Source organism: Escherichia sp. MAL-1 (assembly GCF_052948035.1).
The window spans coordinates 1,036,368-1,151,710 of record NZ_CM129609.1; the positions used below are offsets into that span (position 1 = coordinate 1,036,368).

Annotated in this window: 99 protein-coding genes, 3 tRNA genes, 3 pseudogenes and 3 CRISPR repeat arrays (2 of these 108 cut by a window edge); of the genes and pseudogenes, 65 read left to right on the forward strand and 40 right to left on the reverse strand. The window is 51.4% G+C overall.

The window, feature by feature from the left end; translation table 11 throughout:
- Positions 1-964, forward strand: the 3' portion of a protein-coding gene (gene lplT / locus ACU8XX_RS05090) for a lysophospholipid transporter LplT (protein WP_000004618.1). The gene continues 230 nt to the left of window position 1, outside the view; only the last 964 of its 1,194 coding nucleotides appear in the window; the start codon falls outside the window, past its left edge; the stop codon is at positions 962-964.
- A 31-nt stretch (positions 965-995) separates the two neighbouring features.
- Here lplT and ACU8XX_RS05095 read toward each other — a convergent pair whose 3' ends face one another.
- The 4 genes from ACU8XX_RS05095 to mutH form a co-directional block, all read right to left on the reverse strand.
- Positions 996-2,036 carry an NADP(H)-dependent aldo-keto reductase gene (locus ACU8XX_RS05095; protein WP_001199299.1) on the reverse strand — a complete coding sequence of 347 codons (1,041 nt, stop codon included), beginning with the start codon at positions 2,034-2,036 and terminating at the stop codon, positions 996-998.
- A 107-nt stretch (positions 2,037-2,143) separates the two neighbouring features.
- Positions 2,144-2,362 (reverse strand): lipoprotein YgdR, encoded by a 219-nt coding sequence (gene ygdR, locus ACU8XX_RS05100; RefSeq protein ID WP_000758655.1) that lies wholly within the window; start codon positions 2,360-2,362, stop codon positions 2,144-2,146.
- A 137-nt stretch (positions 2,363-2,499) separates the two neighbouring features.
- Positions 2,500-3,213: a TerC family protein gene (locus ACU8XX_RS05105; RefSeq protein WP_000895624.1), complete on the reverse strand. Its 714-nt coding sequence runs from the start codon at positions 3,211-3,213 to the stop codon at positions 2,500-2,502.
- A gap of 68 nt (positions 3,214-3,281) precedes the next feature.
- Positions 3,282-3,971: a DNA mismatch repair endonuclease MutH gene (gene mutH / locus ACU8XX_RS05110; protein WP_000082201.1), complete on the reverse strand. Its 690-nt coding sequence runs from the start codon at positions 3,969-3,971 to the stop codon at positions 3,282-3,284.
- 185 nt (positions 3,972-4,156) lie between these two features.
- Between mutH and ygdT the strand changes: the two genes are divergently transcribed.
- The 13 genes from ygdT to recD all read left to right on the forward strand — a co-directional run bounded on the left by ygdT (position 4,157) and on the right by recD (position 22,999).
- Positions 4,157-4,303, forward strand: a complete 147-nt coding sequence (ygdT, locus tag ACU8XX_RS05115) for a protein YgdT (RefSeq protein ID WP_000953278.1) — start codon at positions 4,157-4,159, stop codon at positions 4,301-4,303.
- A gap of 352 nt (positions 4,304-4,655) precedes the next feature.
- Positions 4,656-5,186 (forward strand): RNA pyrophosphohydrolase, encoded by a 531-nt coding sequence (gene rppH / locus ACU8XX_RS05120; RefSeq protein WP_001606070.1) that lies wholly within the window; start codon positions 4,656-4,658, stop codon positions 5,184-5,186.
- Positions 5,187-5,198: 12 nt separating this feature from the next.
- Positions 5,199-7,445, forward strand: coding sequence for a phosphoenolpyruvate--protein phosphotransferase (ptsP, locus tag ACU8XX_RS05125; RefSeq protein ID WP_000957914.1), 2,247 nt, complete (start codon positions 5,199-5,201; stop codon positions 7,443-7,445).
- Between the two features lie 150 nt (positions 7,446-7,595).
- The gene (lgt, locus tag ACU8XX_RS05130) at positions 7,596-8,471 is read left to right on the forward strand and encodes a prolipoprotein diacylglyceryl transferase (RefSeq protein ID WP_000204658.1); all 876 of its coding nucleotides are present in this window, start codon (positions 7,596-7,598) and stop codon (positions 8,469-8,471) included.
- 6 nt (positions 8,472-8,477) lie between these two features.
- Entirely contained in the window at positions 8,478-9,272 is a 795-nt protein-coding gene (thyA, locus tag ACU8XX_RS05135; RefSeq protein ID WP_000816241.1) for a thymidylate synthase, read from the forward strand.
- 184 nt (positions 9,273-9,456) lie between these two features.
- Entirely contained in the window at positions 9,457-9,927 is a 471-nt protein-coding gene (locus ACU8XX_RS05140; protein ID WP_000857051.1) for a prepilin peptidase-dependent protein, read from the forward strand.
- Positions 9,918-10,481 (forward strand): prepilin peptidase-dependent protein, encoded by a 564-nt coding sequence (locus ACU8XX_RS05145; RefSeq protein WP_001144315.1) that lies wholly within the window; start codon positions 9,918-9,920, stop codon positions 10,479-10,481. Before ACU8XX_RS05140 ends, ACU8XX_RS05145 begins: the two co-directional genes overlap by 10 nt.
- Entirely contained in the window at positions 10,478-10,885 is a 408-nt protein-coding gene (locus ACU8XX_RS05150; protein ID WP_001078380.1) for a DUF2509 family protein, read from the forward strand. The genes ACU8XX_RS05145 and ACU8XX_RS05150 overlap by 4 nt, the downstream gene beginning before the upstream one ends.
- Positions 10,870-11,193, forward strand: a complete 324-nt coding sequence (locus ACU8XX_RS05155; RefSeq protein ID WP_001276460.1) for a prepilin-type N-terminal cleavage/methylation domain-containing protein — start codon at positions 10,870-10,872, stop codon at positions 11,191-11,193. Before ACU8XX_RS05150 ends, ACU8XX_RS05155 begins: the two co-directional genes overlap by 16 nt.
- Before the next feature lie 12 nt (positions 11,194-11,205).
- A complete protein-coding gene (recC, locus tag ACU8XX_RS05160) occupies positions 11,206-14,574 on the forward strand; it encodes an exodeoxyribonuclease V subunit gamma (RefSeq protein ID WP_016242360.1) in 3,369 nt (1,122 codons plus the stop codon).
- 175 nt (positions 14,575-14,749) lie between these two features.
- Positions 14,750-17,638 carry a pitrilysin gene (gene ptrA / locus ACU8XX_RS05165; protein WP_032170130.1) on the forward strand — a complete coding sequence of 963 codons (2,889 nt, stop codon included), beginning with the start codon at positions 14,750-14,752 and terminating at the stop codon, positions 17,636-17,638.
- Positions 17,631-21,173, forward strand: coding sequence for an exodeoxyribonuclease V subunit beta (gene recB, locus ACU8XX_RS05170; protein WP_001285993.1), 3,543 nt, complete (start codon positions 17,631-17,633; stop codon positions 21,171-21,173). The genes ptrA and recB overlap by 8 nt, the downstream gene beginning before the upstream one ends.
- On the forward strand, positions 21,173-22,999 hold the full coding sequence (gene recD, locus ACU8XX_RS05175; RefSeq protein ID WP_000775955.1) for an exodeoxyribonuclease V subunit alpha: 1,827 nt from the start codon (positions 21,173-21,175) through the stop codon (positions 22,997-22,999). The genes recB and recD overlap by 1 nt, the downstream gene beginning before the upstream one ends.
- Before the next feature lie 61 nt (positions 23,000-23,060).
- Here recD and argA read toward each other — a convergent pair whose 3' ends face one another.
- Positions 23,061-24,392, reverse strand: a complete 1,332-nt coding sequence (gene argA, locus ACU8XX_RS05180; protein ID WP_000237947.1) for an amino-acid N-acetyltransferase — start codon at positions 24,390-24,392, stop codon at positions 23,061-23,063.
- A gap of 231 nt (positions 24,393-24,623) precedes the next feature.
- On the opposite strand from argA, the gene amiC reads away from it, so the two are divergent.
- Positions 24,624-25,877 carry an N-acetylmuramoyl-L-alanine amidase AmiC gene (gene amiC / locus ACU8XX_RS05185; RefSeq protein WP_000016907.1) on the forward strand — a complete coding sequence of 418 codons (1,254 nt, stop codon included), beginning with the start codon at positions 24,624-24,626 and terminating at the stop codon, positions 25,875-25,877.
- 73 nt (positions 25,878-25,950) lie between these two features.
- Here amiC and ACU8XX_RS05190 read toward each other — a convergent pair.
- The 3 genes from ACU8XX_RS05190 to ACU8XX_RS05200 all read right to left on the reverse strand — a co-directional run bounded on the left by ACU8XX_RS05190 (position 25,951) and on the right by ACU8XX_RS05200 (position 26,247).
- Positions 25,951-26,027 (reverse strand) — tRNA-Met (locus ACU8XX_RS05190).
- A 33-nt stretch (positions 26,028-26,060) separates the two neighbouring features.
- A tRNA-Met gene (locus ACU8XX_RS05195) sits at positions 26,061-26,137 on the reverse strand.
- A 33-nt stretch (positions 26,138-26,170) separates the two neighbouring features.
- Positions 26,171-26,247: transfer RNA gene (locus tag ACU8XX_RS05200), tRNA-Met, on the reverse strand.
- 208 nt (positions 26,248-26,455) lie between these two features.
- Here ACU8XX_RS05200 and mltA point away from each other — a divergent pair.
- A complete protein-coding gene (gene mltA / locus ACU8XX_RS05205) occupies positions 26,456-27,553 on the forward strand; it encodes a murein transglycosylase A (protein WP_000678646.1) in 1,098 nt (365 codons plus the stop codon).
- 238 nt (positions 27,554-27,791) lie between these two features.
- A complete protein-coding gene (tcdA, locus tag ACU8XX_RS05210) occupies positions 27,792-28,598 on the forward strand; it encodes a tRNA cyclic N6-threonylcarbamoyladenosine(37) synthase TcdA (protein ID WP_000117728.1) in 807 nt (268 codons plus the stop codon).
- Between the two features lie 50 nt (positions 28,599-28,648).
- Here the strand turns inward: tcdA and csdE are convergent, their stop codons facing one another.
- Together csdE and csdA are read right to left on the reverse strand one after the other, a co-directional pair.
- The gene (gene csdE / locus ACU8XX_RS05215; RefSeq protein ID WP_000184261.1) at positions 28,649-29,092 is read right to left on the reverse strand and encodes a cysteine desulfurase sulfur acceptor subunit CsdE; all 444 of its coding nucleotides are present in this window, start codon (positions 29,090-29,092) and stop codon (positions 28,649-28,651) included.
- Positions 29,092-30,297, reverse strand: coding sequence for a cysteine desulfurase CsdA (gene csdA / locus ACU8XX_RS05220; protein WP_001300698.1), 1,206 nt, complete (start codon positions 30,295-30,297; stop codon positions 29,092-29,094). The genes csdE and csdA overlap by 1 nt, the downstream gene beginning before the upstream one ends.
- A gap of 191 nt (positions 30,298-30,488) precedes the next feature.
- Here csdA and ACU8XX_RS05225 point away from each other — a divergent pair, with 191 nt between their 5' ends.
- The 4 genes from ACU8XX_RS05225 (at position 30,489) to rlmM (ending at position 33,491) form a co-directional block, all read left to right on the forward strand.
- Positions 30,489-30,716, forward strand: coding sequence for a YgdI/YgdR family lipoprotein (locus ACU8XX_RS05225; RefSeq protein WP_000750398.1), 228 nt, complete (start codon positions 30,489-30,491; stop codon positions 30,714-30,716).
- Between the two features lie 350 nt (positions 30,717-31,066).
- Positions 31,067-31,984, forward strand: a complete 918-nt coding sequence (gcvA, locus tag ACU8XX_RS05230; protein ID WP_000044401.1) for a glycine cleavage system transcriptional regulator GcvA — start codon at positions 31,067-31,069, stop codon at positions 31,982-31,984.
- An 18-nt stretch (positions 31,985-32,002) separates the two neighbouring features.
- Entirely contained in the window at positions 32,003-32,398 is a 396-nt protein-coding gene (locus tag ACU8XX_RS05235; RefSeq protein WP_000203905.1) for a DUF423 domain-containing protein, read from the forward strand.
- On the forward strand, positions 32,391-33,491 hold the full coding sequence (rlmM, locus tag ACU8XX_RS05240; protein ID WP_001045520.1) for a 23S rRNA (cytidine(2498)-2'-O)-methyltransferase RlmM: 1,101 nt from the start codon (positions 32,391-32,393) through the stop codon (positions 33,489-33,491). The genes ACU8XX_RS05235 and rlmM overlap by 8 nt, the downstream gene beginning before the upstream one ends.
- A gap of 43 nt (positions 33,492-33,534) precedes the next feature.
- On the opposite strand, the gene fucR is transcribed toward rlmM, so the two are convergent.
- The 5 genes from fucR to fucP form a co-directional block, all read right to left on the reverse strand.
- A complete protein-coding gene (gene fucR, locus ACU8XX_RS05245) occupies positions 33,535-34,266 on the reverse strand; it encodes an L-fucose operon activator (protein WP_000642344.1) in 732 nt (243 codons plus the stop codon).
- Positions 34,267-34,323: 57 nt separating this feature from the next.
- Positions 34,324-34,746, reverse strand: coding sequence for an L-fucose mutarotase (gene fucU / locus ACU8XX_RS05250; RefSeq protein WP_000920840.1), 423 nt, complete (start codon positions 34,744-34,746; stop codon positions 34,324-34,326).
- Position 34,747: 1 nt separating this feature from the next.
- Complete coding sequence (gene fucK, locus ACU8XX_RS05255; protein WP_000808378.1) at positions 34,748-36,166, reverse strand: L-fuculokinase; 1,419 nt, start codon at positions 36,164-36,166, stop codon at positions 34,748-34,750.
- 108 nt (positions 36,167-36,274) lie between these two features.
- Positions 36,275-38,050 carry an L-fucose isomerase gene (fucI, locus tag ACU8XX_RS05260; RefSeq protein ID WP_000724176.1) on the reverse strand — a complete coding sequence of 592 codons (1,776 nt, stop codon included), beginning with the start codon at positions 38,048-38,050 and terminating at the stop codon, positions 36,275-36,277.
- Positions 38,051-38,082: 32 nt separating this feature from the next.
- A complete protein-coding gene (gene fucP, locus ACU8XX_RS05265; protein WP_000528603.1) occupies positions 38,083-39,399 on the reverse strand; it encodes an L-fucose:H+ symporter permease in 1,317 nt (438 codons plus the stop codon).
- 546 nt (positions 39,400-39,945) lie between these two features.
- Here fucP and fucA point away from each other — a divergent pair.
- Complete coding sequence (gene fucA / locus ACU8XX_RS05270) at positions 39,946-40,593, forward strand: L-fuculose-phosphate aldolase (RefSeq protein WP_000440775.1); 648 nt, start codon at positions 39,946-39,948, stop codon at positions 40,591-40,593.
- Positions 40,594-40,620: 27 nt separating this feature from the next.
- A complete protein-coding gene (fucO, locus tag ACU8XX_RS05275) occupies positions 40,621-41,769 on the forward strand; it encodes a lactaldehyde reductase (RefSeq protein WP_000013588.1) in 1,149 nt (382 codons plus the stop codon).
- A 54-nt stretch (positions 41,770-41,823) separates the two neighbouring features.
- Here fucO and xni read toward each other — a convergent pair whose 3' ends face one another.
- The 5 genes from xni to queF all read right to left on the reverse strand — a co-directional run bounded on the left by xni (position 41,824) and on the right by queF (position 48,286).
- On the reverse strand, positions 41,824-42,579 hold the full coding sequence (xni, locus tag ACU8XX_RS05280) for a flap endonuclease Xni (protein WP_000268232.1): 756 nt from the start codon (positions 42,577-42,579) through the stop codon (positions 41,824-41,826).
- A 111-nt stretch (positions 42,580-42,690) separates the two neighbouring features.
- A complete protein-coding gene (sdaB, locus tag ACU8XX_RS05285) occupies positions 42,691-44,058 on the reverse strand; it encodes an L-serine ammonia-lyase II (RefSeq protein ID WP_000626368.1) in 1,368 nt (455 codons plus the stop codon).
- A gap of 57 nt (positions 44,059-44,115) precedes the next feature.
- On the reverse strand, positions 44,116-45,405 hold the full coding sequence (gene sdaC / locus ACU8XX_RS05290; RefSeq protein ID WP_000450476.1) for an HAAAP family serine/threonine permease SdaC: 1,290 nt from the start codon (positions 45,403-45,405) through the stop codon (positions 44,116-44,118).
- 556 nt (positions 45,406-45,961) lie between these two features.
- Positions 45,962-47,326 (reverse strand): nucleotide 5'-monophosphate nucleosidase PpnN, encoded by a 1,365-nt coding sequence (gene ppnN, locus ACU8XX_RS05295; protein ID WP_000627995.1) that lies wholly within the window; start codon positions 47,324-47,326, stop codon positions 45,962-45,964.
- A gap of 111 nt (positions 47,327-47,437) precedes the next feature.
- The gene (gene queF, locus ACU8XX_RS05300; protein WP_000100420.1) at positions 47,438-48,286 is read right to left on the reverse strand and encodes an NADPH-dependent 7-cyano-7-deazaguanine reductase QueF; all 849 of its coding nucleotides are present in this window, start codon (positions 48,284-48,286) and stop codon (positions 47,438-47,440) included.
- 67 nt (positions 48,287-48,353) lie between these two features.
- Between queF and syd the strand changes: the two genes are divergently transcribed.
- The 7 genes from syd (at position 48,354) to gudD (ending at position 55,589) form a co-directional block, all read left to right on the forward strand.
- Entirely contained in the window at positions 48,354-48,899 is a 546-nt protein-coding gene (gene syd / locus ACU8XX_RS05305) for a SecY-interacting protein (protein WP_000342431.1), read from the forward strand.
- Between the two features lie 621 nt (positions 48,900-49,520).
- The gene (locus ACU8XX_RS05310; RefSeq protein WP_000207003.1) at positions 49,521-49,850 is read left to right on the forward strand and encodes a YqcC family protein; all 330 of its coding nucleotides are present in this window, start codon (positions 49,521-49,523) and stop codon (positions 49,848-49,850) included.
- Positions 49,850-50,632 carry a tRNA pseudouridine(65) synthase TruC gene (gene truC / locus ACU8XX_RS05315; protein WP_000890001.1) on the forward strand — a complete coding sequence of 261 codons (783 nt, stop codon included), beginning with the start codon at positions 49,850-49,852 and terminating at the stop codon, positions 50,630-50,632. Before ACU8XX_RS05310 ends, truC begins: the two co-directional genes overlap by 1 nt.
- 17 nt (positions 50,633-50,649) lie before the next feature.
- Positions 50,650-51,099 (forward strand): flavodoxin, encoded by a 450-nt coding sequence (locus ACU8XX_RS05320; RefSeq protein WP_000807751.1) that lies wholly within the window; start codon positions 50,650-50,652, stop codon positions 51,097-51,099.
- Between the two features lie 434 nt (positions 51,100-51,533).
- Complete coding sequence (gudP, locus tag ACU8XX_RS05325) at positions 51,534-52,886, forward strand: galactarate/glucarate/glycerate transporter GudP (protein WP_000097082.1); 1,353 nt, start codon at positions 51,534-51,536, stop codon at positions 52,884-52,886.
- Position 52,887: 1 nt separating this feature from the next.
- A complete protein-coding gene (locus tag ACU8XX_RS05330) occupies positions 52,888-54,228 on the forward strand; it encodes an enolase C-terminal domain-like protein (RefSeq protein ID WP_000211764.1) in 1,341 nt (446 codons plus the stop codon).
- Positions 54,229-54,248: 20 nt separating this feature from the next.
- Positions 54,249-55,589: a glucarate dehydratase gene (gene gudD / locus ACU8XX_RS05335; protein WP_000098248.1), complete on the forward strand. Its 1,341-nt coding sequence runs from the start codon at positions 54,249-54,251 to the stop codon at positions 55,587-55,589.
- Between the two features lie 232 nt (positions 55,590-55,821).
- Here gudD and barA read toward each other — a convergent pair whose 3' ends face one another.
- The gene (gene barA, locus ACU8XX_RS05340; protein WP_240765380.1) at positions 55,822-58,578 is read right to left on the reverse strand and encodes a two-component sensor histidine kinase BarA; all 2,757 of its coding nucleotides are present in this window, start codon (positions 58,576-58,578) and stop codon (positions 55,822-55,824) included.
- Between the two features lie 56 nt (positions 58,579-58,634).
- Between barA and rlmD the strand changes: the two genes are divergently transcribed.
- From rlmD to eno, 7 genes are all read left to right on the forward strand, one after another.
- The gene (rlmD, locus tag ACU8XX_RS05345) at positions 58,635-59,936 is read left to right on the forward strand and encodes a 23S rRNA (uracil(1939)-C(5))-methyltransferase RlmD (protein WP_000046790.1); all 1,302 of its coding nucleotides are present in this window, start codon (positions 58,635-58,637) and stop codon (positions 59,934-59,936) included.
- A 47-nt stretch (positions 59,937-59,983) separates the two neighbouring features.
- Positions 59,984-62,218, forward strand: coding sequence for a GTP diphosphokinase (relA, locus tag ACU8XX_RS05350; RefSeq protein WP_000226815.1), 2,235 nt, complete (start codon positions 59,984-59,986; stop codon positions 62,216-62,218).
- A gap of 77 nt (positions 62,219-62,295) precedes the next feature.
- A complete protein-coding gene (mazE, locus tag ACU8XX_RS05355; protein WP_000581937.1) occupies positions 62,296-62,544 on the forward strand; it encodes a type II toxin-antitoxin system antitoxin MazE in 249 nt (82 codons plus the stop codon).
- A complete protein-coding gene (gene mazF, locus ACU8XX_RS05360; RefSeq protein ID WP_000254738.1) occupies positions 62,544-62,879 on the forward strand; it encodes an endoribonuclease MazF in 336 nt (111 codons plus the stop codon). Before mazE ends, mazF begins: the two co-directional genes overlap by 1 nt.
- Before the next feature lie 70 nt (positions 62,880-62,949).
- Complete coding sequence (mazG, locus tag ACU8XX_RS05365) at positions 62,950-63,741, forward strand: nucleoside triphosphate pyrophosphohydrolase (RefSeq protein WP_001071648.1); 792 nt, start codon at positions 62,950-62,952, stop codon at positions 63,739-63,741.
- 227 nt (positions 63,742-63,968) lie between these two features.
- Positions 63,969-65,606 (forward strand): glutamine hydrolyzing CTP synthase, encoded by a 1,638-nt coding sequence (gene pyrG, locus ACU8XX_RS05370; protein WP_000210878.1) that lies wholly within the window; start codon positions 63,969-63,971, stop codon positions 65,604-65,606.
- A gap of 87 nt (positions 65,607-65,693) precedes the next feature.
- Positions 65,694-66,992 (forward strand): phosphopyruvate hydratase, encoded by a 1,299-nt coding sequence (gene eno, locus ACU8XX_RS05375; protein ID WP_000036723.1) that lies wholly within the window; start codon positions 65,694-65,696, stop codon positions 66,990-66,992.
- Positions 66,993-67,051: 59 nt separating this feature from the next.
- On the opposite strand, the gene ACU8XX_RS05380 is transcribed toward eno, so the two are convergent.
- Complete coding sequence (locus ACU8XX_RS05380; RefSeq protein ID WP_001268461.1) at positions 67,052-67,924, reverse strand: TPM domain-containing protein; 873 nt, start codon at positions 67,922-67,924, stop codon at positions 67,052-67,054.
- Positions 67,925-67,937: 13 nt separating this feature from the next.
- Positions 67,938-68,079, reverse strand: a pseudogene (gene yqcG / locus ACU8XX_RS05385) (cell envelope stress response protein YqcG).
- A gap of 138 nt (positions 68,080-68,217) precedes the next feature.
- Between yqcG and queE the strand changes: the two are divergent.
- Positions 68,218-68,889, forward strand: coding sequence for a 7-carboxy-7-deazaguanine synthase QueE (queE, locus tag ACU8XX_RS05390; RefSeq protein WP_001199966.1), 672 nt, complete (start codon positions 68,218-68,220; stop codon positions 68,887-68,889).
- Between the two features lie 338 nt (positions 68,890-69,227).
- Positions 69,228-70,112: a CRISPR direct-repeat array (repeat unit 29 nt; unit sequence GAGTTCCCCGCGCCAGCGGGGATAAACCG).
- 209 nt (positions 70,113-70,321) lie between these two features.
- Here the strand turns inward: queE and ACU8XX_RS05395 are convergent.
- The 3 genes from ACU8XX_RS05395 to ACU8XX_RS05405 form a co-directional block, all read right to left on the reverse strand.
- Positions 70,322-71,434: an IS4-like element IS421 family transposase gene (locus ACU8XX_RS05395; protein ID WP_016232034.1), complete on the reverse strand. Its 1,113-nt coding sequence runs from the start codon at positions 71,432-71,434 to the stop codon at positions 70,322-70,324.
- A 59-nt stretch (positions 71,435-71,493) separates the two neighbouring features.
- Positions 71,494-72,071: direct repeats of the CRISPR family, unit length 29 nt; unit sequence GAGTTCCCCGCGCCAGCGGGGATAAACCG.
- A gap of 638 nt (positions 72,072-72,709) precedes the next feature.
- The gene (locus ACU8XX_RS05400) at positions 72,710-74,188 is read right to left on the reverse strand and encodes an FGGY-family carbohydrate kinase (RefSeq protein ID WP_000039693.1); all 1,479 of its coding nucleotides are present in this window, start codon (positions 74,186-74,188) and stop codon (positions 72,710-72,712) included.
- A 26-nt stretch (positions 74,189-74,214) separates the two neighbouring features.
- The gene (locus ACU8XX_RS05405; RefSeq protein ID WP_001164544.1) at positions 74,215-75,492 is read right to left on the reverse strand and encodes an MFS transporter; all 1,278 of its coding nucleotides are present in this window, start codon (positions 75,490-75,492) and stop codon (positions 74,215-74,217) included.
- Positions 75,493-75,811: 319 nt separating this feature from the next.
- On the opposite strand from ACU8XX_RS05405, the gene ACU8XX_RS05410 reads away from it, so the two are divergent.
- From ACU8XX_RS05410 to ACU8XX_RS05430, 5 genes are all read left to right on the forward strand, one after another.
- On the forward strand, positions 75,812-76,597 hold the full coding sequence (locus tag ACU8XX_RS05410; protein ID WP_000021322.1) for an SDR family oxidoreductase: 786 nt from the start codon (positions 75,812-75,814) through the stop codon (positions 76,595-76,597).
- 69 nt (positions 76,598-76,666) lie between these two features.
- The gene (locus tag ACU8XX_RS05415) at positions 76,667-78,121 is read left to right on the forward strand and encodes an FAD-binding oxidoreductase (RefSeq protein WP_000059300.1); all 1,455 of its coding nucleotides are present in this window, start codon (positions 76,667-76,669) and stop codon (positions 78,119-78,121) included.
- Between the two features lie 21 nt (positions 78,122-78,142).
- Positions 78,143-79,552, forward strand: coding sequence for an MFS transporter (locus ACU8XX_RS05420; RefSeq protein ID WP_000147666.1), 1,410 nt, complete (start codon positions 78,143-78,145; stop codon positions 79,550-79,552).
- Positions 79,530-80,309, forward strand: coding sequence for an electron transfer flavoprotein subunit beta/FixA family protein (locus tag ACU8XX_RS05425; protein WP_016242349.1), 780 nt, complete (start codon positions 79,530-79,532; stop codon positions 80,307-80,309). The genes ACU8XX_RS05420 and ACU8XX_RS05425 overlap by 23 nt, the downstream gene beginning before the upstream one ends.
- A complete protein-coding gene (locus tag ACU8XX_RS05430) occupies positions 80,306-81,166 on the forward strand; it encodes an electron transfer flavoprotein subunit alpha/FixB family protein (RefSeq protein WP_001299097.1) in 861 nt (286 codons plus the stop codon). Before ACU8XX_RS05425 ends, ACU8XX_RS05430 begins: the two co-directional genes overlap by 4 nt.
- 147 nt (positions 81,167-81,313) lie before the next feature.
- Here ACU8XX_RS05430 and ACU8XX_RS05435 read toward each other — a convergent pair whose 3' ends face one another.
- The 4 genes from ACU8XX_RS05435 to queD form a co-directional block, all read right to left on the reverse strand.
- Positions 81,314-81,889, reverse strand: coding sequence for a glycerol-3-phosphate responsive antiterminator (locus tag ACU8XX_RS05435; RefSeq protein ID WP_001130266.1), 576 nt, complete (start codon positions 81,887-81,889; stop codon positions 81,314-81,316).
- 16 nt (positions 81,890-81,905) lie between these two features.
- Positions 81,906-82,166: a ferredoxin family protein gene (locus ACU8XX_RS05440; protein WP_000109526.1), complete on the reverse strand. Its 261-nt coding sequence runs from the start codon at positions 82,164-82,166 to the stop codon at positions 81,906-81,908.
- Entirely contained in the window at positions 82,157-83,428 is a 1,272-nt protein-coding gene (locus tag ACU8XX_RS05445; RefSeq protein WP_240765382.1) for an FAD-dependent oxidoreductase, read from the reverse strand. The genes ACU8XX_RS05440 and ACU8XX_RS05445 overlap by 10 nt, the downstream gene beginning before the upstream one ends.
- 77 nt (positions 83,429-83,505) lie before the next feature.
- Positions 83,506-83,868, reverse strand: coding sequence for a 6-carboxytetrahydropterin synthase QueD (gene queD, locus ACU8XX_RS05450; protein ID WP_000108294.1), 363 nt, complete (start codon positions 83,866-83,868; stop codon positions 83,506-83,508).
- Positions 83,869-84,186: 318 nt separating this feature from the next.
- On the opposite strand from queD, the gene cysJ reads away from it, so the two are divergent.
- The 4 genes and pseudogenes from cysJ to ACU8XX_RS05470 all read left to right on the forward strand — a co-directional run.
- The gene (gene cysJ / locus ACU8XX_RS05455; protein ID WP_016242347.1) at positions 84,187-85,986 is read left to right on the forward strand and encodes an NADPH-dependent assimilatory sulfite reductase flavoprotein subunit; all 1,800 of its coding nucleotides are present in this window, start codon (positions 84,187-84,189) and stop codon (positions 85,984-85,986) included.
- A complete protein-coding gene (gene cysI, locus ACU8XX_RS05460) occupies positions 85,986-87,698 on the forward strand; it encodes an assimilatory sulfite reductase (NADPH) hemoprotein subunit (RefSeq protein ID WP_001290706.1) in 1,713 nt (570 codons plus the stop codon). The genes cysJ and cysI overlap by 1 nt, the downstream gene beginning before the upstream one ends.
- A gap of 73 nt (positions 87,699-87,771) precedes the next feature.
- Complete coding sequence (gene cysH, locus ACU8XX_RS05465; RefSeq protein ID WP_000039862.1) at positions 87,772-88,506, forward strand: phosphoadenosine phosphosulfate reductase; 735 nt, start codon at positions 87,772-87,774, stop codon at positions 88,504-88,506.
- 358 nt (positions 88,507-88,864) lie between these two features.
- Positions 88,865-89,437: pseudogene (locus ACU8XX_RS05470) on the forward strand (CRISPR-associated endonuclease Cas3''); the annotation flags it as partial.
- A 13-nt stretch (positions 89,438-89,450) separates the two neighbouring features.
- Here the strand turns inward: ACU8XX_RS05470 and ACU8XX_RS05475 are convergent.
- A protein-coding gene (locus tag ACU8XX_RS05475) for an IS1-like element IS1A family transposase (protein ID WP_103215986.1) occupies positions 89,451-90,148 on the reverse strand; the annotation gives its coding sequence in 2 pieces (ribosomal slippage) (positions 89,451-89,899 and positions 89,899-90,148; 699 coding nt in all).
- A gap of 55 nt (positions 90,149-90,203) precedes the next feature.
- Here ACU8XX_RS05475 and cas6e point away from each other — a divergent pair.
- The 3 genes and pseudogenes from cas6e to cas2e all read left to right on the forward strand — a co-directional run.
- A pseudogene (gene cas6e, locus ACU8XX_RS05480) lies at positions 90,204-90,575 on the forward strand (type I-E CRISPR-associated protein Cas6/Cse3/CasE); the annotation flags it as partial.
- A 15-nt stretch (positions 90,576-90,590) separates the two neighbouring features.
- On the forward strand, positions 90,591-91,508 hold the full coding sequence (gene cas1e / locus ACU8XX_RS05485; RefSeq protein ID WP_240765384.1) for a type I-E CRISPR-associated endonuclease Cas1e: 918 nt from the start codon (positions 90,591-90,593) through the stop codon (positions 91,506-91,508).
- Between the two features lies 1 nt (position 91,509).
- On the forward strand, positions 91,510-91,794 hold the full coding sequence (gene cas2e, locus ACU8XX_RS05490; RefSeq protein ID WP_001416755.1) for a type I-E CRISPR-associated endoribonuclease Cas2e: 285 nt from the start codon (positions 91,510-91,512) through the stop codon (positions 91,792-91,794).
- Between the two features lie 105 nt (positions 91,795-91,899).
- Positions 91,900-92,782: direct repeats of the CRISPR family, unit length 29 nt; unit sequence GAGTTCCCCGCGCCAGCGGGGATAAACCG.
- 81 nt (positions 92,783-92,863) lie between these two features.
- Here cas2e and iap read toward each other — a convergent pair.
- Positions 92,864-93,901, reverse strand: a complete 1,038-nt coding sequence (iap, locus tag ACU8XX_RS05495; RefSeq protein WP_112033989.1) for an alkaline phosphatase isozyme conversion aminopeptidase — start codon at positions 93,899-93,901, stop codon at positions 92,864-92,866.
- Positions 93,902-94,152: 251 nt separating this feature from the next.
- Here iap and cysD point away from each other — a divergent pair, with 251 nt between their 5' ends.
- The 12 genes from cysD to rpoS all read left to right on the forward strand — a co-directional run bounded on the left by cysD (position 94,153) and on the right by rpoS (position 103,923).
- Complete coding sequence (gene cysD, locus ACU8XX_RS05500) at positions 94,153-95,061, forward strand: sulfate adenylyltransferase subunit CysD (RefSeq protein ID WP_000372108.1); 909 nt, start codon at positions 94,153-94,155, stop codon at positions 95,059-95,061.
- Position 95,062: 1 nt separating this feature from the next.
- Positions 95,063-96,490 (forward strand): sulfate adenylyltransferase subunit CysN, encoded by a 1,428-nt coding sequence (cysN, locus tag ACU8XX_RS05505; protein ID WP_001090386.1) that lies wholly within the window; start codon positions 95,063-95,065, stop codon positions 96,488-96,490.
- Entirely contained in the window at positions 96,490-97,095 is a 606-nt protein-coding gene (gene cysC / locus ACU8XX_RS05510) for an adenylyl-sulfate kinase (RefSeq protein ID WP_001173676.1), read from the forward strand. Before cysN ends, cysC begins: the two co-directional genes overlap by 1 nt.
- A 49-nt stretch (positions 97,096-97,144) precedes the next feature.
- Positions 97,145-97,468, forward strand: a complete 324-nt coding sequence (locus ACU8XX_RS05515) for a DUF3561 family protein (protein WP_001246104.1) — start codon at positions 97,145-97,147, stop codon at positions 97,466-97,468.
- A gap of 193 nt (positions 97,469-97,661) precedes the next feature.
- On the forward strand, positions 97,662-97,973 hold the full coding sequence (gene ftsB, locus ACU8XX_RS05520; protein ID WP_000517476.1) for a cell division protein FtsB: 312 nt from the start codon (positions 97,662-97,664) through the stop codon (positions 97,971-97,973).
- A gap of 18 nt (positions 97,974-97,991) precedes the next feature.
- Positions 97,992-98,702, forward strand: coding sequence for a 2-C-methyl-D-erythritol 4-phosphate cytidylyltransferase (gene ispD, locus ACU8XX_RS05525; protein WP_000246138.1), 711 nt, complete (start codon positions 97,992-97,994; stop codon positions 98,700-98,702).
- A complete protein-coding gene (ispF, locus tag ACU8XX_RS05530) occupies positions 98,702-99,181 on the forward strand; it encodes a 2-C-methyl-D-erythritol 2,4-cyclodiphosphate synthase (protein WP_001219242.1) in 480 nt (159 codons plus the stop codon). The genes ispD and ispF overlap by 1 nt, the downstream gene beginning before the upstream one ends.
- Positions 99,178-100,227 (forward strand): tRNA pseudouridine(13) synthase TruD, encoded by a 1,050-nt coding sequence (gene truD, locus ACU8XX_RS05535; RefSeq protein ID WP_000568946.1) that lies wholly within the window; start codon positions 99,178-99,180, stop codon positions 100,225-100,227. The genes ispF and truD overlap by 4 nt, the downstream gene beginning before the upstream one ends.
- Positions 100,208-100,969 (forward strand): 5'/3'-nucleotidase SurE, encoded by a 762-nt coding sequence (gene surE, locus ACU8XX_RS05540; RefSeq protein WP_001295182.1) that lies wholly within the window; start codon positions 100,208-100,210, stop codon positions 100,967-100,969. The genes truD and surE overlap by 20 nt, the downstream gene beginning before the upstream one ends.
- Positions 100,963-101,589: a protein-L-isoaspartate O-methyltransferase gene (gene pcm / locus ACU8XX_RS05545; RefSeq protein WP_000254708.1), complete on the forward strand. Its 627-nt coding sequence runs from the start codon at positions 100,963-100,965 to the stop codon at positions 101,587-101,589. Before surE ends, pcm begins: the two co-directional genes overlap by 7 nt.
- Positions 101,590-101,773: 184 nt before the next feature.
- Positions 101,774-102,868: a murein hydrolase activator NlpD gene (gene nlpD / locus ACU8XX_RS05550; RefSeq protein WP_224692580.1), complete on the forward strand. Its 1,095-nt coding sequence runs from the start codon at positions 101,774-101,776 to the stop codon at positions 102,866-102,868.
- Between the two features lie 62 nt (positions 102,869-102,930).
- A complete protein-coding gene (gene rpoS, locus ACU8XX_RS05555; RefSeq protein ID WP_000081550.1) occupies positions 102,931-103,923 on the forward strand; it encodes an RNA polymerase sigma factor RpoS in 993 nt (330 codons plus the stop codon).
- Between the two features lie 93 nt (positions 103,924-104,016).
- On the opposite strand, the gene ACU8XX_RS05560 is transcribed toward rpoS, so the two are convergent.
- The 5 genes from ACU8XX_RS05560 to ltnD all read right to left on the reverse strand — a co-directional run bounded on the left by ACU8XX_RS05560 (position 104,017) and on the right by ltnD (position 109,053).
- Complete coding sequence (locus ACU8XX_RS05560; protein WP_000104441.1) at positions 104,017-105,381, reverse strand: GntP family transporter; 1,365 nt, start codon at positions 105,379-105,381, stop codon at positions 104,017-104,019.
- Positions 105,382-105,469: 88 nt separating this feature from the next.
- Positions 105,470-106,246 (reverse strand): HPr family phosphocarrier protein, encoded by a 777-nt coding sequence (locus ACU8XX_RS05565; RefSeq protein ID WP_001136934.1) that lies wholly within the window; start codon positions 106,244-106,246, stop codon positions 105,470-105,472.
- Between the two features lie 4 nt (positions 106,247-106,250).
- Positions 106,251-106,889: a 3-oxo-tetronate 4-phosphate decarboxylase gene (gene otnC / locus ACU8XX_RS05570; RefSeq protein ID WP_001278994.1), complete on the reverse strand. Its 639-nt coding sequence runs from the start codon at positions 106,887-106,889 to the stop codon at positions 106,251-106,253.
- A complete protein-coding gene (gene otnK, locus ACU8XX_RS05575) occupies positions 106,886-108,148 on the reverse strand; it encodes a 3-oxo-tetronate kinase (protein WP_000590403.1) in 1,263 nt (420 codons plus the stop codon). Before otnK ends, otnC begins: the two co-directional genes overlap by 4 nt.
- A complete protein-coding gene (ltnD, locus tag ACU8XX_RS05580) occupies positions 108,145-109,053 on the reverse strand; it encodes an L-threonate dehydrogenase (protein ID WP_000847985.1) in 909 nt (302 codons plus the stop codon). The genes otnK and ltnD overlap by 4 nt, the downstream gene beginning before the upstream one ends.
- A 195-nt stretch (positions 109,054-109,248) precedes the next feature.
- Here ltnD and ygbI point away from each other — a divergent pair, with 195 nt between their 5' ends.
- On the forward strand, positions 109,249-110,016 hold the full coding sequence (gene ygbI / locus ACU8XX_RS05585; RefSeq protein ID WP_001300386.1) for a DNA-binding transcriptional repressor YgbI: 768 nt from the start codon (positions 109,249-109,251) through the stop codon (positions 110,014-110,016).
- Between the two features lie 50 nt (positions 110,017-110,066).
- On the opposite strand, the gene pphB is transcribed toward ygbI, so the two are convergent.
- Entirely contained in the window at positions 110,067-110,723 is a 657-nt protein-coding gene (gene pphB / locus ACU8XX_RS05590) for a protein-serine/threonine phosphatase (protein ID WP_001141322.1), read from the reverse strand.
- Between the two features lie 105 nt (positions 110,724-110,828).
- Complete coding sequence (gene mutS, locus ACU8XX_RS05595) at positions 110,829-113,390, reverse strand: DNA mismatch repair protein MutS (RefSeq protein WP_001272928.1); 2,562 nt, start codon at positions 113,388-113,390, stop codon at positions 110,829-110,831.
- A 75-nt stretch (positions 113,391-113,465) separates the two neighbouring features.
- Between mutS and ACU8XX_RS05600 the strand changes: the two genes are divergently transcribed.
- Positions 113,466-113,600, forward strand: a complete 135-nt coding sequence (locus ACU8XX_RS05600) for a hypothetical protein (RefSeq protein ID WP_000611932.1) — start codon at positions 113,466-113,468, stop codon at positions 113,598-113,600.
- Positions 113,601-113,676: 76 nt separating this feature from the next.
- Entirely contained in the window at positions 113,677-114,030 is a 354-nt protein-coding gene (locus tag ACU8XX_RS05605) for a nitrous oxide-stimulated promoter family protein (RefSeq protein ID WP_000015497.1), read from the forward strand.
- A 36-nt stretch (positions 114,031-114,066) separates the two neighbouring features.
- On the opposite strand, the gene flhA is transcribed toward ACU8XX_RS05605, so the two are convergent.
- Positions 114,067-115,343, reverse strand: partial view of a formate hydrogenlyase transcriptional activator FlhA gene (gene flhA / locus ACU8XX_RS05610; RefSeq protein WP_001301332.1) — the 3' portion only. The gene runs 802 nt beyond the window's last position; the window shows 1,277 of its 2,079 coding nt (coding positions 803-2,079); its start codon lies beyond the right edge, outside the window — the gene reads right to left on this strand; its stop codon occupies positions 114,067-114,069.

A 115,343-nucleotide genomic window follows, 5' to 3' on the forward strand; every position in this document is an offset into this window, starting at 1 on the left:
CAAAGGCCGGGTGATGATGTTTGCCAACGGCCTGAAGCTGCTGGGCGCAGCCAGTATCTGCTTTGGTATCAATCCGTTTCTCGGCTATACGCTGGTGGGTGTTGGTGCTGCAGCCTATTCACCGGCGAAATACGGTATTCTCGGCGAATTAACCACGGGTAGTAAGTTAGTGAAAGCTAACGGTTTAATGGAAGCTTCTACCATAGCGGCGATTTTGCTCGGTTCCGTAGCCGGTGGTGTGCTGGCTGACTGGCATGTCCTCGTCGCCCTGGCCGCATGCGCACTGGCCTACGGTGGTGCGGTCGTTGCCAATATCTACATTCCCAAACTGGCGGCGGCGCGTCCGGGGCAGTCCTGGAATCTCATCAACATGACCCGCAGTTTCCTGAATGCCTGCACCTCGCTATGGCGCAATGGTGAAACGCGTTTTTCGCTGGTGGGCACCAGTTTATTCTGGGGAGCGGGTGTCACGCTGCGTTTCCTGTTGGTGCTGTGGGTACCGGTGGCGCTGGGCATTACCGATAACGCTACGCCCACCTATCTCAACGCGATGGTAGCGATTGGTATCGTGGTTGGCGCAGGTGCGGCAGCGAAGTTAGTTACGCTGGAAACCGTGTCACGCTGTATGCCAGCCGGGATTTTGATTGGCGTGGTGGTACTGATTTTTTCCCTGCAACACGAGCTGCTGCCAGCCTATGCCTTGTTGATGCTGATTGGCGTGATGGGGGGCTTTTTTGTCGTTCCGCTCAATGCGTTGCTACAGGAGCGGGGTAAAAAAAGCGTCGGGGCGGGGAATGCGATTGCAGTACAAAACCTTGGCGAAAACAGCGCCATGTTGTTGATGCTGGGCATTTACTCGCTGGCGGTAATGGTAGGCATCCCGGTCGTGCCCATTGGCATTGGCTTCGGTGCGCTGTTTGCGCTGGCAATAACGGCGCTGTGGATCTGGCAGCGCCGTCATTAATATTTAACGCCGGTTTTAACCGGCGTTAATCTTATGGTGCCGGATAAGTATAAACCTGATGCACAGCTTCAATTTCAGCTAATACGTCTTCGCTTAACTCCAGATGCAAACTTTCGACGTTAGTTTTCAACTGCTCCATCGTGGTTGCGCCCAGCAGAGTGCTGGCAACAAACGGTTGACGGCGTACAAATGCGAGCGCCATTTGAGCAGGGTCCAGGCCATGACGTCTGGCAATATCAACATACGCCGCGACGGCTTTTTGCGTTTGCTCACCGCTATAGCGGGTGAACCGACTAAAGAGCGTATTACGTGCGCCAGCGGGTTTTGCACCATTGAGATATTTCCCGGTCAGCGTACCGAAACCCAGGCACGAATAGGCCAGCAGTTCGACCCCTTCATACTGGCTGACTTCTGCCAGACCTACTTCAAAACTGCGGTTTAACAGACTGTAGGGGTTCTGAATGGTGACAATACGCGGCAGATCGTGTTTGTCCGCCAGATGCAGGTAGCGCATTACGCCAAATGCAGTTTCGTTCGACACGCCGATATAACGAATTTTTCCCGCGCGTTGGTACTCTGCCAGTGCGTCCAGCGTATCCAGCAGCGAAACTGCAGGCGCAGAATCCGTCCAGCTATAACCGAGTTTGCCAAAGCAGTTGGTTGGGCGCTGCGGCCAGTGCACCTGATAAAGATCGAGGTAATCAGTCTGTAGGCGCTTGAGGCTGTCATGCAGCGCTTCGCGGATATTCTTCCGATCCAGCGCCTGATCCGGGCGGATGCCCTTGTCATTATTGCGCGACGGTCCGCTCACTTTGGAGGCGATAATTAACTTTTCGCGGCTGCCATGTTTCGCCAGCCAGTTGCCGACGTAGGTTTCGGTTAACCCTTGCGTTTCGGGGCGCGGAGGTACTGGGTACATTTCGGCAACGTCGATAAGGTTAATGCCCTGAGCAACGGCATAGTCGAGTTGTGCGTGGGCGTCGGCTTCGCTGTTCTGTTCACCAAACGTCATCGTGCCAAGCCCCAGCGTGCTGACTTCCAGCGAACTGTGGGGTATACGGTGATATTGCATAGCCGTTTCCTTTTTATAATCACGACATAAGGAATATAAAAATGGCAGAGGGAAGGGAAAAGGGAAAGAGAAAAATCTTAAGGCCAGCCGGATGCTGACCTTATTTGTTAACGTTCAATAATTTGCGAAACATCATCACGGTTAATTTGCATCGCGTTACCTTGCTGATCGTGATAACTCACCAGCCCGGTATCATCATCAATTTCAGGTTTTCCATCGGTCAAAATCATACGGCCATCTTTGGTCGCCATGACGTAATCACTGGAACACCCGGAAACAGCAAACGCCAGTCCGACTGCAGAAATTATTACTGCCCATTTTTTCATCCGGTTATCCTCATTTGGCTCACCTATGATAATAGTCTGTTTATAAACCGACGTTATATATCTTGAAAGCAGGAAAATCTTAAACTGTGAGGGTAACAGGAGTGAGTACGCCCTCCCGCAGGAGAGCGTACGGAGTATCAGAGCGGGTTCTTTTTGTTGCGAATCAGGTTGAGGCTTTCAACCGCAATAGAGAAGAACATCGCGAAGTAGATGTAACCTTTCGGTACGTGGATGTCGAAACTTTCCAGAATCAGGGTAAAGCCGACCAGAATCAGGAAAGAGAGCGCCAGCATTTTTACCGAAGGATGGCGTTCGACAAAATCACCAATCGAGCGCGCGGCGAACATCATCACGCCTACGGCAATCACCACGGCGGCCATCATAATAAACAGGTGATCTGACAGACCCACAGCGGTAATCACCGAGTCGAGGCTGAAGATAATATCCAGCAGCATAATCTGCACGATAGCGCCGAGGAATGATGAAACGCGTGTTTTCAGCCCTTCTTCTTCACCTTCAATGGATTCGTGGATTTCCTTGCTGGCTTTCCAGATAAGGAACAAGCCACCCAGAAGCAGAATCAAATCACGGGCGGAAATTTCCTGACTGAATATTGTAAAAAGCGGATTCGTCAGGCGCGTAACCCAGGCGATTGATGCCAGCAGCGCCAGACGCATAACCATGGCTCCCGCCAACCCCAGACGGCGCGCATGAGCACGTTGTGCTGTGGGAAGCTTTGCCACCACCAGAGAAAGGAAAATAATATTGTCGATCCCAAGAACGATCTCCAGCAGCGTCAGCGTACCGAGCGCAAGCCAGGCGTTAGGATCGGTTATCCATGCAAATAACATCTAAAAAGCCCTGCCAAAAAAATGAAGCGGTAATTATATGCCCGGAAAGCGGCAGGTCAAAGCGATGGCTACTGGATCAGAAAATGACGGGCCAGTAGCGCACTGGTGAAATTCTTCTTCAAATAAAAGCCGCGTGGCAGCGTCAGAATCCGTTCGCCCCGGGCACCAATGGCTTCGGTAAGCGCTTTCGCATTCGCTGCTTTCGGTCGTATCTGTAAATACTCCCCGTGACGAGCGGTAATCCGCTCAACCTGACCGAGAACAATCATATCCATTAATTCTTCCCAGTCTTCGCGTAGCTGCCGGTCTTCCTCTTCATTCGGGCTCCACAGCAACGGTGATCCAACGCGACGCTGCGCCAGCGGGATGCTGCGCTCGCCTTCAACCGGTATCCACAGTACGCGTTTGAGTTTGTGGCGCACGTGGCTGGTTTCCCAGGTCACCCCGCTATTGCCCGTTAACGGGGCAACACAAACGAATGTTGTTTCCAGCGGACGACCAAGACTATCCACAGGGATAGTTTTAAGTTCCACGCCCAGAGCAGCAAAATCTTGCTCAGGTTTACTCCCTGCGCTGGCACCTAGCCAGATCTCCAGTAACACGCCAATCCAGCCTTTATCGCGTTTTAAATTCTCTGGCGTAACCAGCCCGACAAGTGCCGCCAGTTCTCCCAATGTATAACCAGAAAGTTGCTGTGCTTGCGCTAACAACTGTTCTTCAGTTTCGGGAGGAGAGAGCAGTGGGCGAGGTTGGGACATGTCATGATACCTTGGTTAAAAAACAAACAGCAATTATGTGCCGAATATTCGCAGTGTAACTTTTTCCACATGCGTTGTTCAATTCTCTGATTTATATTGCTTTTTAGGTTGCCGGTAATCGAGTTGCGCAACACTGCAACGGGTTTTCCAAATCTGGTCACTGAAAATAAACAGGATCTTACACCATGTTATCCACAGAAAGCTGGGATAACTGTGAAAAACCTCCACTACTGTTTCCATTTACAGCCTTGACGTGCGACGAAACTCCAGTTTTTAGTGGTTCAGTGCTTAACTTAGTGGCACATTCTGTGGATAAATACGGCATTGGTTGATCTTTCGTCAACCCGTAAATGAGAGGTGTGACCTGGGTCACTAATTACTCTTTTTCATTACTCAAATTACATGTAATGCATTGACTAATAATGAATATTTTAAAATGTCTATATCGGGCTTATTCAGAATGCTCCGGGTTTTCCCGTAGTAATTCCGTAGTTCTTCACAACTCTATCCACAGAAAAGGTGAATAAAAACGGCTATCCACCCCTTCCTCTGTTTATAACTCTGCACATAACTGTGAGTTATTCAATTGTTATTAGTGTGTAATGTCCTGCAGAGAGTGGTTTACCGTCTTCCTGGAGTATGAAACAATCATTCGTATATAAAGCTTTATTTTGAGGTAGTCCGGTGATTGATGACGATGGCTACCGCCCAAACGTAGGTATCGTGATTTGTAATCGCCAGGGGCAGGTAATGTGGGCCCGGCGATTTGGTCAGCACTCCTGGCAATTTCCGCAAGGCGGAATCAACCCCGGAGAATCCGCAGAGCAGGCGATGTACCGTGAATTGTTTGAAGAAGTAGGATTAAGCCGCAAAGACGTTCGAATCCTTGCTTCAACGCGTAACTGGTTGCGCTACAAATTACCGAAACGTTTGGTGCGTTGGGACACGAAGCCGGTTTGTATCGGCCAAAAACAAAAATGGTTTCTCTTGCAGCTGGTGAGCGGCGATGCAGAAATCAATATGCAAACCAGCAGTACACCAGAGTTTGACGGCTGGCGATGGGTAAGTTACTGGTATCCGATCAGACAGGTGGTGTCATTTAAACGTGATGTCTACCGTAGGGTAATGAAAGAGTTCGCGAGTGTGGTGATGTCACTGCAGGAAAATACGCCAAAACCACAAAACGCATCTGCTTATCGACGTAAAAGAGGTTAAGTCACGCCAATTATGCTCACTCGCCTGCGCGAAATAGTCGAAAAGGTAGCCAGCGCACCACGCCTGAATGAGGCGTTAAATATTCTGGTTACCGACATCTGTCTTGCGATGGATACCGAGGTCTGTTCGGTCTACCTGGCCGATCATGATCGACGTTGTTACTACCTGATGGCGACCCGGGGGCTGAAAAAACCACGCGGTCGCACTGTAACGCTCGCGTTTGATGAAGGGATCGTCGGCCTGGTTGGCAGGCTGGCGGAACCGATAAACCTTGCAGATGCGCAAAAGCACCCCAGCTTCAAATACATCCCCTCCGTAAAAGAAGAACGTTTCCGCGCGTTTTTAGGCGTACCAATTATTCAACGTCGCCAGTTGCTTGGTGTACTGGTGGTACAGCAACGAGAGTTGCGCCAGTATGACGAAAGTGAAGAATCCTTCCTGGTGACGCTTGCCACCCAGATGGCAGCTATTCTTTCTCAGTCGCAGTTGACTGCCTTGTTTGGGCAATATCGCCAGACGCGAATCCGCGCATTACCGGCAGCACCTGGTGTGGCGATTGCCGAAGGCTGGCAGGATGCCACGTTACCTTTAATGGAACAGGTGTATCAGGCATCAACGCTGGATCCGGCTCTGGAACGCGAACGACTGACCGGGGCGCTGGAAGAAGCGGCAAACGAGTTTCGCCGCTACAGCAAACGCTTTGCCGCCGGTGCACAAAAAGAAACGGCGGCTATTTTCGATCTTTACTCGCACCTGCTTTCGGACACCCGGCTGCGTCGCGAATTGTTTGCCGAGGTTGATAAAGGCTCGGTGGCAGAGTGGGCGGTAAAAACGGTCATTGAAAAATTTGCCGAACAGTTTGCCGCGCTAAGCGATAACTATCTCAAAGAGCGGGCTGGCGATTTACGTGCGCTGGGTCAGCGATTGCTGTTTCATCTTGATGACGCTAATCAAGGGCCGAACGCCTGGCCGGAACGTTTCATTCTGGTGGCAGATGAACTGTCAGCGACAACTCTTGCTGAGCTGCCCCAGGATCGCTTAGTCGGTGTTGTCGTGCGAGATGGCGCAGCCAACTCCCATGCTGCGATCATGGTACGTGCGCTGGGGATCCCTACCGTGATGGGCGCGGATATTCAGCCTTCGGTGCTGCATCGTAGGACGCTGATCGTTGATGGCTATCGCGGTGAATTGCTGGTCGATCCGGAGCCGGTACTGCTGCAAGAATATCAGCGGCTAATTAGTGAAGAGATTGAGCTTAGCCGTCTGGCGGAAGATGACGTCAATTTACCCGCGCAGTTAAAAAGCGGTGAGCGTATAAAAGTCATGCTCAATGCTGGTTTAAGCCCGGAACATGAAGAAAAACTGGGCAGCCGTATTGATGGCATCGGTCTTTATCGCACTGAAATCCCATTCATGCTGCAAAGTGGTTTCCCGTCGGAAGAAGAACAGGTGGCGCAGTATCAGGGGATGCTGCAAATGTTCAATGATAAACCCGTCACCTTGCGTACGCTGGATGTCGGAGCAGATAAGCAGCTGCCTTACATGCCGATCAGCGAAGAGAATCCATGCCTGGGTTGGCGTGGGATTCGCATTACGCTCGATCAGCCGGAGATCTTCTTGATCCAGGTGCGGGCGATGCTGCGTGCTAATGCCGCTACGGGCAACCTGAATATTCTGTTGCCGATGGTCACAAGCCTCGATGAAGTTGATGAAGCACGCCGCCTGATTGAACGTGCCGGACGTGAAGTCGAGGAGATGATCGGTTACGAAATTCCCAAACCACGTATCGGCATCATGCTGGAAGTGCCGTCAATGGTATTTATGCTGCCGCATCTGGCAAAGCGGGTCGATTTCATCTCTGTTGGCACCAACGATCTGACTCAATACATTCTGGCCGTTGATCGCAACAATACCCGGGTGGCGAACATTTATGACAGTCTTCATCCTGCAATGTTACGAGCTCTGGCGATGATCGCCCGGGAAGCGGAAATACATGGAATCGATCTCCGTTTGTGCGGTGAAATGGCGGGCGATCCCATGTGCGTGGCAATCCTCATTGGGCTTGGGTATCGCCATCTGTCTATGAACGGACGTTCTGTAGCGCGGGTAAAATACCTGCTGCGGCGCATTGATTATGCCGAAGCAGAAAATCTTGCGCAGCGTAGTCTGGAAGCGCAACTGGCGACCGAAGTTCGCCATCAGGTTGCAGCCTTTATGGAGCGTCGCGGCATGGGCGGGCTGATTCGCGGAGGGTTATAGCGCGGATCATATACATATCTTTTAACGGTATCCGGCAACCAGCCAGGTCCCCTTGTGCTATTATTCGCACCTTTGGAGCGCCTGAAACCTGCGGCGCGCATTTCAATCGCTGTTCTCTTTCAGCGAAATAACAAGAACTTGTGGTGACAGATGACCAGTAGCTATCTGCATTTTCCGGAGTTTGATCCGGTCATTTTCTCAATAGGACCCGTGGCGCTTCACTGGTACGGCCTGATGTATCTGGTGGGTTTCATTTTTGCAATGTGGCTGGCAACACGACGGGCGAATCGTCCGGGCAGCGGCTGGACCAAAAATGAAGTTGAAAACTTACTCTATGCGGGCTTCCTCGGCGTCTTCCTCGGGGGACGTATTGGTTATGTTCTGTTCTACAATTTCCCGCAGTTTATGGCCGATCCGCTGTATCTGTTCCGTGTCTGGGACGGCGGCATGTCTTTCCACGGCGGCCTGATTGGCGTTATCGTGGTGATGATTATCTTCGCCCGCCGTACTAAACGTTCCTTCTTCCAGGTCTCTGATTTTATCGCACCACTCATTCCGTTTGGTCTTGGTGCCGGGCGTCTGGGCAACTTTATTAACGGTGAATTGTGGGGCCGCGTTGACCCGAACTTCCCGTTTGCCATGCTGTTCCCTGGCTCCCGTACAGAAGATATTTTGCTGCTGCAAACCAACCCGCAGTGGCAATCCATTTTCGATACTTACGGTGTGCTGCCGCGCCACCCATCACAGCTTTACGAGCTGTTGCTGGAAGGTGTAGTGCTGTTTATTATCCTCAACCTGTATATTCGTAAACCGCGCCCAATGGGAGCTGTCTCAGGTTTGTTCCTGATTGGTTACGGCGCGTTTCGCATCATTGTTGAGTTTTTCCGCCAGCCCGACGCGCAGTTTACTGGTGCCTGGGTGCAGTACATCAGCATGGGACAAATTCTTTCCATCCCGATGATTGTCGCGGGTGTGATCATGATGGTCTGGGCATATCGTCGCAGCCCACAGCAACACGTTTCCTGAGGAACCATGAAACAGTATTTAGAACTGATGCAAAAAGTGCTCGACGAAGGCACACAGAAAAACGACCGTACCGGAACCGGAACGCTTTCCATTTTTGGTCATCAGATGCGTTTTAACCTGCAGGATGGATTCCCGCTGGTGACAACCAAACGTTGCCACCTGCGTTCCATCATCCACGAACTGCTGTGGTTCCTGCAGGGCAATACTAACATTGCTTATCTACACGAAAACAATGTCACCATCTGGGACGAATGGGCCGATGAAAATGGCGACCTCGGGCCAGTGTATGGTAAACAGTGGCGCGCCTGGCCAACGCCAGATGGTCGTCATATTGACCAGATTACTACGGTACTGAACCAGCTGAAAAACGACCCGGATTCGCGCCGCATTATTGTTTCAGCGTGGAACGTAGGCGAACTGGATAAAATGGCGCTGGCACCGTGCCATGCATTCTTCCAGTTCTATGTGGCAGACGGCAAACTCTCTTGCCAGCTTTATCAGCGCTCCTGTGACGTCTTCCTCGGCCTGCCGTTCAACATTGCCAGCTACGCGTTATTGGTGCATATGATGGCGCAGCAGTGCGATCTGGAAGTGGGTGATTTTGTCTGGACCGGTGGCGACACGCATCTGTACAGCAACCATATGGATCAAACTCATCTGCAATTAAGCCGCGAACCGCGTCCGCTGCCGAAGTTGATTATCAAACGTAAACCCGAATCCATCTTCGACTACCGTTTCGAAGACTTTGAGATTGAAGGCTACGATCCGCATCCGGGCATTAAAGCGCCGGTGGCTATCTAATTACGAAACATCCTGCCAGAGCCGACGCCAGTGTGCGTCGGTTTTTTTTACCCTCCGTTAAATTCTTCGAGACGCCTTCCCGAAATTTTGCAACGTCCTGCAACGGCGTAAATAGTCCGGAAGATGCGCCGAAGAAATAGAAACTGGCCCTCGTCTTTTTTTCTCCTCGCTCCATACTGCCGGCATGAAAACACAACGTGGTTATACGCTGATTGAAACGCTGGTCGCGATGCTGATTTTGGTCATGCTAAGCGCAAGTGGACTCTATGGCTGGCAATACTGGCAGCAGTCGCAACGGCTATGGCAAACCGCCAGCCAGGCGCGGGACTATTTGCTCTATTTACGTGAAGATGCCAACTGGCATAACCGCGACCACAGTATCAGCGTTATCAGGGAGGGGACGTTATGGTGCCTTGTGAGTTCCGCTGCTGGGGCCAATACCTGTCATGGCAGTTCACCATTGGTCTTTGTGCCACGCTGGCCCGAAGTCGAAATGAGCGACCTGACACCTTCGCTTGCTTTCTTTGGCCTGCGCAATACCGCATGGGCCGGGCATATTCGCTTCAAAAACTCAACGGGCGAGTGGTGGCTGGTGGTTTCGCCGTGGGGAAGACTCCGGCTTTGTCAGCAAGGAGAAACAGAAGGATGCCTGTAAAAGAGCAAGGTTTTTCTCTGCTGGAAGTGTTGATTGCTATGGCGATCAGTAGCGTATTGTTGCTGGGGGCGGCACGCTTTCTGCCTGCGTTACAGCGTGAAAGTTTAACGAGCACCCGTAAGCTGGCGCTGGAAGATGAAATCTGGCTGCGGGTATTTACCGTCGCGAAGCATCTCCAGAGGGCGGGTTATTGTCATGGCATCTGTACCGGCGAAGGGCTGGAAATTGTCGGACAGGGTGACTGTGTCATTGTGCAGTGGGATGCGAACAGTAACGGTATCTGGGATCGCGAACCGGTAAAAGAGTCCGACCAGATTGGATTTCGTCTGAAGGAGCATGTGCTGGAAACGCTACGCGGTGCGACATCCTGTGAAGGTAAGGGCTGGGATAAAGTCACTAATCCGGATGCCATCATTATCGACACTTTTCAGGTCGTACGTCAGGATGTCAGCGGCTTCTCGCCGGTGTTGACGGTTAATATGCGTGCTGCCAGTAAGTCTGAACCGCAAACCGTGGTGAATGCCAGCTATAGCGTGACAGGATTCAACCTGTGAACCGCGAAAAGGGTGTTTCGTCACTGGCTCTGGTCCTGATGCTGCTGGTTTTGGGTAGTTTGCTATTACAAGGAATGAGCCAACAGGATCGCAGTTTTGCCTCTCGCGTGAGCATGGAAAGTCAGTCATTGCGCCGCCAGGCCATCGTTCAGTCGGCGCTGGCGTGGGGAAAAATGCACTCCTGGCAGACGCAGCCAGCAGTTCAGTGCTCGCAGTACGCTGAAACCGATGCCCAGGTTTGTTTGCGTTTACTGGCAGATAATGAAGCCTTATTGATTGCCGGTTATGAAGGCGTTTCGTTGTGGCGAACAGGCGAAGTCATTGATGGAAACATTGTTTTTTCGCCACGCGGCTGGAGCGATTTTTGTCCGCTGAAAGAGAGGGCGTTATGTCAGCTTCCCTGAAGAATCAACAAGGCTTTAGCCTGCCGGAGGTAATGTTGGCGATGGTGTTGATGGTGATGATTGTCACTGCGTTATCGGGTTTCCAGCGAACATTAATGAACAGTCTTGCCAGCAGAAACCAGTACCAACAGCTCTGGCGGCATGGCTGGCAGCAAACGCAACTGCGCGCGATTTCGCCACCTGCCAACTGGCAGGTCAACCGAATGCAGACATCGCAGGCGGGATGTGTCAGCATCAGCGTTACGCTAGTTTCACCCGGGGGCAGAGAAGGCGAGATGACCCGCCTGCATTGCCCGAATCGTCAGTAGTCAGGAGCCGCTATGTTAAGGGTCTACCATTCCAATCGTCTGGACGTGCTGGAAGCGTTGATGGAGTTTATTGTCGAACGCGAACGGCTGGACGATCCTTTCGAACCAGAGATGATTCTGGTGCAAAGTACCGGTATGGCACAGTGGCTGCAAATGACCCTGTCGCAAAAGTTTGGTATTGCGGCAAACATTGATTTTCCGCTGCCAGCGAGCTTTATCTGGGATATGTTCGTCCGGGTGTTACCGGAAATCCCCAAAGAGAGCGCCTTTAACAAACAGAGCATGAGCTGGAAACTGATGACTCTGCTGCCGCAATTGCTGGAGCGCGAAGACTTTACCCTGTTGCGGCATTATCTGACTGACGATAGCGACAAGCGAAAACTGTTCCAGCTTTCCTCAAAAGCGGCGGACCTGTTTGACCAGTATCTGGTCTATCGTCCGGACTGGCTGGCACAGTGGGAAACAGGACATTTGGTTGAAGGGCTGGGAGAAGCACAGGCCTGGCAAGCCCCGTTGTGGAAGGCGCTGGTGGAATATACCCATCAACTCGGGCAACCGCGCTGGCACCGCGCCAATCTCTATCAGCGCTTTATCGAAACGCTGGAGTCCGCGACGACCTGCCCGCCGGGGTTACCTTCGCGCGTCTTTATATGCGGTATTTCCGCGTTACCGCCTGTTTATCTCCAGGCGCTACAGGCGCTGGGTAAACATATTGAAATCCATCTCCTGTTTACCAACCCCTGCCGTTATTACTGGGGCGATATTAAAGATCCTGCTTATCTGGCGAAACTGCTGACCCGTCAGCGTCGACACAGTTTTGAAGATCGCGAATTGCCGCTATTTCGTGATAGCGAAAATGCCGGGCAGCTCTTTAACAGCGATGGTGAACAGGATGTCGGCAACCCGCTGCTGGCTTCATGGGGTAAGCTTGGGCGCGACTACATTTATCTCCTTTCTGACCTGGAGAGCAGCCAGGAGCTGGACGCCTTTGTCGATGTCACGCCAGATAACCTGCTGCATAACATTCAGTCTGACATTCTGGAACTGGAAAACCGCGCCGTTGCTGGTGTGAACATCGAAGAGTTTTCCCGTAGCGATAACAAACGCCCGCTTGATCCACTGGATAGCAGTATCACCTTCCACGTTTGCCATAGCCCGCAGCGTGAAGTTGAAGTTTTACACGATCGCCTGCTGGCGATGCTGGAGGAAGACCCGACACTTACTCCGCGCGACATCATCGTGATGGTGGCTGATATCGACAGCTACAGTCCGTTTATTCAGGCTGTGTTTGGTAGCGCACCTGCGGATCGTTACCTACCTTACGCCATTTCCGACCGTCGTGCGCGGCAGTCACATCCGGTACTGGAAGCGTTTATCAGCCTGTTATCACTGCCTGACAGTCGTTTTGTGTCAGAGGATGTGCTGGCGTTGCTGGATGTGCCGGTGCTGGCGGCGCGGTTTGACATCACCGAAGAAGGGCTGCGTTATTTACGCCAGTGGGTCAACGAATCCGGCATTCGTTGGGGCATAGATGACGACAACGTTCGCGAGCTGGAACTCCCCGCCACCGGACAACACACCTGGCGATTTGGCCTGACGCGTATGTTGTTGGGCTACGCGATGGAGAGCACGCAGGGCGAGTGGCAATCGGTTCTACCTTATGATGAATCGAGCGGCTTAATTGCAGAACTGGTGGGGCATCTGGCTTCACTGCTAATGCAGCTAAACATCTGGCGTCGCGGGCTGGCACAGGAGCGTCCGCTGGAAGAGTGGTTGCCGGTTTGTCGCGATATGCTCAACGCCTTCTTCCTGCCGGATGCGGAAACCGAAGCGGCGATGACGCTGATCGAACAACAATGGCAGGCGATTATCGCCGAAGGTTTAGGTGCGCAGTATGGCGACGCGGTGCCGCTGTCACTATTGCGTGATGAACTGGCACAGCGTCTGGATCAAGAACGTATCAGCCAGCGTTTTCTCGCCGGACCGGTTAACATTTGTACTCTGATGCCAATGCGTTCAATTCCGTTCAAAGTGGTTTGCCTGCTGGGAATGAACGACGGCGTTTATCCACGTCAGCTTGCGCCATTGGGCTTTGACCTGATGAGCCAGAAACCGAAGCGTGGCGACCGTAGCCGTCGCGATGACGACCGCTATCTGTTCCTGGAAGCGTTAATTTCCGCGCAGCAAAAACTCTATATCAGCTATATCGGTCGTTCCATTCAGGATAACAGTGAGCGTTTCCCGTCGGTACTGGTGCAGGAACTGATCGACTACATCGGGCAAAGTCATTATCTACCGGGCGATGAAGCGCTCAACTGTGATGAAAGCGAGGCAAGGGTAAAAGCGCATCTTACTTGCCTCCATACCCGGATGCCGTTTGATCCGCAAAACTACCAGCCAGGCGAACGACAAAGCTATGCTCGTGAATGGCTACCTGCGGCCAGCCAGGCTGGTAAAGCACATTCTGAATTTGTTCAGCCGCTGCCGTTTACCTTACCGGAAACCGTGCCGCTGGAAACGCTACAACGATTCTGGGCACATCCGGTGCGGGCGTTCTTCCAGATGCGTTTGCAGGTGAACTTCCGTACTGAAGACAGCGAAATCCCAGACACCGAGCCATTTATTCTGGAAGGGCTTAGCCGTTATCAAATCAATCAGCAGTTATTGAATGCACTGGTTGAGCAGGATGATGCCGAACGCTTGTTCCGCCGCTTCCGGGCGGCAGGGGATTTACCGTATGGCGCTTTTGGTGAAATTTTCTGGGAAACACAGTGCCAGGAGATGCAGCAGCTTGCCGACAGAGTCATTGCCTGTCGCCAGCCGGGGCAGAGTATGGAAATTGATCTCGCCTGCAACGGTGTGCAGATAACTGGCTGGTTGCCGCAGGTGCAGCCGGATGGCCTGTTGCGCTGGCGTCCCTCTTTATTAAGTGTGGCGCAGGGAATGCAACTTTGGCTGGAACACCTTGTCTACTGTGCCAGCGGTGGTAATGGTGAAAGTCGCCTTTTTCTACGCAAAGACGGCGAGTGGCGTTTTCCGCCGCTTGCAGCCGAACAGGCTTTGCATTACCTCTCACAACTGATTGAGGGGTATCGTGAAGGGATGTCCGCGCCATTGCTGGTGTTACCTGAAAGTGGCGGCGCGTGGCTAAAAACCTGTTATGACGCGCAAAACGATGCCATGCTGGATGACGATTCCACGTTGCAAAAAGCCCGTACGAAATTCCTTCAGGCTTACGAAGGCAACATGATGGTGCGTGGCGAAGGTGATGATATCTGGTATCAAAGGCTCTGGCGGCAATTAACACCAGAGACAATGGAGGCCATCGTTGAACAGTCGCAACGTTTCCTGTTACCGCTGTTTCGCTTTAATCAGTCATGAGTGCTGTATAAAAATTGCGCAATCTATCCGCTTACTTTATGATGCGCACCAGTCACGGACTGATGGTTATATAAACATAGGCTGACTCGTGCAGCACAAGATTAAATTCTGGCAGATGATTTGCGTTAACGTGTTGAATCTGGACAGAAAATTAAGTTGATTATGAGGTCCGTGAATGCCCCGCAGCACCTGGTTCAAAGCATTATTGTTGTTAGTTGCCCTTTGGGCACCCTTAAGTCAGGCAGAAACGGGATGGCAGCCGATTCAGGAAACCATCCGTAAAAGTGATAAAGATAACCGCCAGTATCAGGCTATACGTCTGGATAACGGTATGGTGGTCTTGCTGGTTTCTGATCCGCAGGCAGTTAAATCGCTCTCGGCGCTGGTGGTGCCCGTTGGGTCGCTGGAAGATCCCGAGGCGTACCAGGGGCTGGCACATTACCTTGAACATATGAGTCTGATGGGGTCGAAAAAGTACCCGCAGGCTGACAGTCTGGCCGAATATCTCAAAATGCACGGCGGTAGTCACAATGCCAGCACTGCGCCGTATCGCACGGCTTTCTATCTGGAAGTTGAGAACGACGCCTTGCCTGGTGCGGTAGACCGCCTGGCCGATGCTATTGCTGAACCTTTGCTCGACAAGAAATATGCCGAACGTGAGCGTAATGCGGTGAACGCTGAATTAACCATGGCGCGTACGCGTGACGGGATGCGCATGGCACAGGTCAGCGCAGAAACCATTAACCCGGCACACCCCGGTTCAAAGTTTTCTGGTGGTAACCTCGAAACTTTAAGCGACAAACCTGGTAATCCGGTGCAGCAGGCGCTGAAAGATTTCCACGAGAAGTACTATTCCGCCAATTTGATGAAGGCGGTTATTTACAGTAATAAACCGCTGCCGGAGTTGGCAAAAATGGCGGCGGACACCTTTGGTCGCGTGCCGAACAAAGAGAGCAAAAAACCGGAAATCACCGTGCCGGTAGTCACCGACGCGCAAAAGGGCATTATCATTCATTACGTCCCTGCGCTGCCGCGTAAAGTGTTGCGCGTTGAGTTTCGCATCGATAACAACTCAGCGAAGTTCCGTAGTAAAACCGATGAATTGATTACCTATCTGATTGGCAATCGCAGCCCAGGTACACTTTCTGACTGGCTGCAAAAGCAGGGATTAGTTGAGGGCATTAGCGCCAACTCCGATCCTATCGTCAACGGCAACAGCGGCGTATTAGCGATCTCTGCGTCTTTAACCGATAAAGGCCTGGCTAATCGCGATCAGGTTGTGGCGGCAATTTTTAGCTATCTCAATCTGTTACGTGAAAAAGGCATTGATAAACAATACTTCGATGAACTGGCGAATGTGCTGGATATCGACTTCCGTTATCCGTCGATCACCCGTGATATGGATTACGTCGAATGGCTGGCAGATACCATGATTCGCGTTCCTGTTGAGCATACGCTGGATGCAGTCAATATTGCCGATCGGTACGATGCTAAAGCAGTAAAGGAACGTCTGGCGATGATGACGCCGCAGAATGCGCGTATCTGGTATATCAGCCCGAAAGAGCCGCACAACAAAACGGCTTACTTTGTCGATGCGCCGTATCAGGTCGATAAAATCAGCGCACAAACTTTCGCCGACTGGCAGAAAAAAGCCGCCGACATTGCGCTCTCTTTGCCAGAGCTTAACCCTTATATTCCTGATGATTTCTCGCTGATTAAGTCAGAGAAGAAATACGACCATCCAGAGCTGATTGTTGATGAGTCGAATCTGCGCGTGGTGTATGCGCCAAGCCGTTATTTTGCCAGCGAGCCCAAAGCTGATGTCAGCCTGATTTTGCGTAATCCGAAAGCCATGGACAGCGCCCGCAATCAGGTGATGTTTGCGCTCAATGATTATCTCGCAGGGCTGGCGCTTGATCAGTTAAGCAACCAGGCGTCGGTTGGTGGCATAAGTTTTTCCACCAACGCTAACAACGGCCTTATGGTTAATGCTAATGGTTACACCCAGCGTCTGCCGCAGCTGTTCCAGGCATTGCTCGAGGGGTACTTTAGCTATACCGCTACGGAAGATCTGCTTGAGCAGGCGAAGTCCTGGTATAACCAGATGATGGATTCCGCAGAAAAGGGTAAAGCGTTTGAGCAGGCGATTATGCCCGCGCAGATGCTCTCGCAAGTGCCGTACTTCTCGCGAGATGAACGGCGTAAAATTTTGCCCTCCATTACGTTGAAAGAGGTGCTGGCCTATCGCGACGCCTTAAAATCAGGGGCTCGACCAGAGTTTATGGTTATCGGCAACATGACCGAGGCCCAGGCAACAACGCTGGCACGCGATGTGCAAAAACAGTTGGGCGCTGATGGTTCAGAGTGGTGTCGAAACAAAGATGTAGTGGTCGATAAAAAACAATCCGTCATCTTTGAAAAAGCCGGTAACAGCACCGACTCCGCACTGGCAGCGGTATTTGTACCGACTGGCTACGATGAATACACCAGCTCAGCCTATAGCTCTCTGTTGGGGCAGATCGTACAGCCGTGGTTCTACAATCAGTTGCGTACCGAAGAACAATTGGGCTATGCCGTGTTTGCGTTTCCAATGAGCGTGGGGCGTCAGTGGGGCATGGGCTTCCTTTTGCAAAGCAATGATAAACAGCCTTCATTCTTGTGGGAGCGTTACAAGGCGTTTTTCCCAACCGCAGAGGCAAAATTGCGAGCGATGAAGCCAGATGAGTTTGCGCAAATCCAGCAGGCGGTAATTACCCAGATGCTGCAGGCACCGCAAACGCTCGGCGAAGAAGCATCGAAGTTAAGTAAAGATTTCGATCGCGGCAATATGCGCTTCGATTCGCGTGATAAAATCGTGGCCCAGATAAAACTGCTGACGCCGCAAAAACTTGCTGATTTCTTCCATCAGGCGGTGGTCGAGCCGCAAGGCATGGCTATTCTGTCGCAGATTTCCGGCAGCCAGAACGGGAAAGCCGAATATGTACACCCTGAAGGCTGGAAAGTGTGGGAGAACGTCAGCGCGTTGCAGCAAACAATGCCCCTGATGAGTGAAAAGAATGAGTGATGTCGCCGAGACACTAGATCCTTTGCGCTTGCCCTTACAGGGTGAGCGCCTGATTGAAGCCTCTGCCGGCACAGGCAAAACCTTTACGATTGCGGCGCTCTATTTGCGCCTGTTACTTGGACTAGGCGGTTCCGCCGCCTTTCCCCGCCCGCTGACCGTTGAAGAACTGCTGGTGGTCACCTTTACCGAGGCTGCCACGGCAGAATTGCGTGGTCGTATCCGTAGCAATATCCACGAGTTGCGCATCGCCTGTCTGCGTGAAACCACCGACAATCCACTGTACGAACGCCTGCTGGAAGAGATCGACGATAAAGCGCAAGCCGCGCAGTGGTTGTTGTTAGCCGAACGGCAGATGGATGAAGCGGCAGTCTTTACTATTCACGGTTTTTGCCAGCGCATGCTCAACCTGAATGCCTTTGAATCCGGTATGCTGTTTGAGCAGCAGCTGATTGAAGATGAGTCTCTGCTACGCTACCAGGCCTGCGCCGATTTCTGGCGTCGCCACTGCTACCCGCTGCCGCGTGAAATAGCCCAGGTCGTCTTTGAAACCTGGAAAGGGCCGCAGGCGTTGCTGCGCGATATTAATCGTTATCTGCAAGGCGAAGCGCCGGTTATCAAAGCACCGCCGCCCGATGATGAAACGCTGGCTTCCCGCCACGCGCAAATTGTGGCGCGTATTGATACGGTAAAACAGCAGTGGCGCGACGCAGTGGGTGAACTGGATGCGCTGATCGAATCTTCTGGTATTGATCGACGCAAGTTTAACCGTAGCAATCAGGCTAAATGGATCGACAAGATCAGCGCCTGGGCAGAAGAAGAGACCAACAGTTATCAGTTGCCAGAGTCGCTGGAAAAATTCTCCCAGCGTTTCTTAGAAGATCGCACGAAAGCCGGGGGGGAAACCCCGCGACATCCACTGTTTGAGGCGATCGATCAACTGCTTGCAGAACCATTGTCGATCCGCGATCTGGTGATCACCCGCGCATTGGCTGAGATCCGCGAAACAGTAGCGCGTGAAAAACGCCGCCGTGGCGAATTGGGTTTTGATGACATGTTAAGTCGGCTCGATTCCGCGCTGCGTAGCGAAAGCGGTGAGGTGTTGGCAGCGGCGATCCGTACGCGATTCCCGGTGGCAATGATCGATGAATTTCAGGATACCGACCCCCAGCAGTACCGAATTTTTCGCCGTATCTGGCACCATCAGCCGGAAACCGCATTGTTGCTGATTGGCGACCCGAAGCAGGCCATATATGCATTCCGGGGTGCGGATATCTTCACTTATATGAAGGCGCGTAGCGAAGTTCACGCCCACTACACTTTAGACACCAACTGGCGTTCCGCACCAGGAATGGTGAACAGCGTGAATAAGCTTTTCAGCCAGACTGATGACGCGTTCATGTTTCGCGAAATACCGTTTATTCCAGTGAAATCAGCCGGGAAAAATCAGGCGTTACGTTTTGTATTTAAAGGTGAAACACAGCCTGCGATGAAAATGTGGCTGATGGAAGGCGAAAGCTGCGGCGTTGGCGATTATCAAAGTACCATGGCGCAGGTATGTGCTGCGCAAATCCGCGACTGGCTACAAGCCGGACAGCGGGGCGAAGCGTTGCTGATGAACGGCGACGACGCGCGTCCGGTGCGTGCTTCGGACATCAGTGTGCTGGTGCGCAGCCGCCAGGAGGCCGCCCAGGTGCGCGATGCCTTAACGTTGCTGGAAATCCCTTCCGTTTACCTTTCGAACCGCGACAGTGTTTTTGAAACTCTGGAAGCGCAGGAAATGCTTTGGTTGTTGCAGGCGGTGATGACGCCCGAACGTGAGAACACCCTGCGTAGTGCGCTGGCAACGTCAATGATGGGGCTGAACGCGCTGGATATCGAAACGCTGAACAATGACGAACATGCGTGGGATGTGGTAGTCGAAGAGTTCGATGGTTATCGGCAAATCTGGCGCAAACGTGGCGTTATGCCGATGCTGCGGGCGCTGATGTCGGCGCGTAACATTGCTGAAAACTTGCTGGCAACGGCAGGCGGTGAGCGGCGTCTTACCGATATCTTGCATATCAGCGAACTGCTACAAGAAGCCGGAACGCAGCTGGAAAGTGAACATGCGCTGGTACGCTGGTTATCGCAACATATCCTCGAGCCAGACAGTAATGCCTCCAGCCAACAAATGCGTCTCGAAAGTGATAAACATCTGGTGCAGATTGTCACGATCCACAAATCGAAAGGGCTGGAATATCCATTGGTCTGGCTGCCGTTTATCACCAATTTCCGCGTCCAGGAGCAGGCGTTTTATCACGATCGCCACTCGTTTGAGGCAGTTCTGGATCTTAATGCTGCGCCAGAAAGCGTCGACCTCGCGGAGGCCGAACGTCTGGCGGAAGATCTGCGTTTGCTTTACGTGGCGCTGACACGTTCGGTTTGGCATTGCAGTCTCGGCGTTGCACCGCTGGTGCGCCGTCGTGGCGATAAAAAAGGTGACACCGACGTCCACCAAAGTGCGCTCGGGCGTTTGCTGCAAAAAGGGGAACCGCAAGATGCGGCAGGGCTTCGCACCTGTATTGAAGCGTTATGCGATGATGATATTGCCTGGCAAACGGCACAAACTGGTGATAACCAACCCTGGCAGGTTAATGATGTTTCTACAGCAGAGCTGAATGCGAAGACGTTACAACGATTGCCCGGCGATAACTGGCGCGTCACCAGCTACTCTGGTTTGCAACAGCGTGGTCACGGTATCGCCCAGGATTTGATGCCTCGGCTGGATGTCGATGCTGCAGGCGTTGCCAGCGTCGTTGAAGAACCGACGTTAACACCACATCAGTTTCCGCGCGGTGCGTCACCGGGGACGTTCTTGCACAGTTTGTTTGAAGACCTGGATTTTACCCAGCCGGTTGACCCGAACTGGGTGCGGGAAAAACTGGAACTCGGCGGCTTTGAATCGCAGTGGGAACCGGTATTGACCGAGTGGATCACGGCTGTCCTCCAGGCACCTCTCAATGAAACCGGCGTAAGCCTGAGTCAACTTTCCGCCCGCAATAAACAGGTGGAGATGGAGTTTTATCTGCCGATTAGTGAACCGCTTATCGCCAGTCAGCTTGATACGTTAATCCGCCAGTTTGACCCGCTATCCGCAGGCTGCCCGCCGCTGGAGTTCATGCAGGTACGTGGCATGTTAAAAGGCTTTATCGACCTGGTGTTCCGCCACGAAGGGCGTTATTACCTGCTCGACTATAAATCCAACTGGTTGGGTGAAGACAGTTCGGCTTACACCCAACAGGCTATGGCAGCGGCAATGCAGGCACACCGCTATGATCTGCAATATCAGCTTTATACCCTGGCGCTGCATCGTTATCTGCGCCATCGCATTGCTGATTACGACTATGAGCACCACTTTGGCGGCGTTATTTATCTGTTCCTGCGTGGCGTTGATAAAGAACATCCGCAACAGGGGATTTACACAACCCGACCCAACGCCGGGTTGATTGCCCTGATGGATGAGATGTTTGCCGGTATGACCCTGGAGGAGGCGTAATGAAATTGCAAAAGCAATTACTGGAAGCTGTGGAGCACAAACAGCTACGCCCGCTGGATGTGCAATTTGCCCTGACCGTGGCGGGAGATGAACATCCTGCCGTCACCCTCGCGGCGGCACTGTTAAGTCATGATGCCGGAGAGGGACACGTTTGTTTGCCGCTTTCACGACTGGAAAATAACGAGGCGTCGCATCCGCTGTTGGCGACCTGTGTCAGTGAAATCGGTGAGCTACAAAATTGGGAAGAATGCTTGCTGGCTTCTCAAGCGGTCAGCAGGGGAGATGAACCCACGCCGATGATCCTCTGTGGCGATCGTCTTTATTTGAATCGCATGTGGTGTAACGAGCGCACAGTGGCACGCTTTTTCAACGAAGTGAATCATGCCATTGAGGTTGATGAAGCTCTACTGGCGCAAACCCTGGACAAACTTTTTCCAGTAAGCGATGAAATTAACTGGCAAAAAGTTGCGGCGGCAGTGGCGCTGACGCGGCGGATCTCGGTGATTTCCGGCGGCCCTGGCACCGGTAAAACGACCACCGTAGCGAAGTTGCTGGCAGCGTTAATTCAAATGGCCGACGGCGAACGCTGCCGTATCCGTCTGGCTGCACCAACGGGTAAAGCTGCCGCGCGCTTAACCGAATCTCTCGGCAAGGCTTTGCGACAGTTACCGCTGACCGATGAACAAAAGAAACGCATTCCGGAAGATGCCAGCACTTTGCACCGATTGCTGGGCGCGCAGCCGGGTAGCCAGCGTTTACGTCATCATGCCGGTAACCCGCTGCATCTTGATGTGCTGGTGGTAGATGAAGCGTCAATGATCGATCTGCCTATGATGTCGAGACTGATCGACGCCTTGCCCGATCATGCGCGAGTGATCTTTCTCGGCGATCGTGATCAACTGGCCTCGGTTGAGGCTGGGGCTGTGCTGGGCGATATCTGCGCTTATGCCAACGCGGGCTTTACCGCCGAGCGTGCCAGGCAGCTAAGCCGCCTGACGGGGACTCACGTTCCGGCAGGAACCGGCACAGAAGCGGCATCTTTGCGCGACAGTCTCTGCCTGCTGCAAAAAAGCTATCGTTTCGGCAGCGATTCTGGCATTGGTCAGTTAGCTGCGGCGATCAACCGTGGTGATAAAACGGCAGTGAAAACCGTTTTTCAGCAGGATTTTACTGATATCGAAAAACGGCTTTTACAGAGCGGCGAAGATTATATTGCGATGCTTGAGGAAGCTCTTGCGGGTTACGGACGTTATCTGGATCTGCTGCAAGCGCGTGCCGAGCCGGATTTAATCATTCAGGCGTTCAATGAGTACCAGCTTTTGTGCGCCCTGCGGGAAGGGCCGTTTGGCGTGGCTGGACTGAATGAGCGAATTGAGCAGTTTATGCAACAGAAGCGCAAAATTCATCGTCATCCGCACTCTCGTTGGTACGAAGGTCGACCGGTGATGATTGCCCGTAATGACAGCGCGCTTGGGTTGTTTAATGGCGATATCGGTATTGCGCTGGATCGCGGGCAGGGGACGCGCGTCTGGTTTGCGATGCCGGACGGCAATATTAAGTCTGTGCAACCGAGTCGCTTGCCAGAGCACGAAACTACGTGGGCGATGACGGTACATAAATCGCAGGGATCGGAGTTCGACCATGCGGCGTTGATTTTGCCGAGCCAACGCACGCCGGTAGTAACGCGAGAGCTGGTTTATACCGCGGTGACCCGCGCGCGTCGCCGTCTGTCGCTGTATGCCGATGAGCGCATATTAAGTGCGGCAATCGCCACTCGTACTGAGCGGCGCAGTGGTCTGGCGGCGTTGTTTAGTTCACGGGAATAAACGTAATTGCCGGATGCGACGTACGAGTGTTACGCATGTCGCATCCGACGATTTTCATCGCTTACCCTAAATCCGCCATCAACACTTTGGATTTACGCTGGTAGTTGTACAACTGCTTTTTGCTCTCGGGCAGTAAATCAATATCCACTGGGGTAAATCCACGTTCCTGGAACCAGTGAATACTGCGCGTGGTCAGCACAAACAATTTGCTTAAGCCGCTCTGCTTCGCCTGAGCGGCAATGCGTTCCAGCAGAACTTCACCCCTTGATGAACTGCGGTAATCCGGGTGAACTGCCACACAGGCCATTTCCCCAATCTTCTCTTCCGGGAACGGATAGAGCGCGGCGCAGGCAATAGTCGTGTTATCGCGCTGAATAATGGTGAATTTGTCGATTTCCATCTCCAGCTGCTCGCGAGAACGGCGTACCAGAATACCTTGCTGCTCCAGTGGGCGAATCAACTCCAGAATACCGCCAATATCGTTGATTGTTGCGCGACGAATCTGCTCGGCGCTTTCCATCACAATCTGCGTACCGATACCGTCGCGTGAGAACAACTCTTGCAACAGCGCGCCATCTTCCTGATAACTGATTAAATGACAGCGACGCACGCCGCTGCGGCAGGCTTTCACTGCGCCACGCAAAAAGCGCACCGTACCGGAGTTGTAATCGCCTTTCTCTTCCTGGGCTTCTACCCGCGCTTGCGCTTCGTTAGGGAAAAGTTCGGAGACAATATCACCGTCGTCATTAGTGACGCCCTGGGAAGAGCAAAAACCAATCATCTTTTCAGCTTTCAGTTTGATGGCCAGTTGAGTGGCAATCTCTTCCGAGGTCAGGTTAAAGCTCTCGCCAGTGACTGAAACAGCGACCGGCCCCATTAGCACTATTGCACCGCTGTCCAGTTGACGATGGATCGCGTCTTCATCAATCCGCCGGATACGCCCGCTATGGCAGTAATCCACGCCGTCATCGACGCCCAGCGGCTGGGCAATAATAAAATTGCCACTGACGACGTTGATATGCGCGCCCTGCAGCGGCGTGTTATTGAGACTCATCGACAGGCGAGCAGTAATATCCAGTTGCAATGTTCCCGCAGCCTGCTTCACCAGTTCCAGTGTTTTGGCGTCGGTCACACGTATATTCTTGTGATACAGCGGTTCGTGGTGATGCGCAGCCAGATTTGCGTCGATCTGCGGACGTGCGCCATAGACCACCACCAGACGGATGCCGAGGCTGTGCAACAACCCGATATCATTAACGATACTGGAGAAATTCTCATGCTCAATGGCTTCACCGCCGAGCATGATGACAAACGTTTTTCCCCGGTGGGTATTGATATAGGGAACCGAATGGCGGAATCCCTCGACCAACTCGGTTTTACGTTCCTTTACCACGGCACACCTCTTTGCATGATTATTCGAAATTAGTGTATTTTTATTCTGTTTTTTCGCAGGGTGCAAGTGTAAATTTTATGCGAGAGCGACTTTTTTATCAGTAATGCCGTGAATATAAAAAGAATGTTTACCGTTTATTAGATGACAGATTATGCGTCTTTCGCTAAAGTTTCCGGTCAAATTAGTCGTTTACTTGTTACACAGCTTAGATTTCTTTTGCTCGGGAGAGGCATGTCAGGATCCAACACTGCAATCAGCCGTCGTCGTTTACTGCAAGGCGCGGGTGCCATGTGGCTATTGAGCGTAAGTCAGGTCAGTCTGGCTGCGGTCAGCCAGGTCGTGGCGGTGCGCGTCTGGCCTGCGTCCAGCTACACCCGCGTGACGGTGGAATCAAATCGTCAGCTGAAATATAAGCAGTTCGCGTTGAGTAACCCTGAACGCGTGGTGGTGGATATCGAAGATGTAAACCTGAACTCGGTACTCAAGGGGATGGCGGCACAAATTCGTGCAGACGACCCGTTCATCAAGTCGGCGCGCGTCGGGCAATTTGACCCGCAAACCGTACGGATGGTTTTTGAATTAAAGCAAAACGTAAAACCGCAGCTGTTTGCCCTTGCGCCGGTCGCCGGGTTTAAAGAGCGTCTGGTGATGGACCTCTATCCGGCCAATGCACAGGATATGCAGGACCCGCTGCTGGCGCTGCTGGAGGATTACAACAAAGGCGACCTCGAAAAGCAGGTGCCGCCAGCGCAAAGTGGTCCACAACCGGGTAAAGCAGGGCGCGATCGTCCGATTGTCATTATGCTTGACCCTGGCCACGGTGGCGAAGACTCCGGTGCGGTGGGGAAATACAAAACGCGCGAAAAAGATGTGGTATTGCAAATAGCTCGCCGTTTGCGCTCTCTGATCGAGAAAGAGGGCAATATGAAGGTGTACATGACGCGCAATGAAGACATCTTCATTCCATTGCAAGTGCGCGTAGCAAAAGCCCAGAAACAGCGTGCTGACCTGTTTGTCTCTATCCATGCCGACGCCTTTACCAGTCGTCAGCCGAGCGGTTCCTCTGTGTTTGCGCTCTCAACCAAAGGTGCAACCAGTACTGCGGCAAAATATCTGGCACAAACCCAGAACGCCTCGGACTTGATTGGTGGCGTGAGCAAAAGCGGTGACCGCTATGTCGACCACACCATGTTCGATATGGTACAGTCGCTGACCATTGCCGACAGCCTGAAGTTTGGTAAAGCGGTACTGAATAAGCTCGGTAAAATCAACAAGCTGCATAAAAATCAAGTTGAACAGGCCGGGTTTGCCGTACTAAAGGCACCAGATATTCCCTCCATTCTGGTCGAAACGGCGTTTATCAGTAACGTTGAGGAAGAGCGTAAACTGAAAACGGCGACTTTCCAGCAGGAAGTTGCGGAGTCTATTCTTGCGGGGATTAAAGCGTATTTTGCCGATGGGGCGACGCTGGCGAGAAGGGGATGATAAAAAGGCGCTGAATGGCGCTTTTTTATGGGAGACCAGAAACAAAAAAACACCCGTTAGGGTGTTCAATAATTGGTTGCGGGGGCCGGATTTGAACCGACGACCTTCGGGTTATGAGCCCGACGAGCTACCAGGCTGCTCCACCCCGCGTCACCGTACTGCTTTTACTTCATCAAATTTGATTGGTTGCGGGGGCCGGATTTGAACCGACGACCTTCGGGTTATGAGCCCGACGAGCTACCAGGCTGCTCCACCCCGCGTCACCGTACTGCTTTACTTCATCAAATTTTAATTGGTTGCGGGGGCCGGATTTGAACCGACGACCTTCGGGTTATGAGCCCGACGAGCTACCAGGCTGCTCCACCCCGCGTCCGTGGATGCGCACTATACTCCGCTCGCGTTTTCATGCAACCTTTTTTTTACCCCGATCACGGATTTGGCATGATTTTGAACAAAAACAAATCACTAAAGCCTATTTTTTGTGCAAAATTTGCGTCAGGGAGAGGCTGCTCATTTCATTAAACGCGGCGGTTTGTTATCTTCGTTGCGCCTTATTTTTTAACCTGAAGAAGAGAACAATGAAAGGACGTTGGGTAAAGTACCTTCTTATGGGCACGGTTGTGGCAATGCTTGCCGCCTGCTCTTCCAAACCAACCGATCGCGGACAGCAATATAAAGACGGGAAATTTACCCAGCCTTTCTCTCTGGTGAACCAGCCAGATGCCGTTGGCGCGCCGATTAACGCCGGTGATTTTGCCGAGCAAATTAACCATATCCGTAATTCGTCACCGCGTCTGTATGGCAACCAGAGTAATGTTTATAACGCGGTGCAAGAGTGGCTGCGCGCAGGCGGTGATACCCGCAATATGCGCCAGTTCGGCATTGATGCCTGGCAGATGGAAGGTGCCGACAACTATGGTAACGTGCAGTTTACAGGCTATTACACGCCGGTAATTCAGGCGCGCCATACCCGCCAGGGCGAGTTCCAGTATCCTATTTACCGTATGCCGCCAAAACGTGGTCGTCTGCCGTCTCGTGCGGAGATCTACGCGGGGGCATTGAGTGATAAATATATTCTCGCTTACAGTAACTCCCTGATGGATAACTTCATTATGGATGTGCAGGGTAGTGGGTATATCGACTTTGGTGATGGCAGTCCGCTTAACTTTTTCAGCTATGCAGGGAAAAACGGTCATGCCTATCGCAGCATCGGTAAGGTGTTGATCGACCGTGGCGAAGTGAAAAAAGAAGATATGTCGATGCAGGCGATTCGTCACTGGGGCGAAACACACAGTGAAGCGGAGGTTCGCGAGCTGCTGGAACAGAACCCGTCTTTCGTTTTCTTTAAACCGCAATCTTTTGCACCGGTGAAAGGGGCAAGTGCGGTGCCGCTGGTTGGTCGCGCGTCAGTTGCCTCTGATCGTTCCATTATTCCGCCAGGTACTACCTTGCTGGCAGAAGTGCCGTTGCTGGATAATAACGGCAAATTTAATGGTCAGTACGAACTGCGTCTGATGGTGGCGCTGGATGTCGGTGGTGCAATCAAAGGCCAACACTTCGATATCTATCAAGGGATCGGGCCGGAAGCCGGACACCGCGCAGGTTGGTACAACCACTATGGACGTGTCTGGGTGCTGAAAACCGCCCCGGGCGCAGGTAACGTCTTTAGCGGCTGATGTGATATTCTGTATGCCGTTTTTACGGATATGACAGGGTGAGGGGTAACCTCACATCCTGATTATTGACTAAGTGCGCGTTGTTCATGCCGGATGCGGCGTGAACGCCTTATCCGGCCTACAAATCATGCAAATCCAAAATATTGCAGGAGTTATGTAGGCCTGATAAGCGTAGCGCATCAGGCATTTATGCGTTTAGGGTGAGGGATAACCTCGCCCTTTTTAATTCTGAGGTGCTATGTCTGTGGTAATTAGTGATGCATGGCGTCAGCGTTTTGGTGGCACAGCGCGTCTGTATGGTGAAAAAGCGTTGCAACTGTTTGCTGACGCGCATATTTGTGTGGTTGGTATCGGTGGTGTCGGTTCCTGGGCGGCGGAAGCGCTGGCGCGCACGGGGATTGGCGCAATCACGCTTATCGATATGGATGATGTGTGCGTCACCAATACCAATCGGCAAATTCATGCCCTGCGCGATAACGTTGGGCTGGCAAAAGCGGAAGTTATGGCGGAGCGTATTCGCCAGATTAACCCGGAGTGCCGTGTAACGGTGGTGGATGATTTCGTGACGCCGGATAACGTAGCGCAGTATATGAGCGTGGGTTATTCGTACGTGATTGATGCCATTGATAGTGTACGGCCCAAAGCGGCGCTGATTGCTTATTGTCGGCGCAATAAAATCCCACTGGTCACAACCGGTGGCGCGGGTGGGCAGATTGATCCGACGCAGATTCAGGTTACCGATCTGGCGAAAACGATTCAGGACCCGCTGGCGGCGAAGTTGCGCGAGCGCCTGAAAAGCGATTTTGGCGTAGTGAAAAACAGTAAAGGTAAGCTCGGCGTGGATTGCGTGTTTTCTACTGAAGCGCTGGTGTACCCGCAGTCAGACGGTACGGTGTGTGCGATGAAAGCCACGGCAGAAGGGCCGAAGCGGATGGATTGTGCATCTGGATTTGGCGCGGCAACGATGGTGACCGCCACCTTTGGGTTTGTTGCGGTTTCTCATGCGCTGAAGAAGATGATGGCGAAAGCGGCGCGTCAGGGTTAAACAATCAGGTCGGATGAGACGCGAACGTCTTATCCGACCCGGTTCTGTGCTTAAACCTGCTTCGTCGCAGCGATAATCGCCTCGCTTAACGCATTTAACCCCTGGCTGCGTGAGGCGCTAAGCTGCGCACGTAATCCCAGCTCATCAAACAATGCCAGTGGTGACTGTGCCTGCAACTCGGCGGCGGTTTTCCCCTCAACGGCAGTCAACAACACCGCCAGCAGGCCGCGCACAATGCGCCCTTCGCTGTCGCCAAAGAAATGCATTTTGCCGTTTTCAGCCACTGTATATCCTAGCCAGACGCGGTTTTCGCATCCGGCAATCTCTTTAGCCTGCGCTTTTAACTCGTCTGGCAATGCCGGAAGCTGTTTCCCCAGCATGATCAACTGGCGATATTTATCTTCCCATTGCGTCAACGGTGCGAAGGTATTGCGTAACGTTTCTGCGGTTACGGTTGTGCCGAACGGATGTCCGGCGAATTGCGGGTTTGTCATTAATCCACCAATAATTCCAGCGCGCGGTCAACGGCATTCACCAGCGCATCCACATCACTCTTTGTATTATATGGCGCAAAAGAGGCGCGCAGTGTGCCGGTTACGCCTAATTCTGCCAGTAGCGGCTGAGCGCAATGCTGCCCGGCCCGCAGGGCAATACCGTACTCCGCCAGCAGCGTCACCATATCGCTATGATGAACGCCAGCAAAATCAAAGGCCAGCAGGCTGGAATCCTGGCAGCGGAATGAACGAAAGCCGGGACGTTTCGCCAGCGCATCTTCCGCCAGCGTTGCTAAGCTACGGCTCCAGCTTTCGGCCTGGTTGATATCGTAATCTGCCAGCCATTCCAGCGCCGCGCTTAATCCTATGACACCAGCGACATTTGGCGTTCCAGCTTCCAGTTTCCACGGCGCAGATTGAGTCGTGAAGCCGTCAAAACTCACTTCGTGAACCATTTTGCCGCCGCCCAGCCAGGGCGACATCGCCTCCAGCAGTTCTGATTTACCATACAGCACGCCGATACCTGTCGGGCCATACAGTTTGTGACCTGAAAAAGCATAGAAATCAATATCCAGTTGCTGAACATCCGCGGGGAAATGCACTGCCCCCTGAGCACCATCAACCATCACCACCATCCCGGCTGAATGAGCAAAGGTAATCGCTCGCGCCAGATCCGGGCAACCGCCAGTAACGTTCGACATCTGACCCAACGCCAGAATCCGACTACGGGGAGTAATCAGTTCTGGCAACAAATCGACATCCGGCAGTCGCTGCGCATTAAGCGGCAATTTCACCACTTTGGCTCCAGTTTGTTGGGCGACCATCAGCCAGGGGACGAGGTTGGCGTGGTGTTCTGCCACGCTGACAATAATCTCATCGCCCGGTTGCAGACGCGGACGCGCATAGCATTGTGCCACCATGTTGATGGATTCAGTGGTGCCGCGCGTCCAGACGATAGTTTTATCATCCGGTGCATTCAGTAATTGCGCCACTTTCTCTCGTGCAGCTTCATAACGCGCGGTCAGGCGTTGGGCTTCGGCAAACTGGCTGCGATGGACGTTTCCGGCGCTCAGACTGTAAAACTGTTGGGTGGCTTCAACCACGGCTTCAGGTTTAAGCGCGGTCGCGGCGCTGTCGAGATAGACGCCCGCATCCTGTAGTGCGGGAAACTGGGCGCGAAACTGCGCGGGATTAAAAACGTTCATGGTACTCCTCGGCTTGATGCACCGATCGTGACGCAAAATTCACTTTGATACAAGGAGAGTGCTAACCATCAGAATTATCTGGATATCCTGGCGAAGCCGCGTAAGTAACATATGCTGAATAGTGTTAGGCGTTAATTTTAGCCTGTTAATCAATACTATTAAGATTTATTAATCGCTTTAAGGAGAAGATGATGAAAAAGACTGCCGCAATTATTTCTGCCTGTATGCTGACTTTTGCCCTGAGCGCCTGTTCCGGTTCGAACTATGTGATGCACACCAATGACGGACGTACCATCGTCTCTGACGGCAAACCACAGACTGATAACGATACCGGTATGATTTCGTATAAAGACGCTAATGGCAACAAACAGCAGATCAACCGTACTGACGTGAAAGAGATGGTCGAACTGGATCAGTAATTCGCGATCGCAAGGTAAAAAAAAGCACCGCAATTAGGCGGTGCTACATTAATCACTATGGACAGACAGGGTAAATGTACAGGAAGTGAAAAAAGGTAGCTTTGCTACCATGGTCTGAATCGCAGACCAATTGCAAACACAACAACACAACATCACAACCGTAAGCCAAAAGTTCACCAGAACACGCATTCCGATAAAACTTTTCGTTCCGGCTCAGGAAGTGCCGCCACTATAGGTATTTGCTGGTAGAAGCTCAACGGACAATTTATAATGGCTCAGATTAAAAAAACTAATAGGTTACATAGTGTGATCTAATTGTTAAATTCATTTAACATCAAAGTTTAATAGCCATGTCTAAACGATTACCACCGCTAAATGCCTTACGAGTTTTTGATGCCGCAGCACGCCATTTAAGTTTCACTCGCGCAGCAGAAGAGCTTTTTGTGACCCAAGCCGCAGTAAGTCATCAAATCAAGTCTCTTGAGGATTTTTTGGGGCTAAAACTGTTCCGCCGCCGTAATCGTTCACTCCTGCTGACCGAGGAAGGGCAAAGCTATTTCCTCGATATCAAAGAGATATTTTCGCAATTAACCGAAGCGACGCGTAAACTCCAGGCCCGTAGCGCCAAGGGGGCGTTGACGGTCAGTTTACTCCCCAGTTTCGCCATTCATTGGTTGGTTCCGCGACTTTCCAGCTTTAATTCAGCTTATCCGGGAATTGACGTTCGAATCCAGGCGGTTGATCGTCAGGAAGATAAGCTGGCGGATGATGTTGATGTGGCGATATTTTATGGTCGGGGCAACTGGCCGGGGCTACGGGTGGAAAAACTGTACGCCGAATATTTATTGCCGGTGTGTTCGCCGCTACTGCTGACTGGCGAAAAACCCTTGAAGACACCGGAAGATCTGGCTAAACATACGTTATTACATGATGCTTCGCGCCGTGACTGGCAGACATATACCCGACAGTTGGGGTTAAATCATATCAACGTTCAGCAAGGGCCAATTTTTAGCCATAGCGCCATGGTGCTGCAAGCGGCTATCCACGGGCAGGGAGTGGCGCTGGCAAATAACGTGATGGCGCAATCTGAAATCGAGGCCGGACGTCTTGTTTGCCCGTTTAATGATGTTCTGGTCAGTAAAAATGCTTTTTATCTGGTTTGTCATGACAGTCAGGCAGAACTGGGTAAAATAGCCGCCTTTCGCCAATGGATCCTGGCGAAAGCCGCTGCTGAACAAGAAAAATTCCGCTTTCGTTATGAACAATAATTTACGTAGGGTACGACCATGACCAGCCGTTTTATGCTGATTTTCGCCGCCATTAGCGGCTTCATTTTTGTGGCTCTGGGCGCTTTTGGCGCGCATGTGTTAAGTAAAACCATGGGGGCCGTTGAGATGGGCTGGATCCAGACCGGCCTAGAATACCAGGCGTTTCATACGCTGGCGATCTTAGGTCTGGCGGTGGCAATGCAGCGTCGCATCAGTATCTGGTTTTACTGGAGTAGCGTTTTCCTCGCGTTAGGCACGGTGCTGTTCAGCGGCAGCCTTTATTGCCTGGCACTGTCCCATCTGCGTTTGTGGGCGTTTGTCACTCCGGTTGGCGGCGTGAGCTTCCTTGCGGGCTGGGCGTTAATGTTAGTTGGTGCTATCCGTTTAAAGCGCAAGGGCGTAAGTCATGAATAAGGTTGTATTGCTGTGCCGTCCGGGCTTTGAAAAAGAGTGCGCCGCAGAAATTACCGATAAAGCCGGCCAGCGGGAAATTTTCGGTTTTGCCCGCGTGAAAGAGAATGCGGGTTATGTCATTTATGAATGTTATCAACCTGATGATGGCGATAAGTTAATCCGTGAGCTGCCGTTCAGTTCATTAATTTTTGCCCGCCAGTGGTTTGTGGTGGGGGAACTCCTGCAGCATTTGCCGCCAGAAGATCGTATTACCCCCATTGTCGGCATGTTACAGGGCGTAGTAGAGAAGGGCGGTGAACTGCGTGTTGAAGTTGCCGATACCAACGAAAGCAAAGAGTTGCTGAAATTCTGCCGTAAATTCACCGTGCCGCTACGCGCTGCCTTGCGCGATGCCGGGGTGCTGGCGAACTATGAAACGCCGAAGCGTCCGGTAGTGCATGTATTCTTCATTGCACCAGGCTGCTGCTATACCGGTTACTCATACAGCAACAATAATTCGCCGTTCTATATGGGCATTCCGCGCCTGAAATTTCCGGCAGATGCGCCGAGTCGTTCTACGCTCAAACTGGAAGAGGCATTTCATGTGTTTATTCCTGCGGATGAGTGGGATGAACGCCTGGCGAACGGGATGTGGGCGGTGGATTTGGGCGCTTGCCCAGGCGGCTGGACCTACCAACTGGTGAAGCGCAACATGTGGGTTTATTCCGTCGACAACGGCCCGATGGCGCAAAGTCTGATGGATACCGGGCAGGTGACGTGGCTGCGGGAAGACGGGTTTAAATTCCGTCCGACACGCAGCAATATCTCCTGGATGGTATGCGATATGGTTGAAAAACCGGCGAAAGTTGCGGCATTGATGGCGCAGTGGCTGGTTAATGGCTGGTGTCGTGAAACCATTTTCAACCTCAAACTGCCGATGAAAAAACGCTACGAAGAAGTGTCACACAATCTGGCGTATATTCAGGCACAGCTTGATGAACATGGCATAAATGCTCAGATTCAGGCGCGGCAGTTGTATCACGATCGCGAAGAAGTGACGGTGCACGTCCGCCGCATCTGGGCTGCGGTGGGTGGTCGTCGCGACGAGCGATAACAGGCAAGGCCGGGGCGTCGTCTCCGGCCTGCTACCCTTTCCGTCAGGCTGTTACCAAAGAAGTTGCAACCTGGCGCTCATCAGAAATAATGTGCGTTACCTCATCCAGATGCCCGATGCGGGCTTCCCCTGAACGATTAAATTTACTTTTATCAATCAATAACAACGATTGCGCGGCACGTTTTAATAGCATCGATTTGTAATCAGCGTTGATGGCATTGGAGTCCCACAGTGCGCCGCTGCTATCGATCCCTTCACAAGAAAAAATAAACAGATCGATTTCCAGCGATTTAAGTTGGGAAATCAGCGAGGGATTGACGTAACAGCCATATTTGCGCTCAAGTGTGCCGCCGGAACTGATCAGTTGAATGCGTTCGCGTTTACCGAGTTCATGGCAAATCGGATGGCTATTGGTGAAGACCTGAATGTTGATGTCAGGCAACTGGCGTGCCAGATACCAGCAAGTTGAACTGGCGTCTAAGGCTATCACCATCCCTTCTTCAATCCACGCGAGCGCCTCGCGCGCGATATCTGCTTTATGCGCATAATGGCTTTTCAGCCTGATGTGAAAGGGATCGCCACTGTCTTGATTTTGACGGTGGATATATTTAGCGCGTCCATGATTGCGCAGAATTTTACCCTGCGTCTGTAATTCATTGAGATCGCGACGAATGGTTTCTTTACTGACCTTTAGCTGTTCAGAGAGAGCTTCCGTGGTCAGGCTGGTATGGTTCAGCAGCAGGTCGACTATCGCTTGCTGGCGTGCCGCTTTCATATTTTTCACCCCATCATTCGATAACCGCCCGCGTCATGCGGGCGTACCGGTATGAGATTACGGTGTTACCCCTTTTTTTAAAAGAATATTCCCGTACTTCGCTCGTTCGCCTGTGATAACGATCGCAAAGGCTTTTTGCGCCCGTTCATAAAACGCAAAACGATTGATGCGGATGATGTCAGGACACGGGGCTTGTAGTGAAAGCGCATTACGGTAACGTCGTTCTACTTCAGGATCGAGAGTGTCACCTTCTACCGCCGCCATCATCACCAGCGGCGGTGCATAACTGTCCAGTTCAAATAACGGGATAATCGCCTGGAGCAAGTCGCTCACCAACAGGCCATCAGCGCGGATCACCTGCGGTCCCATCGAATGGGCGGGAAAGTGAGCATCGGAAAAAATAATTTCATCTCCATGCCCCATCTCTGCCAGCACTTTCAATAGTTCGGGAGAAATTAACGGCGAAATTGTTTTCAGCATTTCACACTTCCTCTATAAATTCAGGTTCAGTTTGCGGGTAGAAATAACGGTACTGATAATGAATCTGCGCGCGGGCTTCTTCCGGGCTGTTAAATTCCCCTACGCCATACCAACCGAACAGCGCAGCTCCTGCGACGGTCGTTTCGGCGTCGTCGAGAACTTTTACCGGAATATCAAGCATATTGGCTTTAATCTGATTCCACAATGTGTTGCGACTTCCTCCACCGACTAACAATAATTCAGAGGCTTTAAAGTGCCCGATTTTTTCCAGCATCTGTAGATTGCGCTGTAATTGCGCGGTTAACCCTTCCAGCGCCGCGCGATAGAAATGCCCCCGCGTGGTATTAAGCGTCACTCCTTGCCAGCCAGCGTTCTGACACGACAATAAATCACACTGCATTTTCACGCCATCCGCGCCAGGCGCGATCAGACGAGCCTCTTCAATCAACATTTGCCAGGGTGTTTCAGCCGTCCAGAACAGTTTTCTCACCCATTCCAGCACGCCGGATGCCAGCCATTGCATACCTGGGTTATACAATCCTGCCTGGCTATCCAGTTCGCAGGTGGAACCGGCGTACTGACTTAACAGCGAAGTATCAACCTGGGCGCTACGGACCATTAAAATTTCCCATGTACCGGAGGAGAGCACGGGTTCATTTTGTTCGGCACCAGCGCCAAAAAGGGCGAACTGGGTATCGTGACCTGCGGAAATCACCGGTATGCCAACGGGTAAGCCGAGCATTGCTGCGGCGCTGTTCTGTAGCGTACCAATCTGTTCACCCGCTTCCACCAGACGAGGGAAGAGTCGGCGTGGAATACCAGTGGCTTGTAAAATTTGCGGACTGAAATCGCGTTGCTGGATATCCAGCATCTGGCTGGTTCCGGCCATCGTGATATCAGTAGTGAATTCGCCGGTTAAACGGTGGTTAATCAGCGACGAAATAAAGAGCCAGGCGTGCGCGCGTTCCAGCAGTTGTGGATGATTTTCTTTCAACCACACCAACTTATATAACGTATTGAAACTAAAGGCTCCGACGCCAGAAATAGCCTGCAACCGCTGTGCGGAGATCAACTGTTCAATATTGTCCATAACCGCTGCTGTTCGCGGACATTTCCAGCTAATGATCGGATAGAGCAGATTGCCTTGCTTATCTACCAGAGCGCCATCCACACCAAAGGTGGTGACGGCGATACCGCGGATGTGGCATTCAGTCAGTTCACTATTGATTTGCCGACAGCAATCAGCAAAGCGTTGCAAAATGGCGTCTAAAGACCACTGGTGCCAGGTGTTGTTTTCCATCGCGATATCGCTGGCATTAGGCGTTGAGGCGCGGGCAACAATTTTTCCCTGCCGATTAACCGCGATGGCCCTGACATTGGTCGCGCCACAGTCGAGTACCAGGATAACTTCTTGTTTCATAATCGCTCCTGCAATATAGCCGGATAACATTGCTTATCCGGCTAACCACTCTTGCTTGTTCAGGCCCGGTAGCCGGAGCGACCGGGCATCACATCAGGGAGTAATGTATTAACGCTTGTACAACGGGCCGTAGTTCTGGCAAGCGCGGTAATCCTGGCCTTCAATATCCATGCCGTGCGCAGCCCAGGCAGAAGGACGATACACTTTGGTCTCTTCAACGTTGTGCATACATACCGGGATACGCAGCATGGAGGCGAGAGTGATAAAGTCTGCGCCAACGTGGCCGATGGTCAGAACCCCATGGTTAGCGCCCCAGTTCGCCATTACCGAGTACACATCCGTAAACGGCCCTTTACCGGTGAGGCGCGGTGCAAACCAGGTGGTTGGCCAGGTTGAGTTGGTGCGTTTGTTGAGGATGTCATGCACATCCTTCGGCAATTCCACGCTCCAGCCTTCCGCGATTTGCAGTACCGGTCCCAGGCCTTTGATGATGTTGACACGAGTCATGGTGAACGGGACGCCGCCTTCGGTAAGGAAGCGGGAAGAGTAACCGCCGCCACGGAAGTATTCGTGGATCGCCGGGCACCATTCGGTAGCGGCGAGGCAAGCGTCAGCCTCTTGCTGAGAGATTTCCCAGTGTGGCTTCATCGTCGGGTTACCTTCGCTGTCGCGTTGTTTACAGGAACCGTCCAGCGCAGCAGAACCTGAGTTGATCAAATGGATGATGCCGTGTTCTGCCAGTCCATCGAGTTTATGCCCCGTTACACGCTCAATTGCTTCTGGTGACCAGTAGGTACGCACATCGGCAAATACCTGAGCGGTGCCGGTGAGCTGGTGACCCATTAGCATTGCCACGCCGTTAAGACTGTCGTTTTCGGTCGCCACGACAAAGGGTTCGCGCACGCCATTCCAGTCAAATGAACTGTTGAGGATCGCTTCGGCGGTGTCACCATTGGGATATTGATCGGTCCAGTGACGTTGCCCCTGGAAGCCCGCAGCGATGGCGTTGTAGCCAAGTGATTCTTCCACGCGACCAATATCGGCCAGTTTGCTGTTGCCTTGCATCATGTCGCGGATACACATCGCCATCAGTAAACTTTCGCGCAGAACTGCGCGGCTTTGCTCGGCATTACGTTGATACTGTTTGTTATTTTCATCTTCGCCATAGCGGAAGTTTTTATCAGCCCAGGCCAGCGCCATTTCCAGTTCGGCTTCGTCGTAAATCTGCTGATCGATACGGCGACGCAGTTCGGTCATATCCACCGCCTGGACTTTCATTCCCAGCCAGGATTCAAAGAAGTTGTGATCAACAATAGAACCGGCGATACCCATCGAAACGCCGCCCAGCGACAGATAGCTTTTACCTTTCATGCTGGCGACGGCCAAACCGGCGCGGGCAAAGCGCAGCAGTTTTTCTTCAACATCGGCAGGAATCGATGTGTCATCGGCATCCTGAACGTCATGACCGTAAATGGAGAATGCCGGGATGCCTTTCTGGCTGTGAGCTGCCAGAGCCGCTGCCAGGTAAACAGCGCCGGGACGTTCAGTGCCGTTAAAGCCCCAAATGGCTTTCGGGCGGGTTGGATCCATGTCGATGGTTTCACTGCCATAGCACCAGCAAGGCGTTACCGTAATGGTGAGGCCTACATTCTGACTGCTGAATTTTTCTTCGCAAGCAGCGGCTTCAGCCATACCCGCGATACAGGTATCGGAAATGACACACTCGACGGCAGCTCCGCAGGCATGGCGCAGTTTCTCGGTCAGCAGTGCGGCCGTAGCTTTCGCCATATTCATTGTTTGTTCTTCAAGCGACTCACGAACACCCATGCGACGACCGTCAATAACCGGGCGGATACCAATTTTCGGTAAGCTGATTTTTTTCATTACAGATTCCTCACTTTATTCGGAAAATATGTTCAGTTAGTTGCCGTTTGAGAACGGAAACGGGCAAAGATAAAGATGACCGCGAAGCAGAGTGCGGGGATCAGTTCAGCAGTGGGGATGTTGCCCGCCGCGTCACTGACAAAACCCATGACCGGAGTGACAATACCGCCGCCAATAATGGTCATAACGATGAAGGACGAACCGTATTTGGTGTCCTGGCCGAGATTCTTAATGCCCAGCGAGAAGATTGTTGGGTACTGAATCGACATAAAGGCGCTGCATAAAGTCAGGGCTATTAAGCCCACATGACCGCCAGCGAAGGCTGAGATCAGGCACAGTGCCATAGCGATTAATGCGTAGGCGGCCAGGACTTTGTGTGGTGCGAAGCGACTGATGAGCCAGGTACCGGTGAAACGACCAATAAAGAAGCACACCATGGTTCCGGTTAAATAGTTAGCGGCAAAGCCTGCAGTCATACCTGGAATTTCTTCTACAGCGTAGCGAATCAAATAGCTCCAGCAGGCCGTTTGTGCGCCGACATAGCAGAATTGCGCTAATACCGCCCAGCGCCAGTGACGAATACGCGCCAGACGAGAAAGCGATGCGGAGAACGATCCTTGTTTGGCGTCACTGTGATTATCACTCTGCAATGCCGGGAATTTCGTCAGCATGATCAGCAGGGCGACCAGTAACACGATAGCCACGATGATCATATAAGGTGTCTGTACCGATAATACCAGGCTGTGTTTATACGCACTCAATTGCTCTGGAGACATTTTATCGAGAACGTCTTGCGATTGATGTGGCACGTTAGACAAAATAAGACTTTGCCCAAAGACAACCGCGATAATTGCGCCAAACGAGTTAAATGTTTGCGCAAGATTTAAGCGGAAGTGACCACTGCTTTCTGGCCCTAATACCGTAACAAAAGGGTTTGCGGCAGTTTCCAGACAACCTAATCCGGCTGCAATAATAAATAGGCCAACTAAAAATAAGGTGTAGTTCATTATTTCTGCAGCGGGCCAGAATAATGCAGCGCCCAAGGCATATAAAAATAATCCGGTAATAATCCCTGCTTTATAACTGAGTTTTTTCATCAATATCCCAGCAGGGATTGGGATAATGAAATAACCAAAGTAAAAGGCCGATTGGATCAGGCCAGCCTGGAAATTTGTCAGCGTAAAAGCCTGCTGGAATTGAGGTAATAAAATGTCGTTAAGGTTATTGGCTACCGCCCAAAGAAAAAACAGTGAGCACAGCAGCGCGAATGGAATAATGTAACTTCTGCTTTGCCCTGCATCTTTATCTACCGCACGGTAACTCTGCGTTTGTATTGATGTGTTTCCCATAGCATCCTCTTAGGTTCAGAAGCTTAAGCACGTAATCGGTTATGTTTTCAAAAGTGCAAAACCAGCGAGTTCGGGCTTCATATCAGTGAATATTTGCCTGTCTGAAATGAACTCATGGATTCATTTTCAAATAAAAAACGCTCTGTAATATGACGGCGGTCACACTTATTAGCTGGAAGGTGACTTTATGTGACTACCATCACTTTAATAATCGAAATTTCATGCCCGTTTCAGAAAATAAATCATAAAAAACACAAACCAGATGACCGTATTAATTGTTTGTGCCGAAAACGGGCATTCCTGGCTGGGAGAAGTAGAAAAATGACCGTTTTGATAAATATTTTTAAGAGCGGTCATTTTTAATGGGGTTATAAAAAGAGAACTTGCAGTTATTTACTGTGATTAGTTGAACCAGGTCACAAAATATAAGCTTGTGAATTTCTTTCTTGTTAATCAGGAAGAAGATGGTGGGTAATTAAACGGCTAATTCAATAGTGTGAAAGGAACAACATTATTGCCCTGTTTTGAATCAGAGAGAGGTAGCTAATGGAACGAAATAAACTTGCTCGTCAGATTATTGACACTTGCCTGGAAATGACCCGCCTGGGACTGAACCAGGGGACAGCGGGGAACGTCAGTGTACGTTATCAGGATGGGATGCTGATTACGCCTACAGGCATTCCATATGAAAAACTGACGGAGTCGCATATTGTCTTTATTGATGGCAACGGTAAACATGAGGAAGGAAAGCTCCCCTCAAGCGAATGGCGTTTCCATATGGCGGCCTATCAAAGCAGACCGGATGCCAACGCGGTTGTTCACAATCATGCCGTTCATTGCACAGCAGTTTCCATTCTTAACCGACCGATCCCCGCTATTCACTACATGATTGCGGCGGCTGGCGGTAATTCTATTCCTTGCGCGCCTTATGCGACCTTTGGAACACGCGAACTTTCTGAACATGTTGCGCTGGCTCTCAAAAATCGTAAGGCAACTTTGTTACAACATCATGGGCTTATCGCTTGTGAGGTGAATCTGGAAAAAGCGTTATGGCTGGCGCATGAAGTTGAAGTGCTGGCGCAACTTTACCTGACGACCCTGGCGATTACGGACCCGGTGCCAGTGCTGAGCGATGAAGAGATTGCCGTAGTGCTGGAGAAATTCAAAACCTATGGGTTACGGATTGAAGAGTAATTTCGTAAAGCAACAAGGAGAAGGATGATGGCTAACAGAATGATTCTGAACGAAACGGCATGGTTTGGTCGGGGTGCTGTTGGGGCTTTAACCGATGAGGTGAAACGCCGTGGTTATCAGAAGGCGCTGATCGTCACCGATAAAACGCTGGTGCAATGCGGCGTGGTGGCGAAAGTGACCGATAAGATGGATGCTGCAGGGCTGGCATGGGCGATTTACGACGGCGTAGTGCCCAACCCAACAATTACTGTCGTCAAAGAAGGGCTCGGTGTATTCCAGAATAGCGGCGCGGATTACCTGATCGCTATTGGTGGTGGTTCTCCACAGGATACTTGTAAAGCGATTGGCATTATCAGCAACAACCCGGAGTTTGCCGATGTGCGTAGCCTGGAAGGGCTTTCCCCGACCAATAAACCCAGTGTACCGATTCTGGCAATTCCTACCACAGCAGGTACTGCGGCAGAAGTGACCATTAACTACGTGATCACTGACGAAGAGAAACGGCGCAAGTTTGTTTGCGTTGATCCGCATGATATCCCGCAGGTGGCGTTTATTGACGCTGACATGATGGATGGTATGCCTCCAGCGCTGAAAGCTGCGACGGGTGTCGATGCGCTCACTCATGCTATTGAGGGGTATATTACCCGTGGCGCGTGGGCGCTAACCGATGCACTGCACATTAAAGCGATTGAAATCATTGCTGGGGCGCTGCGAGGATCGGTTGCTGGTGATAAGGATGCCGGAGAAGAAATGGCGCTCGGGCAGTATGTTGCGGGTATGGGCTTCTCGAATGTTGGGTTAGGGTTGGTGCATGGTATGGCGCATCCACTGGGCGCGTTTTATAACACTCCACACGGTGTTGCGAACGCCATCCTGTTACCGCATGTCATGCGTTATAACGCTGACTTTACCGGTGAGAAGTACCGCGATATCGCGCGCGTTATGGGCGTGAAAGTGGAAGGTATGAGCCTGGAAGAGGCGCGTAATGCCGCTGTTGAAGCGGTGTTTGCTCTCAACCGTGATGTCGGTATTCCGCCACATTTGCGTGATGTTGGTGTACGCAAGGAAGACATTCCGGCACTGGCGCAGGCGGCACTGGATGATGTTTGTACCGGTGGCAACCCGCGTGAAGCAACGCTTGAGGATATTGTAGAGCTTTACCATACCGCCTGGTAAATGCGCTGATGTGATAATGCCGGATACGACGTTTGCGGCGTATCCGGCTCGCCGTTACCGTACCAACCGCAATTGCTGTAAATTGCCGTCGATATGCAAATCGGTTTGTAAGCGGGCAATATCGCGGCACAGAAACGCCATCTCTTTATGGGTTTCTAATTTTTTGCGCCACTTTTCGGCAACCGCATCCAGATTCTCATATATCCCTTCCAGACTCTGAAACTCGACCAGCAGCTGCGTGGCGCTTTTTGGTCCGATTCCCGCAACACCCGGTACCTTTGAACTGCTGATCCCCGCAAGTCCCCAGTAATCGGGCAACTGCTGCGGTTGAACGCCAAATTCTTTATCGATAAATGGCGCATCCAGCCAACGTTTCTGGAAGTAATCACGAATACGTAATGTCGGTGAAAGTAACTGACAGTAGCCTTTATCTGTCGAAACAATCGTTGCCTGATGCCCGGCCTGTGTCACTTTGACCGCCAGCGTGGCGGCTAAGTCATCGGCTTCGTTGCCGCTGGTTGACCAGCACGGGACGCCGCGTTGCTCAAAGGCGGCGCGTAATGCAGGCATCTCGTCGTGCAACTCTTCCGGCATTGGCGGTCGACCCGCTTTGTAATCTGGTAAACGCTGATGACGCCAGCCGCTACTGCGGTTTTCATCATCAAAAACGGCGACCGCGTGGGTTGGCTGGCTGTGCATAATGAGCTGATCGAGCGCATGCTGGCAGGTTTCGACACAGGGCGATCCCTGAACGGCATGAATGCGACGAATAAGATTCAGTGCATCGACAATAAGCAAATGAACAGCCACGATAACCCCCTTAAAGATCAGGCGATAAGGGTAACATTCGATGCCGGAACAGGCTACGGCTGGATGAGAAATCGGGAAGAGGCCTCGCAAAACGAGGCCTCTGGAGAGCGATTAATCGCAGGCAACGATCTTCATTGCCAGGCCGCCGCGAGAGGTTTCGCGGTACTTGGCGTTCATATCTTTACCTGTTTCGTACATGGTTTCGATAACTTTATCGAGGCAGACGCGCGGCTCGCTGGTACGGCGTAGCGCCATACGTGCGGCGTTCACCGCTTTTACTGCCGCAATGGCGTTACGCTCGATGCATGGCACCTGGACCTGTCCGGCGACCGGGTCACACGTCAGACCGAGGTTGTGCTCCATGGCGATTTCCGCCGCGATGCACACCTGCGCCGGGCTTGCACCTAACAGTTCTGCCAGACCAGCCGCCGCCATTGAGCACGCCACACCAACTTCACCCTGGCAGCCGACTTCAGCACCAGAAATTGACGCGTTCATCTTATAAAGAGAACCAATGGCGCTGGCTACCAGCAGGTAACGAGCCAGTGAGTTAGCGTTCACTTCGCGGATAAACTTGTCGTAGTACGCCAGCACTGCCGGGATAATCCCGCACGCACCGTTAGTCGGCGCAGTCACCACGCGTCCGCCAGCAGCGTTCTCTTCGTTCACTGCCAGTGCAAACATGTTGATCCAGTCAACAACCGCCATCGGGTCAGTGGTGGTTTTATCCTGGCTGACCAGCATCCGGCGTAGTGCCGCAGCACGGCGTGGAACGCGCAGTTTGCCAGGCAACACGCCTTCGGTGGAAATACCGCGCTCAATACCGCCACGCATGACTTCCCATACGTTCGCCAGGTGCTGTTCCAGCTCTTCTTTGCTGTGCAGCGCCAGCTCATTTTTCATCATCAGGCCAGAGAGTGACAGCCCGGTTTCCTGACAATGTTTTTGCAGATCGGCTGCTGAACTGTACGGATAAGGAACTTCAACCGGTGCGCTATTCTGCTGGCCAAAATGCTCTTCATCAACGATAAAGCCACCGCCAATAGAGTAGTAAGTCTGGCTGTAAACGACTTTATCGCCCGCCAGCGCGGTAATGCGCATACCGTTTTCATGCAGAGAAAGGTTGTCTGCATGGAAGTTCATGCACTGATCAACCGGGAACTCCACTTCATGCTGACCGTTTGCCAGCATCAGGCGACCATGAGTATTCACATCCTGAATAAAACCAGGGATGGAATCGATATCCACGGTATCCGGCAGGTTACCCGCCAGGCCCATAATAATGGCGATATCAGTGTGGTGGCCTTTACCGGTCAGAGAGAGCGAGCCGTACACGTCAACCACCACGCGGGTCACGTCTTTAAGCAGATTATGGGCAATCAGATCGTCGGTAAATTGTTTACCCGCTTTCATTGGTCCAACGGTATGAGAACTGGAAGGGCCAATGCCGATTTTGAAAATATCGAATACGCTAATCATAGGAAATACATCGCGTTAAAACGGAGGAAGCGCCGCCCGAAAGCGGCGCGAAAGGACTTAGCTGAACAGAGAGTAGAAGATTGCGGAGATTGCAATCAGACCCATCACGACAACGAATACGTTGCTGATGTGACCGCTGTACTTACGCATTGCCGGTACTTTCTGAATTGCGTACATCGGCATCAGGAACAGGATCATCGCGATGATTGGGCCGCCCAGGGTTTCAATCATACCCAGGATGCTCGGGTTCAGGGTGGCAACAATCCAGGTCGTTACCAGCATGAACAGCGCAGTGATACGGTTCAGCTTGTTGATTTCGATAGACTTACCTTTACCACGCAGAGATTTAATCACCATACCGTTGAAGCCTTCACGTGCGCCCAGGTAGTGGCCGAGGAAGGATTTGGTGATAGCGATAATCGCGATAATCGGAGCCATCCACGCGATAACCGGTGCGTTAAAGTGGTTAGCCAGGTAAGACAGAATCGAGATGTTCTGCTCTTTAGCCGCAGCCAGGTCTGCCGGAGTCAGGCTCAGTACGCAGCTGAAGACGAAGAACATTACGGTCAGCACCATCATGATGTGTGCGAATGCAAGGATCTTCGAGCATTTCTGTTCTGCCATATCGCCGTACTCTTCACGCTTCGCAACGGCGAAAGAAGAGATGATCGGAGAGTGGTTGAACGAGAACACCATTACCGGAATTGCCAGCCACAGGGTCATCCACAGACCGTTCCCGGTTGCAGATGCAGTGTCCAGAGACAGCGTTTCCAGTGCTGCGCCGTTCCACTGCGGGATCAGGTACAGAGCCAGCAGCATCAGTACGCCAACAAACGGGAATACCAGAATACTCATCGCTTTAACGATCATCTGCTCACCGAAGCGAACGATGGTCATCATACCCACGATCAGGATCAGCGACAGAATCGCACGCGGCGGTGGTGTCATACCCAGCTGGTGAGACATGAAGCTTTCAACTGTATTGGTGATTGCTACGCTATAAACCAGCAGGATCGGGTAGATAGCGAAGAAATAGAGCAGGGTAATCAGTTTACCTGCGCCAATACCAAAGTGTTCTTCTACAACCTCGGTGATGTCTTCGCCCGGGTTTTTACCAGACAGTACGAAGCGAGTCAGGCCGCGGTGAGCAAAAAACGTCATCGGGAACGCAAGGATAGCCATGATGATCAGCGGGATCATACCGCCAACACCGGCGTTGATTGGCAGGAACAGCACGCCCGCGCCGATTGCCGTGCCGTAAAGGCCCAGCATCCACATGGTGTCTGTCTTGCGCCAGGCACTACGAGAGTCTTTCGACGCAATCGTGCTGGTTTGAGTCGTTTCCATCTATTTCTCCTGGAGGAATGCAAATAATTCAGCTTTTAGCCAGTTCAGCCCGGGAAGGTGCCTGACCGTAAAAATGAAATCTGTCTATCGGCGATGGCTTAATCATTTACCGCCGTAATAATTTGAGGGCGGAAAGATACACACAAGTTATGTATCTATCAGTGATCTTGATCCCAAATACAATAATCTACTTGGAAGATAGATTATCCCAACGCTTTACTCTGTAAATCAAAAGTAAAAGAGAATTTAAGGGCAATATTTGCCCATTAAACGACATCTGACTTCTTCCGGGGCGCGCAATATATGTAGGTTGAACTGAAAAAATCAATACTTTTAGTTAATCATGGCGATAATTTCTTTTTCATAGCGATAAAATACGGTTTATGAAAATAGGGAAACGTTTGCGTTGCAACATAAATTGTATGACATATTAACTGTGATGATATTTGTCGCGTGAGGGTGGTAAGAAACATTCATATAACAAATGAAATGAGTTGATGAGTAAGTGACCAAAAACGAGAAAACCCGGCAACAAACGTCACCGGGGGAGCGGAGATTACGTGCAGATTTCGTAGCAAGGGATGTAGGCTGAGCCTGGCAGCTTCATACGATGCTGGGCAACAAAACCCTGTAGCAGGTCGTCCATACGACGCATAATCTCTTTATCGCCGTTGATTTTGTAAGGACCAAACTCTTCAATGGCGCGAATACCGACTTCTTTTACGTTACCCGCCACAATACCGGAGAACGCACGGCGCAGGTCGGCAGCCAGCACTTCAACAGGTTGATCCGGGTAAAGCTTCAGATTAGCCATATTCTCGTGAGACGGCTCAAACGGCATTTGCAAATCTGGCGCAATGCGCATTGACCAGTTAAAGCTGTAGGCATCGCCTGTATCACGGCGATTTTCTTTCACCAGCGGCATCGATTTTTTCATCTGACGAGCGACTTCAGCGGCGTCATCAATGATGATGCGGTAATGGCGGCGCGCGTTTTCACCCAGCGTATGCACGACAAACTCGTCCAGTACGCGGAAGTAGTCGGCGCTCTCTTTCGGGCCGGTGAGGATCAATGGTAAAACCTGATCTTTGTTGGCCGGGTTCATTAAAATTCCCAGCAAATACAGCAACTCTTCTGCCGTACCCACACCGCCAGGGAAGATAATGATGCCGTGAGCGATACGGACAAACGCTTCCAGACGTTTTTCGATATCCGGCATGATGATCAATTCGTTGACCAGCGGGTTAGGCGGTTCAGCGGCGATAATCGACGGCTCTGTCATACCAATAAAACGACTGTCTTTGTAACGCTGCTGCGCGTGTCCGACCGCAGCACCTTTCATCGGCGCTTCCATCGCTCCCGGACCACAGCCGGTGCAGATATTCAGCTCACGCAGGCCCAGCTGGTTTCCGACGCGACGGGCATACAAATACTCGTTTTCGTTAATTGAGTGACCGCCCCAGCAGACCACCATATTTGGCGCTTCACCCACATGCAGCGCGCGAGCGTTACGCAAGATGGAAAAGACCAGGTTAGTGATGTGGACGGAGTTGTCGAGATTCAGGTTGGGAAAACGAACGGTGTTATGGATTTGCCCGTAAACGAAGAGAATGTCACGCAGGACCGCGAACAAGTTGGCCTGCAAAGCGCGAATAATTCGCCCATCGACAAAAGCCTCTTCCGGGGGATTAATCAGTTCCAGCTTTACGCCGCGTTCACGGCGCAAGACGTTAATATCGAAATTTTCAAAACGAGACAGCAATTCTTTGCTGTTATCGGTCAAACTACCGGAGTTCAGTACGGCAAGTGAACAGTTGCGAAACAGTTGATAGAGGTCGCTGCTGGCGGTGCGTTTAAGCATATCCACTTCCAGCTGCGACAACATATCCATGGAGCCAAGCGGGCTAATATGTGTAATCAAGAAAAACTCCTTATGGGACGAATATCGTCATTCCCTTTGATTACAATAGCCCTGCCTGATGACCTTTCACAACCTTCTGCGTGAATCCAGCACGCAAAATTGAGAAAAAATTTATTGCCGAACCAGTCTTGTGGTCGATGGGACAAAATCGCTATTACTGCGCCACGGGTTAATGTCCAGACCGCCACGACGGGTATAACGTGCGTAAACGCTCAATTTTTCTGGCTGGCAGAAGCGTAACAGGTCATTAAAGATGCGTTCCACGCACTGTTCGTGGAACTCGTTGTGATGACGGAATGAGACCAGGTAACGCAGCAGTTTTTCTCTGTCAATTTGGCGTCCACGATACTGAATTTGGATCGAACCCCAATCTGGTTGATGGGTGATCAGGCAGTTTGATTTCAGCAGGTGGCTGACAAGCGTCTCTTCCACTACTTTTTCACCACAGGTGGCATTCTCCAGATAGTCAGTAGTGAATTCATAGTTATCGATAGTGATATCCTGGTCATCAATGCAAGTGCCATTAAAATGACCTATCGGCTGGCCTTCCAGTTCATCAAGACGATATAACGCCACGCTAATCTTACCCTGAGCGCAAGTGCTTAAGTCGCGCTCCAGCGTCTGGCGCACCTCATCCCAGTTATTAAAACGCGTCTGGTTAAAACTGTTGAGATAGAGCTTAAAACTCTTCGACTCAATCAGATTTACGCTGGTGTAATCAAGTTCAACATGACCGACAGCGACCTGCGGCAAACCTTTCGCATTCAGCCAGGAAAGTTCATACAGCGTCCAGATATCCGTACCGTGAAAAGGCAGGTTATCCGCTTTCAGACCCAGCGGGTCGCGATTCAGGCTGCGTGGAACGCCTTGCAGTAGGCTGGCGTCATAGGTATCCCGGTAATCGGTTGATTTTCCAAGAGTCAGGCCCGCAAGTGCCTGATGGTTTGCATAAGAAGACATGTTTCACCGTCATAAACCAGATAAACTAAACGACAAGTGTATCTGGTTTAAGTGAAGAGAGAAATTAGTGGACGATTTGACCGCACAAGCCCTGAAAGATTTTACTGCACGCTACTGCGATGCGTGGCATGAAGAGCATAAAAGCTGGCCGTTAAGTGAGGAACTGTACGGTGTTCCTTCACCGTGCATTATTTCAACTACCGAAGATGCCGTATACTGGCAACCCCAGCCGTTTACCGGGGAACAAAATGTAAACGCGGTTGAACGCGCTTTTGATATTGTGATACAACCCACAATTCATACCTTTTATACGACTCAGTTTGCCGGGGATATGCACGCGCAGTTTGGCGATATCAAACTGACATTGCTGCAAACCTGGAGTGAAGACGACTTCCGTCGGGTGCAGGAAAATCTGATTGGTCATCTGGTGACTCAGAAAAGGCTAAAACTGCCGCCCACGCTATTTATCGCGACGCTGGAAGAAGAGTTAGAGGTCATCTCGGTGTGTAATCTCTCCGGTGAAGTGTGCAAAGAGACGCTGGGAACACGTAAACGGACGCATTTAGCCTCAAATCTTGCGGAATTCCTTAATCAACTTAAGCCTCTTCTGTAATCCAAATACCCCATCTGGTTGTGAGAGATCTCTTACAGACCCTGTAGGAGATCGCCAGGAAATAAGCGAATACTTAAAAAGATAAGAATCGTTATTTTCATTTAAAAACAACATGTTACTTGTTAATTCTTAACTTTCATATGAAATTTTCCTTAAGGCATTGTCTGTAAGCGCCTTGTAAGACTTCGCGAAAAAGACGATTCTATCTTCGTCGACAGGGAGTCAGACAACGAAGTGAACATCAGGATGATGACACTTCTGCAGGACGCACCAGGATGGTGTTTCAGGGAAAGGCTTCTGGATGAAGCGAAGAGGATGACGCAGGACGCGTTAAAGGACACCTCCAGGATGGAGAATGAGAACCGGTCAGGATGATTCGGTGGGTCAGGAAGGCCAGGGACACTTCAGGATGAAGTATCACATCGGGGTGGTGTGAGCAGGAAGCAATAGTTCAGGATGAACGATTGGCCGCAAGGCCAGAGGAAAAGTTGTCAAGGATGAGCAGGGAGCAACAAAAGTAGCTGGAATGCTGCGAAACGAACCGGGAGCGCTGTGAATACAGTGCTCCCTTTTTTTATTCCTGCTATCCTTCGCGGCAGTTTTTCTTATTGAGGTTGCTTTATGACCACTCATGACCGCGTTCGTCTCCAGTTGCAGACGCTTGAAGCGTTACTGCGTGAACATCAGCACTGGCGAAACGATGAACCCCAGCCGCATCAATTTAATAGTACCCAACCGTTCTTTATGGACACCATGGAACCACTGGAGTGGTTGCAGTGGGTGCTGATCCCGCGAATGCACGATTTGTTAGATAACAAACAGCCGTTACCGGGCGCTTTTGCCGTTGCACCCTATTATGAAATGGCGCTGGCGACGGACCATCCGCAACGCGCGCTTATTCTGGCTGAGCTGGAAAAACTGGATGCTCTTTTTGCGGATGATGCGAGCTAATGCTGGAAATACTCTATCAGGATGAATGGCTGGTTGCGGTAAATAAACCCTCCGGCTGGCTGGTTCACCGCAGCTGGCTGGATCGCGACGAGAAAGTAGTGGTCATGCAAACCGTGCGTGACCAGATAGGCCAGCATGTTTTTACTGCTCATCGTCTGGACCGACCCACTTCTGGTGTGTTGTTGATGGGATTATCCAGCGAGGCCGGACGGCTGCTGGCACAACAGTTTGAACAGCACCAAATCCAGAAACGTTACCATGCGATTGTGCGCGGCTGGTTGATGGAAGAAGCGGTGCTGGATTATCCACTGGTGGAAGAACTGGACAAAATCGCTGATAAATTTGCCCGCGAAGATAAAGGCCCGCAGCCAGCAGTGACGCATTATCGCGGTCTGGCGACCGTAGAAATGCCGGTAGCGACCGGACGTTACCCGACCACGCGCTACGGCCTGGTGGAACTGGAGCCGAAAACCGGACGCAAACATCAGCTTCGCCGACATCTTGCCCATTTGCGTCATCCGATTATTGGCGATAGCAAACATGGCGATTTACGCCAGAATCGCAGCGGTGCTGAGCATTTTGGCCTCCAGCGGTTAATGCTACATGCCAGTCAGTTGTCATTGACGCATCCTTTTACTGGCGAGCCGCTGACTATTCACGCGGGCCTGGACGACACCTGGATGCAGGCGTTATCACAATTTGGCTGGCGCGGTCTGCTTCCTGAAAATGAAAGGGTTGAGTTCAGTGCGCCATCGGGTCAGGATGGAGAGATAAGTTCCTAATCCAGGGAGAAAACGGTATGGCGGAAATTGGTATTTTTGTCGGCACCATGTACGGGAATTCACTGTTAGTGGCCGAAGAAGCGGAAGCGATTCTGACCGCGCAGGGCCACAAAGCAACGGTATTTGAAGATCCTGAATTAAGCGACTGGCTGCCCTATCAGGATAAGTATGTTCTGGTGGTTACGTCCACGACCGGGCAGGGCGACCTTCCTGATAGCATTGTGCCACTCTTTCAGGGAATCAAAGATAGTCTGGGCTTCCAGCCGAATCTGCGTTATGGCGTGATTGCGCTCGGCGACAGTAGTTATGTGAATTTCTGCAATGGCGGCAAACAGTTCGATGCCTTGTTGCAGGAACAGAGCGCTCAGCGGGTTGGCGAAATGCTGTTGATTGACGCCAGTGAGAACCCGGAACCGGAAACGGAATCAAATCCGTGGGTCGAACATTGGGGCACGCTGTTGTCCTGATATGTTCAGCGAGCGGTAAATGCCGTTTTAGCAGTGCTGAATCGAATCTTTTCAGGCAAATGCCAGTAAAAACTGCTTCATAGTGCGGATTTTTACTGGCGTTTGCCTGGAGTCAAGCGATCCATTTCATACTCTTCTTTATTTCTTCGTTTTAACCCTTCCTTTCTTGTTCTTGTTTTCATTTCCGTGAAGTGGATTCCACCGTCCAGGGCTAATGCCAAAATCGGGCCTCATTGAACGCATTAATGTTGTGTTGTTGCACGGTGAGCCGCTATGGCGCGCTTTTTATACTGCTATTGCCAGATATAAACACGCGCCGTATTCGGCGAACGACCTATAAAAACGGCAAAAAACACCCTACGTCACCTCTGATTTCCTGGCGATGTCGCAGTCCAGAGTGAGCGTGGCTAACGCGAATTTTCAGGAGTGCAACAATGAGTTCTTTAAGTCAGGCTGCGAGCAGTGTGGAAAAACGCACAAATGCTCGTTACTGGATAGTGGTGATGTTGTTTATCGTCACATCCTTCAACTACGGCGACCGCGCTACGCTCTCTATCGCCGGTTCGGAAATGGCCAAAGATATCGGCCTTGATCCTGTGGGAATGGGCTATGTGTTCTCTGCTTTCTCATGGGCTTATGTTATCGGGCAGATCCCTGGTGGCTGGTTGCTGGACCGTTTTGGTTCAAAACGCGTCTACTTCTGGTCGATCTTTATCTGGTCGATGTTTACCTTGCTGCAAGGCTTCGTCGATATCTTTAGTGGATTCGGCATTATCGTTGCCCTGTTTACGCTGCGCTTCCTGGTCGGGCTTGCTGAAGCGCCATCTTTCCCCGGCAACAGTCGCATTGTTGCGGCCTGGTTTCCGGCGCAGGAAAGGGGAACGGCGGTGTCGATTTTTAACTCCGCCCAATACTTCGCAACGGTTATCTTCGCGCCGATTATGGGCTGGCTGACGCATGAAGTGGGCTGGTCACACGTCTTCTTCTTTATGGGCGGTCTGGGCATTGTCATCAGCTTTATCTGGTTGAAAGTCATCCACGAGCCAAATCAACATCCGGGCGTAAATCAGAAAGAGCTGGAGTATATCGCCGCGGGTGGCGCGCTGATCAATATGGATCAGCAAAACACTAAAGTTAAAGTGCCGTTCAGCGTGAAGTGGGGGCAGATCAAACAGCTGCTCGGGTCACGGATGATGATCGGCGTTTATATCGGTCAGTACTGTATCAACGCCCTGACTTACTTCTTTATTACCTGGTTCCCGGTTTATCTGGTGCAGGCACGCGGGATGTCGATTCTGAAAGCGGGCTTTGTGGCTTCCGTTCCGGCGGTTTGCGGTTTTATCGGCGGTGTGCTGGGTGGGATTATTTCCGACTGGCTGATGCGCCGCACGGGATCGCTGAACATTGCGCGTAAAACACCGATCGTAATGGGCATGTTGCTGTCGATGGTGATGGTGTTCTGCAACTACGTCAACGTTGAGTGGATGATCATCGGCTTTATGGCGCTGGCCTTCTTCGGTAAGGGCATCGGGGCGCTGGGTTGGGCAGTAATGGCAGATACCGCGCCAAAAGAGATCAGCGGTCTTTCCGGTGGCCTGTTCAACATGTTCGGTAACATTTCTGGCATCGTCACGCCAATCGCAATTGGTTATATCGTTGGCACGACTGGCTCCTTTAATGGGGCGCTGATTTATGTTGGTGTTCATGCCTTAATCGCGGTACTGAGCTACCTGGTGCTGGTGGGCGATATCAAGCGTATCGAGCTGAAACCTGTCGCGGGGCAATAAGATGACGACACAATCCAGTCCTGTTATTACTGATATGAAAGTCATTCCGGTCGCCGGGCACGATAGCATGTTGCTTAATATTGGTGGGGCACATAACGCATATTTCACCCGCAATATTGTGGTACTCACCGATAACGCCGGGCATACCGGCATTGGTGAAGCGCCGGGCGGAGAGGTGATTTATCAAACACTGGTCGATGCTATTCCGATGGTTCTGGGCCAGGAAGTTGCGCGCCTGAATAAAGTGGTTCAGCAGGTGCATAAAGGTAATCAGGCAGCCGATTTTGATACCTTCGGCAAAGGTGCCTGGACTTTTGAATTGCGCGTTAATGCCGTGGCGGCGCTGGAAGCCGCCTTGCTTGACCTGCTAGGTAAGGCGCTGAATGTTCCGGTCTGCGAACTGTTGGGGCCAGGCAAGCAACGCGAGACTATTACCGTCCTCGGTTATCTGTTTTATATCGGTGATCGGACCAAAACCGATCTTCCTTATCTGGAAAATACGCCGGGCAACCATGAGTGGTATCAGTTGCGCCATCAGAAAGCGATGAACAGCGAAGCCGTTGTGCGTCTGGCGGAAGCCTCACAGGATCGCTACGGCTTTAAAGATTTCAAACTTAAGGGCGGGGTGTTACCTGGCGAGCAAGAAATCGACACTGTTCGTGCATTGAAGAAAAGCTTCCCGGATGCGCGGATTACCGTTGATCCCAACGGTGCCTGGCTGCTTGATGAAGCCATTTCTTTGTGCAAAGGGCTGAATGATGTTCTTACCTATGCCGAAGATCCATGCGGCGCAGAACAGGGCTTCTCCGGACGTGAAGTGATGGCGGAGTTTCGGCGGGCGACCGGCTTGCCCGTCGCGACTAACATGATCGCCACCAACTGGCGCGAAATGGGTCATGCGGTGATGCTCAATGCGGTAGATATTCCACTTGCCGATCCGCACTTCTGGACGCTTTCCGGTGCAGTCCGTGTGGCGCAGCTTTGCGACGACTGGGGGCTGACCTGGGGCTGCCATTCTAATAACCATTTCGATATCTCTCTGGCGATGTTTACCCATGTGGGCGCGGCGGCACCGGGTAATCCTACCGCTATCGATACCCACTGGATTTGGCAGGAGGGCGATTGTCGCCTGACCCAAAATCCGCTGGAGATTAAAAACGGAAAAATTGCCGTTCCTGATGCGCCCGGTCTGGGCGTGGAACTGGACTGGGAACAGGTACAAAAGGCACATGAGGCCTATAAACGTCTGCCTGGCGGTGCGCGTAACGACGCAGGTCCGATGCAGTACCTGATCCCCGGCTGGACCTTTGACCGTAAACGTCCCGTTTTCGGCCGTCATTGATTCTGAAAAAGGACATAAATATGAGTTCTCAATTTACGACGCCTGTTGTTACTGAAATGCAGGTCATCCCGGTGGCGGGTCATGACAGTATGCTGATGAATCTGAGTGGTGCACACGCACCGTTCTTCACGCGTAATATTGTGATTATCAAAGATAATTCTGGTCACACTGGCGTAGGGGAAATTCCCGGCGGCGAGAAAATCCGTAAAACGCTGGAAGATGCGATTCCGCTGGTGGTAGGTAAAACGCTGGGTGAATACAAAAACGTTCTGACGCTGGTGCGTAATACTTTTGCCGATCGTGATGCCGGCGGGCGCGGTTTGCAGACATTTGATTTGCGTACCACTATTCATGTAGTTACCGGGATAGAAGCGGCAATGCTGGATCTGTTGGGGCAGCATCTGGGGGTAAACGTGGCATCGTTGCTGGGCGATGGCCAACAGCGTAGCGAAGTCGAAATGCTCGGTTATCTGTTCTTCGTCGGTAATCGCAAAGCCACACCGCTGCCGTATCAAAGCCAGCCGGATGATTCATGCGACTGGTATCGCCTGCGTCATGAAGAAGCGATGACACCGGATGCGGTGGTGCGCCTGGCGGAAGCGGCGTATGAAAAATATGGCTTCAACGATTTCAAACTGAAAGGCGGTGTACTGGCCGGGGAAGAAGAAGCCGAGTCTATTGTGGCACTGGCGAAACGTTTCCCGCAGGCGCGTATTACGCTCGATCCTAACGGTGCCTGGTCGCTGAACGAAGCGATTAAAATTGGTAAATACCTGAAAGGGTCGCTGGCTTATGCAGAAGATCCGTGTGGTGCGGAGCAAGGTTTCTCCGGGCGTGAAGTGATGGCAGAGTTCCGTCGCGCGACTGGCCTGCCGACTGCAACCAATATGATCGCCACCGACTGGCGGCAGATGGGCCATACACTCTCGTTACAATCCGTTGATATCCCGCTGGCGGATCCGCATTTCTGGACGATGCAAGGTTCGGTACGTGTGGCGCAAATGTGCCATGAATTTGGCCTGACCTGGGGTTCACACTCAAACAACCACTTCGATATTTCCCTGGCGATGTTTACCCATGTTGCCGCCGCTGCACCGGGTAAAATTACTGCTATTGATACGCACTGGATCTGGCAGGAAGGTAATCAGCGCCTGACCAAAGAACCGTTTGAGATCAAAGGCGGGCTGGTACAGGTGCCAGAAAAACCGGGGCTGGGTGTAGAAATCGATATGGATCAAGTGATGAAAGCCCATGAGCTGTATCAGAAACACGGGCTTGGCGCGCGTGACGATGCGATGGGAATGCAGTATCTGATTCCTGGCTGGACGTTCGATAACAAGCGCCCGTGCATGGTGCGTTAAGACAGAAAACCAAAACCGGCTCTGTCAGGAGCCGGTTTGAGACTGATGCCAAACACAAAATTGCCTGATGCGCTACGCTTATCAGGCCTACATGCTTTTTAATTTATTGAATTTAATTGGTTTTGTAGGCCGGATAAGGCGTTAACGCCGCATCCGGCATAAACACAGGCACTTTGTCACCAATCTGAAACCAGCGTCATAAAAAGCCGATTGCTACTCGACAAGACGTCCGTTACCCGAGAATTTTGCTGGCTTCGCGCGCGACATTATCCATCTCGTCCAACAGTTCCAGCAGCTCCGGCTCCAAATCTTCTTCTTTAGTACCGCTACGTAGCTGTTGTTCGATCAGTTGGCAGAGATTCTTCATACGCGGCACACCGCTATAGCCGCAACTGCCATGCAGTTTATGAATCAAATCAACCAGGCCTTCTGGGTTTTCTCCAACCAGCTGTTCCTCAACTTTGTTGCGAACTTCAGGCAGGAAATCGAGTAACATTTGCAGCATATCGCGCGCTAAATCGGTTTTTCCTGCTGCCTGGCGTAGTGCCAGTTGCCAGTCGAGGGTCGCATTCGGGTTCACCACAATTTCGTTGACTTCGGGCGTCACGACGCGAGACGAAATACCGCTGCCAGGCTTGTAGCGCAACAACAAATTATGCAATCGCTCTTCTTCAATCGGTTTCGCCAGATAATCGCTCATCCCTGCGCCAAGCAGCTTCTCTTTTTGCCCGGCCATTGCATGCGCCGTTACCGCGATAACCGGCGTTTGTTGCTGATGGGGGAGCTGGTGGATGAGCTCGCAGGCCCGAATGCCATCCATGTCAGGCATTTGAATATCCATTAAGATCAAATCGAACGGCATCTGTTTCGCCCGTTCAACCGCCTGATGCCCGCTATCGCAAAGTTCCACATGTTGCACCATATCTTCCAGCAATGCGCCGATAAGTTTCAGGTTAGCGGGGTTGTCATCAACTGCCATGACTGTCATTGCCAGCTTGCTTTCATCGGTTACAGGCAAAAGCGTGTTTTGTTTGTGATGACAAAATTCCGTCAGGGCAGGCAACAGGCGTGTAGGTGTTAATGGTTTCAGCAGACACGCGCCGATACCATCTTGCTTGAGTTTTTCAGCATTGACTTGTGCATGGCAAGGAAGTGCCAGCATCAGGAAATCGGTCATCGATACCGCTTTCGCTAATCGCTCATGTTGCATTGTTAGCGGCTCGCGTAAGGTCACCGCGATGCCTAACAACATCATGTCGTAATGCGCGGGAGGCAGCGCGGAGAACGTTGGGCTATAAACCACTTCCAGCGGCGTTTCACTTAAAATATCCAGCGTGCATTGCGCTGCTGCGGAGTTTGGTTCGACATAGGCCAGGCGCTTACCTGCGAGGCACTGGGTGGATGGCCCTTCGATAATAATGTTCGGGTTCAGATCGAGATTAATGTGGAACCAGAAAGTTGAACCGCGATTCGGCTGGCTATGGAACGAAATATCGCCGCCCATTTCATTAACCAGTTTTTGTGTAATCACCAGCCCCAGCCCGGTGCCACCATGACGGCGGGAAATACTGGCATCAGCCTGTCGGAAGGCCTGGAATAAGCGCGATTGATCGCGTTCAGGAATACCAATGCCGGTATCCCGAATCTGCACTTCAATCTGCACTTTGGTATTACTCAGCGCACGTTTTTCTACCAGAATATCAATGTTGCCATTCTCGGTGAATTTAATTGCATTCCCCACCAGGTTAGTGATGATTTGCTGTAATCGCAGCGGGTCGCCGATCACGTTATCAGGCACGTCGCTTTTAATATTGAGCGTCAGTTCCAACCCTTTATCGTGAGAAGAATGTGCCAGCAGAGTAACGACTTCATCCAGCGTGCTGCGTAGTGGGAATGGAATACTTTCCAGAATCAGCTTACCTGCTTCCAGTTTCGAGAAGTCGAGAACATCATTAATAATTGCCAGCAAATTATTTGCCGAACGTTCAATCGTATTCAGGTGATCGCGCTGCGTTGGTGTTAATTCTGTTTTCAGCGTCAGGCGGGTAAAGCCAATAACACCATTCAGTGGTGTACGCAGCTCGTGTGACATATTTGCCAGAAACTCGGATTTAATACGCGCCGCTTCCTGGGCGCGCTTTTTCGCCAGATCCAACTCAACGTTCTGAATTTCCATCTGCTCCAGCGTTTCACGCAGATCGGACGTCGCCTGGTCGATATTGTGCTGCATCTCTTCGTGATAAGCAGCCAGCGACATTGCCATCGAGTTGATACCGTTTTTCAGCATATCCAGCTCGCCGAGCATAAATCCTTCCACCCGGCTGTCGAGTTGCCCGCGACGGATGCGGTCGACGGTATTCACCATGTTGCGAATCGGACCGGTTACATCGCGCATTAAGCGCCAGCCAAAAATAAGCGCAATACCGATACAAAACAGCATCATCACGCTGGAAATAAAGATCTCTTTATATTGCTGCAAGCGAACCGATTTAAGATCCAGCTCCAGCGCAATATATCCCAACATATTTTGACTATTTTTGGCATCGCTACTGGGCGATTCGTCGGGGGAGTAACTCTCAGAAATAATCGGCGTGCGGAGGATCATAATATCGCCGTCACGAGTGACAGTGAGCTGGCGAGGAAACGGCACGTTGCTGCCGAGCTGCATTGATGAGGGATCAAGATGAAAATTGGAGGTGACAAAGAGTCGGTTATTTTCATCATAAACCGAAATCGCGCGAACAATATCGGAATGGCGACGATGCAGTACGCTTATTAACTGACCGATAGATTCGCGATTTTGCAGGCTCATGCCATATTCAGTAGAAACTGCAAGCGGCTCAATAATGCTGGCACCGGCATCTTCCAGTTGACGCTGCAAGTCGTTATAGCGATGCACGACGAAAAAGATACTCAGCAATAAACCAATAAGGACGGTCGGTGCCAGGATCAGAATCATCATGCGTGCGCGCAGGCTGTAGTTGGTCATGGAGTTCCGTTATGGGACAATTAAGGTCACACTGTTAAATTGAGAAAGTCTCGCCAATGGCGCAATTCTACTCTGCAAAACGACGCACGACGACGCGTCAGATCATAACCGTTTCAGTCAACGACCTCGACTCTTTTGGTCAGGGCGTGGCGCGACATAACGGCAAAGCGTTATTTATTCCTGGATTACTGCCACAGGAAAACGCGGAAGTTACTGTTACTGAAGATAAAAAACAGTACGCCCGCGCTAAAGTCGTGCGCCGGTTAAGCGATAGCCCGGAACGCGAAACGCCACGCTGCCCTCATTTTGGCGTATGCGGTGGCTGTCAGCAACAACACGCCAGCGTGGATTTACAGCAGCGAAGCAAAAGTGCGGCACTCGCCCGATTAATGAAACACGAAGTCTCTGAAGTGATCGCCGATGTTCCCTGGGGCTATCGCCGTCGCGCGCGTTTAAGTTTGAACTACTTACCGAAAACACAGCAACTTCAGATGGGCTTTCGCAAAGCGGGCTCCAGTGACATTGTCGACGTTAAACAATGCCCCATTTTAGTGCCCCAACTTGAAGCATTGCTGCCCAAAGTCAGGGCATGCCTGGGCAGCTTACAAGCTATACGCCATCTTGGTCATGTTGAACTGGTACAGGCAACCAGCGGCACGCTGATGATTTTGCGCCATACCGCACCGCTAAGTTCGGCAGATCGCGAAAAACTGGAACGCTTTTCGCATTCTGAAGGCCTGGATCTGTATCTCGCCCCCGATAGTGAGATACTCGAAACCGTCTCTGGTGAGATGCCCTGGTATGACTCAAACGGGTTGCGCTTAACTTTTAGCCCGCGCGATTTTATTCAGGTCAATGCGGGTGTGAACCAAAAAATGGTAGCGCGTGCGTTGGAATGGCTGGATGTGCAACCTGAAGATCGCGTACTGGATCTGTTCTGCGGTATGGGCAACTTTACACTGCCATTGGCGACACAAGCTGCCAGTGTGGTGGGTGTAGAAGGTGTTCCGGCGCTGGTGGAAAAAGGCCAGCAGAATGCGCGTCTTAATGGCTTACAGAATGTGACGTTTTATCATGAAAATCTTGAAGAAGATGTCACAAAGCAGCCGTGGGCGAAAAACGGCTTCGATAAAGTGTTGCTGGACCCGGCGCGAGCAGGTGCCGCAGGTGTTATGCAGCAAATTATAAAACTGGAACCTATTCGTATAGTTTATGTATCCTGTAATCCTGCAACGCTGGCTCGGGATAGCGAAGCGTTATTAAAAGCAGGATATACCATTGCGCGACTGGCGATGCTGGATATGTTCCCACACACGGGACATCTGGAATCGATGGTACTTTTCTCGCGCGTTAAATAGTTACGATTTGCCGATTTCGGCAGGTCTGGTCCCTAAAGGAGAGGACGATGGTTGCGGTAAGAAGTGCACATATCAATAAGGCTGGTGAATTTGATCCGGAAAAATGGATCGCAAGTCTGGGTATTACCAGCCAGAAGTCGTGTGAGTGCTTAGCCGAAACCTGGGCGTATTGTCTGCAACAGACGCAGGGGCATCCGGATGCCAGTCTGTTATTGTGGCGTGGTGTTGAGATGGTGGAGATCCTCTCGACATTAAGTATGGACATTGACACGCTGCGGGCGGCGCTGCTGTTCCCTCTGGCTGATGCCAACGTAGTCAGCGAAGATGTGCTGCGTGAGAGCGTCGGTAAGTCGGTCGTTAACCTTATTCACGGCGTGCGTGATATGGCGGCGATCCGCCAGCTGAAAGCGACGCACACTGATTCTGTTTCCTCCGAACAGGTCGATAACGTTCGCCGGATGTTATTGGCGATGGTCGATGATTTTCGCTGCGTGGTCATCAAACTGGCGGAGCGTATTGCTCATCTGCGCGAAGTAAAAGATGCGCCGGAAGATGAACGCGTACTGGCGGCAAAAGAGTGCACCAATATCTACGCGCCGTTGGCGAACCGTCTTGGGATTGGGCAACTGAAATGGGAGCTGGAAGATTACTGCTTCCGTTATCTCCACCCGACCGAATACAAACGCATCGCAAAACTGCTGCATGAACGCCGTCTCGACCGCGAACACTATATCGAAGAGTTTGTCGGCCATCTGCGCGCTGAGATGAAAGCTGAAGGCGTTAAAGCTGAAGTGTATGGTCGTCCGAAACACATCTACAGTATCTGGCGCAAAATGCAGAAAAAGAACCTCGCCTTCGATGAGCTGTTTGATGTGCGTGCGGTACGTATTGTCGCCGAGCGTTTACAGGATTGTTATGCCGCACTGGGGATAGTGCACACTCACTATCGCCACCTGCCGGATGAGTTTGACGATTACGTCGCTAACCCGAAACCAAACGGTTATCAGTCTATTCATACCGTGGTTCTGGGGCCGGGTGGAAAAACCGTTGAGATCCAAATCCGCACCAAACAGATGCATGAAGATGCAGAGTTGGGTGTTGCTGCGCACTGGAAATATAAAGAGGGCGCGGCTGCTGGCGGCGCACGTTCGGGACATGAAGACCGGATTGCCTGGCTGCGTAAACTGATTGCATGGCAGGAAGAGATGGCTGATTCCGGCGAAATGCTCGACGAAGTACGCAGCCAGGTCTTTGACGACCGAGTGTACGTCTTTACGCCGAAAGGTGATGTCGTTGATTTGCCTGCGGGATCAACGCCGCTGGACTTCGCTTACCACATCCACAGTGATGTCGGACACCGCTGCATTGGGGCAAAAATTGGCGGGCGCATTGTGCCGTTCACCTACCAGCTGCAGATGGGCGACCAGATTGAAATTATCACCCAGAAACAGCCGAACCCCAGCCGTGACTGGTTAAACCCAAACCTCGGTTACGTCACAACCAGCCGTGGGCGTTCGAAAATTCACGCCTGGTTCCGTAAACAGGACCGTGACAAAAACATTCTGGCTGGGCGGCAAATCCTTGACGACGAGCTGGAACATCTGGGGATCAGCCTGAAAGAAGCAGAAAAACATCTGCTGCCGCGTTACAACTTCAATGATGTCGACGAGTTGCTGGCGGCGATTGGTGGCGGGGATATCCGTCTCAATCAGATGGTGAACTTCCTGCAATCGCAATTTAATAAGCCGAGTGCCGAAGAGCAGGACGCCGCCGCGCTGAAGCAACTTCAGCAAAAAAGCTACACGCCGCAAAACCGCAGTAAAGATAACGGTCGCGTGGTAGTCGAAGGTGTTGGCAACCTGATGCACCACATCGCGCGCTGCTGCCAGCCGATTCCTGGAGATGAGATTGTCGGCTTCATTACCCAGGGGCGCGGTATTTCAGTACACCGCGCCGATTGCGAACAACTGGCGGAACTGCGCTCCCATGCGCCAGAACGCATTGTTGACGCGGTATGGGGTGAGAGCTACTCCGCCGGATATTCGCTGGTGGTCCGCGTGGTGGCTAATGATCGTAGTGGGTTGTTACGTGATATCACGACCATTCTCGCCAACGAGAAGGTGAACGTGCTTGGCGTTGCCAGCCGTAGCGACACCAAACAGCAACTGGCGACCATCGACATGACCATTGAGATTTACAACCTGCAAGTGCTGGGGCGCGTGCTGGGTAAACTCAACCAGGTGCCGGATGTTATCGACGCGCGTCGGTTGCACGGGAGTTAGGCCGAAATTTGCTCGTATCTACAATGTAGATTGATATATACTGTATCTACATATGATAGCGGTTTGAGGAAAGGGTTATGATCCACAGTAGCGTAAAGCGTTGGGGAAATTCACCGGCGGTGCGGATCCCGGCTACGTTAATGCAGGCGCTCAATCTGAATATTGATGATGAAGTGAAGATTGACCTGGTGGATGGCAAATTAATTATTGAGCCAGTGCGTAAAGAGCCCGTATTTACGCTTGCTGAACTGGTCAACGACATCACGCCGGAAAACCTCCACGAGAATATCGACTGGGGAGAGCCGAAAGATAAGGAAGTCTGGTAATGGTAAGCCGATACGTACCCGATATGGGCGATCTGATTTGGGTTGATTTTGACCCGACAAAAGGTAGCGAGCAAGCTGGACATCGTCCAGCTGTTGTCCTGAGTCCTTTCATGTACAACAACAAAACAGGTATGTGTCTGTGTGTTCCTTGTACAACGCAATCAAAAGGATATCCGTTCGAAGTTGTTTTATCCGGTCAGGAACGTGATGGCGTAGCGTTAGCTGATCAGGTAAAAAGTATCGCCTGGCGGGCAAGAGGAGCAACGAAGAAAGGAACAGTTGCCCCAGAGGAATTACAACTCATTAAAGCCAAAATTAACGTACTGATTGGGTAGTGTTACTAACTCACTTCTATTCTGGTCACAGGTTTCCACCTGACAGACCCGCAATTTTCAGGACAATTCAATGAATCAAATCGACCGTTTGCTCACTATTATGCAGCGCCTGCGCGATCCGGAAAACGGCTGCCCGTGGGATAAAGAGCAGACATTTGCCACCATTGCGCCTTACACCCTTGAAGAAACCTACGAAGTGCTGGACGCCATCGCCCGTGAAGATTTTGACGATCTTCGCGGTGAACTGGGCGATCTGCTATTCCAGGTGGTGTTTTACGCGCAAATGGCTCAGGAAGAAGGGCGCTTTGACTTTAATGATATTTGCGCTGCTATTAGCGATAAATTAGAGCGTCGCCATCCGCATGTTTTTGCTGATAGTTCTGCCGAAAACAGTAGTGAAGTGCTTGCCCGTTGGGAGCAAATCAAAACCGAAGAGCGCGCGCAGAAAGCGCAGCATTCGGCGCTGGACGATATTCCTCGTAGTTTACCGGCTTTAATGCGTGCGCAAAAAATCCAGAAACGTTGCGCCAACGTTGGCTTCGATTGGACGACGCTTGGTCCGGTAGTCGATAAAGTCTACGAAGAGATCGACGAGGTGATGTACGAAGCGCGGCAGGCTGTTGTCGACCAGGCTAAACTGGAGGAGGAAATGGGGGACCTGCTGTTTGCCACGGTCAATCTGGCTCGTCATTTAGGGACAAAAGCGGAAATCGCATTGCAAAAAGCGAACGAAAAATTTGAGCGTCGTTTTCGCGAAGTGGAGCGTATTGTTGCCGCGCGTGGACTGGAAATGACAGGTGTTGACCTCGAAACAATGGAAGAAGTCTGGCAACAGGTAAAACGGCAGGAAATTGATCTCTAAGGGAATTACGCGGTCAAGCGCCATTTGTGTCATTTTTTAAATGACAAGCGCTTGATTTGCGTCAAAAACATTTACCCCAAAGGGGCTATTTTCTCACTCCTGATTTCAATAGTGCGCTGGCGAAGAGGAGGGATAATGAAAGTTTGTGGCACAGGTCATGTTCGGGTATACTGCTTTCCCGTCCTGGTTATTCCATCGTCTTTTCAACCTAACTTCTCAGGTTCAGCATGACAACGAACTATATTTTTGTGACCGGCGGGGTCGTATCCTCTCTGGGTAAAGGCATTGCCGCAGCCTCCCTCGCAGCCATTCTTGAAGCCCGTGGCCTCAATGTGACCATCATGAAACTGGATCCTTACATCAACGTCGATCCAGGTACTATGAGCCCAATCCAACACGGGGAAGTGTTCGTTACTGAAGACGGCGCTGAAACCGACCTGGACCTGGGGCACTACGAGCGTTTCATTCGTACCAAAATGAGCCGCCGCAACAACTTCACCACGGGTCGTATCTACTCTGACGTTCTGCGTAAAGAACGCCGCGGTGACTACCTCGGCGCAACCGTGCAGGTTATTCCGCACATCACTAACGCAATCAAAGAGCGCGTGCTGGAAGGTGGCGAAGGTCATGACGTAGTACTGGTAGAAATCGGCGGTACAGTAGGTGATATCGAATCCTTGCCGTTCCTCGAAGCGATTCGCCAGATGGCTGTTGAAATTGGCCGTGAGCACACTCTGTTTATGCACCTGACGCTGGTGCCGTACATGGCAGCGTCTGGTGAAGTCAAAACCAAACCGACTCAGCACTCTGTAAAAGAGCTGCTCTCCATCGGTATCCAGCCTGACATCCTGATTTGTCGTTCAGATCGCGCTGTTCCGGCGAACGAACGTGCGAAGATTGCATTGTTCTGTAATGTTCCGGAAAAAGCGGTTATTTCTCTGAAAGACGTCGATTCCATCTATAAAATTCCGGGCCTGTTGAAATCTCAGGGGCTGGACGATTATATTTGTAAACGATTCAGCTTAAACTGCCCGGAAGCGAATCTGTCCGAATGGGAACAGGTTATCTTCGAAGAAGCGAACCCGGTAAGTGAAGTCACCATCGGTATGGTCGGCAAGTACATTGAACTGCCGGATGCTTATAAATCAGTGATCGAAGCACTGAAACACGGTGGGCTGAAGAATCGTGTCAGCGTCAACATCAAACTGATCGATTCACAAGATGTTGAAACGCGCGGCGTTGAAATCCTTAAAGGTCTGGACGCAATCCTCGTACCTGGCGGTTTCGGCTATCGTGGCGTAGAAGGCATGATTACGACCGCGCGTTTTGCGCGTGAGAACAATATTCCTTATCTGGGCATTTGCCTGGGTATGCAGGTGGCGTTAATTGATTACGCTCGCCATGTTGCCAACATGGAGAACGCCAACTCTACGGAATTTGTGCCAGACTGTAAGTACCCGGTTGTGGCGCTGATTACCGAGTGGCGCGATGAAAACGGCAACGTTGAAGTTCGTAGCGAGAAGAGCGATCTCGGCGGTACCATGCGTCTCGGCGCACAGCAGTGCCAGTTGGTTGACGATAGCCTGGTTCGCCAGCTGTACAATGCGCCGACAATTGTTGAGCGTCATCGTCACCGTTACGAAGTCAACAACATGCTGTTGAAACAGATTGAAGATGCAGGTCTGCGCGTTGCGGGCCGTTCCGGGGATGATCAGTTGGTCGAGATCATCGAAGTTCCGAATCACCCGTGGTTCGTGGCTTGCCAGTTCCATCCGGAGTTTACTTCTACTCCACGTGATGGTCACCCGCTGTTTGCAGGCTTTGTGAAAGCCGCCAGCGAGTTCCAGAAACGTCAGGCGAAGTAAGTAAAAAAGTTAGAGCGGCAACGCGTACCCTGGGTACGCGTTGTTTGTCTGGAGTTTCAGTTTAACTAGTGACTTGAGGAAAACCTAATGTCCAAAATCGTAAAAATCATCGGTCGTGAAATCATCGACTCCCGTGGTAACCCGACTGTTGAAGCCGAAGTACATCTGGAGGGTGGTTTCGTCGGTATGGCAGCTGCTCCGTCAGGTGCTTCTACTGGTTCCCGTGAAGCTCTGGAACTGCGCGATGGCGACAAATCCCGTTTCCTGGGTAAAGGCGTAACCAAAGCTGTTGCTGCGGTAAACGGCCCGATCGCTCAGGCGCTGATTGGCAAAGATGCTAAAGATCAGGCTGGCATTGACAAGATCATGATCGACCTGGACGGCACCGAAAACAAATCCAAATTCGGCGCGAACGCAATCCTGGCTGTATCTCTGGCTAACGCCAAAGCTGCTGCAGCTGCTAAAGGTATGCCGCTGTACGAGCACATCGCTGAACTGAACGGTACTCCGGGCAAATACTCTATGCCGGTTCCGATGATGAACATCATCAACGGTGGTGAGCACGCTGACAACAACGTTGATATCCAGGAATTCATGATTCAGCCGGTTGGCGCGAAAACTGTGAAAGAAGCCATCCGCATGGGTTCTGAAGTTTTCCATCACCTGGCAAAAGTTCTGAAAGCGAAAGGCATGAACACTGCTGTTGGTGACGAAGGTGGCTATGCGCCGAACCTGGGTTCCAACGCTGAAGCTCTGGCTGTTATCGCTGAAGCTGTTAAAGCTGCTGGTTATGAACTGGGCAAAGACATCACTCTGGCGATGGACTGCGCAGCTTCTGAATTCTACAAAGATGGTAAATACGTTCTGGCTGGCGAAGGCAACAAAGCGTTCACCTCTGAAGAATTCACTCACTTCCTGGAAGAACTGACCAAACAGTACCCGATCGTTTCTATCGAAGACGGTCTGGACGAATCTGACTGGGACGGTTTTGCATACCAGACCAAAGTTCTGGGCGACAAAATCCAGCTGGTTGGTGACGACCTGTTCGTAACCAACACCAAGATCCTGAAAGAAGGTATCGAAAAAGGTATCGCTAACTCCATCCTGATCAAATTCAACCAGATCGGTTCTCTGACCGAAACTCTGGCTGCAATCAAGATGGCGAAAGATGCTGGCTACACTGCAGTTATCTCTCACCGTTCTGGCGAAACTGAAGACGCTACCATCGCTGACCTGGCTGTTGGTACTGCTGCAGGCCAGATCAAAACTGGTTCTATGAGCCGTTCTGACCGTGTTGCTAAATACAACCAGCTGATTCGTATCGAAGAAGCTCTGGGCGAAAAAGCACCGTACAACGGTCGTAAAGAGATCAAAGGCCAGGCATAAGACTGACTTTATCTGATTTAAAAATGCCAGCCTCCGGGCTGGCATTTTTTATGGTTGAGTTACCAGCGGCCGGATGCGCCGCCACCTCCAGAAGAACCGCCCCCGCCGCTAAATCCGCCGCTATCTGAGCCTCCAGCGGAACCGCTGTTGTCTGAATGATAACTTCTACCAGATGCTCTTTTCTGAAGTACACATAAACAGGTAAAGACCATAAATATGGTGAAAGTAAAAAAGAAGGAAAATACAGCAATGGAAAAAATTTTATCGGAGAACAGGAATAAATCTAAAAGATAGATTGCTGAAATACAGACTCCACTTTTACATGCGCGACAAAAATTACTGCCTTGATGAAAAAACCAGAAAGGGAAGAACATCACTGCAAATACCCAAAAAATAGCAAAGTAATAATGATCACTGGAAGACGCTGATTCACTTTCTGAAGGATTAGTCGGATATTGGTGTTGTGAAGTGAGTTGGTTATTCAAAGCGTTTATAGCTAGCTCTAATCCCTGAGCTAATTTTTGTTGTTTAAATGCGGGTATCATGTTGCTACGGATGATATCTCCAGCCAGAGCATCGGTTACCTTTTCTTCCAGCCCAAAACCTACCTGGATGCGGACAGTGCGATCCGACCAGGCAACAACGATCAGTATCCCATCATTACGTTTGGCATCTCCTAAACGCCAATTGTCAAAAACTCTTGTAGCATATTGTTCAATTGTCTCATCTTTGGTTGTGGAAACAATTAATACAGCAATTTGCACTTGGGTATTATTGAAAATAGATTCTAACTTGTGCGTCAGTTCTTTCTTTTCTTGTGAGTTTAAGCTACTCGTAAGATCCGTAACTTGTTGCTGTAATTGTGGGACAATAGTTGGTTGGGCTGCAACAAAGGAACATACGAAAGTGAACATTAGTATGAAATAGCGCATTATAAATTTCTCATTAAATCTGGATAAATAAATTGACGGCGGCATCGGTAATTTTAGATTCGTTATCATTAAAAAACTAATACAGAAAAAATAAATATAATTTTGGTGAATGTTTTGACATGATTAAATCCATTTTCTTTATTTTCTTCTGACATAATACGTTACACCCTTTAATTATTAACGATATGTTTCGCATTTTTCTTTAAATCTGCATGTAACAGAATGTTAATAAGACATGATTGTTGTGGCAGGATCTGCAATAATTAACAATTATCCACTTCACAGAGAATGCTATGCAGTACCCGATTAACGAGATGTTCCAGACCCTGCAAGGTGAGGGTTACTTTACCGGCGTTCCCGCCATTTTTATTCGTTTACAGGGATGCCCGGTTGGCTGTGCCTGGTGCGACACCAAACACACCTGGGAAAAGCTTGAGGATCGGGAAGTCTCCCTTTTCAGCATTCTGGCGAAGACCAAAGAGAGTGATAAGTGGGGGGCGGCGAGCAGTGAAGACTTGCTGGCTATCATTGGTCGCCAGGGATACACCGCGCGGCATGTGGTGATTACGGGTGGTGAGCCTTGCATTCATGATTTGCTACCACTGACTGATCTGCTCGAAAAGAACGGTTTTAGCTGCCAGATCGAAACCAGTGGTACTCATGAAGTACGCTGCACACCGAATACCTGGGTTACCGTATCGCCAAAGCTGAACATGCGCGGCGGCTATGAAGTGTTGTCACAGGCACTGGAGCGAGCCAACGAAATCAAGCATCCAGTGGGGCGCGTACGCGATATTGAAGCACTGGATGAACTACTGGCAACGCTGACCGATGATAAACCGCGAGTCATTGCACTGCAGCCGATTAGCCAAAAGGATGATGCCACACGTTTGTGCATTGAAACCTGTATTGCGCGTAATTGGCGTTTGTCGATGCAAACCCATAAATATTTAAATATTGCCTGATTAAACATTTATAAGCGTTATAAATGGGTGGAACCTGTAAAGACTTCTACTCATTTATATATTTTGTCGCCTCTGAAAAACCTCAATTTTGCCCATCCTGGACTAATCATTATCATTCTCTACAAATTCTGTGGCGTTAATTTTTCGTTGGAGTGAAAATTATTGCGGTAAAGTTTGGTAGATTTTAGTTTGTATAGAGTTATTTTAAATATTTACCTTTTTAATCAATGGATTAAGCGTTCTTTAACATAATGGATGTGTTGTTTGTGTGATACTGTAAAGTTGGTAGATTGTGACTGGCTTAAAAAATCATTAATTAATAATAGGTTATGTTTAGAGAGTTCCCCGCGCCAGCGGGGATAAACCGTTCCGCGACCCGGCGATAAGGGAAGATGGGTGGAGTTCCCCGCGCCAGCGGGGATAAACCGTAACGACAGAGGGATTCGGCAGCGAAGAGGATGAGTTCCCCGCGCCAGCGGGGATAAACCGCGTAGTTTCGGCAGTCCAGTGCCTCGTTACGTGAGTTCCCCGCGCCAGCGGGGATAAACCGATAGAACGGGACGAGATTTTTAAACAATGGCTGAGTTCCCCGCGCCAGCGGGGATAAACCGCAATCTGAGCCAGACGCGACGAATAAAAGCATGAGTTCCCCGCGCCAGCGGGGATAAACCGTTGACGTTGATTTTGTTCGTTATGTTGCCAGCCGAGTTCCCCGCGCCAGCGGGGATAAACCGCTCTGATTCATCGGCGGCGATACTGTCATCACGAGTTCCCCGCGCCAGCGGGGATAAACCGGAAAAACAAATAGATGGATAGCTCGATATCATGAGTTCCCCGCGCCAGCGGGGATAAACCGCGGCTTATTGCTCTTGCCGACGGATTACAGTGGAGTTCCCCGCGCCAGCGGGGATAAACCGGGCTGGTGGGTTCGGGTAACTGGTTTGCTGTCGAGTTCCCCGCGCCAGCGGGGATAAACCGTACATGTTGATGACGTTTGCCAAATGCCATGGGAGTTCCCCGCGCCAGCGGGGATAAACCGATTATTAATTCTGGTGGCGCTGGTCGCCCTGGGAGTTCCCCGCGCCAGCGGGGATAAACCGAGCGCGCGCGGGCTACTGCACTCGGTGATAACGAGTTCCCCGCGCCAGCGGGGATAAACCGCCGAGCATTATATCCTGTGCGTCGTTCATTTAGAGTTCCCCGCGCCAGCGGGGATAAACCGCCAGAAAACATGAAAAAACTTTGGGAGGGGATGAGTTCCCATAAGCGCTAACTTAAGGGTTGAACCATCTGAAGAATGCGACGCCTCGGTGCCTCGTTAAGACGATGCCTCGCGTTCTTCAATTGCGTTTTGTAGGCTGTCAGGGATACTGTCCCACGAATGGCCACCTGTAAGCTCCAGATGACCATTTTTGTTATTCTCCACAACGAGTTAGTTCTTCTTTTCGGATCCGGCACTTCTGGGGGGGAAATCCAGCGATGGCTGGATTATGTCGTCAATTAAAAATGCGGCGAGTAGATTAGCAAATATCCACGCTTTCGCGAGTTCAGGTTCCTTTGCACGCAAAGCATCCAGGTGCAGCAAACTTTTGAGCCGCTTAAAAGCCAGTTCAATTTGCCATCGCAGACGGTAACAATCAGCCACTTGCTCTGCTGAATATTCATCTTCCGGTAATGATGTTAGCAATAGCACATGGCCCGCTGCTTCCAGCGTTTCCGCCTGAACTACTCGTCCTTTTCGACGATTCTCGCTGAGCAGTCGGGTTTTACTGATTAATGCTTTTTCGGGAGGAAGTGATACGGCAATGAGACGTGCCGGAAAGGGAGCTCCGGCTTTTTTATTACCTGAATTGCCTATCATTACAGTGGTTTCACCGTTCTTACCGCAATCCAGCCCGCGCAGAAAACCCATCATGTCAAAGCGCATTCCTTCTGCAGTTAACCAGCGCAATCCTCGCCAGTGAACCCGGACGATATAATCAGCTTCTCCAAAAGCAAGTGAGCGGATACATTCGGGACGCGAACCGAATCCCCGCTCAGCAATGCGTATCTCGTCTGCCGTTTGCGCAAATCGGTCCAGCCGTTCAGCGTCTCTGCTGTCGGTTAGCTCAAAATCAGTGAACTGACAGGTATGAGGATCATATCCCATATGTAGTCGCCATTCAGCGCTGCCGCCCCCGGGCGCACTGATTGCTGTTCCATCGACAAGACGCAATCTCTTTCCGCTTGTACAACCCGTAACTGCGGCGCGTACAGCAAGTGTTTGTGCGGCAAGTATGCCAAACCAGTCGGCGGCATTCCGCAGCCGCTTCAGGAGAGCCACGTCAGATAATGTTGCAACGTCATGGAGCTGAGCCCATGCAGTGACTTCACGTAATGACATCCCCCCGGGGCCGTAAGCCAGCCCCAGACGTAGCAGAGTTGCAGCATCACGAATTTCGCGGCGGCGGGTTAGAGCCCCGGCATTACGTGCCGAAGTATCCAGTTCTTCGGGCTTACCAATATGGGCCAGAATTGCTGACCAGTTATCGTGAGAGTAATTCATCGGCACGTTAAATCATATCAGGCGTAATACCACAACCCTTAAGTTAGCGCTTATGGGATGAGTTCCCCGCGCCAGCGGGGATAAACCGCTCTTCAGCAATGAAATCGTCAAACGAGATTAGAGTTCCCCGCGCCAGCGGGGATAAACCGATTACGCCGCCTCGCGTTTTTAGTCATTTCTAGAGTTCCCCGCGCCAGCGGGGATAAACCGCGTGGTCGGGATTGTTGCGCCAGTCTCCGGGGGAGTTCCCCGCGCCAGCGGGGATAAACCGCACGGCTGGCCATTTGAAATACCTGTTGCTCTGTGTTCCCCGCGCCAGCGGGGATAAACCGAACAGCGAGCCAACTGGTTTCAGATTGCTGAAGTGTTCCCCGCGCCAGCGGGGATAAACCGGCGATCTCGCGGAATACACCGACGAGGCGGGCGTGTTCCCCGCGCCAGCGGGGATAAACCGTAAGGCCGTCGCCGGATCAGCCTGGCTATGCCGAGCTCCCCGCGCCAGCGGGGATAAACCGTTCTTGCGGGTGTTGCAAATATTCTTCACGTAGAGCTCCCCGCGCCAGCGGGGATAAACCGGACGCCGCCGCCGCGAAGCCGTTTCCGATGTTGAGTTCCCCGCGCCAGCGGGGATAAACCACCATATAACCCGTTATCTCTTTCTCAAGTTTTTATATTAGCAGTACTTGTAATAAGCAACATATCCACGTAACACCTCATGTTCAAAATAGTTCTCCATGCCAGAGAGGTTCACAATTATCGATACAAAAAATTAAATTTAATCAAAGTGTTATTTGTATGATTCTTAAATCGTTAAGAAATTTTAATCTATTATTTTTTTAATATTGAATTAATGCCTGTTAATTTTTTCTTTAGAATAACAGTATATTTTTTAAGCTTGTTATTCATTGGTTAAGTAATAAATCTGGAAGTTTGTCTTTGTTTTGAGGCTAATGAGTGGTTTTACATAACCGCCTCTATACGCTGTTGATGAATAGTTCTTATGAATAAAGATATCCAGTTCATACTTTAAGTGAAAATTGATAAAGTGCGATTCGTATTGTCTTTTATTCTAAAGACATCGAGTGTAGTTAATATTCCTTGTAAAAACAGGGATAAACCGAACTAGTTAAAGTTTTTATTATGTTCCCTGCATCAGCGGGGATAAACCGGACTTGTTATCATTTTTTAAGTTGTCGAACTTATGTTCCCCGCGTTAGCGGGGATAACCATTCAGGTATGTTCAGGCCGGGCAGTTTCCCGCCCGGCCTTCCTCACTTACGCATTCGACCAGCTCTGGATCGAATCCACATTCCCCAATTCCCCATGCATCACTTCATACGATTTTTTCAGGATCACATCAGTATGTTTGGTTAGGTCTTTGAAAATGCCTTTATTCATCGCGTCGTAGCGTTTGGCATTGCTCTCAATCGGTATAAAGATATCTTTCACGCGAACCATCTTATCAACAGCCGTTGCGTAATCCGGGTATAGCCCCAGACCTACCGCTGTATTAATCGCTGCTCCCAGACTTGCACAACCGTTAATGGCGTTACGGCGTGCCGGAAGGTTGAACACGTCGGCAAAAATTTGCATAAACAGATCGCTGTTCGAACCGCCGCCAGTAATGATCACATGCTTCGCAAAGTGATTCATTTCATTACACATATTGTCGTAATTGTTCTTCAGCGTTAGCGCCACACTTTCCAATATCGAACGATATATCCATGCGTAATCCATGCTGGAATCAAAGCCGATCATAATCCCGCGTTTGTACGGTTCCCACGGATTGGTCAGCCAGTCCAGCACCGTCATCAGCCCATTACAGCCAGGTGGCACACTAGAGGCTTTCTTGTTGAGTAAATCTTCCGGTGAAAGATCCTGCGCCCTGGCATCCTGAATTAACGACTCGCCTAACATGTCACGCAGCCAGCTCACCGTCCACATACCTTTGCGAATACCGTAACCTTCATACAGCAATGTTTGCGGAATAGAAGACATAATCGGCCAGTACGCCACCGGATCTTTCGGCAGTGCTTTGCCGTTCATCATCAATGCGATGTAAGTGCCAAGAGAAATTACCGCAGTTTCATCATCCAGTAATCCAGCCCCCAGAGCTTCTACCGGTTTATCACTGGTGGTACAAACAACCGGCAGTCCTGCCGGGAAATGTGTCGCCAGTGCGGCTTGTGGTGTGATATGTCCGAGGACGGTGCCAGGCATTTGCACATCAAACAGCATATGACGGGGGATATTAAACTTATCCATTACCGCAGCATCTTCGCTCCATGCCCAGCTCTTATAATCCACCGGCCACTGACCAAAATAGTTGGCGATATTGTCTTTAAACTCGCCGGTTAAGCGATGCGTCAGATAACCCGAAAAAGAGGTGACATACGCCACGTCAGGATTCGTATGTTCGTAAGGGCGTGTAACGCGTGCATCCTGCCAGCTAATCAACGGCGCAGCTGGCGTGCCATCGGCTTTCAATAACGCACGGCAGCAACGGATGGATCCCAGACCAATACCGACAATATCTTCTTTATTCCCGGCAAACTGACTCATCAAATCGTGACCGGCAAAACATAATGATGCCCATAAATCGTCGTCAGGATGTTCTGCAGTATCGGCATCTGGCGTGTGCATCGGCTGTAATAAGCCTTTACCTTCGCAAACCACATTACCTTCCAGATCGTACATCACCACTTTTGTGCTCTGACTTCCGCCATCAATCCCTATGATGTATTTTTTCGACATGATTTTTCTCCTGTAATTTTCCTGGCTTACTTGCTGCTAGCCATTGCGGGGGCGCTATCAGCAGTACGAATTTTTTGGAACAGCAAAAAGGTAAAGACAATCACCATGCCGAGCGCCGCCATGCCCATCAGCCACATATTGCGGTAGGCTTCTGCAGCGGGCAGGGTGTCTTGCCAGTGGCCGATAATTGGGTAAACGAAGACATCCGGCAGGAATCCAATCACCGAACAAATACCTACCGTGGTGCCCATAATGTAAGACGGTGTTCTCGCTTCGCCAGGGCAGGCCCAGTACAGCCCGCGTGAGGCGTAACAGGTGAATCCCAGCAGTAAAATCAGGCCAATCCCCATCGCGACCGATTGCGGGTTAGAGTTCGTGACGAGCAGGGCAGTTAACGTCAGCAGGCCGAGTACGGAAAGGATTTGGATCACGCGGGTAGGGGATTTCACTTTGCTGTAGGTGGTGATTATGCCGCCAAGTGGGCCGCACAGCGCGCGGAATATTTTGTTGATCACAATCCCCATGTAGCTCGCCGCCACCAGCGACATGCCATACATTTCGGTCAGATAGTTGGTGGAGTAACTCAGAATGGCGTAGATGGTGAAGACGCCAAAAATCACCATGCTGCAATACCAGGTGGTGCTGATACGCAAAACGGCCAGGATGTCGCTAAGCTGGAATGACTGTTTTTCTTCGTTATTGGCACTGCGCAGGTTGTTGTTATCGCTAACAAAAAACCAGCACAGAATCCCCAACAAGATGTAAACCACACTATAGATGATAATGACCGTTTTCAGGCTGGTGCTGTCATCCGGTGCAAAGCGAGAAAAGACCCACATGGTAAACACCGCCAGCGACATTACACCGACGCCGCGCAGCCCTTCCATCCAGCCCATAATTTTCCCTTGCTCGCTATGATCGCCAAGCAACGATGCAGCTTTAATCGACACCGACCACAGCATTAAAATCGTCGTTATCGCAAAGGCGATCTGAATACAGAGCATTACCCACAGCGGTGGATACGTTGCCATTAACAGACCCAGTAATCCGGTAATGATCATCGCGGAAGTAATCATTTTGCGGTGTGAAAATTTATCGGCAATAACGCCGCTGGGGGCATAAAGAATAATAGCAGCAATACCAAAGGTACTCATTATTAAACCTATCTCGGTATTGCTGAATCCCATAAATTTCGCCATGGGAATTTGATAAATATAACGTAAATAAGCCAGGTCGAAACTAACGCCGCCGCTAAAACTAATTATCGCGAGGGTTATCCAACGGCGATATGAGTTGTGTTGCATATCGTATTCCCATTTGTAATAGACAAAAAAAAGAGAAAAGTAAGCCGCCCTTTCAGGTGGATTACTTTTCTCAGGTCTCTAGTAATTGAAATAATAAATAACATGGAAAGCAGAGGTGTTGTGTGAGAGTAATCACGCTTCTGCTTTTTAAAACTATTTGACAATACGAATATCACACTGTGATTACGATCACATTAGCAGTTATGCCGTTATGCTAAAAATTATCTCCAGTTACCAGAGATAATGAGAAAGGTAACTTCCCTCTCGCGGGGGAAGTTACCTTTCTTTTTTTTTTGCCTTACGGAAATTGGAGCTAACTATGTCAATCGAATCTCTCAATGCGTTCTCAATGGATTTTTTCTCACTGAAAGGTAAAACCGCAATTGTTACCGGTGGGAATAGCGGTTTAGGCCAGGCATTTGCCATGGCGTTGGCCAAAGCTGGCGCAAATATCTTTATTCCTAGTTTCGTCAAAGATAACGGCGAAACAAAGGAAATGATTGAAAAACAGGGTGTTGAGGTGGACTTCATGCAGGTGGATATCACCGCAGAAGGCGCGCCGCAGAAGATTATCGCTGCTTGCTGTGAGCGTTTCGGTACAGTTGATATTCTGGTAAACAATGCCGGTATTTGTAAGCTGAATAAGGTGCTGGACTTCGGTCGTGCCGACTGGGATCCGATGATTGATGTGAACCTGACCGCCGCATTCGAGTTAAGCTATGAAGCGGCAAAAATTATGATCCCGCAGAAAAGCGGTAAAATTATTAATATCTGTTCATTGTTCTCTTACTTAGGTGGACAATGGTCACCCGCATATTCTGCCACTAAACATGCTCTTGCCGGGTTCACCAAAGCTTATTGTGATGAATTAGGTCAATATAATATTCAGGTAAATGGTATCGCCCCTGGCTATTATGCAACAGATATTACGCTGGCGACACGCAGTAATCCAGAAACCAATCAGCGCGTTCTTGATCATATTCCGGCAAACCGTTGGGGCGATACTCAGGATTTAATGGGTGCAGCCGTGTTTCTCGCAAGTCAGGCATCGAATTATGTCAATGGGCATTTATTAGTGGTCGATGGCGGTTATTTAGTGCGCTAATCCATAACGGTGGTTTCTGTTTTCTCTTATTAATGATTTTTCCATTTTTATTATCAGGAAGGAATTACTATGTCTTTATCTCGCGCAGCGATTGTCGACCAGCTAAAGGAAATTGTTGGTGCAGATCGCGTAATTACCGATGAAACAGTATTAAAGAAGAACAGTATTGACCGTTTTCGTAAATTTCCGGATATTCATGGCATTTATACTTTGCCGATTCCGGCAGCGGTCGTAAAACTCGGTTCCACAGAACAAGTCTCCCGTGTGCTGAATTTTATGAATGCGCACAAAATTAACGGTGTGCCGCGTACCGGTGCTTCCGCTACCGAAGGTGGGCTGGAAACCGTTGTGGAAAACTCGGTGGTGCTCGACGGCTCCGCCATGAATCAAATCATTAATATTGATATTGAGAATATGCAGGCCACGGCGCAATGTGGTGTTCCGCTGGAAGTGCTGGAAAACGCGTTGCGTGAAAAAGGTTACACCACGGGGCATTCTCCGCAGTCAAAGCCGCTGGCGCAGATGGGCGGCCTGGTAGCAACCCGCAGTATCGGGCAGTTCTCCACACTCTACGGCGCAATCGAAGATATGGTCGTTGGTCTGGAAGCAGTATTGGCTGATGGCACCGTGACACGTATTAAAAACGTGCCACGCCGCGCGGCTGGCCCGGACATTCGCCACATCATCATCGGTAACGAAGGTGCACTTTGCTATATCACTGAAGTAACAGTGAAAATCTTTAAATTCACCCCGGAAAACAACCTCTTCTACGGCTATATCCTGGAAGACATGAAAACCGGCTTCAACATCCTGCGTGAAATCATGGTGGAAGGGTATCGTCCGTCGATCGCTCGTTTGTATGACGCTGAAGATGGCACCCAACACTTCACCCATTTTGCCGACGGAAAATGCGTGCTGATCTTTATGGCTGAAGGTAACCCTCGCATTGCGAAGGCGACGGGCGAAGGGATTGCGGAAATCGTTGCCCGCTACCCGCAATGCCAGCGCGTGGACAGCAAGCTGATCGAAACCTGGTTTAACAACCTGAACTGGGGACCGGATAAAGTGGCTGCCGAACGTGTGCAGATCCTCAAAACCGGCAACATGGGCTTTACCACTGAAGTGTCCGGCTGCTGGAGCTGCATCCACGAAATCTACGAAAGCGTTATTAACCGTATTCGTACTGAGTTCCCGCACGCCGACGACATCACCATGCTGGGCGGTCACTCCTCTCATAGCTATCAGAACGGCACCAACATGTACTTCGTCTACGATTACAACGTCGTTGACTGTAAGCCGGAAGAGGAAATCGACAAGTACCACAATCCGCTCAACAAGATCATCTGTGAAGAAACCATTCGCCTCGGCGGTTCGATGGTGCACCACCACGGTATCGGTAAACATCGCGTTCACTGGAGCAAACTGGAACACGGCAGCGCGTGGGCGTTGCTGGAAGGGCTGAAAAAGCAGTTCGATCCTAATGGCATTATGAATACGGGTACTATCTATCCGATTGAAAAATAATGTGTCAGGCAGCGTTCCGCGATGACGGGGCGTTGCCTTTTCGGCTTCTCAGGCGAGAAGCCGTTCTTATTACCGGACAATGAAGGGGTAAAGATGAACACTTCACCGGTGCGAATGGATGATTTACCGCTTAACCGTTTTCACTGCCGCATTGCTGCGCTCACTTTCGGCGCACACCTGACCGACGGTTATGTTCTCGGCGTCATTGGTTACGCCATTATTCAGCTTACGCCCGCCATGCAACTGACGCCGTTTATGGCGGGAATGATCGGCGGCTCGGCGCTCCTTGGTTTGTTCCTTGGCAGCCTGGTTCTTGGGTGGATCTCCGACCATATTGGTCGGCAAAAAATCTTCACCTTCAGCTTTTTGCTGATTACGCTTGCTTCGTTTTTACAATTTTTTGCCACCACGCCAGAGCATCTTATTGGACTGCGCATTTTGATTGGCATTGGTCTGGGAGGCGATTATTCAGTAGGTCACACCTTGCTGGCTGAATTTTCCCCGCGCCGCCATCGCGGTATTTTGCTGGGCGCATTCAGCGTGGTGTGGACCGTAGGCTATGTGCTGGCAAGTATTGCCGGACATCACTTTATTTCCGAAAACCCGGAGGCCTGGCGCTGGCTACTGGCATCGGCAGCTCTGCCCGCGTTGTTGATTACGTTATTACGCTGGGGAACGCCAGAATCACCACGCTGGCTACTGCGCCAGGGGCGTTTTGCAGAAGCTCACGCTATCGTGCATCGCTATTTTGGTCCCCATGTTTTACTGGGCGATGAAGTGGTAACGGCGACCCATAAACACATCAAAACCTTGTTCTCTTCGCGTTACTGGCGGCGCACGGCGTTTAACAGCGTCTTCTTTGTCTGCCTCGTAATCCCATGGTTTGTGATTTATACCTGGCTGCCAACTATCGCCCAGACTATTGGTCTGGAAGATGCGCTGACTGCCAGCCTGATGCTTAATGCGTTGTTAATTGTGGGCGCGCTGCTGGGATTAGTTCTGACGCACCTGCTGGCACATCGCAAATTTTTGCTGGGAAGTTTTTTGCTGCTGGCGGCAACGCTGGTAGTAATGGCCTGTTTGCCTTCCGGCAGTTCATTAACGCTGCTGCTTTTTGTTCTCTTCAGCACCACCATTTCGGCAGTCAGTAATCTGGTGGGCATTTTGCCTGCGGAAAGTTTTCCTACTGACATTCGCTCGCTGGGCGTCGGTTTTGCCACCGCCATGAGTCGACTTGGCGCGGCGGTAAGTACTGGCCTGCTGCCGTGGGTGCTGGCGCAGTGGGGAATGCAAGTCACCTTATTGCTCCTGGCGACAGTGTTGTTGGTTGGTTTTGTTGTGACCTGGCTATGGGCACCAGAAACTAAAGCCCTCCCGCTGGTGGCGGCGGGAAATGTAGGAGGTGCGAATGAACATTCTGTTAGCGTTTAAAGCCGAACCGGATGCCGGAATGCTGGCGGAAAAAGAGTGGCAGGCGGCGGCTCAGGGTAAAAGCGGACCGGATATTTCGCTACTGCGAAGTTTACTCGGTGCTGATGAACAGGCCGCTGCCGCGCTGCTGTTGGCGCAGAGAAAAAACGGTACGCCGATGTCTTTAACAGCGTTGAGCATGGGGGATGAACGGGCATTGCACTGGCTGCGCTATCTCATGGCTCTTGGGTTTGAGGAAGCTGTATTGCTGGAGACGGCGGCAGATCTGCGCTTTGCGCCGGAATTTGTCGCTCGCCATATTGCCGAATGGCAGCATCAGAATCCGCTGGATCTGATAATTACCGGCTGCCAAAGCAGCGAAGGGCAGAATGGGCAAACGCCATTTTTGCTGGCGGAAATGCTGGGCTGGCCCTGCTTCACCCAGGTGGAGCGTTTCACTCTCGACGCGCTGTTTACCACCCTCGAACAGCGTACTGAACATGGGTTGCGTTGTTGCCGGGTTCGCTTGCCTGCGGTGATTGCCGTGCGTCAGTGCGGTGAAGTGGCCTTGCCAGTACCGGGAATGCGCCAGCGAATGGCTGCGGGGAAAGCAGAAATTATCCGTAAAACTGTTGCTGCCGAAATGCCAGCGATGCAGTGTCTGCAACTGGCAAGAGCAGAGCAACGACGCGGAGCGACGCTGATTGATGGGCAAACGGTAGCAGAAAAAGCTCAAAAGCTATGGCAGGACTATTTACGCCAAAGGATGCAGCCATGAATATCGCAATTGTGACAATAAATCAGGAGAATGCCGCAATAGCAAGCTGGCTGGCGGCGCAGGATTTCAGCGGTTGTACCCTGGCGCACTGGCAGATTGAACCTCAGCCTGTAGTGGCGGAACAGGTGCTGGATGCGTTGGTGGAACAGTGGCAGCGAACGCCTGCGGACGTTGTTCTCTTTCCGCCGGGAACGTTTGGCGATGAACTGTCGACCCGGCTGGCCTGGCGTTTACATGGTGCAAGCATCTGCCAGGTGACTTCGTTAGATATTCCAACCGTAAGCGTGCGCAAATCCCACTGGGGAAATGCGCTAACGGCGACGCTGCAAACAGAAAAACGCCCGCTATGCCTTTCCCTGGCGCGTCAGGCGGGAGCAGCGAAAAACGCCACGTTGCCCTCTGGAATGCAACAACTGAACATTGTCCCGGGTGCGCTTCCGGACTGGCTGGTTAGCACAGAGGATCTGAAAAATGTTACCCGCGACCCATTAGCTGAGGCCAGACGGGTGCTGGTGGTGGGGCAGGGCGGAGAGGCAGATAACCAGGAAATCGCTATGCTGGCAGAAAAGCTGGGAGCCGAAGTGGGCTACAGTCGGGCGCGAGTGATGAACGGTGGCGTTGATGCTGAAAAAGTGATTGGTATTTCCGGACATCTGCTGGCACCTGAGGTGTGTATTGTTGTTGGCGCTTCTGGCGCAGCAGCGTTAATGGCGGGCGTACGCAATAGCAAGTTTGTGGTGGCGATTAATCATGACGCCAGCGCTGCGGTATTTTCACAGGCAGATGTTGGCGTGGTTGATGACTGGAAAGTGGTGCTGGAGGCACTGGTGACAAACATTCACGCAGATTGCCAATAACGTGTTGCCGGATGATCCTGCCTACGGTTCTGGCCTGGGGACTTGTAGGCCTGATAAGACGCGTCAAGCGTCGCATCAGGCGCTGAATGTCGGATGTGGCGTGCGGCCTACAAATCAAACCAAATTCAATTGGTTACGATTATCCCGTCAAAGTAATTTTTTCGCTAACGTCCAGACCCCGGTATTCGTGGTGGAAAGCGCCACGACACCCGCGTTAATCGCATTACGCGCATCTTCTTCATCGCACACCAGCCCACCGGCAATCAGCGGTTGGCGGATTTTCTCTGTCACCCAGCCCAGCACTTTGGGCATACAGCCTGGCAGGATCTCAATACAATCCGGATTCGATTGCGCAACTTGCTTATCAATGTTGTGAAACGAAATTGAATCAACAATAAACAGGCGATGAATACAGAAAAAACCTTCCGCTCTTGCCGCTTTCAACATTGAGGCTTTGGTACTGATAATGCCGTCCGCCTCGGTCACCAGTTTCAAAAACTGAATAACGACTTCTTTATTTGACGCGCCTTCCAGCAAATCAACATGAATAAAAGCATATTTCCCGGCGTTCTTAATCTTTTTAACGATATTACTGATGGTGCAGATATTGCCGTACAACACGGAAATAAATTGGCATTCAGAATCGATTGCCAGTTGCAGGCTGGCATTATCTTTAACGGCAGCAATCACCGGATTCTGGCGGAGCAGGTGTAAGAGGGGCATAAATTATCCTTATTATTTATCCAAAGCGGTAGGTGATGCCGAATCCGGAAGGCGGATAGCGCCACTGTTGTAGTGTTGATTCGTCGCACAGCAAACGGCAGGTGCCACACTCCAGGCAACTGCGATAGTCAATACGTAAGTCACCTTCCGGTGTGAGCGAAAAAAGACCTGCCGGACAGGCGTTAATCAACCGTTCTGCCGTCTGGCGCTCAACGGAGTCAGCCGGAACAATGTGCGGCGCATCAGCAACGCGCCAGAGATTACGGGCTACAGACATCGCAGACTCCTGATAACATCGCCCGCCAGATGCCACAGGCCGTGACGACGTAAATGATGCCAGAATAACTGGCGCAGCGGTGGAACAGGTTTATCACCCTGATCCCATAAATCGCGGGAAATATCCTGCATTAACGCAGGCCACGTACGGTACCATCCCGGGCGTTGCAAAAGCGCCGGAACATGCTGATAACGCTGTAGAACATCCCACAGCAGGCTGCGCTCTACGTTGTGATGATAAAGCGGAAACAGATTTTGCGGCTCGCGGTGCTGGCAGGCGCTTATCAGCGTTTGTGCCGCCGCCTGCGCGCCAGTCAGCGCCATATCCATGCCGCGCACGGAAATTCCGGTATTGACGCAACTGCGCAACGCATCGCCCACCAGCAGCCAGCCGTTACCGGCGTATTGCACCGGCATACTGTGCAAGCCACCTTCTGGCACCAGATGCGCACCATACTCCAGTGATTCCGTGTTTTTGATAAGCGGGCGCACTGCCGGATGCGCTTTAAAGCGAGTCAGCAGCTCGCTTGCCGGAACACGGCTTTGCGTAAGGGAAGAGAGCGGGCAAACAATCCCTAACGAGAGCGTTTGTTGATTAGTATAAAGAAATGCGCCGCCGGGTAAGTCATCACAGATCCCGCCGCTGAACAGCAACGCTGCGCCTTCGTTATTCTCCAGATGAAAACGTTCTTCAATAGCGGATGTTTCCAGCGACAGCACTTCTTTGATCCCCAACGCCATCGCTTCGCCAGCAGGACGAGTCACTAACCCGTGACGCTCAGCCAGGACGCTGTTGGCACCTTCTGCCAGCACCACATAACGGGCGCGGAGAATATCGTCACCACAAATAACGCCACAGACTCTGCCGTTTTCTTCATACAGTGCATCCACCGTCGCTCCGGGGATGCATTCGACACCTTCTTTTTCGGCTTCGGCAACCAGCCACGGATCGAACCGTGCACGTAATACACTCCAGGATTCACCGCCGGGCTGTAAGCTGGAAAACGTCGTTACGCCATCGGGCGTTAACAGGGAAAGGCTTTCGTGAGTGATGCGTCGTTCAAGAGGCGCGGTCAGATGAAATTGCGGGAGGAGTTCCGCGAGTGCATGGGTATATAACCGCCCGCCGGAAAGATTTTTGCTGCCGGGGATTTCAGCGCGTTCCAGTAACAAAACGGATAAACCCGCTCGCGCGCAGCGTAACGCGTAAGCGGTGCCTGCAATACCGGCACCAATAATAATAATGTCGCAGTCGTCTTCCATGTCATGCCCCAGATATCCAGAACACAACACCCTAACATAGCGTTACTTAAGGGAAATTGACCGCCGACACACTCTTATCATTCGCCGCGATAGATACAACCTGCGGTACAGGTTTCTTTTACCATCACCGCACTTAACAGCGGCACAACGGGTTTAACCTGATCCCAAATCCATTTTGCTAAAACTTCGCTGGTTGGGTTTTCCAGACCTGGAATATCATTGAGATAATGGTGATCGAGGCGCTCATAAGTTGGCTTAAACGCCGCTTTCAGTTCAGCGAAATCGATAATCCAGCCCGTATGCGGATCGACTTCCCCGGTAATTTCCAGTCGCACCATAAAGGAATGCCCGTGCAGGCGACCACATTTATGCCCTTCCGGGACGTGTGGTAAGCGGTGAGCGGCTTCGAAGGTGAAATCTTTAAATAACGTGGTGGACATCATAATTTCTCTACAGGACGATAAAACCGCCGTAGAGTACCGGAAAGGCTGTTTTTTCGCATTATCTAAAACGACTTTGTTGCGCAAAATCGCTGATTTATCTTAATGATTGGCTAAATTCATTTGTTTTTCATTGGGTTGGTTAATCTATTTTGTTGTTAAAGACTATTGCTAAAACAGGTTAGTCGATTTGGTTATTAGTTATCGCTATCCCGTCTTTAATCCACACCGTTCACCCCGTTAACCTTATCTTCTCTTCTGTTTTATGGGCGCTGACAGGGCGCAGAAACAGCTTTGCTTACTGGAACATAACGACGCATGACGACACAGGTCCCACCTTCCGCGTTGCTTCCGTTGAACCCGGAGCAACTGGCACGCCTTCAGGCGGCCACGACCGATTTAACGCCTACCCAGCTTGCCTGGGTTTCTGGCTATTTCTGGGGCGTACTCAATCAGCAGCCTGCTGCGCTTGCAGCGACGCCAGCGCCAGCCGCAGAAATGCCGGGTATAACTATTATCTCCGCCTCGCAAACCGGCAATGCGCGCCGGGTTGCTGAAGCATTACGCGATGATTTATTAGCAGCAAAACTGAACGTTAAGCTGGTGAACGCGGGCGACTATAAATTCAAACAAATCGCCAGCGAAAAACTGCTCATCGTAGTGACGTCAACGCAAGGGGAAGGGGAACCGCCGGAAGAAGCCGTCGCGCTGCATAAGTTCCTGTTCTCCAAAAAAGCGCCAAAGCTGGAAAACACCGCGTTTGCCGTGTTTAGCCTCGGCGATAGCTCTTATGAATTTTTCTGCCAGTCCGGGAAAGATTTCGACAGCAAGCTGGCGGAACTGGGTGGTGAACGCCTGCTCGACCGTGTCGATGCCGATGTTGAATACCAGGCTGCTGCCAGCGAGTGGCGCGCCCGCGTGGTTGATGCGCTTAAATCGCGTGCGCCTGTCGCGGCACCTTCGCAATCCGTCGCTACTAGCGCGGTAAATGAAATCCACACCAGCCCGTACAGCAAAGACGCGCCGCTGGTGGCTAGCCTCTCTGTTAACCAGAAAATTACCGGGCGTAACTCTGAAAAAGACGTTCGCCATATCGAAATTGACTTAGGTGACTCGGGCCTGCGTTACCAGCCGGGTGACGCGCTGGGCGTCTGGTATCAGAACGATCCGGCACTGGTGAAAGAACTTGTCGAACTGCTGTGGCTGAAAGGCGATGAACCTGTCACCGTCGAGGGCAAAACGTTGCCTCTGAACGAAGCGCTACAGTGGCACTTCGAACTGACGGTTAACACCGCCAATATCGTGGAGAACTACGCTACCTTAACGCGCAGCGAAACGCTGCTTCCACTGGTGGGCGATAAAGCGAAGTTACAGCATTACGCCGCGACCACGCCGATTGTCGACATGGTGCGTTTCTCTCCGGCGCAACTGGATGCCGAAGCGCTGATTAATCTGCTGCGTCCGCTGACCCCGCGCCTGTATTCCATCGCCTCCTCGCAGGCGGAAGTCGAGAACGAAGTACACGTCACCGTTGGTGTGGTGCGTTACGACGTGGAAGGCCGAGCCCGTGCCGGTGGTGCCTCCAGCTTCCTCGCGGATCGCGTGGAAGAAGAGGGCGAAGTCCGCGTATTTATCGAACATAACGATAACTTTCGCCTGCCCGCTAACCCGGAAACCCCGGTGATTATGATTGGCCCAGGCACCGGTATTGCGCCGTTCCGCGCCTTTATGCAGCAACGCGCTGCCGACGAAGCGCCAGGTAAAAACTGGCTGTTCTTTGGTAATCCGCACTTTACGGAAGACTTCCTGTACCAGGTGGAGTGGCAGCGCTACGTCAAAGATGGCGTGCTGACACGTATCGATCTTGCCTGGTCGCGCGATCAAAAAGAAAAAGTTTACGTACAAGACAAACTGCGCGAACAGGGCGCGGAGCTGTGGCGCTGGATCAATGATGGTGCCCACATTTATGTCTGCGGCGACGCTAATCGCATGGCGAAAGACGTTGAGCAGGCACTTCTGGAAGTGATTGCCGAATTTGGTGGCATGGACACCGAAGCGGCGGATGAATTTTTAAGTGAACTGCGCGTAGAGCGCCGTTATCAGCGAGATGTCTACTAATGAGCGAAAAACATCCAGGGCCTTTAGTGGTCGAAGGAAAACTGACAGACGCCGAGCGCATGAAGCTTGAAAGCAACTACCTGCGCGGCACCATTGCGGAAGATTTAAACGACGGCCTGACCGGCGGCTTTAAGGGCGATAACTTCCTGCTGATCCGCTTCCACGGCATGTATCAGCAGGATGACCGCGACATCCGCGCCGAACGTGCTGAACAGAAGCTGGAGCCGCGCCACGCGATGCTGCTTCGCTGTCGTCTGCCGGGTGGGGTGATTACCACTAAACAGTGGCAGGCGATCGACAAATTTGCCGGTGAAAACACCATCTATGGCAGCATTCGCCTGACCAACCGCCAGACGTTTCAGTTCCACGGCATTCTGAAAAAGAACGTCAAACCGGTGCACCAGATGCTGCACTCGGTTGGTCTTGATGCGCTGGCGACCGCTAACGACATGAACCGTAACGTACTCTGCACCTCGAACCCTTACGAGTCGCAGCTACACGCGGAAGCGTATGAATGGGCGAAGAAAATCTCTGAACATCTGCTGCCGCGTACCCGCGCGTATGCGGAGATCTGGCTCGATCAGGAAAAAGTCGCCACCACTGATGAAGAACCGATCCTCGGCCAGACCTACCTGCCGCGTAAATTCAAAACCACGGTAGTGATCCCGCCACAGAACGATATCGATCTGCACGCCAACGACATGAACTTCGTGGCGATCGCCGAAAACGGCAAGCTGGTGGGCTTTAACCTGTTGGTGGGCGGTGGGCTTTCCATCGAACACGGCAACAAGAAAACCTACGCCCGCACCGCGAGTGAGTTTGGCTATCTGCCGCTAGAGCATACGCTAGCGGTGGCGGAAGCCGTCGTGACAACTCAGCGTGACTGGGGTAACCGAACCGATCGTAAAAATGCCAAAACCAAATACACGCTGGAGCGCGTGGGGGTTGAGACGTTTAAAGCGGAAGTGGAGCGTCGCGCGGGGATCAAATTTGAACCGATCCGTCCGTATGAGTTCACCGGACGCGGAGATCGTATTGGCTGGGTTAAGGGCATTGATGATAACTGGCACCTGACGCTGTTTATCGAAAATGGTCGCATCCTTGATTATCCGGGGCGTCCGCTGAAAACCGGCCTGCTGGAGATCGCGAAGATCCACAAAGGTGATTTCCGCATTACGGCGAACCAGAATCTGATCATCGCCGGTGTGCCGGAAAGCGAGAAAGCGAAGATCGAGAAGATCGCTAAAGAGAGCGGGTTAATGAATGCCGTCACGCCGCAGCGTGAAAACTCAATGGCCTGCGTGTCATTCCCGACTTGCCCGCTGGCGATGGCGGAAGCGGAGCGTTTCCTGCCGTCTTTTATCGACAACATCGATAATTTAATGGCGAAACATGGTGTCAGCGATGAGCATATCGTGATGCGTGTAACAGGCTGCCCGAACGGTTGTGGTCGCGCGATGCTGGCGGAAGTGGGCCTGGTGGGTAAAGCGCCGGGTCGCTACAACCTGCATCTTGGCGGCAACCGCATTGGGACACGTATCCCACGGATGTATAAAGAAAACATCACCGAGCCGGAAATCCTGGCGTCGCTTGATGAACTGATAGGGCGCTGGGCGAAAGAGCGCGAAGCGGGTGAAGGCTTCGGCGACTTTACGGTGCGTGCGGGCATCATTCGCCCGGTGCTCGATCCGGCGCGCGATTTGTGGGATTAACCATCAGCCCGGTCTTGTAGGCCTGATAAGACGCGTGAGCGTCGCATCAGGCAAGGCAAACAGTGAGGAATCTATGTCCAAACTCGATCTAAACGCCCTGAACGAACTGCCGAAGGTAGATCGCATTCTGGCGCTGGCGGAAACTAACGCCCAACTGGAAAAACTGGACGCTGAAGGCCGCGTAGCCTGGGCGCTGGATAATCTGCCCGGTGAATATGTGCTTTCTTCCAGCTTCGGCATTCAGGCGGCGGTGAGCCTGCATCTGGTGAATCAGATTCGCCCGGATATTCCAGTGATCCTCACCGATACCGGTTACTTGTTCCCGGAAACCTACCGCTTTATTGACGAGTTAACGGACAAACTCAAGCTCAACCTGAAAGTGTACCGCGCTACCGAAAGCGCGGCCTGGCAGGAAGCACGCTACGGCAAACTGTGGGAACAGGGCGTTGAAGGCATTGAAAAATACAATGACATCAACAAAGTCGAACCGATGAACCGGGCGCTGAAAGAACTGAATGCGCAAACGTGGTTTGCTGGCCTGCGCCGTGAACAATCCGGCAGTCGCGCCAATTTACCGGTGCTGGCAATTCAGCGTGGCGTATTTAAAGTGCTGCCGATTATCGACTGGGATAACCGAACTATTTATCAGTACCTGCAAAAACATGGCCTGAAATATCACCCATTATGGGACGAAGGATATTTATCGGTGGGCGATACCCATACAACCCGTAAATGGGAACCCGGCATGGCGGAAGAAGAAACGCGTTTCTTTGGCTTAAAAAGGGAATGTGGGTTACACGAAGGGTAAATATTGCCGGACAAATTAAACGCCTCTGTCAGAAATGATGGGGGCGTTTTTATTTTGCGAGCAGCATTCCTGATTTTAAACGTGAACGCCGCGGGAAGAATTATCAGGTATAGAATGGCGTCGGGTGCTTGAGGCTGTCTGGCGTTAAGCATTCGTGAGGTTCCAGATGGACAAAAGCCCCAGGCGATTTTTCTATCAACCTGAGGCTTACGTTCGAACCCAAACAATTCGAATGTTAGTCTCTTCTTTGCAGGGAGGCAAGACATGTGTATATCACTGTAATTCGATATTTATGAGCAGCATCGAAAAATAGCCCGCTGATATCATCGATAATACTAAAAAAACAGGGAGGCTATTAATGGAACCTTTTAAATATATATGCCATTACTGGGGAAAATCCTCAAAAAGCTTGACGAAAGGAAATGATATTCATCTGTTAATTTATCATTGCCTTGATGTTGCTGCTGTTGCAGATTGCTGGTGGGATCAATCAGTCGTACTGCAAAATACTTTTTGCCGAAATGAAATGCTATCAAAACAGAGGGTGAAGGCCTGGCTGTTATTTTTCATTGCTCTTCATGATATTGGAAAGTTTGATATACGATTCCAATATAAATCAGCAGAAAGTTGGCTGAAATTAAATCCTGCAACGCCATCACTTAATGGTCCATCAACACAAATGTGCCGTAAATTTAATCATGGTGCAGCCGGTCTGTATTGGTTTAACCAGGATTCACTTTCAGAGCAATCTCTCGGGGATTTTTTCAGTTTTTTTGATGCCGCTCCTCATCCTTATGAGTCCTGGTTTCCATGGGTAGAGGCCGTTACAGGACATCATGGTTTTATATTACATTCCCAGGATCAAGATAAGTCGCGTTGGGAAATGCCAGCTTCTCTGGCATCTTATGCTGCGCAAGATAAACAGGCTCGGTAATGACTCCAACTTATTGATAGTGTTTTATGTTCAGATAATGCCCGATGACTTTGTCATGCAGCTCCACCGATTTTGAGAACGACAGCGACTTCCGTCCCAGCCGTGCCAGGTGCTGCCTCAGATTCAGGTTATGCCGCTCAATTCGCTGCGTATATCGCTTGCTGATTACGTGCAGCTTTCCCTTCAGGCGGGATTCATACAGCGGCCAGCCATCCGTCATCCATATCACCACGTCAAAGGGTGACAGCAGGCTCATAAGACGCCCCAGCGTCGCCATAGTGCGTTCACCGAATACGTGCGCAACAACCGTCTTCCGGAGCCTGTCATACGCGTAAAACAGCCAGCGCTGGCGCGATTTAGCCCCGACATAGCCCCACTGTTCGTCCATTTCCGCGCAGACGATGACGTCACTGCCCGGCTGTATGCGCGAGGTTACCGACTGCGGCCTGAGTTTTTTAAGTGACGTAAAATCGTGTTGAGGCCAACGCCCATAATGCGGGCTGTTGCCCGGCATCCAACGCCATTCATGGCCATATCAATGATTTTCTGGTGCGTACCGGGTTGAGAAGCGGTGTAAGTGAACTGCAGTTGCCATGTTTTACGGCAGTGAGAGCAGAGATAGCGCTGATGTCCGGCGGTGCTTTTGCCGTTACGCACCACCCCGTCAGTAGCTGAACAGGAGGGACAGCTGATAGAAACAGAAGCCACTGGAGCACCTCAAAAACACCATCATACACTAAATCAGTAAGTTGGCAGCATCACCCAACTTCAGGTTGGTGTTCCACTCTATTTTCGGCTTCGGGCAAATCCGATAAAAACTATTCTCGACAATCAAAAACGCCTGGACAGTAAAGGGAATATAAAACGCTGTCGGGTTCCGTTAATAAAAGAAGCAGAACAAATCGCGTGGTTGCAGCGTAAATTGGGCAATGCCGCGCGCGTTGAAGATGTGCATCCCATATCGGAACGACCACAGTATTTTTCTGGTGATGGTAAAAGTGGAAAGATCCAAACGGTTTGCTTTGAAGGGGTGATCACCATCAACGACGCGCCAGCGTTAATAGATCTTGTACAGCAAGGTATTGGGCCAGCCAAATCGATGGGATGTGGCTTGCTATCCCTGGCTCCACTGTGATTAAGGTGTAATAAAATGACCTGGCTTCCTCTTAACCCCATTCCACTCAAAGATCGCGTCTCCATGATCTTTCTGCAATATGGGCAGATCGATGTAATCGATGGCGCGTTTGTACTTATCGACAAGACAGGGATCCGCACTCATATTCCTGTTGGCTCGGTTGCCTGCATCATGCTGGAGCCTGGTACACGGGTTTCGCATGCAGCTGTACGCTTGGCTGCGCAAGTTGGAACATTATTGGTATGGGTGGGGGAAGCGGGTGTTCGTGTTTATGCTTCTGGTCAGCCTGGTGGTGCGCGTTCAGATAAGCTGCTCTATCAGGCAAAACTTGCTCTGGATGAAGATTTGCGTCTGAAAGTGGTACGCAAAATGTTTGAACTACGGTTTGGCGAACCAGCGCCCGCCCGACGCTCCGTAGAACAACTCCGAGGTATAGAAGGCAGTCGCGTGCGGGCAACCTACGCACTTCTGGCGAAGCAATACGGCGTGACATGGAATAGACGTCGCTACGATCCGAAAGACTGGGAAAAGGGCGATACGGTCAACCAATGCATTAGCGCTGCAACTTCCTGTTTATACGGCGTAACTGAAGCGGCGATACTTGCAGCTGGTTATGCACCCGCTATTGGGTTTGTGCATACAGGAAAGCCTCTTTCCTTTGTTTACGATATTGCAGACATCATTAAATTTGACACTGTTGTACCGAAAGCTTTTGAGATAGCGCGTCGTAACCCTGGTGAGCCGGACCGGGAAGTCCGTTTGGCGTGCAGGGATATTTTTCGCAGTAGTAAAACATTAGCCAAATTGATTCCGCTTATAGAGGACGTGCTTGCTGCTGGAGAAATACAACCGCCGGCCCCACCTGAAGATGCACAGCCTGTTGCCATTCCGCTTCCCGTTTTTCTGGGAGATGCCGGACATCGGAGTAGCTGAGATGAGTATGTTGGTCGTGGTCACTGAAAATGTACCTCCGCGCTTACGAGGCAGATTAGCCATCTGGTTGTTGGAGGTACGTGCAGGGGTATATGTAGGTGATGTATCCGCAAAAATTCGTGAAATGATCTGGGAACAAATAGCTGGACTGGCGGAAGAAGGCAATGTAGTGATGGCATGGGCAACGAATACGGAATCGGGATTTGAGTTCCAGACATTTGGGGTAAACAGGCGTACCCCGGTAGATTTGGATGGTTTAAGGTTGGTATCTTTTTTACCTGTTTGAAAACAAAGAATTAGCTGATCTTTAATAATAAGGAAATGTTACATTAAGGTTGGTGGGTTGTTTTTATGGGAAAAAATGCTTTAAGAACAAATGTATACTTTTAGAGAGTTCCCCGCGCCAGCGGGGATAAACCGAACTGCTGGAATTGTTTGATCAATTACCGGACGAGTTCCCCGCGCCAGCGGGGATAAACCGATCATCACAGCCAGCCTCAAAGAGGTTGACGTGAGTTCCCCGCGCCAGCGGGGATAAACCGTACTAAAAGTCTGGTTCACGAATATCAAAAGGGAGTTCCCCGCGCCAGCGGGGATAAACCGCCGTCGGCAGCGGCGTTAAATGGGGCGCGCTTGAGTTCCCCGCGCCAGCGGGGATAAACCGGGCGAGTCCGTCAGCGGTGCGCCGCTGCAACAGAGTTCCCCGCGCCAGCGGGGATAAACCGGGACAATGTGAAAAGCTTAATATTCATTACATGAGTTCCCCGCGCCAGCGGGGATAAACCGCGACGTTTTCTAATATCACCCAGCAATCAATTGAGTTCCCCGCGCCAGCGGGGATAAACCGATTTCATCAAAGCATTAAGGGATGGAATAAAGGAGTTCCCCGCGCCAGCGGGGATAAACCGTCATGAATATGGGGAAAACGAACAATCTGTTTGAGTTCCCCGCGCCAGCGGGGATAAACCGACTGCAAAGTTCTTCACGCTGGTTTTTATGCAGAGTTCCCCGCGCCAGCGGGGATAAACCGCCAGCCGAAACAACGCCAGCAAAATCGACCGCGAGTTCCCCGCGCCAGCGGGGATAAACCGGGATATAGAGCGGGTACTCGAGCGGAGCGGGGGAGTTCCCCGCGCCAGCGGGGATAAACCGCCAGGACAGGCCGTGACGGTTGCCATTGAGTCGAGTTCCCCGCGCCAGCGGGGATAAACCGTTTTTGTTCTCTTCAAAACGCCGAACAACCAAGAGTTCCCCGCGTCAGCGAGGATAAACCGGACGCACTGGATGCGATGATGGATATCACTTGGAGTTCCCCGCCCCTGCGGTAGAACTCCCAACTCCCATTTTCATACCCATCAAGACGCCTTCGCCAGCTCCTTCACCAGCGGTAGCATTATCCGCATAACATCACGGCAGCGACGTTCTATTCTTCCTGGAAGTGCCTTATCAATATGTTGTTGATTATCCAGTCTTACGTCATGCCAGCTATTTCCCGCAGGGAATGCAGCTGTTTTTGCGCGTTGCTGATAACCATCCTTATTCCCAAGATTCCAATTTGTTGCTTCTACCGAAAGTACGGCAATACCGGCTTTGTCGAAAACTTCGGCGTCATTACAACAGCCAGTACCCTTCGGATAATTTTTATTCAAACCCGGATTGGTCGTTGCGGCAATTCCATGACTACGCGCAATTGCCAGTGCCCTGTCGCGCGTTAATTTCCTTACTGCTTCAGGGGGTTTTACACCACTGTTGAAATACAATTTATCGCCAACAATTAAGTTATCGAGATTAATCACCAGCAGCGTATTTTTCTTTTCGGTGTCACTCATCCGCTTGAGTAAATTCTCAGCGCCTAATTTCCCTTCCTCTTCACCGCTGGTCGCTACAAATCGAATACCATACTCGGTAGGCGTATTTTTCAGGCGTTCTGCCAATTCCAGCATGACACCTAAACCTGCGGCGTTATCATCCATTCCTTGTAACGTCAGCCCGCCGAGATTGGCATCGGCGTCAGCATCGCTCAGCGGGGCGTAAGTATCCAGATGCGCCATAATGATGATCTGCTGCGGCGCTTTGCCTTCATGAGCGGCAATCACCGTACTTCCCGTCACGTTATGCCAGCTCTTACGATTATCGCGGGCGGTATAAATATACCGACTATTAAATGTCCGAATATCACTGCGATAACCCATTTGCTGAAACTGTTGGCGAATATAATCGGCAGATAACATTTCTGCAGGAGTTCCGGTCATGCGTCCCGGAAAGAAAGTAGCAATATGTCGTGCCTGAGTATTAGCAAAATCGCCAGGTTTAGGTGACGAGGCGTGTACGGGGAGAATAAAGCATACGCCGAGCGCCAGGGCAGCGGTACGGTGGCGCAATGCGGAAAACATAGTGAGTCCTTAAATACCATGCAAATTTTTTTACCGCCATAGTATGAAACTGCCGCTGCGCTAAAACAATTTCAAATCTTCCTAAACGCCCGAAATCCGGTGCCTTAAGCACTTTTTGATATTAGCTTTGCCAAATCGTTATTCCGTTAAGGAACTACTCATTCTAATTGGTAATTTCATTCGTTCTCTTACGCTCCCTATAGTCGAAACATCTGATGGCAAGAAAATAGCGGTATTGCAAAGGAACGGTTATGGATCAAATACGACTTACTCACCTGCGGCAACTGGAGGCGGAAAGCATCCACATTATTCGCGAGGTGGCGGCAGAATTCTCAAATCCGGTGATGCTCTACTCTATCGGTAAAGATTCCAGCGTCATGCTGCATCTGGCGCGCAAGGCGTTTTATCCAGGTACGCTGCCTTTCCCGTTGCTGCATGTCGATACCGGCTGGAAATTCCGCGAGATGTATGAGTTCCGCGATCGTACGGCGAAAGCCTACGGCTGCGAGCTGCTGGTGCATAAAAACCCGGAAGGCGTGGCGATGGGGATTAATCCATTCGTGCACGGCAGCGCGAAACATACCGATATTATGAAAACTGAAGGCCTGAAACAGGCGCTGAACAAATACGGTTTTGATGCCGCCTTCGGTGGTGCGCGCCGTGACGAAGAGAAATCCCGCGCTAAAGAGCGAATCTACTCTTTCCGTGACCGCTTCCATCGCTGGGATCCGAAAAATCAGCGCCCAGAGCTGTGGCACAACTACAACGGGCAAATTAACAAAGGCGAAAGCATCCGCGTCTTCCCGCTCTCTAACTGGACCGAGCAGGATATCTGGCAATACATCTGGCTGGAAAATATCGACATTGTGCCGCTGTATCTCGCTGCGGAACGTCCGGTTCTGGAACGCGACGGTATGTTGATGATGATTGATGACAACCGTATCGACCTGCAACCGGGCGAAGTGATTAAAAAACGGATGGTGCGTTTCCGTACGCTGGGCTGCTGGCCGCTGACCGGTGCGGTGGAGTCAAATGCACAAACACTACCGGAGATCATCGAAGAGATGCTGGTTTCTACCACCAGTGAACGTCAGGGCCGCGTGATTGACCGCGACCAGGCGGGGTCTATGGAGCTGAAAAAACGTCAGGGGTATTTTTAAGATGAACACCGCACTTGCACAACAAATCGCCAATGAAGGCGGCGTCGAAGCCTGGATGATTGCGCAACAACATAAAAGCCTGCTGCGTTTTCTGACCTGTGGTAGCGTCGATGACGGCAAAAGTACCCTGATTGGTCGCCTGCTGCACGATACCCGCCAAATCTACGAAGATCAGCTCTCATCGCTGCATAACGACAGTAAACGTCACGGCACCCAGGGCGAAAAGCTGGATCTGGCACTGCTGGTGGACGGCCTGCAAGCTGAGCGCGAACAGGGCATCACCATTGACGTGGCTTACCGCTATTTCTCTACCGAGAAGCGTAAATTTATTATCGCCGACACCCCAGGGCACGAGCAGTACACCCGCAATATGGCGACTGGCGCATCGACATGTGAACTGGCGATCTTACTGATCGATGCCCGTAAAGGCGTGCTCGATCAAACCCGTCGTCACAGTTTTATCTCCACACTGTTGGGGATCAAACATCTGGTCGTGGCGATCAACAAAATGGATCTGGTGGATTACAGTGAAAAGACGTTCACCCGTATTCGTGAAGATTATCTGACCTTTGCCGGGCAGCTGCCGGGTAATCTGGATATCCGCTTTGTGCCGCTCTCTGCACTGGAAGGCGACAACGTGGCTTCGCAAAGTGAAAGTATGGCGTGGTACAGCGGTCCAACACTGCTCGAAGTGCTGGAAACCGTGGAGATCCAGCGAGTGGTGGATGCTCAGCCAATGCGCTTCCCGGTGCAGTACGTTAATCGCCCGAATCTCGATTTTCGTGGTTACGCCGGAACGCTGGCATCCGGTCGCGTAGAAGTCGGGCAACGAGTCAAAGTGCTGCCCTCTGGTGTGGAATCAAACGTCGCCCGGATCGTGACTTTTGATGGCGATCGCGAAGAAGCCTTTGCCGGAGAAGCGATCACCCTGGTGCTGACGGATGAGATCGACATCAGCCGTGGCGATCTGCTGCTGGCGGCAGACGAAGCGTTACCAGCTGTGCAGAGCGCGTCGGTGGATGTGGTATGGATGGCGGAACAGCCGCTTTCCCCGGGCCAGAGTTATGACATCAAAATTGCCGGTAAGAAGACGCGTGCTCGTGTTGATGGCATTCGTTATCAGGTTGATATTAATAACCTTACCCAACGCGAAGTTGAAAACCTGCCGCTGAACGGCATCGGCCTGGTGGATCTCACTTTTGACGAGCCACTGGTGTTAGATCGTTATCAGCAAAACCCGGTTACCGGTGGGCTGATTTTTATCGATCGCCTGAGCAATGTGACCGTAGGTGCCGGTATGGTGCATGAGCCAGTTAGCCAGGCAACTGCTGCGCCATCTGAATTTAGTGCATTCGAACTGGAATTGAATGCCCTGGTTCGCCGCCACTTTCCACACTGGGGCGCGCGCGATTTGCTGGGGGATAAATAATGGCGCTGCATGACGAAAACGTCGTCTGGCATAGCCATCCGGTCACTGTGCAACAACGCGAGCTACACCACGGTCATCGTGGTGTAGTGCTGTGGTTTACCGGCCTCTCCGGGTCCGGTAAATCAACGGTCGCCGGGGCGCTGGAGGAGGCGTTACATAAACTCGGCGTCAGTACGTATCTGCTGGATGGCGATAATGTTCGCCACGGATTATGCAGCGATCTCGGTTTTAGCGATGCCGATCGTAAAGAGAATATCCGTCGCGTCGGTGAAGTGGCGAATTTGATGGTTGAAGCCGGACTGGTGGTGCTGACCGCATTTATCTCGCCACACCGCGCCGAACGCCAGATGGTTCGTGAACGCGTAGGAGAAGGGCGCTTTATCGAAGTGTTTGTCGATACGCCGCTGGCGATTTGCGAAGCCCGCGATCCAAAAGGCTTATATAAGAAAGCGCGTGCCGGTGAACTGCGCTACTTTACGGGAATAGATTCCGTTTACGAAGCGCCTGAATCGGCAGAAATTCATCTCAATGGTGAACAATTAGTAACAAATTTGGTACAGCAATTATTAGATCTGTTGAGACAGAACGATATTATCAGATCCTGAGACACCACCGGGTTTCCATGCCCGGTTCGTCAAAGTAACAGGATCAAATATGCGTAATAGCCATAACATTACACTAACAAATAACGACAGCCTTACTGAGGATGAAGAAACCACATGGTCACTGCCTGGTGCCGTGGTCGGTTTTATCTCCTGGTTATTTGCGCTGGCGATGCCGATGTTGATTTATGGCTCTAACACGCTGTTCTTCTTTATCTACACCTGGCCTTTCTTTCTTGCGCTGATGCCCGTCGCGGTAGTGGTGGGGATTGCGCTGCATTCATTGATGGACGGAAAGCTACGCTACAGTATTGTTTTCACCCTGGTGACAGTAGGCATTATGTTTGGCGCACTGTTTATGTGGCTACTGGGCTAATTTGTACTTTCCCGTCTCCTCTGTTCATAATTCAAACCGTAACTAATAATGAGATTATGTTCTGCACGCCCTGGGTATACGTAACAATGGACAAATGTGGTACATTTGCCCGCGTTGTCGCGGTATCCCCAACAGAGGATGTAGAGTCGTCTTCGGATGCATGGGATGATGATGCCGTTTTTCAGGGGGCAGGATGGGTAAACTAACGCTGCTGTTGCTGGCTATTCTGGTCTGGCTACAGTATTCGCTGTGGTTCGGTAAGAACGGTATACATGACTATACCCGCGTCAATGATGATGTGGCGGCACAGCAAGCTACAAACGCGAAACTTAAAGCGCGAAACGATCAACTTTTTGCCGAAATTGACGATCTCAATGGCGGCCAGGAGGCGCTCGAAGAGCGTGCGCGTAATGAACTCAGCATGACCAGGCCGGGCGAAACTTTTTATCGTCTGGTGCCTGACGCGTCGAAGCGCGCACAGTCTGCGGGGCAAAACAATCGATAAATCAGCCCGGGAATTAACATGGCAACCACTCATTTGGATGTTTGCGCCGTGGTTCCGGCGGCCGGATTTGGCCGTCGAATGCAAACGGAATGTCCTAAGCAATATCTCTCAATCGGTAATCAAACCATTCTTGAACACTCGGTGCATGCGCTGCTGGCGCATCCCCGGGTGAAACGAGTCGTCATTGCCATAAGTCCTGGCGATAGCCGTTTTGCACAACTTCCTCTGGCGAATCATCCGCAAATCACCGTTGTAGATGGCGGTGATGAGCGTGCCGATTCCGTGCTGGCAGGTCTGAAAGCCGCTGGCGACGCGCAGTGGGTATTGGTGCATGACGCCGCTCGTCCTTGTTTGCATCAGGATGACCTCGCGCGATTGTTGGCGTTGAGCGAAACCAGCCGCACGGGGGGGATCCTCGCCGCACCAGTGCGCGATACTATGAAACGTGCCGAACCGGGCAAAAATGCCATTGCTCATACCGTTGATCGCAACGGCTTATGGCACGCGCTGACGCCGCAATTTTTCCCTCGTGAGCTGTTACATGACTGTCTGACGCGCGCTCTAAATGAAGGCGCGACTATTACCGACGAAGCCTCGGCGCTGGAATATTGCGGATTCCATCCTCAGTTGGTCGAAGGCCGTGCGGATAACATTAAAGTCACGCGCCCGGAAGATTTGGCACTGGCCGAGTTTTACCTCACCCGAACCATCCATCAGGAGAATACATAATGCGAATTGGACACGGTTTTGACGTACATGCCTTTGGCGGTGAAGGCCCAATTATCATTGGTGGCGTACGCATTCCTTACGAAAAAGGATTGCTGGCGCATTCTGATGGCGACGTGGCGCTCCATGCGTTGACCGATGCATTGCTTGGCGCGGCGGCGCTGGGGGATATCGGCAAGCTGTTCCCGGATACCGATCCGGCATTTAAAGGTGCCGATAGCCGCGAGCTGCTACGCGAAGCCTGGCGTCGTATTCAGGCGAAGGGTTATACCCTTGGCAACGTCGATGTCACTATCATCGCTCAGGCACCGAAGATGTTGCCGCACATTCCACAAATGCGCGTGTTTATTGCCGAAGATCTCGGCTGCCATATGGATGATGTTAACGTGAAAGCCACTACTACGGAAAAACTGGGATTTACCGGACGTGGGGAAGGGATTGCCTGTGAAGCGGTGGCGCTACTCATTAAGGCAACAAAATGATTGAGTTTGATAATCTCACTTACCTCCACGGTAAACCGCAAGGCACCGGGCTGCTGAAAGCCAATCCGGAAGACTTTGTGGTGGTGGAAGATTTGGGCTTTGAGCCTGATGGTGAAGGTGAGCATATTCTGGTTAGAATCCTCAAAAACGGCTGCAATACCCGTTTTGTGGCGGATGCACTGGCGAAATTCCTGAAAATTCATGCCCGTGAAGTCAGCTTCGCTGGGCAAAAAGACAAACATGCTGTTACGGAACAGTGGTTATGCGCTCGCGTGCCGGGCAAGGAAATGCCCGATCTGAGCGCCTTTCAACTGGAAGGCTGCCAGGTGCTGGAGTATGCGCGGCACAAGCGCAAGCTGCGTTTAGGGGCGCTGAAAGGAAACGCCTTTACCCTGGTTCTGCGCGAAGTGAGCAATCGCGATGACGTTGAACAACGTCTGAACGATATTTGCGTAAAAGGTGTACCGAACTACTTCGGTGCCCAACGTTTTGGGATTGGCGGTAGCAACTTGCAGGGGGCGCAGCGCTGGGCGCAAACCAATACTCCGGTGCGCGATCGCAATAAACGGAGTTTTTGGTTGTCGGCAGCCCGCAGTGCGTTGTTTAATCAGATTGTTGCTGAGCGCCTCAAAAAAGCAGACGTTAATCAAGTTGTTGACGGCGATGCGCTACAATTAGCCGGACGTGGTAGCTGGTTTGTCGCAACCACCGAAGAACTGGCGGAATTACAGCGTCGCGTTAACGATAAAGAGCTGATGATAACCGCCGCATTGCCGGGCAGTGGCGAATGGGGAACTCAGCGTGAAGCGCTGGCATTCGAACAAGCAGCTGTCGCCGCAGAAACTGAATTACAAGCTTTACTGGTGCGCGAAAAAGTTGAAGCCGCGCGCAGAGCGATGCTGCTGTATCCGCAACAATTAAGCTGGAATTGGTGGGATGACGTCACCGTAGAGATCCGTTTCTGGCTTCCGGCGGGTAGTTTTGCAACCAGCGTTGTCAGGGAACTTATCAACACAACAGGTGATTATGCGCATATTGCTGAGTAATGATGACGGGGTACATGCACCCGGTATACAAACGCTGGCGAAAGCCTTGCGTGAGTTTGCTGACGTTCAGGTGGTCGCCCCCGATCGTAACCGCAGCGGCGCTTCAAATTCTCTGACACTGGAATCCTCCCTGCGCACGTTTACCTTTGAAAATGGTGATATTGCTGTGCAAATGGGAACCCCGACCGATTGCGTCTATCTTGGCGTGAATGCTCTGATGCGTCCGCGCCCGGACATTGTTGTGTCCGGAATTAACGCCGGGCCGAATCTGGGGGATGATGTTATTTATTCCGGTACGGTAGCCGCCGCGATGGAAGGCCGTCATTTAGGTTTTCCGGCGCTTGCCGTCTCGCTTGACGGGCATAAACATTACGACACTGCCGCGGCGGTAACCTGTTCAATTTTGCGCGCACTGTGTAAAGAGCCGCTGCGCACCGGGCGTATTCTTAATATTAACGTTCCGGATTTACCCTTGGATCAAATCAAAGGTATTCGCGTGACGCGCTGCGGTACACGACATCCGGCAGATCAGGTGATCCCGCAGCAAGATCCGCGCGGCAATACGCTGTACTGGATTGGCCCGCCGGGCGGTAAATGTGATGCCGGTCCGGGGACCGATTTTGCTGCGGTAGATGAGGGCTATGTCTCCATCACGCCGCTGCATGTGGATTTAACTGCGCATAGCGCGCAAGATGTGGTTTCAGACTGGTTAAATAGCGTGGGAGTTGGCACGCAATGGTAAGCAGACGCGTACAAGCACTTCTGGATCAATTACGTGCGCAAGGTATTCAGGATGAGCAGGTGCTGAATGCACTTGCCGCCGTGCCGCGTGAAAAATTCGTTGATGAAGCGTTTGAACAAAAAGCCTGGGACAATATCGCCTTGCCGATAGGTCAGGGGCAGACAATTTCGCAGCCATATATGGTGGCGCGAATGACCGAATTACTCGAGCTGACGCCGCAGTCGCGGGTGCTGGAAATTGGCACCGGTTCGGGATATCAAACGGCAATCCTGGCGCATCTTGTCCAGCATGTTTGCTCGGTTGAACGGATTAAAGGCTTGCAGTGGCAGGCACGTCGCCGCCTGAAAAATCTTGATTTACATAATGTTTCAACCCGTCATGGCGATGGATGGCAAGGTTGGCAGGCACGTGCGCCGTTTGACGCTATCATTGTTACGGCGGCACCGCCGGAAATTCCAACTGCGCTAATGACGCAGCTGGACGAAGGCGGGATTCTCGTCTTACCCGTAGGGGAGGAGCACCAGTATTTGAAACGGGTGCGTCGTCGGGGAGGCGAATTTATTATCGATACCGTGGAGGCCGTGCGCTTTGTCCCTTTAGTGAAGGGTGAGCTGGCTTAAAACGTGAGGAAATACCTGGATTTTTCCTGGTTATTTTGCCGCAGGTCAGCGTATCGTGAACATCTTTTCCAGTGTTCAGTAGGGTGCCTTGCACGGTAATTATGTCACTGGTTATTAACCAATTTTTCCTGGGGGATAAATGAGCGCGGGAAGCCCAAAATTCACCGTTCGCCGCATTGCGGCTTTGTCACTGGTTTCGCTATGGCTGGCAGGCTGTTCTGACACTTCAAATCCACCGGCACCGGTCAGCTCCGTTAATGGCAATGCGCCTGCAAATACTAATTCTGGTATGTTGATTACGCCGCCGCCGAAAATGGGGACGACGTCTACAGCGCAGCAACCGCAAATTCAGCCGGTACAGCAGCCACAAATTCAGGCTACTCAACAACCGCAAATCCAGCCAGTGCAGCCAGTAGCTCAGCAGCCGGTACAGATGGAAAACGGACGCATCGTCTATAACCGTCAGTATGGGAACATTCCGAAAGGCAGTTATAGCGGCAGTACCTATACCGTGAAAAAAGGCGACACACTTTTCTATATCGCCTGGATTACTGGCAACGATTTCCGTGACCTTGCTCAGCGCAACAATATTCAGGCACCATACGCGCTGAACGTTGGTCAGACCTTGCAGGTGGGTAATGCTTCCGGTACGCCAATCACTGGCGGAAATGCCATTACCCAGGCCGACGCAGCAGAGCAAGGAGTTGTGATCAAGCCTGCACAAAATTCCACCGTTGCTGTTGCGTCGCAACCGACAATTACGTATTCTGAATCTTCGGGTGAACAGAGTGCTAACAAAATGTTGCCGAACAACAAGCCAGCTGCGACCACGGTCACAGCGCCTGTAACGGTACCAACAGCAAGCACAACCGAGCCAACTGTCAGCAGTACATCAACCAGTACGCCTATCTCCACCTGGCGCTGGCCGACTGAGGGCAAAGTGATCGAAACCTTTGGCGCTTCTGAGGGGGGCAACAAGGGGATTGATATCGCAGGCAGCAAAGGACAGGCAATTATCGCGACCGCAGATGGCCGCGTTGTTTATGCTGGTAACGCGCTGCGCGGCTACGGTAATCTGATTATCATCAAACATAATGATGATTACCTGAGTGCCTACGCCCATAACGACACAATGCTGGTCCGGGAACAACAAGAAGTGAAGGCGGGGCAAAAAATAGCAACCATGGGTAGCACCGGAACCAGTTCAACACGCTTGCATTTTGAAATTCGTTACAAGGGGAAATCCGTAAACCCGCTGCGTTATTTGCCGCAGCGATAAATCGGCGGAACCAGGCTTTTGCTTGAATGTTCCGTCAAGGGATCACGGGTAGGAGCCACCTTATGAGTCAGAATACGCTGAAAGTTCATGATTTAAATGAAGATGCGGAATTTGATGAGAACGGAGTTGAGGTTTTTGACGAAAAGGCCTTAGTAGAAGAGGAACCCAGTGATAACGATTTGGCCGAAGAGGAACTGTTATCGCAGGGAGCCACACAGCGTGTGTTGGACGCGACTCAGCTTTACCTTGGTGAGATTGGTTATTCACCACTGTTAACGGCCGAAGAAGAAGTTTATTTTGCGCGTCGCGCACTGCGTGGAGATGTCGCCTCTCGCCGCCGGATGATCGAGAGTAACTTGCGTCTGGTGGTAAAAATTGCCCGCCGTTATGGCAATCGTGGTCTGGCGTTGCTGGACCTTATCGAAGAGGGCAACCTGGGGCTGATCCGCGCGGTAGAGAAGTTTGACCCGGAACGTGGTTTCCGCTTCTCAACATACGCAACCTGGTGGATTCGCCAGACGATTGAACGGGCGATTATGAACCAAACCCGTACTATTCGTTTGCCGATTCACATCGTAAAGGAGCTGAACGTTTACCTGCGAACCGCACGTGAGTTGTCCCATAAGCTGGACCATGAACCAAGTGCGGAAGAGATCGCAGAGCAACTGGATAAGCCAGTTGATGACGTCAGCCGTATGCTTCGTCTTAACGAGCGCATTACCTCGGTAGACACCCCGCTGGGTGGTGATTCCGAAAAAGCGTTGCTGGACATCCTGGCCGATGAAAAAGAGAACGGTCCGGAAGATACCACGCAAGATGACGATATGAAGCAGAGCATCGTCAAATGGCTGTTCGAGCTGAACGCCAAACAGCGTGAAGTGCTGGCACGTCGATTCGGTTTGCTGGGGTACGAAGCGGCAACACTGGAAGATGTAGGTCGTGAAATTGGCCTCACCCGTGAACGTGTTCGCCAGATTCAGGTTGAAGGCCTGCGCCGTTTGCGTGAAATCCTGCAAACGCAGGGGCTGAATATCGAAGCGCTGTTCCGCGAGTAAGTAAGCATCTGTCAGAAAGGCCAGTCTCAAGCGAGGCTGGCCTTTTCTGTGCACAATAAAAGGTCCGATGCCCATCGGACCTTTTTATTAAGGTCAAATTACCGCCCATACGCACCAGGTAATTAAGAATCCGGTAAAACCGAGAATGGTCGTTAACACTGTCCAGGTTTTCAGACCGTCTGCTACCGACAACCCCAGATATTTGGTCACAATCCAGAACCCTGAGTCATTAATATGTGACGCACCAAGCCCACCAAAGCAGGCTGCCAGCGTCACCAATACGCACTGAATCGGATTCAATCCCATCACCGCTTCTGAGAGTAACCCGCCGGTTGTCAGTATTGCTACGGTTGCTGACCCCTGCGATGCACGCAGCGCCAGTGAAATAATAAATGCGGCTGGTAACAGAGGCAGGTCAATCATTTGTAGCATGTTGGCAAGGGCTTTGCCGACGCCCGATTCCACCAGCACTTTGCCAAATACCCCTCCAGCACCAGTAACCAAAATCACTACCGCCGCAGTAGGAAGCGCTGAGCCCATAATGTCGCTGGTGTGTTGTAAGCTCCAGCCGCGACGTAAAGCCAATAACCAGAATGCCAGCACCAGCGCAATCATTAGAGCTACCATTGGTGAGCCGATCAGCTGTAGCGTACCAAGCAGGGGATGCGAAGGCGGCATCAGTGTTGCGGAAACCGTACCCGCCATGATAATCGCGATAGGAATAACAATTAGCGAGGTGACCAGCGCGACGCCCGGTGGATTTATTTTATCGCTTAATTTTGTCGCGCCTTCCTCACTGGCCGGAGCCAGTTGCATCTGTTCCAGTACTTCTACTGACATCGCATATTGGCGCTTATTGATTATTTTCGCTGCAAAGTAGCCAACAACCCCTACGGGAATAGAAATCGCAATACCGATGATGGTTAGCCAGCCGATGTCTGCGTGGAGTAACCCCGCTGCGGCGACAGGGCCTGGATGCGGCGGTACCGCCACGTGAACAGTGAGCATGATCCCAGCGACAGGCAGGCCAAATTTGAGTGGCGATATTTTGGCAACCTTGGCAAAACCGTAAATGATTGGCGCAAGAATAATAAAGCCGACATCAAAGAAGACGGGAATACCGAGGAAGAACGCTGCCAGAGTCAGCGCAGCGATAGTTCGTTTGTCACCTAACTTGCGACTGAAATAATTAGCCAGTGACTCTGCACCACCAGAGTGTTCGATCATACGCCCCAGCATAGCGCCCAGACCAATAATAATAGTGACGGAACCAAGCACACCGCCCATCCCGGCGATCATCACTTTACCCACTTCGCCCGCTGGTATACCTGCCGCAAGTGCGACTAACAGGCTGACGAGGAGCAAAGCAACGAATGGTTGTACCTTTGCCTTGATGACCAGCAGCAACAGCATGATTACGCCAGCTAACGCAATGCATAACAATGTAATTGTGGACATGGGAAACCCTGTCTGAAAGTTATAGTTAACCTACCCCATCCGTAGATGGGGGGATGTATGGGTACGTTGTAATTAGGGATTTAACGAATTAGCGCCAGGCGTCAAACCAGCCAAGCCCTTCTTCGGTGAGGCCACGAGGTTTATATTCACAACCGATCCAGCCCTGATATCCCACCTCATCGAACAGGCGGAACAGCCACGGATAGTTGATTTCTCCATCGTCCGGTTCATGTCGATCAGGTAGTCCGGCAATTTGTACGTGCGCATATTTCCCGGCGTAGTCGCGGATTAAATGCGTCAGGTTGCCATCTACTTTTTGCGCATGAAAAGTATCTAGTTGAATAAACACGTTATCTCGCGCAACCTCTTCAACAATAGCCAGTGCCTGATACTGGCTGGAGAAGAGATAATGAGGCTTAACGCCGGGGCTGAGTGCTTCAACTAATATTCGCTTGCCGTGTGGCGCAAAGCGGTCGGCAGCGTAGCGGATATTATCGATAAATACTGCCCGGTACCGTTCAGCATCTTCGCCAGCGGGCACGACGCCTGCCATCACATGGACTTGTTCACAATTGAGCGCCAATGCATATTCCAGTGCCAGGTCGATGTCTGCGTGTGCTTCGTGCTCACGTCCGGGAAGGGCGGATAATCCCCATTCCCCCGCATTAATATCTCCGGGAGCGGTATTGAACAGCGCCAGTGTCAGATGGTTTTGCTCCAGTTGCTTTTGGATTTGCAGGGTGGAGTAGTTATAGGGAAACAGAAATTCCACAGCATCGAACCCGGCTTTTCGCGCTGCGGCGAAGCGTTCAATAAAAGGCACTTCGGTGAACATCATGGATAAATTAGCTGCAAAACGAGGCATTGCATTAACTCCTTAATTCCGCAATTTCACCTGCGGTCAGATAACGGATCGGGCGGTCACCGAGAATAAAAATCAGCTTTGCCGTTTCCTCCAGCTCTTCCATATTGTTGGCGGCTTCTTGCAGGCTTTCACCGCAAACCACTGGGCCATGATTTGCCAGTAAAAAAGCCTGATTGTCTGCTGCCAGTTCCGCCAGATCCTGTGCGATGCGTTTATCGCCCGGTCGGTAATAAGGCACCAGCGGGACATTTCCCATCCGCATCACCACGTATGGTGTGAACGGACGAATAACGTTGCTGCTGTCCAGCCCTTGCAGGCAGGAAAGCGCCGTCGACCATGTGCTGTGCAAATGCACCACCGCTTTACAGCGCGGATTGTTGCGATACAGCGCCAGATGAAAGAGCACCTCTTTCGAGGGTTTGTCACCACTTAACCATTCGCCATCCGCGGCGACTTTGGAAAGCCGCTGCGGATCGAGATTGCCCAGGCATGAACCTGTCGGTGTCGCCAGTAAATTCCCGTCAGGTAAAAGCAGCGACAGATTGCCAGCCGAACCGGTTGCATAGCCGCGCTGAAAGAATGAACTGGCAATCCGCGTCATCTCCTCTCGCAAAGACTGCTCTACTTTTGCGAAATCGCTCATGATAAAAACTCTCTTTGGGCTCGTGAAAAAAAGGCGTCATCACCGAAGTTGCCAGATTTAAGGGCGAGTGAGACAGGCTTATCCAGTGCGTTTACCCACGGCACGCCGGGGGAAATGGTTGGGCCAATATGAAACCCTTTTATTCCCAGGCTCTGTGTGACTACGCCGGAGGTCTCACCGCCTGCGACAATAAAGCGTGTCACGCCTTCCGCTGCTAACCGCGCCGCTAGTTGAGAAAACAGTGTTTCTACTGCCTGACTGGCTTTTTGTGCACCGTATTGCTGTTGAATTGCTGCCAATGCGTCAGTGCTGGCGGTGGCAAAAACCAGTGGAGCAAGTACACTTTCCTGGCCCAGAACCCACTCTGCCAGTTCGTGTGCATAAGCGGCCAGAGTTTCAATTGAGAGGCAGCGTGCCACATCAACTTCACGGGCTGGTGCAATTTGACGGTAATGTGCTACCTGGCGGTTGGTCATTTGAGAGCATGAACCGGAGAGCACTACGCCGCGCCCAGCGAGCGGACGCCCTGCTTTGCGAGCCTGGTTACCGTTTTCTTGCGCCCACTGCCGGGCCAGGCCAATCGCCAGACCAGAACCGCCCGTTACCAGTGGGGCATCGCGCAAGGCTTCTCCCTGAATTTCCAGATGGTGTTCGGTCAGCGCATCAAGCACCGCGTAGCGGTAGCCCTCTTGCTGTAAGCGAGCCAGCTCTTGACGAACGGCATCCACACCTTGTTCGAAAACATGTGCCGAAACGACGCCGCAGCGCCCTGTGGATTGCGCTTCAACCAGACGGGGAAGATAGCTGTCGGTCATGGGATTTACCGGGTGATGGCGCATCCCGGATTCGGCCAGCAGTTGATTCATTACGAACAAATACCCCTGATAAACCGTACGTCCGTTGACCGGCAGGGCCGGAGAGAAGACCGTAAACGGCGTGTCGAGAGCATCCATTAAGGCATCGGTAACCGGGCCAATATTACCTTTCGCCGTACTGTCGAAAGTAGAGCAGTATTTGAAATAGATCTGTTTGCAACCTTGCTGTTGCAACCAGCTCAGAGCCGCCAGCGATTGCTGTGTGGCTTCAACCACTGGACAGGAGCGCGTTTTCAGGCTGATCACCAGTGCGTCGATTGCTTCCGGCATTTTACCTGTTGGAACACCGTTAATTTGTACCGTTGGTAGACCGTTTTCCACCAGAAAACTGGCGATATCCGTCGCGCCGGTAAAATCATCGGCGATAACGCCAATCTTGATCATGATTTCGCTCCCGGTAGAGTGATGCCAGAGAAAATCTTGATAACTGCGCTATCGTCTTCTTTCCCGTAACCCGCGTTACTGGCGCTGGTGAACATATTCAATGCTGTTGAGGCCAATGGCAGCGGGAAGTGCAGGGCTTTGGCTGTATCGGCAACCAGACCAAGATCCTTAACAAAAATATCGACGGCTGAATGCGGGGTGTAATCGCCATCCACCACATGACGCATCCGGTTTTCGAACATCCAGGAATTTCCGGCGGCATTGGTCACGACGTCATACATCACATCCAGCGGGATCCCCGCACGGGCTGCAAGTGCCATCGCTTCGGCTCCGGCAGCAATATGTACGCCCGCTAACAACTGGTGAATAATTTTTACGGTCGAACCTAGTCCCGGTTCTGCACCTATGCGATAAACTTTTCCGGCAACGGCTTCCAGCACGGGTGCCAGTCGTTCAAAGGCAATATCGCTACCGGAGGCCATGACAGTCATTTCACCGTTAGCGGCTTTTACTGCACCACCAGAAACTGGCGCATCCAGCATTTCCAGATCGAATCCAGCCAGAGCGGTAGCAATTTCTTGCGCATCAGCACTAGCGATAGTGGAAGAAACCATTACTGCCGTACCGGGTTTCAGATGTTGTGCAACGCCTGTTTCACCAAACAGCACCTGTTTAACCTGGGCCGCATTGACCACCAGCACCAGCAGTGCGTCCAGTTTTTCGGCAAACGTCGCGGCGTTATCAGAAACCCCGCAAGCACCTGCCTCTTTCAACGTAGCGCAGGCATTGCTGTTCAGGTCTGCGCCCCAGGTAGAAAGACCTGCGCGGACACATGACAGTGCTGCTCCCATTCCCATTGACCCTAAGCCAACGATACCGACATGAAACTCAGATCCCGTTTTCATCTGCTCTCCTTGTTAATTTAAGTGATATTTTGTTTGATATTGTGAATATAAGCGCTGTAAGATAACGATATGGTGATCTAATTCACATAAATTAACATTGTGTGTTATTTTATGTGAACTAAGCGTTAGTTGCGCCGCGCACGTTTCGCAGGCAAATAGCGTAGAATGTCAGCAGGACAAAGGAAGGAGCAAAAGTTGATACCCGTAGAGCGTCGCCAAATCATCCTTGAGATGGTAGCTGAAAAAGGCATTGTCAGTATTGCTGAACTAACGGACAGAATGAATGTGTCACATATGACCATTCGTCGGGATTTACAAAAACTGGAGCAGCAGGGAGCCGTTGTGCTGGTGTCCGGAGGCGTCCAGTCTCCGGGACGCGTGGCGCATGAACCTTCTCATCAGGTAAAAACTGCGCTGGCAATGACGCAAAAAGCGGCTATTGGCAAGCTGGCGGCAAGTCTTGTTCAGCCGGGAAGTTGTATCTATCTGGATGCGGGAACGACCACGTTAGCGATAGCACAGCATCTGATTCACATGGAGTCACTGACTGTGGTCACAAACGATTTCGTTATTGCGGACTACTTGCTCGACAACAGTAATTGCACAATTATTCACACTGGCGGTGCAGTGTGTCGGGAAAACCGTTCCTGTGTCGGGGAAGCCGCTGCGACCATGCTGCGCAGCCTGATGATTGATCAGGCTTTTATTTCTGCATCGTCATGGAGTGTGCGGGGGATTTCTACGCCAGCGGAAGATAAAGTCACGGTGAAACGGGCGATTGCCAGTGCCAGCCGCCAGCGAGTTTTGGTCTGTGATGCGACGAAATATGGTCAGGTGGCGACATGGCTGGCGTTACCATTAAGCGAGTTTGATCAGATTATTACAGACGACGGTTTGCCGGAGAGTGCCAGTCGCGCGCTGGTGAAGCAGGATCTCTCTTTGCTGGTAGCGAAAAATGAATAATGGCCTGCAATAACACCGGGTTACTCATGCTTCACAGAAGAAGCATGAGACTACTTTATTTTATAAAATGACAGCCGCCCGCTGTTCGGCGATCCGGTATCAATATAAATCTGGTTAGCGAACGTCTGAATGTTATCAAACATCATATGTCCAAATATAAAATAATCAGCGCCGTTTATTTGTTGTAACTCGCCATTAAGCGATTTCTGCACACGATCAACAGGCCAGAGTAATTCGCTCTCCGCTATTTCTTTACCAAAGAGATATTCACTCCCCGGATAATCTGCATGTGCGATGGCATATTTTATGTTGTCGTTAGTGATTTCAATAATATGTGGAAGGTGATGGAATTTCAGCAACAGATCTATTGCCTCTTGTTGCTCTGAATCATTTAAATCGAAAAACCAGTCACCACCGCTGGCAAGCCACATATTGCCATCGCCAGTTTCGAATGCCTCAAGCGCCATCGCTTCGTGGTTGCCTTTAACCGACGTAAACCAGGGTTGGTTTAGCAGGCGCAGGACGTCAAGACTCTCCGGTCCACGATCAATATTATCGCCGACAGAAATAAGTAAGTCGATTTCGGGGAAAAAAGAGAGTTGATGTAAGCGGGATTGTAATAACTGATATTCACCATGAATATCACCAACGACCCATATATGGCGATAGTGATGGGCATTGATTTTTTGATAGCGTGTAGATGGCATGGTTTTACCCTGTAAAATAAGCTTTCCTATTATACAGGGTGTTTTTATTTTATTCGTCAGTTGTCGTTAATATTCCCGATAGCAAAAGACTATCGGGAATTGTTATTACACCAGGCTCTTCAAGCGATAAATCCACTCCAGCGCCTGACGCGGGGTGAGTGAATCCGGATCAAGATTTTCCAGAGCTTCGACCGCAGGCGAAGTTTCTTCTGGTACTGACAGCAAAGACATTTGCGTACCATCCACTTGCGTAGCGGCGGCGTTCGGCGAAATGCTTTCCAGCTCACGCAGCTTTTGCCGTGCGCGCTTAATAACCTCTTTTGGCACGCCTGCCAGAGCTGCAACCGCCAGGCCGTAGCTTTTGCTCGCCGCGCCATCCTGCACGCTGTGCATAAAGGCAATGGTGTCGCCGTGCTCCAGTGCATCGAGATGCACGTTAGCGACGCCTTCCATTTTCTCCGGTAACTGGGTCAGCTCGAAATAGTGGGTAGCAAACAGCGTCAATGCCTTAATCTTATTCGCCAGATTTTCTGCGCACGCCCACGCCAGCGACAGACCATCGTAAGTGGACGTTCCACGCCCGATCTCATCCATCAATACCAGACTGTACTCGGTGGCGTTATGTAAAATATTGGCGGTTTCGGTCATCTCCACCATAAAGGTTGAGCGCCCGGACGCCAGGTCATCTGCCGCGCCTACGCGGGTAAAGATGCGATCGATAGGTCCAATCTCGACTTTTTGTGCCGGTACATAGCTGCCGATGTAGGCCATCAGCGCAATCAGTGCGGTCTGGCGCATATAGGTACTTTTACCGCCCATGTTCGGACCGGTGATGATCAACATGCGGCGCTGCGGCGACAGATTCAGCGGGTTGGCGATAAATGGCTCATTCAGTACTTGTTCAACTACCGGATGGCGACCTTCGGTAATGCGAATGCCCGGTTTATCAATGAAGGTCGGGCAGGTGTAGTTCAGGGTATAGGCCCGTTCCGCCAGGTTAACCAGCACGTCGAGTTCCGCCAGCGCGCTCGCGCTCTGTTGCAACGCTTCCAGATGCGGCAACAGCAGGTCGAACAGCTCTTCATAAAGCTGTTTTTCCAGTGCCAGTGCTTTGCCTTTTGAGGTGAGAACTTTATCTTCGTACTCTTTTAGCTCTGGAATGATGTAGCGCTCGGCGTTTTTCAGCGTCTGGCGACGCATGTAGTTGATGGGTGCCAGATGGCTTTGCCCACGGCTGATTTGAATGTAGTAGCCGTGCACCGCATTAAAGCCAACTTTCAGCGTGTCCAGGCCGGTACGTTCACGCTCGCGGACTTCCAGACGCTCCAGATAATCGGTCGCGCCGTCAGCCAGCGCGCGCCACTCATCCAGCTCTTCGTTATAGCCCGATGCGATAACACCACCGTCGCGTACCAGCACCGGCGGTGTGTCGATGATTGCTCGCTCCAGCAGATCGCGCAGCTCGGCAAACTCGCCCATCTTCTCACGTAGCGCCTGTACCGGTGCACTATCGACAGTTTCTAACTGCGCACGCAGCTCCGGCAGTTGCTGGAAAGCGTGGCGCATACGGGCCAGATCGCGTGGGCGAGCAGTTCGTAAAGCCAGACGTGCCAGAATACGTTCCAGGTCGCCGACCTGACGCAGTACCGGCTGTAGCCCGGCGGTGAAATCCTGCAATGCGCCAATAGTTTGCTGGCGCTCAAGCAACACGCGGGTATCGCGCACTGGCATATGCAGCCAGCGTTTCAGCATACGGCTGCCCATCGGCGTGACGGTGCAGTCGAGCACAGAAGCCAGCGTATTTTCCGCACCACCCGCCAGGTTCTGGGTGATTTCCAGATTACGACGCGTCGCGGCATCCATAATGATGCTGTCCTGCTCACGTTCCATGGTGATGGAACGAATATGCGGCAGAGTCGTACGTTGGGTATCTTTCGCATACTGCAACAGACAACCGGCAGCACAAAGTCCGCGCGGCGCGTTCTCGACGCCAAAACCGACCAGATCGCGGGTCCCAAATTGCAGATTCAACTGCTGGCGCGCGGTGTCGATTTCAAACTCCCACAGCGGGCGACGGCGCAGGCCGCGACGGCCTTCAATTAACGACATTTCAGCAAAATCTTCTGCATACAGCAGTTCCGCAGGATTAGTGCGTTGCAGTTCTGCCGCCATCGTTTCGCGGTCAGCCGGTTCGCTCAGGCGAAAACGCCCGGAACTGATATCCAGCGTCGCGTAGCCGAAACCTTTGCTGTCCTGCCAGATAGCCGCCAGCAGGTTGTCCTGACGCTCCTGCAACAGGGCTTCATCGCTGATGGTGCCTGGCGTAACGATACGCACAACTTTGCGCTCAACCGGACCTTTGCTGGTCGCCGGATCGCCAATTTGTTCGCAGATGGCAACGGACTCTCCCTGATTCACCAGTTTGGCGAGATAGTTTTCCACCGCATGGTAGGGAATCCCCGCCATCGGGATCGGCTCTCCCGCCGAAGCACCGCGTTTGGTCAGTGAAATATCCAGCAGTTGCGACGCGCGTTTTGCGTCGTCATAAAACAGTTCATAAAAATCACCCATCCGGTAAAACAGCAGGATCTCGGGATGCTGGGCTTTCAGCCTGAGATACTGCTGCATCATGGGCGTATGGGCGTCGAAATTTTCTATTGCACTCATGGGGTTATGTCCGGTTCCCTGATATTAAATGGGGTGTGATGGTTTTTATTTTCGTTGTAATCACATAAGGCGCACATGATACCGGAGTTAATCATTTCAGGGGAAGAAGCGAACGGCGAGTTCTTGATGCTGGTTCCGGGAAAGATGCTGTTTTGCAGCTTTTGCGTGATGCTTATGAAGCAAGTACGCAAAATTGTATCGGTTGGCTAACCCTTCTTCTTTGGAGTCATAGTGCCCTTTAAGATTAAGATGTAATATAAATACATCTTAATGAGGTGGAGGCAGCATGTCCGGCAAGCGTATCTCTCGTGAAAAACTGACGATTAAAAAAATGATCGATCTTTATCAAGCGAAATGCCCGCAGGCGTCAGCGGAGCCGGAGCATTACGAGGCGTTGTTTGTTTACGCGCAAAAGCGGCTGGATAAATGTGTGTTCGGCGAAGAGAAACCAGCCTGTAAGCAGTGTCCGGTGCACTGTTACCAGCCTGCAAAGCGTGAAGAGATGAAACAGATTATGCGTTGGGCCGGGCCGAGAATGCTGTGGCGTCATCCGATCTTAACCGTGCGTCATCTCATCGATGACAAGCGTCCGGTGCCAGAACTGCCGGAAAAATATCGTCCGAAAAAACCTCATGAATAGTATGCCGGACAGGCAGATCTGTCCGGCAATTTGCAGTTAAATCAATGCCGATTTATCAATTCCCAGCCGCTTCATCCGTGACAGCAGGGTCGTGCGTTTCAGCCCCAGACGTTGCGCAGCGCCTTTAGGCCCGGCAACCACGCCGTTGGTTTCTTTCAGCACGCGCACAATCAACTGATATTCATCTTCGCCCTCCAGGGCGACAACCGTTGCGGCAGGCGGCGTTTCAGGTTCCGGTAAAACAATATCTGGCAATGACAGCTGCAGCACGTTACCGCGTGTTAGCAATACCGCGCGCTCAATGACGTTTTCCAGTTCGCGTACGTTACCCGGCCACTCCATGTTGCTCAAGGTGCGCAGCGTCTCGGCAGGAATGCTGTCGATATTGCGCCCCAGACGACGGGCAATTTTGAAGGTAAAGGCTTTCGCCAGCAGCGGAATATCTTCCGGACGCTCGCGTAGTGGCGGCAGGTGAATCGGGAATACGTTCAGGCGGTAATAGAGATCGCTACGGAACTCACGGTCGGCGACCATTTTTTTCAGATCGCGGTTAGTCGCGGCGATTAGACGCACGTCCGTCTGAATGATTTTGTTGCTGCCGAGACGTTCAAACTCCTGTTCCTGCAATACACGCAGCAACTTCGGCTGTAACTCCAGTGGCATATCGCCCACTTCGTCGAGGAACAGGGAGCTTTTATCCGCCAGTTCAAAACGACCGATACGCTGGGCGCTGGCACCGGTAAAAGCCCCACGCTCATGACCAAACAGATCGCTTTCCAGCAATCCGGCAGGCATCGCCGCGCAGTTCATTTTGACCATGCGGCGATTATTACGCCCACTGAGATTATGGATCGCACGGGCAATCAGCTCTTTACCCGTGCCAGTTTCACCGAGGATCAGCACGGTACTGTCACTTTGCGCCACCATTTCAACTTGTTTAAGCACACTGTACATGGCTTCGCTGCGGCCAATAATCTCGCCAAATTCACTATCAACATTGTTGAGCTGCTCGGTCAGGGCGAGGTTTTCATCAACCAGCCGTTCTTTCAGACGATGGATTTCCTGATAGGCGAGGGCGTTATCGACAGCGATTGCCACACGTTCGGCAATCTGGCGCAGTAAATTCAGATTGGTAGTGGTAAACACTTTCTCTTCGCATTGCGCCAGTTTCAGCACGCCCAGCATGGTGTCGCCAGACATCAGCGGTAACAGGCACAAGGTTTGAATCTGGTTGCCCCAGGTGTCGAACAACATGCGTTCATAGGGGGCTAAATCGTCCCGCTCGTGGAGATTGATCAGCAGCATCTCTTTAC

What these genes read in the sequence shown, in the direction of transcription:
- ACU8XX_RS05330 (WP_000211764.1), top strand. Translation starts at nt 52,888, where the DNA reads ATGACGACACAATCCAGTCCTGTTATTACTGATATGAAAGTCATTCCG.
- ACU8XX_RS05440 (WP_000109526.1), bottom strand. Translation starts at nt 82,166, where the DNA reads ATGTCTGTAGCCCGTAATCTCTGGCGCGTTGCTGATGCGCCGCACATT.
- ACU8XX_RS05310 (WP_000207003.1), top strand. Translation starts at nt 49,521, where the DNA reads ATGACCACTCATGACCGCGTTCGTCTCCAGTTGCAGACGCTTGAAGCG.
- ygdR (WP_000758655.1), bottom strand. Translation starts at nt 2,362, where the DNA reads ATGAAAAAATGGGCAGTAATAATTTCTGCAGTCGGACTGGCGTTTGCT.
- fucR (WP_000642344.1), bottom strand. Translation starts at nt 34,266, where the DNA reads ATGAAAGCGGCACGCCAGCAAGCGATAGTCGACCTGCTGCTGAACCAT.
- cysD (WP_000372108.1), top strand. Translation starts at nt 94,153, where the DNA reads ATGGATCAAATACGACTTACTCACCTGCGGCAACTGGAGGCGGAAAGC.
- sdaB (WP_000626368.1), bottom strand. Translation starts at nt 44,058, where the DNA reads ATGATTAGCGTATTCGATATTTTCAAAATCGGCATTGGCCCTTCCAGT.
- cysI (WP_001290706.1), top strand. Translation starts at nt 85,986, where the DNA reads ATGAGCGAAAAACATCCAGGGCCTTTAGTGGTCGAAGGAAAACTGACA.
- cysH (WP_000039862.1), top strand. Translation starts at nt 87,772, where the DNA reads ATGTCCAAACTCGATCTAAACGCCCTGAACGAACTGCCGAAGGTAGAT.
- recD (WP_000775955.1), top strand. Translation starts at nt 21,173, where the DNA reads ATGAAATTGCAAAAGCAATTACTGGAAGCTGTGGAGCACAAACAGCTA.
- otnC (WP_001278994.1), bottom strand. Translation starts at nt 106,889, where the DNA reads ATGAGCGATTTCGCAAAAGTAGAGCAGTCTTTGCGAGAGGAGATGACG.
- queF (WP_000100420.1), bottom strand. Translation starts at nt 48,286, where the DNA reads ATGTCTTCTTATGCAAACCATCAGGCACTTGCGGGCCTGACTCTTGGA.
- pcm (WP_000254708.1), top strand. Translation starts at nt 100,963, where the DNA reads ATGGTAAGCAGACGCGTACAAGCACTTCTGGATCAATTACGTGCGCAA.
- mazF (WP_000254738.1), top strand. Translation starts at nt 62,544, where the DNA reads ATGGTAAGCCGATACGTACCCGATATGGGCGATCTGATTTGGGTTGAT.
- mutS (WP_001272928.1), bottom strand. Translation starts at nt 113,390, where the DNA reads ATGAGTGCAATAGAAAATTTCGACGCCCATACGCCCATGATGCAGCAG.
- amiC (WP_000016907.1), top strand. Translation starts at nt 24,624, where the DNA reads ATGTCAGGATCCAACACTGCAATCAGCCGTCGTCGTTTACTGCAAGGC.
- ACU8XX_RS05140 (WP_000857051.1), top strand. Translation starts at nt 9,457, where the DNA reads ATGAAAACACAACGTGGTTATACGCTGATTGAAACGCTGGTCGCGATG.
- ACU8XX_RS05145 (WP_001144315.1), top strand. Translation starts at nt 9,918, where the DNA reads ATGCCTGTAAAAGAGCAAGGTTTTTCTCTGCTGGAAGTGTTGATTGCT.
- iap (WP_112033989.1), bottom strand. Translation starts at nt 93,901, where the DNA reads ATGTTTTCCGCATTGCGCCACCGTACCGCTGCCCTGGCGCTCGGCGTA.
- ACU8XX_RS05605 (WP_000015497.1), top strand. Translation starts at nt 113,677, where the DNA reads ATGTCCGGCAAGCGTATCTCTCGTGAAAAACTGACGATTAAAAAAATG.
- sdaC (WP_000450476.1), bottom strand. Translation starts at nt 45,405, where the DNA reads ATGGAAACGACTCAAACCAGCACGATTGCGTCGAAAGACTCTCGTAGT.
- csdE (WP_000184261.1), bottom strand. Translation starts at nt 29,092, where the DNA reads ATGACAAACCCGCAATTCGCCGGACATCCGTTCGGCACAACCGTAACC.
- ftsB (WP_000517476.1), top strand. Translation starts at nt 97,662, where the DNA reads ATGGGTAAACTAACGCTGCTGTTGCTGGCTATTCTGGTCTGGCTACAG.
- mazE (WP_000581937.1), top strand. Translation starts at nt 62,296, where the DNA reads ATGATCCACAGTAGCGTAAAGCGTTGGGGAAATTCACCGGCGGTGCGG.
- fucK (WP_000808378.1), bottom strand. Translation starts at nt 36,166, where the DNA reads ATGAAACAAGAAGTTATCCTGGTACTCGACTGTGGCGCGACCAATGTC.
- pphB (WP_001141322.1), bottom strand. Translation starts at nt 110,723, where the DNA reads ATGCCATCTACACGCTATCAAAAAATCAATGCCCATCACTATCGCCAT.
- csdA (WP_001300698.1), bottom strand. Translation starts at nt 30,297, where the DNA reads ATGAACGTTTTTAATCCCGCGCAGTTTCGCGCCCAGTTTCCCGCACTA.
- ACU8XX_RS05600 (WP_000611932.1), top strand. Translation starts at nt 113,466, where the DNA reads ATGATACCGGAGTTAATCATTTCAGGGGAAGAAGCGAACGGCGAGTTC.
- ptsP (WP_000957914.1), top strand. Translation starts at nt 5,199, where the DNA reads ATGCTCACTCGCCTGCGCGAAATAGTCGAAAAGGTAGCCAGCGCACCA.
- ACU8XX_RS05420 (WP_000147666.1), top strand. Translation starts at nt 78,143, where the DNA reads ATGACGGGGCGTTGCCTTTTCGGCTTCTCAGGCGAGAAGCCGTTCTTA.
- lgt (WP_000204658.1), top strand. Translation starts at nt 7,596, where the DNA reads ATGACCAGTAGCTATCTGCATTTTCCGGAGTTTGATCCGGTCATTTTC.
- mltA (WP_000678646.1), top strand. Translation starts at nt 26,456, where the DNA reads ATGAAAGGACGTTGGGTAAAGTACCTTCTTATGGGCACGGTTGTGGCA.
- ACU8XX_RS05320 (WP_000807751.1), top strand. Translation starts at nt 50,650, where the DNA reads ATGGCGGAAATTGGTATTTTTGTCGGCACCATGTACGGGAATTCACTG.
- fucI (WP_000724176.1), bottom strand. Translation starts at nt 38,050, where the DNA reads ATGAAAAAAATCAGCTTACCGAAAATTGGTATCCGCCCGGTTATTGAC.
- thyA (WP_000816241.1), top strand. Translation starts at nt 8,478, where the DNA reads ATGAAACAGTATTTAGAACTGATGCAAAAAGTGCTCGACGAAGGCACA.
- rlmM (WP_001045520.1), top strand. Translation starts at nt 32,391, where the DNA reads ATGAATAAGGTTGTATTGCTGTGCCGTCCGGGCTTTGAAAAAGAGTGC.
- fucA (WP_000440775.1), top strand. Translation starts at nt 39,946, where the DNA reads ATGGAACGAAATAAACTTGCTCGTCAGATTATTGACACTTGCCTGGAA.
- cysJ (WP_016242347.1), top strand. Translation starts at nt 84,187, where the DNA reads ATGACGACACAGGTCCCACCTTCCGCGTTGCTTCCGTTGAACCCGGAG.
- ACU8XX_RS05235 (WP_000203905.1), top strand. Translation starts at nt 32,003, where the DNA reads ATGACCAGCCGTTTTATGCTGATTTTCGCCGCCATTAGCGGCTTCATT.
- ACU8XX_RS05430 (WP_001299097.1), top strand. Translation starts at nt 80,306, where the DNA reads ATGAATATCGCAATTGTGACAATAAATCAGGAGAATGCCGCAATAGCA.
- queE (WP_001199966.1), top strand. Translation starts at nt 68,218, where the DNA reads ATGCAGTACCCGATTAACGAGATGTTCCAGACCCTGCAAGGTGAGGGT.
- ptrA (WP_032170130.1), top strand. Translation starts at nt 14,750, where the DNA reads ATGCCCCGCAGCACCTGGTTCAAAGCATTATTGTTGTTAGTTGCCCTT.
- ACU8XX_RS05095 (WP_001199299.1), bottom strand. Translation starts at nt 2,036, where the DNA reads ATGCAATATCACCGTATACCCCACAGTTCGCTGGAAGTCAGCACGCTG.
- ygdT (WP_000953278.1), top strand. Translation starts at nt 4,157, where the DNA reads ATGTTATCCACAGAAAGCTGGGATAACTGTGAAAAACCTCCACTACTG.
- barA (WP_240765380.1), bottom strand. Translation starts at nt 58,578, where the DNA reads ATGACCAACTACAGCCTGCGCGCACGCATGATGATTCTGATCCTGGCA.
- ACU8XX_RS05405 (WP_001164544.1), bottom strand. Translation starts at nt 75,492, where the DNA reads ATGCAACACAACTCATATCGCCGTTGGATAACCCTCGCGATAATTAGT.
- ACU8XX_RS05395 (WP_016232034.1), bottom strand. Translation starts at nt 71,434, where the DNA reads ATGAATTACTCTCACGATAACTGGTCAGCAATTCTGGCCCATATTGGT.
- ACU8XX_RS05515 (WP_001246104.1), top strand. Translation starts at nt 97,145, where the DNA reads ATGCGTAATAGCCATAACATTACACTAACAAATAACGACAGCCTTACT.
- cysC (WP_001173676.1), top strand. Translation starts at nt 96,490, where the DNA reads ATGGCGCTGCATGACGAAAACGTCGTCTGGCATAGCCATCCGGTCACT.
- ispD (WP_000246138.1), top strand. Translation starts at nt 97,992, where the DNA reads ATGGCAACCACTCATTTGGATGTTTGCGCCGTGGTTCCGGCGGCCGGA.
- ACU8XX_RS05155 (WP_001276460.1), top strand. Translation starts at nt 10,870, where the DNA reads ATGTCAGCTTCCCTGAAGAATCAACAAGGCTTTAGCCTGCCGGAGGTA.
- pyrG (WP_000210878.1), top strand. Translation starts at nt 63,969, where the DNA reads ATGACAACGAACTATATTTTTGTGACCGGCGGGGTCGTATCCTCTCTG.
- fucP (WP_000528603.1), bottom strand. Translation starts at nt 39,399, where the DNA reads ATGGGAAACACATCAATACAAACGCAGAGTTACCGTGCGGTAGATAAA.
- truC (WP_000890001.1), top strand. Translation starts at nt 49,850, where the DNA reads ATGCTGGAAATACTCTATCAGGATGAATGGCTGGTTGCGGTAAATAAA.
- ACU8XX_RS05400 (WP_000039693.1), bottom strand. Translation starts at nt 74,188, where the DNA reads ATGTCGAAAAAATACATCATAGGGATTGATGGCGGAAGTCAGAGCACA.
- fucO (WP_000013588.1), top strand. Translation starts at nt 40,621, where the DNA reads ATGGCTAACAGAATGATTCTGAACGAAACGGCATGGTTTGGTCGGGGT.
- ACU8XX_RS05105 (WP_000895624.1), bottom strand. Translation starts at nt 3,213, where the DNA reads ATGTTATTTGCATGGATAACCGATCCTAACGCCTGGCTTGCGCTCGGT.
- otnK (WP_000590403.1), bottom strand. Translation starts at nt 108,148, where the DNA reads ATGATCAAGATTGGCGTTATCGCCGATGATTTTACCGGCGCGACGGAT.
- recC (WP_016242360.1), top strand. Translation starts at nt 11,206, where the DNA reads ATGTTAAGGGTCTACCATTCCAATCGTCTGGACGTGCTGGAAGCGTTG.
- ACU8XX_RS05415 (WP_000059300.1), top strand. Translation starts at nt 76,667, where the DNA reads ATGTCTTTATCTCGCGCAGCGATTGTCGACCAGCTAAAGGAAATTGTT.
- rlmD (WP_000046790.1), top strand. Translation starts at nt 58,635, where the DNA reads ATGGCGCAATTCTACTCTGCAAAACGACGCACGACGACGCGTCAGATC.
- ACU8XX_RS05225 (WP_000750398.1), top strand. Translation starts at nt 30,489, where the DNA reads ATGAAAAAGACTGCCGCAATTATTTCTGCCTGTATGCTGACTTTTGCC.
- surE (WP_001295182.1), top strand. Translation starts at nt 100,208, where the DNA reads ATGCGCATATTGCTGAGTAATGATGACGGGGTACATGCACCCGGTATA.
- truD (WP_000568946.1), top strand. Translation starts at nt 99,178, where the DNA reads ATGATTGAGTTTGATAATCTCACTTACCTCCACGGTAAACCGCAAGGC.
- tcdA (WP_000117728.1), top strand. Translation starts at nt 27,792, where the DNA reads ATGTCTGTGGTAATTAGTGATGCATGGCGTCAGCGTTTTGGTGGCACA.
- relA (WP_000226815.1), top strand. Translation starts at nt 59,984, where the DNA reads ATGGTTGCGGTAAGAAGTGCACATATCAATAAGGCTGGTGAATTTGAT.
- ACU8XX_RS05565 (WP_001136934.1), bottom strand. Translation starts at nt 106,246, where the DNA reads ATGCCTCGTTTTGCAGCTAATTTATCCATGATGTTCACCGAAGTGCCT.
- ACU8XX_RS05445 (WP_240765382.1), bottom strand. Translation starts at nt 83,428, where the DNA reads ATGGAAGACGACTGCGACATTATTATTATTGGTGCCGGTATTGCAGGC.
- queD (WP_000108294.1), bottom strand. Translation starts at nt 83,868, where the DNA reads ATGTCCACCACGTTATTTAAAGATTTCACCTTCGAAGCCGCTCACCGC.
- ACU8XX_RS05560 (WP_000104441.1), bottom strand. Translation starts at nt 105,381, where the DNA reads ATGTCCACAATTACATTGTTATGCATTGCGTTAGCTGGCGTAATCATG.
- gcvA (WP_000044401.1), top strand. Translation starts at nt 31,067, where the DNA reads ATGTCTAAACGATTACCACCGCTAAATGCCTTACGAGTTTTTGATGCC.
- ACU8XX_RS05380 (WP_001268461.1), bottom strand. Translation starts at nt 67,924, where the DNA reads ATGCGCTATTTCATACTAATGTTCACTTTCGTATGTTCCTTTGTTGCA.
- cas1e (WP_240765384.1), top strand. Translation starts at nt 90,591, where the DNA reads ATGACCTGGCTTCCTCTTAACCCCATTCCACTCAAAGATCGCGTCTCC.
- ACU8XX_RS05410 (WP_000021322.1), top strand. Translation starts at nt 75,812, where the DNA reads ATGTCAATCGAATCTCTCAATGCGTTCTCAATGGATTTTTTCTCACTG.
- ltnD (WP_000847985.1), bottom strand. Translation starts at nt 109,053, where the DNA reads ATGAAAACGGGATCTGAGTTTCATGTCGGTATCGTTGGCTTAGGGTCA.
- mazG (WP_001071648.1), top strand. Translation starts at nt 62,950, where the DNA reads ATGAATCAAATCGACCGTTTGCTCACTATTATGCAGCGCCTGCGCGAT.
- cysN (WP_001090386.1), top strand. Translation starts at nt 95,063, where the DNA reads ATGAACACCGCACTTGCACAACAAATCGCCAATGAAGGCGGCGTCGAA.
- eno (WP_000036723.1), top strand. Translation starts at nt 65,694, where the DNA reads ATGTCCAAAATCGTAAAAATCATCGGTCGTGAAATCATCGACTCCCGT.
- ACU8XX_RS05425 (WP_016242349.1), top strand. Translation starts at nt 79,530, where the DNA reads ATGAACATTCTGTTAGCGTTTAAAGCCGAACCGGATGCCGGAATGCTG.
- gudD (WP_000098248.1), top strand. Translation starts at nt 54,249, where the DNA reads ATGAGTTCTCAATTTACGACGCCTGTTGTTACTGAAATGCAGGTCATC.
- fucU (WP_000920840.1), bottom strand. Translation starts at nt 34,746, where the DNA reads ATGCTGAAAACAATTTCGCCGTTAATTTCTCCCGAACTATTGAAAGTG.
- mutH (WP_000082201.1), bottom strand. Translation starts at nt 3,971, where the DNA reads ATGTCCCAACCTCGCCCACTGCTCTCTCCTCCCGAAACTGAAGAACAG.
- gudP (WP_000097082.1), top strand. Translation starts at nt 51,534, where the DNA reads ATGAGTTCTTTAAGTCAGGCTGCGAGCAGTGTGGAAAAACGCACAAAT.
- cas2e (WP_001416755.1), top strand. Translation starts at nt 91,510, where the DNA reads ATGAGTATGTTGGTCGTGGTCACTGAAAATGTACCTCCGCGCTTACGA.
- ispF (WP_001219242.1), top strand. Translation starts at nt 98,702, where the DNA reads ATGCGAATTGGACACGGTTTTGACGTACATGCCTTTGGCGGTGAAGGC.
- recB (WP_001285993.1), top strand. Translation starts at nt 17,631, where the DNA reads ATGAGTGATGTCGCCGAGACACTAGATCCTTTGCGCTTGCCCTTACAG.
- ACU8XX_RS05435 (WP_001130266.1), bottom strand. Translation starts at nt 81,889, where the DNA reads ATGCCCCTCTTACACCTGCTCCGCCAGAATCCGGTGATTGCTGCCGTT.
- rpoS (WP_000081550.1), top strand. Translation starts at nt 102,931, where the DNA reads ATGAGTCAGAATACGCTGAAAGTTCATGATTTAAATGAAGATGCGGAA.